Annotated in this window: 107 protein-coding genes (2 of these 107 cut by a window edge); 48 read left to right on the forward strand and 59 right to left on the reverse strand. The window is 73.8% G+C overall.

Annotated elements, in window-relative coordinates:
• Together ACQEVB_RS37435 and ACQEVB_RS37440 are read right to left on the reverse strand one after the other, a co-directional pair.
• Positions 1-320: the start of a hypothetical protein gene (locus ACQEVB_RS37435; protein WP_432983448.1), read on the reverse strand. Its footprint begins 421 nt before the window's first position; only the first 320 of its 741 coding nucleotides appear in the window; its start codon is at positions 318-320; its stop codon lies off the left edge, out of view.
• A 63-nt stretch (positions 321-383) separates the two neighbouring features.
• Positions 384-890 (reverse strand): DinB family protein, encoded by a 507-nt coding sequence (locus ACQEVB_RS37440; protein ID WP_432983451.1) that lies wholly within the window; start codon positions 888-890, stop codon positions 384-386.
• 108 nt (positions 891-998) lie between these two features.
• Between ACQEVB_RS37440 and ACQEVB_RS37445 the strand changes: the two genes are divergently transcribed.
• Together ACQEVB_RS37445 and gndA are read left to right on the forward strand one after the other, a co-directional pair.
• Positions 999-1,871, forward strand: coding sequence for an LLM class F420-dependent oxidoreductase (locus ACQEVB_RS37445; RefSeq protein WP_432983454.1), 873 nt, complete (start codon positions 999-1,001; stop codon positions 1,869-1,871).
• 102 nt (positions 1,872-1,973) lie between these two features.
• Positions 1,974-3,413, forward strand: a complete 1,440-nt coding sequence (gndA, locus tag ACQEVB_RS37450; RefSeq protein WP_432983457.1) for an NADP-dependent phosphogluconate dehydrogenase — start codon at positions 1,974-1,976, stop codon at positions 3,411-3,413.
• A gap of 117 nt (positions 3,414-3,530) precedes the next feature.
• Here the strand turns inward: gndA and ACQEVB_RS37455 are convergent, their stop codons facing one another.
• The 3 genes from ACQEVB_RS37455 to ACQEVB_RS37465 are packed head-to-tail and all read right to left on the reverse strand — an operon-like array spanning position 3,531 to position 5,586.
• A complete protein-coding gene (locus ACQEVB_RS37455; RefSeq protein WP_432983460.1) occupies positions 3,531-4,112 on the reverse strand; it encodes a Uma2 family endonuclease in 582 nt (193 codons plus the stop codon).
• Entirely contained in the window at positions 4,109-4,552 is a 444-nt protein-coding gene (locus ACQEVB_RS37460) for a hypothetical protein (protein WP_432983463.1), read from the reverse strand. The genes ACQEVB_RS37455 and ACQEVB_RS37460 overlap by 4 nt, the downstream gene beginning before the upstream one ends.
• Positions 4,477-5,586 (reverse strand): flavin-containing monooxygenase, encoded by a 1,110-nt coding sequence (locus tag ACQEVB_RS37465; protein ID WP_432983466.1) that lies wholly within the window; start codon positions 5,584-5,586, stop codon positions 4,477-4,479. Before ACQEVB_RS37465 ends, ACQEVB_RS37460 begins: the two co-directional genes overlap by 76 nt.
• Before the next feature lie 56 nt (positions 5,587-5,642).
• Between ACQEVB_RS37465 and ACQEVB_RS37470 the strand changes: the two genes are divergently transcribed.
• The gene (locus ACQEVB_RS37470) at positions 5,643-7,157 is read left to right on the forward strand and encodes a class I adenylate-forming enzyme family protein (protein WP_432983469.1); all 1,515 of its coding nucleotides are present in this window, start codon (positions 5,643-5,645) and stop codon (positions 7,155-7,157) included.
• Between the two features lie 22 nt (positions 7,158-7,179).
• Here ACQEVB_RS37470 and ACQEVB_RS37475 read toward each other — a convergent pair whose 3' ends face one another.
• Positions 7,180-12,774: a pentapeptide repeat-containing protein gene (locus tag ACQEVB_RS37475; RefSeq protein WP_432983472.1), complete on the reverse strand. Its 5,595-nt coding sequence runs from the start codon at positions 12,772-12,774 to the stop codon at positions 7,180-7,182.
• A 58-nt stretch (positions 12,775-12,832) separates the two neighbouring features.
• On the opposite strand from ACQEVB_RS37475, the gene ACQEVB_RS37480 reads away from it, so the two are divergent.
• Complete coding sequence (locus ACQEVB_RS37480) at positions 12,833-14,041, forward strand: SLC13 family permease (protein WP_432983475.1); 1,209 nt, start codon at positions 12,833-12,835, stop codon at positions 14,039-14,041.
• Here the strand turns inward: ACQEVB_RS37480 and ACQEVB_RS37485 are convergent.
• The 6 genes from ACQEVB_RS37485 to ACQEVB_RS37510 form a co-directional block, all read right to left on the reverse strand.
• Positions 14,031-14,903, reverse strand: a complete 873-nt coding sequence (locus ACQEVB_RS37485; RefSeq protein ID WP_432983478.1) for a hypothetical protein — start codon at positions 14,901-14,903, stop codon at positions 14,031-14,033. The two genes, ACQEVB_RS37480 and ACQEVB_RS37485, sit on opposite strands and share 11 nt — an antisense overlap.
• A 273-nt stretch (positions 14,904-15,176) precedes the next feature.
• Positions 15,177-16,214 (reverse strand): FAD-dependent oxidoreductase, encoded by a 1,038-nt coding sequence (locus tag ACQEVB_RS37490; RefSeq protein ID WP_432983481.1) that lies wholly within the window; start codon positions 16,212-16,214, stop codon positions 15,177-15,179.
• Between the two features lie 7 nt (positions 16,215-16,221).
• Complete coding sequence (locus tag ACQEVB_RS37495) at positions 16,222-17,196, reverse strand: pyridoxal-phosphate dependent enzyme (protein ID WP_432983484.1); 975 nt, start codon at positions 17,194-17,196, stop codon at positions 16,222-16,224.
• Positions 17,197-17,293: 97 nt separating this feature from the next.
• Positions 17,294-19,003, reverse strand: coding sequence for a glycerol-3-phosphate dehydrogenase/oxidase (locus ACQEVB_RS37500; RefSeq protein WP_432983487.1), 1,710 nt, complete (start codon positions 19,001-19,003; stop codon positions 17,294-17,296).
• Between the two features lie 12 nt (positions 19,004-19,015).
• Entirely contained in the window at positions 19,016-20,536 is a 1,521-nt protein-coding gene (glpK, locus tag ACQEVB_RS37505; protein WP_432983490.1) for a glycerol kinase GlpK, read from the reverse strand.
• 10 nt (positions 20,537-20,546) lie between these two features.
• Positions 20,547-21,347, reverse strand: a complete 801-nt coding sequence (locus tag ACQEVB_RS37510) for an MIP/aquaporin family protein (RefSeq protein ID WP_432983493.1) — start codon at positions 21,345-21,347, stop codon at positions 20,547-20,549.
• A gap of 116 nt (positions 21,348-21,463) precedes the next feature.
• On the opposite strand from ACQEVB_RS37510, the gene ACQEVB_RS37515 reads away from it, so the two are divergent.
• The 3 genes from ACQEVB_RS37515 (at position 21,464) to ACQEVB_RS37525 (ending at position 25,262) form a co-directional block, all read left to right on the forward strand.
• Positions 21,464-22,222, forward strand: a complete 759-nt coding sequence (locus ACQEVB_RS37515; protein WP_432983496.1) for an IclR family transcriptional regulator — start codon at positions 21,464-21,466, stop codon at positions 22,220-22,222.
• 170 nt (positions 22,223-22,392) lie between these two features.
• Positions 22,393-23,889 carry a glycerol kinase GlpK gene (gene glpK / locus ACQEVB_RS37520; protein ID WP_432983499.1) on the forward strand — a complete coding sequence of 499 codons (1,497 nt, stop codon included), beginning with the start codon at positions 22,393-22,395 and terminating at the stop codon, positions 23,887-23,889.
• 47 nt (positions 23,890-23,936) lie between these two features.
• A complete protein-coding gene (locus tag ACQEVB_RS37525) occupies positions 23,937-25,262 on the forward strand; it encodes a spinster family MFS transporter (RefSeq protein ID WP_432983502.1) in 1,326 nt (441 codons plus the stop codon).
• Here ACQEVB_RS37525 and ACQEVB_RS37530 read toward each other — a convergent pair.
• Genes ACQEVB_RS37530 through ACQEVB_RS37545 form a run of 4 tightly spaced genes read right to left on the reverse strand, consistent with a single transcriptional unit; the run spans position 25,252 to position 28,989 of the window.
• Complete coding sequence (locus tag ACQEVB_RS37530) at positions 25,252-26,781, reverse strand: FAD-dependent monooxygenase (RefSeq protein WP_432983505.1); 1,530 nt, start codon at positions 26,779-26,781, stop codon at positions 25,252-25,254. The genes ACQEVB_RS37525 and ACQEVB_RS37530 overlap by 11 nt on opposite strands.
• Positions 26,778-27,413 carry a TetR/AcrR family transcriptional regulator gene (locus tag ACQEVB_RS37535; RefSeq protein ID WP_432983508.1) on the reverse strand — a complete coding sequence of 212 codons (636 nt, stop codon included), beginning with the start codon at positions 27,411-27,413 and terminating at the stop codon, positions 26,778-26,780. The genes ACQEVB_RS37530 and ACQEVB_RS37535 overlap by 4 nt, the downstream gene beginning before the upstream one ends.
• Positions 27,414-27,432: 19 nt before the next feature.
• On the reverse strand, positions 27,433-28,260 hold the full coding sequence (locus ACQEVB_RS37540; RefSeq protein ID WP_432983511.1) for an alpha/beta fold hydrolase: 828 nt from the start codon (positions 28,258-28,260) through the stop codon (positions 27,433-27,435).
• A 57-nt stretch (positions 28,261-28,317) separates the two neighbouring features.
• Positions 28,318-28,989: an HAD hydrolase-like protein gene (locus ACQEVB_RS37545; protein ID WP_432983514.1), complete on the reverse strand. Its 672-nt coding sequence runs from the start codon at positions 28,987-28,989 to the stop codon at positions 28,318-28,320.
• Between the two features lie 18 nt (positions 28,990-29,007).
• On the opposite strand from ACQEVB_RS37545, the gene ACQEVB_RS37550 reads away from it, so the two are divergent.
• From ACQEVB_RS37550 to ACQEVB_RS37560, 3 genes are all read left to right on the forward strand, one after another.
• Complete coding sequence (locus tag ACQEVB_RS37550) at positions 29,008-29,781, forward strand: glycerophosphodiester phosphodiesterase (protein ID WP_432983517.1); 774 nt, start codon at positions 29,008-29,010, stop codon at positions 29,779-29,781.
• Positions 29,782-29,861: 80 nt separating this feature from the next.
• Positions 29,862-30,866, forward strand: a complete 1,005-nt coding sequence (locus tag ACQEVB_RS37555) for a TerC family protein (protein WP_432983520.1) — start codon at positions 29,862-29,864, stop codon at positions 30,864-30,866.
• Positions 30,867-30,873: 7 nt separating this feature from the next.
• Entirely contained in the window at positions 30,874-32,052 is a 1,179-nt protein-coding gene (locus ACQEVB_RS37560; RefSeq protein ID WP_432983523.1) for an SGNH/GDSL hydrolase family protein, read from the forward strand.
• Here the strand turns inward: ACQEVB_RS37560 and ACQEVB_RS37565 are convergent.
• Positions 32,027-33,175 carry a hypothetical protein gene (locus tag ACQEVB_RS37565; RefSeq protein ID WP_432983526.1) on the reverse strand — a complete coding sequence of 383 codons (1,149 nt, stop codon included), beginning with the start codon at positions 33,173-33,175 and terminating at the stop codon, positions 32,027-32,029. The genes ACQEVB_RS37560 and ACQEVB_RS37565 overlap by 26 nt on opposite strands.
• Before the next feature lie 118 nt (positions 33,176-33,293).
• On the opposite strand from ACQEVB_RS37565, the gene ACQEVB_RS37570 reads away from it, so the two are divergent.
• Together ACQEVB_RS37570 and ACQEVB_RS37575 are read left to right on the forward strand one after the other, a co-directional pair.
• Positions 33,294-34,544 (forward strand): MFS transporter, encoded by a 1,251-nt coding sequence (locus ACQEVB_RS37570; protein WP_432983529.1) that lies wholly within the window; start codon positions 33,294-33,296, stop codon positions 34,542-34,544.
• A gap of 56 nt (positions 34,545-34,600) precedes the next feature.
• On the forward strand, positions 34,601-34,879 hold the full coding sequence (locus tag ACQEVB_RS37575; protein WP_432983532.1) for a hypothetical protein: 279 nt from the start codon (positions 34,601-34,603) through the stop codon (positions 34,877-34,879).
• A 40-nt stretch (positions 34,880-34,919) separates the two neighbouring features.
• Here the strand turns inward: ACQEVB_RS37575 and ACQEVB_RS37580 are convergent, their stop codons facing one another.
• From ACQEVB_RS37580 to ACQEVB_RS37615, 8 genes are all read right to left on the reverse strand, one after another.
• Positions 34,920-36,182: a DUF222 domain-containing protein gene (locus ACQEVB_RS37580; protein WP_432983535.1), complete on the reverse strand. Its 1,263-nt coding sequence runs from the start codon at positions 36,180-36,182 to the stop codon at positions 34,920-34,922.
• Positions 36,183-36,448: 266 nt separating this feature from the next.
• A complete protein-coding gene (rnhA, locus tag ACQEVB_RS37585) occupies positions 36,449-36,892 on the reverse strand; it encodes a ribonuclease HI (RefSeq protein WP_432983538.1) in 444 nt (147 codons plus the stop codon).
• Between the two features lie 97 nt (positions 36,893-36,989).
• A complete protein-coding gene (locus ACQEVB_RS37590; protein WP_432983541.1) occupies positions 36,990-37,178 on the reverse strand; it encodes a hypothetical protein in 189 nt (62 codons plus the stop codon).
• Between the two features lie 16 nt (positions 37,179-37,194).
• Positions 37,195-38,382, reverse strand: a complete 1,188-nt coding sequence (locus ACQEVB_RS37595) for a cytochrome P450 (protein WP_432983544.1) — start codon at positions 38,380-38,382, stop codon at positions 37,195-37,197.
• The gene (locus ACQEVB_RS37600) at positions 38,379-39,155 is read right to left on the reverse strand and encodes an ABC transporter permease (protein ID WP_432983547.1); all 777 of its coding nucleotides are present in this window, start codon (positions 39,153-39,155) and stop codon (positions 38,379-38,381) included. Before ACQEVB_RS37600 ends, ACQEVB_RS37595 begins: the two co-directional genes overlap by 4 nt.
• Positions 39,152-40,147: an ATP-binding cassette domain-containing protein gene (locus ACQEVB_RS37605; RefSeq protein WP_432983550.1), complete on the reverse strand. Its 996-nt coding sequence runs from the start codon at positions 40,145-40,147 to the stop codon at positions 39,152-39,154. The genes ACQEVB_RS37600 and ACQEVB_RS37605 overlap by 4 nt, the downstream gene beginning before the upstream one ends.
• On the reverse strand, positions 40,144-40,992 hold the full coding sequence (locus tag ACQEVB_RS37610) for a DUF4097 family beta strand repeat-containing protein (RefSeq protein WP_432983553.1): 849 nt from the start codon (positions 40,990-40,992) through the stop codon (positions 40,144-40,146). The genes ACQEVB_RS37605 and ACQEVB_RS37610 overlap by 4 nt, the downstream gene beginning before the upstream one ends.
• 70 nt (positions 40,993-41,062) lie before the next feature.
• Positions 41,063-41,563 (reverse strand): ribbon-helix-helix protein, CopG family, encoded by a 501-nt coding sequence (locus ACQEVB_RS37615; protein ID WP_432983556.1) that lies wholly within the window; start codon positions 41,561-41,563, stop codon positions 41,063-41,065.
• A gap of 130 nt (positions 41,564-41,693) precedes the next feature.
• Between ACQEVB_RS37615 and ACQEVB_RS37620 the strand changes: the two genes are divergently transcribed.
• The 4 genes from ACQEVB_RS37620 to ACQEVB_RS37635 all read left to right on the forward strand — a co-directional run bounded on the left by ACQEVB_RS37620 (position 41,694) and on the right by ACQEVB_RS37635 (position 47,422).
• Positions 41,694-42,851, forward strand: coding sequence for an exonuclease SbcCD subunit D (locus ACQEVB_RS37620; RefSeq protein WP_432983559.1), 1,158 nt, complete (start codon positions 41,694-41,696; stop codon positions 42,849-42,851).
• Positions 42,848-46,159, forward strand: coding sequence for an AAA family ATPase (locus ACQEVB_RS37625; protein ID WP_432983562.1), 3,312 nt, complete (start codon positions 42,848-42,850; stop codon positions 46,157-46,159). Before ACQEVB_RS37620 ends, ACQEVB_RS37625 begins: the two co-directional genes overlap by 4 nt.
• A 10-nt stretch (positions 46,160-46,169) precedes the next feature.
• The gene (locus ACQEVB_RS37630; RefSeq protein ID WP_432983565.1) at positions 46,170-47,120 is read left to right on the forward strand and encodes a hypothetical protein; all 951 of its coding nucleotides are present in this window, start codon (positions 46,170-46,172) and stop codon (positions 47,118-47,120) included.
• 80 nt (positions 47,121-47,200) lie between these two features.
• A complete protein-coding gene (locus ACQEVB_RS37635) occupies positions 47,201-47,422 on the forward strand; it encodes a hypothetical protein (RefSeq protein WP_432983568.1) in 222 nt (73 codons plus the stop codon).
• A gap of 4 nt (positions 47,423-47,426) precedes the next feature.
• On the opposite strand, the gene ACQEVB_RS37640 is transcribed toward ACQEVB_RS37635, so the two are convergent.
• From ACQEVB_RS37640 to recC, 5 genes are all read right to left on the reverse strand, one after another.
• Positions 47,427-48,233, reverse strand: coding sequence for an EamA family transporter (locus ACQEVB_RS37640; RefSeq protein ID WP_432983571.1), 807 nt, complete (start codon positions 48,231-48,233; stop codon positions 47,427-47,429).
• 11 nt (positions 48,234-48,244) lie between these two features.
• A complete protein-coding gene (locus ACQEVB_RS37645) occupies positions 48,245-48,757 on the reverse strand; it encodes a MarR family winged helix-turn-helix transcriptional regulator (protein WP_432983574.1) in 513 nt (170 codons plus the stop codon).
• A 271-nt stretch (positions 48,758-49,028) separates the two neighbouring features.
• On the reverse strand, positions 49,029-50,837 hold the full coding sequence (gene recD / locus ACQEVB_RS37650) for an exodeoxyribonuclease V subunit alpha (RefSeq protein WP_432983577.1): 1,809 nt from the start codon (positions 50,835-50,837) through the stop codon (positions 49,029-49,031).
• Positions 50,834-54,175: a UvrD-helicase domain-containing protein gene (locus tag ACQEVB_RS37655; protein ID WP_432983580.1), complete on the reverse strand. Its 3,342-nt coding sequence runs from the start codon at positions 54,173-54,175 to the stop codon at positions 50,834-50,836. The genes recD and ACQEVB_RS37655 overlap by 4 nt, the downstream gene beginning before the upstream one ends.
• A gap of 7 nt (positions 54,176-54,182) precedes the next feature.
• Complete coding sequence (gene recC, locus ACQEVB_RS37660; protein WP_432983583.1) at positions 54,183-57,437, reverse strand: exodeoxyribonuclease V subunit gamma; 3,255 nt, start codon at positions 57,435-57,437, stop codon at positions 54,183-54,185.
• A gap of 180 nt (positions 57,438-57,617) precedes the next feature.
• Here recC and ACQEVB_RS37665 point away from each other — a divergent pair, with 180 nt between their 5' ends.
• The gene (locus tag ACQEVB_RS37665; protein WP_432983586.1) at positions 57,618-58,007 is read left to right on the forward strand and encodes a hypothetical protein; all 390 of its coding nucleotides are present in this window, start codon (positions 57,618-57,620) and stop codon (positions 58,005-58,007) included.
• 19 nt (positions 58,008-58,026) lie between these two features.
• On the forward strand, positions 58,027-58,659 hold the full coding sequence (locus ACQEVB_RS37670) for an HAD-IA family hydrolase (RefSeq protein ID WP_432983589.1): 633 nt from the start codon (positions 58,027-58,029) through the stop codon (positions 58,657-58,659).
• Here ACQEVB_RS37670 and ACQEVB_RS37675 read toward each other — a convergent pair.
• Positions 58,617-59,177, reverse strand: a complete 561-nt coding sequence (locus tag ACQEVB_RS37675) for a DinB family protein (RefSeq protein ID WP_432983592.1) — start codon at positions 59,175-59,177, stop codon at positions 58,617-58,619. The two genes, ACQEVB_RS37670 and ACQEVB_RS37675, sit on opposite strands and share 43 nt — an antisense overlap.
• Positions 59,178-59,231: 54 nt before the next feature.
• On the opposite strand from ACQEVB_RS37675, the gene pgm reads away from it, so the two are divergent.
• Both pgm and ACQEVB_RS37685 read left to right on the forward strand, forming a co-directional pair.
• On the forward strand, positions 59,232-60,860 hold the full coding sequence (pgm, locus tag ACQEVB_RS37680) for a phosphoglucomutase (alpha-D-glucose-1,6-bisphosphate-dependent) (protein WP_432983595.1): 1,629 nt from the start codon (positions 59,232-59,234) through the stop codon (positions 60,858-60,860).
• 141 nt (positions 60,861-61,001) lie between these two features.
• Positions 61,002-61,916, forward strand: a complete 915-nt coding sequence (locus ACQEVB_RS37685; protein ID WP_432983598.1) for a hypothetical protein — start codon at positions 61,002-61,004, stop codon at positions 61,914-61,916.
• A gap of 38 nt (positions 61,917-61,954) precedes the next feature.
• Here the strand turns inward: ACQEVB_RS37685 and ACQEVB_RS37690 are convergent, their stop codons facing one another.
• Positions 61,955-62,932, reverse strand: a complete 978-nt coding sequence (locus ACQEVB_RS37690) for a helix-turn-helix transcriptional regulator (RefSeq protein WP_432983601.1) — start codon at positions 62,930-62,932, stop codon at positions 61,955-61,957.
• A gap of 55 nt (positions 62,933-62,987) precedes the next feature.
• Here ACQEVB_RS37690 and ACQEVB_RS37695 point away from each other — a divergent pair, with 55 nt between their 5' ends.
• Complete coding sequence (locus ACQEVB_RS37695; protein ID WP_432983604.1) at positions 62,988-64,181, forward strand: epoxide hydrolase family protein; 1,194 nt, start codon at positions 62,988-62,990, stop codon at positions 64,179-64,181.
• A 70-nt stretch (positions 64,182-64,251) separates the two neighbouring features.
• On the opposite strand, the gene ACQEVB_RS37700 is transcribed toward ACQEVB_RS37695, so the two are convergent.
• From ACQEVB_RS37700 to ACQEVB_RS37715, 4 genes are read right to left on the reverse strand one after another with little or no spacing between them, the layout of a single operon-like run.
• Entirely contained in the window at positions 64,252-65,130 is an 879-nt protein-coding gene (locus tag ACQEVB_RS37700; RefSeq protein ID WP_432983607.1) for a sterol desaturase family protein, read from the reverse strand.
• A 21-nt stretch (positions 65,131-65,151) separates the two neighbouring features.
• Positions 65,152-65,760, reverse strand: a complete 609-nt coding sequence (locus tag ACQEVB_RS37705) for a TetR/AcrR family transcriptional regulator (RefSeq protein ID WP_432983610.1) — start codon at positions 65,758-65,760, stop codon at positions 65,152-65,154.
• A gap of 25 nt (positions 65,761-65,785) precedes the next feature.
• Complete coding sequence (locus ACQEVB_RS37710; protein WP_432983613.1) at positions 65,786-67,432, reverse strand: hypothetical protein; 1,647 nt, start codon at positions 67,430-67,432, stop codon at positions 65,786-65,788.
• A gap of 49 nt (positions 67,433-67,481) precedes the next feature.
• Positions 67,482-68,084 carry a class I SAM-dependent methyltransferase gene (locus ACQEVB_RS37715; RefSeq protein WP_432983616.1) on the reverse strand — a complete coding sequence of 201 codons (603 nt, stop codon included), beginning with the start codon at positions 68,082-68,084 and terminating at the stop codon, positions 67,482-67,484.
• Between the two features lie 25 nt (positions 68,085-68,109).
• Between ACQEVB_RS37715 and ACQEVB_RS37720 the strand changes: the two genes are divergently transcribed.
• Entirely contained in the window at positions 68,110-69,066 is a 957-nt protein-coding gene (locus tag ACQEVB_RS37720) for an NADPH:quinone oxidoreductase family protein (protein WP_432983619.1), read from the forward strand.
• A 3-nt stretch (positions 69,067-69,069) separates the two neighbouring features.
• Here the strand turns inward: ACQEVB_RS37720 and ACQEVB_RS37725 are convergent, their stop codons facing one another.
• Positions 69,070-70,770, reverse strand: a complete 1,701-nt coding sequence (locus ACQEVB_RS37725) for a BCCT family transporter (protein WP_432983622.1) — start codon at positions 70,768-70,770, stop codon at positions 69,070-69,072.
• A gap of 77 nt (positions 70,771-70,847) precedes the next feature.
• Positions 70,848-71,678 (reverse strand): SDR family oxidoreductase, encoded by an 831-nt coding sequence (locus tag ACQEVB_RS37730; RefSeq protein WP_432983625.1) that lies wholly within the window; start codon positions 71,676-71,678, stop codon positions 70,848-70,850.
• 104 nt (positions 71,679-71,782) lie between these two features.
• Here ACQEVB_RS37730 and ACQEVB_RS37735 point away from each other — a divergent pair, with 104 nt between their 5' ends.
• Both ACQEVB_RS37735 and ACQEVB_RS37740 read left to right on the forward strand, forming a co-directional pair.
• The gene (locus ACQEVB_RS37735) at positions 71,783-72,736 is read left to right on the forward strand and encodes an AraC family transcriptional regulator (RefSeq protein WP_432983628.1); all 954 of its coding nucleotides are present in this window, start codon (positions 71,783-71,785) and stop codon (positions 72,734-72,736) included.
• A gap of 125 nt (positions 72,737-72,861) precedes the next feature.
• Positions 72,862-73,713, forward strand: coding sequence for a hypothetical protein (locus tag ACQEVB_RS37740; protein WP_432983631.1), 852 nt, complete (start codon positions 72,862-72,864; stop codon positions 73,711-73,713).
• 3 nt (positions 73,714-73,716) lie between these two features.
• Here the strand turns inward: ACQEVB_RS37740 and ACQEVB_RS37745 are convergent, their stop codons facing one another.
• Entirely contained in the window at positions 73,717-74,175 is a 459-nt protein-coding gene (locus ACQEVB_RS37745; protein WP_432983634.1) for an Lrp/AsnC family transcriptional regulator, read from the reverse strand.
• A gap of 137 nt (positions 74,176-74,312) precedes the next feature.
• On the opposite strand from ACQEVB_RS37745, the gene ACQEVB_RS37750 reads away from it, so the two are divergent.
• Positions 74,313-76,583, forward strand: coding sequence for a transketolase-like TK C-terminal-containing protein (locus tag ACQEVB_RS37750; protein ID WP_432983637.1), 2,271 nt, complete (start codon positions 74,313-74,315; stop codon positions 76,581-76,583).
• 4 nt (positions 76,584-76,587) lie between these two features.
• Here ACQEVB_RS37750 and ACQEVB_RS37755 read toward each other — a convergent pair whose 3' ends face one another.
• Positions 76,588-77,502 (reverse strand): proteasome assembly chaperone family protein, encoded by a 915-nt coding sequence (locus ACQEVB_RS37755; RefSeq protein ID WP_432985499.1) that lies wholly within the window; start codon positions 77,500-77,502, stop codon positions 76,588-76,590.
• 178 nt (positions 77,503-77,680) lie between these two features.
• Here ACQEVB_RS37755 and ACQEVB_RS37760 point away from each other — a divergent pair, with 178 nt between their 5' ends.
• Genes ACQEVB_RS37760 through ACQEVB_RS37770 form a run of 3 tightly spaced genes read left to right on the forward strand, consistent with a single transcriptional unit; the run spans position 77,681 to position 80,357 of the window.
• Positions 77,681-79,000: an MFS transporter gene (locus tag ACQEVB_RS37760; RefSeq protein WP_432983640.1), complete on the forward strand. Its 1,320-nt coding sequence runs from the start codon at positions 77,681-77,683 to the stop codon at positions 78,998-79,000.
• A gap of 22 nt (positions 79,001-79,022) precedes the next feature.
• Positions 79,023-79,976 carry an AAA family ATPase gene (locus ACQEVB_RS37765; RefSeq protein WP_432983643.1) on the forward strand — a complete coding sequence of 318 codons (954 nt, stop codon included), beginning with the start codon at positions 79,023-79,025 and terminating at the stop codon, positions 79,974-79,976.
• 12 nt (positions 79,977-79,988) lie between these two features.
• Positions 79,989-80,357 carry an SCO5389 family protein gene (locus ACQEVB_RS37770; RefSeq protein WP_432983646.1) on the forward strand — a complete coding sequence of 123 codons (369 nt, stop codon included), beginning with the start codon at positions 79,989-79,991 and terminating at the stop codon, positions 80,355-80,357.
• Positions 80,358-80,433: 76 nt separating this feature from the next.
• On the opposite strand, the gene ACQEVB_RS37775 is transcribed toward ACQEVB_RS37770, so the two are convergent.
• Positions 80,434-81,174 (reverse strand): PadR family transcriptional regulator, encoded by a 741-nt coding sequence (locus ACQEVB_RS37775; RefSeq protein ID WP_432983649.1) that lies wholly within the window; start codon positions 81,172-81,174, stop codon positions 80,434-80,436.
• Between the two features lie 182 nt (positions 81,175-81,356).
• Here ACQEVB_RS37775 and ACQEVB_RS37780 point away from each other — a divergent pair, with 182 nt between their 5' ends.
• From ACQEVB_RS37780 to ACQEVB_RS37800, 5 genes are all read left to right on the forward strand, one after another.
• Positions 81,357-82,265, forward strand: coding sequence for an acetaldehyde dehydrogenase (acetylating) (locus ACQEVB_RS37780; RefSeq protein ID WP_432983652.1), 909 nt, complete (start codon positions 81,357-81,359; stop codon positions 82,263-82,265).
• Complete coding sequence (gene dmpG / locus ACQEVB_RS37785) at positions 82,262-83,326, forward strand: 4-hydroxy-2-oxovalerate aldolase (RefSeq protein ID WP_432983655.1); 1,065 nt, start codon at positions 82,262-82,264, stop codon at positions 83,324-83,326. The genes ACQEVB_RS37780 and dmpG overlap by 4 nt, the downstream gene beginning before the upstream one ends.
• Positions 83,326-84,747, forward strand: coding sequence for an aldehyde dehydrogenase (locus ACQEVB_RS37790; RefSeq protein WP_432983658.1), 1,422 nt, complete (start codon positions 83,326-83,328; stop codon positions 84,745-84,747). The genes dmpG and ACQEVB_RS37790 overlap by 1 nt, the downstream gene beginning before the upstream one ends.
• Before the next feature lie 65 nt (positions 84,748-84,812).
• A complete protein-coding gene (locus tag ACQEVB_RS37795; RefSeq protein WP_432983661.1) occupies positions 84,813-86,399 on the forward strand; it encodes an MDR family MFS transporter in 1,587 nt (528 codons plus the stop codon).
• A gap of 38 nt (positions 86,400-86,437) precedes the next feature.
• The gene (locus ACQEVB_RS37800) at positions 86,438-86,614 is read left to right on the forward strand and encodes a hypothetical protein (protein WP_432983664.1); all 177 of its coding nucleotides are present in this window, start codon (positions 86,438-86,440) and stop codon (positions 86,612-86,614) included.
• Positions 86,615-86,690: 76 nt separating this feature from the next.
• On the opposite strand, the gene ACQEVB_RS37805 is transcribed toward ACQEVB_RS37800, so the two are convergent.
• The 3 genes from ACQEVB_RS37805 to ACQEVB_RS37815 all read right to left on the reverse strand — a co-directional run bounded on the left by ACQEVB_RS37805 (position 86,691) and on the right by ACQEVB_RS37815 (position 89,072).
• Positions 86,691-87,104: a DUF6069 family protein gene (locus ACQEVB_RS37805; protein WP_432983667.1), complete on the reverse strand. Its 414-nt coding sequence runs from the start codon at positions 87,102-87,104 to the stop codon at positions 86,691-86,693.
• Positions 87,101-88,075, reverse strand: coding sequence for an RNA polymerase subunit sigma-70 (locus ACQEVB_RS37810; protein ID WP_432983670.1), 975 nt, complete (start codon positions 88,073-88,075; stop codon positions 87,101-87,103). Before ACQEVB_RS37810 ends, ACQEVB_RS37805 begins: the two co-directional genes overlap by 4 nt.
• Positions 88,076-88,139: 64 nt before the next feature.
• The gene (locus tag ACQEVB_RS37815) at positions 88,140-89,072 is read right to left on the reverse strand and encodes an o-succinylbenzoate synthase (RefSeq protein WP_432985502.1); all 933 of its coding nucleotides are present in this window, start codon (positions 89,070-89,072) and stop codon (positions 88,140-88,142) included.
• 75 nt (positions 89,073-89,147) lie between these two features.
• Here ACQEVB_RS37815 and ACQEVB_RS37820 point away from each other — a divergent pair, with 75 nt between their 5' ends.
• Genes ACQEVB_RS37820 through ACQEVB_RS37830 form a run of 3 tightly spaced genes read left to right on the forward strand, consistent with a single transcriptional unit; the run spans position 89,148 to position 90,287 of the window.
• On the forward strand, positions 89,148-89,552 hold the full coding sequence (locus ACQEVB_RS37820) for a DUF4345 domain-containing protein (RefSeq protein ID WP_432983673.1): 405 nt from the start codon (positions 89,148-89,150) through the stop codon (positions 89,550-89,552).
• Between the two features lie 22 nt (positions 89,553-89,574).
• Positions 89,575-89,976 (forward strand): tautomerase family protein, encoded by a 402-nt coding sequence (locus ACQEVB_RS37825; protein WP_432983676.1) that lies wholly within the window; start codon positions 89,575-89,577, stop codon positions 89,974-89,976.
• On the forward strand, positions 89,973-90,287 hold the full coding sequence (locus ACQEVB_RS37830; RefSeq protein WP_432983679.1) for a hypothetical protein: 315 nt from the start codon (positions 89,973-89,975) through the stop codon (positions 90,285-90,287). Before ACQEVB_RS37825 ends, ACQEVB_RS37830 begins: the two co-directional genes overlap by 4 nt.
• Positions 90,288-90,291: 4 nt before the next feature.
• Here ACQEVB_RS37830 and ACQEVB_RS37835 read toward each other — a convergent pair whose 3' ends face one another.
• Genes ACQEVB_RS37835 through ACQEVB_RS37850 form a run of 4 tightly spaced genes read right to left on the reverse strand, consistent with a single transcriptional unit; the run spans position 90,292 to position 93,024 of the window.
• Entirely contained in the window at positions 90,292-91,002 is a 711-nt protein-coding gene (locus tag ACQEVB_RS37835) for an SDR family oxidoreductase (protein WP_432983681.1), read from the reverse strand.
• Complete coding sequence (locus tag ACQEVB_RS37840; RefSeq protein ID WP_432983684.1) at positions 90,999-91,634, reverse strand: HAD family hydrolase; 636 nt, start codon at positions 91,632-91,634, stop codon at positions 90,999-91,001. The genes ACQEVB_RS37835 and ACQEVB_RS37840 overlap by 4 nt, the downstream gene beginning before the upstream one ends.
• A complete protein-coding gene (locus ACQEVB_RS37845) occupies positions 91,631-91,798 on the reverse strand; it encodes a hypothetical protein (protein ID WP_432983687.1) in 168 nt (55 codons plus the stop codon). The genes ACQEVB_RS37840 and ACQEVB_RS37845 overlap by 4 nt, the downstream gene beginning before the upstream one ends.
• Entirely contained in the window at positions 91,789-93,024 is a 1,236-nt protein-coding gene (locus ACQEVB_RS37850; protein WP_432983690.1) for a Rieske 2Fe-2S domain-containing protein, read from the reverse strand. The genes ACQEVB_RS37845 and ACQEVB_RS37850 overlap by 10 nt, the downstream gene beginning before the upstream one ends.
• 156 nt (positions 93,025-93,180) lie before the next feature.
• Here ACQEVB_RS37850 and ACQEVB_RS37855 point away from each other — a divergent pair, with 156 nt between their 5' ends.
• A complete protein-coding gene (locus tag ACQEVB_RS37855; protein ID WP_432983693.1) occupies positions 93,181-94,926 on the forward strand; it encodes a PEP-utilizing enzyme in 1,746 nt (581 codons plus the stop codon).
• Positions 94,927-94,937: 11 nt separating this feature from the next.
• Positions 94,938-96,014: a PEP/pyruvate-binding domain-containing protein gene (locus ACQEVB_RS37860; RefSeq protein WP_432983696.1), complete on the forward strand. Its 1,077-nt coding sequence runs from the start codon at positions 94,938-94,940 to the stop codon at positions 96,012-96,014.
• Between the two features lie 130 nt (positions 96,015-96,144).
• Here the strand turns inward: ACQEVB_RS37860 and ACQEVB_RS37865 are convergent, their stop codons facing one another.
• The gene (locus ACQEVB_RS37865) at positions 96,145-96,579 is read right to left on the reverse strand and encodes a TIGR03618 family F420-dependent PPOX class oxidoreductase (protein ID WP_432983699.1); all 435 of its coding nucleotides are present in this window, start codon (positions 96,577-96,579) and stop codon (positions 96,145-96,147) included.
• A 60-nt stretch (positions 96,580-96,639) separates the two neighbouring features.
• Between ACQEVB_RS37865 and ACQEVB_RS37870 the strand changes: the two genes are divergently transcribed.
• Positions 96,640-97,578, forward strand: coding sequence for an NADP-dependent oxidoreductase (locus ACQEVB_RS37870; protein ID WP_432983702.1), 939 nt, complete (start codon positions 96,640-96,642; stop codon positions 97,576-97,578).
• 2 nt (positions 97,579-97,580) lie between these two features.
• On the forward strand, positions 97,581-98,456 hold the full coding sequence (locus ACQEVB_RS37875; RefSeq protein WP_432983705.1) for an alpha/beta hydrolase fold domain-containing protein: 876 nt from the start codon (positions 97,581-97,583) through the stop codon (positions 98,454-98,456).
• Here ACQEVB_RS37875 and ACQEVB_RS37880 read toward each other — a convergent pair.
• Positions 98,425-99,204 (reverse strand): IclR family transcriptional regulator, encoded by a 780-nt coding sequence (locus tag ACQEVB_RS37880; RefSeq protein ID WP_432983708.1) that lies wholly within the window; start codon positions 99,202-99,204, stop codon positions 98,425-98,427. The genes ACQEVB_RS37875 and ACQEVB_RS37880 overlap by 32 nt on opposite strands.
• 71 nt (positions 99,205-99,275) lie before the next feature.
• On the opposite strand from ACQEVB_RS37880, the gene ACQEVB_RS37885 reads away from it, so the two are divergent.
• Positions 99,276-100,622, forward strand: coding sequence for a Rieske 2Fe-2S domain-containing protein (locus ACQEVB_RS37885; RefSeq protein WP_432983711.1), 1,347 nt, complete (start codon positions 99,276-99,278; stop codon positions 100,620-100,622).
• Positions 100,619-100,849, forward strand: coding sequence for a hypothetical protein (locus ACQEVB_RS37890; protein ID WP_432983714.1), 231 nt, complete (start codon positions 100,619-100,621; stop codon positions 100,847-100,849). The genes ACQEVB_RS37885 and ACQEVB_RS37890 overlap by 4 nt, the downstream gene beginning before the upstream one ends.
• Here ACQEVB_RS37890 and ACQEVB_RS37895 read toward each other — a convergent pair.
• From ACQEVB_RS37895 to ACQEVB_RS37905, 3 genes are read right to left on the reverse strand one after another with little or no spacing between them, the layout of a single operon-like run.
• Complete coding sequence (locus tag ACQEVB_RS37895; RefSeq protein ID WP_432983717.1) at positions 100,803-101,435, reverse strand: hypothetical protein; 633 nt, start codon at positions 101,433-101,435, stop codon at positions 100,803-100,805. The two genes, ACQEVB_RS37890 and ACQEVB_RS37895, sit on opposite strands and share 47 nt — an antisense overlap.
• A gap of 14 nt (positions 101,436-101,449) precedes the next feature.
• Positions 101,450-102,094, reverse strand: a complete 645-nt coding sequence (locus ACQEVB_RS37900) for a response regulator transcription factor (protein WP_432983720.1) — start codon at positions 102,092-102,094, stop codon at positions 101,450-101,452.
• Between the two features lie 30 nt (positions 102,095-102,124).
• Positions 102,125-102,487, reverse strand: coding sequence for a response regulator (locus ACQEVB_RS37905; RefSeq protein WP_432983723.1), 363 nt, complete (start codon positions 102,485-102,487; stop codon positions 102,125-102,127).
• A 144-nt stretch (positions 102,488-102,631) separates the two neighbouring features.
• Here ACQEVB_RS37905 and ACQEVB_RS37910 point away from each other — a divergent pair, with 144 nt between their 5' ends.
• The 5 genes from ACQEVB_RS37910 to ACQEVB_RS37930 all read left to right on the forward strand — a co-directional run bounded on the left by ACQEVB_RS37910 (position 102,632) and on the right by ACQEVB_RS37930 (position 107,667).
• The gene (locus ACQEVB_RS37910) at positions 102,632-103,447 is read left to right on the forward strand and encodes a CPBP family glutamic-type intramembrane protease (RefSeq protein ID WP_432983726.1); all 816 of its coding nucleotides are present in this window, start codon (positions 102,632-102,634) and stop codon (positions 103,445-103,447) included.
• An 86-nt stretch (positions 103,448-103,533) separates the two neighbouring features.
• Positions 103,534-105,285: a sensor histidine kinase gene (locus ACQEVB_RS37915; protein WP_432983729.1), complete on the forward strand. Its 1,752-nt coding sequence runs from the start codon at positions 103,534-103,536 to the stop codon at positions 105,283-105,285.
• 75 nt (positions 105,286-105,360) lie between these two features.
• Positions 105,361-106,023, forward strand: a complete 663-nt coding sequence (locus ACQEVB_RS37920) for a hypothetical protein (protein ID WP_432983732.1) — start codon at positions 105,361-105,363, stop codon at positions 106,021-106,023.
• Positions 106,024-106,048: 25 nt separating this feature from the next.
• Complete coding sequence (locus ACQEVB_RS37925) at positions 106,049-107,236, forward strand: FAD-dependent oxidoreductase (RefSeq protein WP_432983735.1); 1,188 nt, start codon at positions 106,049-106,051, stop codon at positions 107,234-107,236.
• Positions 107,233-107,667: a DUF5655 domain-containing protein gene (locus ACQEVB_RS37930; RefSeq protein WP_432983738.1), complete on the forward strand. Its 435-nt coding sequence runs from the start codon at positions 107,233-107,235 to the stop codon at positions 107,665-107,667. Before ACQEVB_RS37925 ends, ACQEVB_RS37930 begins: the two co-directional genes overlap by 4 nt.
• Here ACQEVB_RS37930 and ACQEVB_RS37935 read toward each other — a convergent pair whose 3' ends face one another.
• The 3 genes from ACQEVB_RS37935 to ACQEVB_RS37945 all read right to left on the reverse strand — a co-directional run bounded on the left by ACQEVB_RS37935 (position 107,668) and on the right by ACQEVB_RS37945 (position 110,220).
• A complete protein-coding gene (locus ACQEVB_RS37935) occupies positions 107,668-108,087 on the reverse strand; it encodes a hypothetical protein (RefSeq protein WP_432983741.1) in 420 nt (139 codons plus the stop codon). It abuts the gene before it with no gap.
• A 203-nt stretch (positions 108,088-108,290) separates the two neighbouring features.
• On the reverse strand, positions 108,291-109,550 hold the full coding sequence (locus ACQEVB_RS37940; protein WP_432983744.1) for a sensor histidine kinase: 1,260 nt from the start codon (positions 109,548-109,550) through the stop codon (positions 108,291-108,293).
• Between the two features lies 1 nt (position 109,551).
• Positions 109,552-110,220: a response regulator transcription factor gene (locus tag ACQEVB_RS37945; protein ID WP_432983747.1), complete on the reverse strand. Its 669-nt coding sequence runs from the start codon at positions 110,218-110,220 to the stop codon at positions 109,552-109,554.
• 124 nt (positions 110,221-110,344) lie between these two features.
• Here ACQEVB_RS37945 and ACQEVB_RS37950 point away from each other — a divergent pair, with 124 nt between their 5' ends.
• Positions 110,345-110,839 carry a hypothetical protein gene (locus ACQEVB_RS37950; RefSeq protein ID WP_432983750.1) on the forward strand — a complete coding sequence of 165 codons (495 nt, stop codon included), beginning with the start codon at positions 110,345-110,347 and terminating at the stop codon, positions 110,837-110,839.
• A gap of 100 nt (positions 110,840-110,939) precedes the next feature.
• Here the strand turns inward: ACQEVB_RS37950 and add are convergent, their stop codons facing one another.
• The 3 genes in view from add to ACQEVB_RS37965 are tightly spaced (at most 48 nt apart) and all read right to left on the reverse strand, a layout consistent with a single transcriptional unit that may run on beyond the window.
• Positions 110,940-111,968, reverse strand: coding sequence for an adenosine deaminase (gene add, locus ACQEVB_RS37955; protein ID WP_432983753.1), 1,029 nt, complete (start codon positions 111,966-111,968; stop codon positions 110,940-110,942).
• Between the two features lie 48 nt (positions 111,969-112,016).
• Positions 112,017-112,139 carry a hypothetical protein gene (locus tag ACQEVB_RS37960; RefSeq protein WP_432983756.1) on the reverse strand — a complete coding sequence of 41 codons (123 nt, stop codon included), beginning with the start codon at positions 112,137-112,139 and terminating at the stop codon, positions 112,017-112,019.
• On the reverse strand, positions 112,136-112,450 hold the 3' portion of the coding sequence (locus tag ACQEVB_RS37965; RefSeq protein WP_432983759.1) for a TetR/AcrR family transcriptional regulator. 309 nt of this gene lie beyond the right edge of the window; 315 of the gene's 624 nt are visible here — the last part of the coding sequence; its start codon lies off the right edge, out of view — the gene reads right to left on this strand; it ends in the stop codon at positions 112,136-112,138. Before ACQEVB_RS37965 ends, ACQEVB_RS37960 begins: the two co-directional genes overlap by 4 nt.

Genomic DNA, 112,450 nt, shown 5'->3' on the forward strand with positions numbered 1-112,450 from the left:
GGGGCCGCCCCGCCGTTCGTGTCGACGCCCTCGCCGTGCAGCGAGAAGCGCAGGTTGTCGAACCACGGTTCGGGGCGGAGCGCGCCGACGCCCTGCTCGTGGCCCAGCTTCGCCACCAGCGCCGCCCGCACCGCGACGGCCGTGGCGGTCGCGCGGGCCGTGCGGGCGTGCGGCAGCCGCACCACCGTGCCGGGTGCGAGCTCGGCGGCCAGCTCCGCGCCGCGGGCGGTCGCCTGCTGCTCGCCCAGCTCGGTCAGCCCGTGGTCGGCGTCGTAGCCGCTGGTCTCGCCGTGCCGCAGCAGCACCACCTCGTAGTCCACCGCCACGACGCTACGGGCAGCGCGCCGATCGGGCTGCCACCCCGTGCCTCAGGGCGGAACGCGTCACTCGCCGGTCGGCCCGCCGGCGAGCTCGACGACGACGTCCAGATGACCGGAATGGCGCGCGTACTCCTGCACCAGGTGCAGCAGCACCCGTTCGAGCGTCGCCGGCGGGGCGCCGTCCCAGCGGTCGCTCGGCGCGCCGCGCTCGTCGAGCTCGTGACCGCGGACGATCTCGCGGCTGCGCGCGCCCTGTGCCCGCAGCGCCGCGACCAGTGCCGCGACGTCGGTGCCGGCCGGGACGCTCCAGCGGCCGTCCGCCCAGTCGCCCCACGGCTCGTCGACGTCGAGGCCGAGGAACCCCCACTCCAACCAGCGCCGCTCGACGTGGCGCAGGTGGTGCAGCAGCTCGGCCGGTGACCAGCCCGACGGCAGCCCGCTGCGGGTCGCCGCGTCGTCCGGGAGGGCCTCGACGCGTGTGATCGTGCGCTCGCGGAAGAAGTCCAGGTAGGCCAGCAGCACGTCGGCGCGCGTGCCGAGATCGTCGGTGGCTTCGGGGAAGGCTGTCATCCGTCCATCCTGCGAGTAGCACAACCGCATTCCACCTGCCAGGGATCGACCGACCCCCACAACGCGCCGCCAGCAGGCATAGCGTCGAGGCATCCCGAGGAGGACACCATGAAGATCGGTCTGCACATCGCGGACTTCACCTACCCGTCCGGGCCCGCAGCGCTCGCCGACGACCTGACCCGCATCGCCGTCACCGCGGAGGAGCAGGGCTTCGCGCGCGTGTCGGTGATGGACCACCTCTGGCAGATCAGCGTGGTCGGGCCGACCGAGCACGACATGCTGGAGGCCTACACGACGCTGGGCTACCTGGCTGCGCGCACCGAGAAGGTGGAACTGCTCGCCTGGGTCACGGCCGTCAGCTACCGCGACCCCGGACTGCTCGCCAAGCTCGTCACCACGCTCGACGTCCTGAGCAAGGGCCGGGCCTGGCTGGGCATCGGCGCCGCCTGGAACGGCGAGGAGGCCGACGGGCTCGGCCTGTTCTTCCCGCCGACGGCGGAGCGGTTCGAGCGGCTGGAGGAGACCCTCGACATCTGCCTGCAGATGTGGAGCGACTCCGACGCACCGTTCGAGGGCAAGCACTACCGGCTGGGCCGCACGCTCAACGTGCCGCAGTCGCTGCAGCGCCCGCACCCGCCGATCCTCATCGGCGGCGGCGGGGAGAAGAAGACGCTGCGGCTCGTCGCGAAGTACGCGCAGGCGTGCAACCTGTTCCCCGGCCCGGAGCTGGAGCACAAGCTCGACGTGCTGCGCGGGCACTGCGAGGCCGTGGGCCGCGACTACGACGAGATCGAGAAGACCGTGATGATGCCGCTCGACCCCGGCGCCGATGGCGAGAAGGTCGATGAGCTGCTCGCCGCGGTCCAGGGCTTCGCGAAGCTCGGCGTGTCCGAGGTGCACGGCTTCGTGCCGGAGGTGGCGGACCTGAAGCGGCTGAAGGTGCTCGGCCGTGAGGTGATCCCGGCGGCGGCAGAGCTGTAGCCGGTCTTTCCGTCGAGAACGACGTTGTGGTGATCAACAAGCCTTGTTGATCACCACAACGTCGTTCTCGACGCGTACCTGGGCGGGAGTAGCGTGCGGATCGTGACCGAACTCAGCCGCATCGGCGTCACCGGACTCGCCGTCATGGGTGCGAACCTCGCCCGCAACATCGCCCGCCACGGCGTGCCCGTCGCGGTTCACAACCGCACGGCCGCGCGCACCAAGGAGTTCATGGAGGCGTACGCGGACGAGGGCACGTTCACGGCGTCGGAGAGCGTCGAGGACTTCGTCGCGTCGCTGGAGCGGCCGCGCCGGATCATCGTGATGGTCAAGGCGGGCGCCCCCGTCGACGGGGTGATCGAGGAGCTCGCGCCGCTGCTCGACGAGGGCGACATCATCATCGACGCCGGCAACTCGCACTTCCCCGACACGAACCGGCGGACGAAGGACCTGGCGGCGCGGGGCCTGCGGTTCATGGGTGTCGGCGTGTCCGGCGGCGAGGAGGGCGCGCTCAACGGGCCGAGCATCATGCCCGGCGGCGACCCGGCCGCCTACGCCGAGGTCGAGGAGATCCTGACGAGCATCGCCGCCGTCGTCGACGGCACGCCGTGCTGCGTCCACGTCGGGCCGGACGGCGCTGGGCACTACGTGAAGATGGTGCACAACGGCATCGAGTACGCCGACATCCAGCTCATCGCCGAGGCGTACGACCTGCTCACGCACGTCGCCAGCCTGGACGCCCCGGCCATCGGGAAGATCTTCGAGGAGTGGAACACGGGCGACCTCGAGTCGTTCCTCATCGAGATCACCGGCATCGTCCTCGGCAAGACCGACGAGAGGACGGGCCGGCCGCTCGTCGACGTGATCGTCGACCAGGCCGAGCAGAAGGGCACCGGCCGGTGGACGGCCATCGACGCGCTCGACCTCGGGGTGCCGCTCACCGGCATCACCGAGGCCGTGTTCGCCCGCACGCTCTCGGCGCTGCGCGACGAGCGGAAGGCCGCGTCCACCACGCTCGCCGGGCCCAACCCCAGCAACGAGGCGAACCGCCCCGATCTCGTCGACGACATCCGGCAGGCGCTCTACGCGTCCAAGGTCGTCGCCTACGCGCAGGGCTTCGCGCAGATGCGGGCCGCGTCGGAGGCCAACGGCTGGAACCTCGACCTGGGTGCCATGGCCACCATCTGGCGCGGCGGCTGCATCATCCGCGCCCAGTTCCTCAACCGCATCACCGAGGCCTACGCCGAGCACGGCAACATCGAGAACCTGCTGATGGTGCCCTACTTCACCGAGGCCGTCGCCAACGCGCAGGACGCGTGGCGGCGCGTCGTCGTCACCGCCACCGAGCAGGGCGTGGCCATCCCCGCGTTCGCCAGCTCGCTGTCGTACTACGACGCGTACCGGCGGGAGCGCGGCCCGGCCAACCTCATCCAGGGGCTGCGCGACTTCTTCGGCGCCCACACCTACCGCCGGATCGACGCCGAGGGCGCCTTCCACACCCGCTGGTCGCAGGACGGCACCGAGGTGCGGACGGACGGCTGATCAGGTCATAGACCGGGTCACTGACGACGGCCGAGGTGTCGATCGACGACATGTCCGTCATCCGGACGCGCCGCGTCGACAGTCTCGATCATGTCGTCGATGCCGGTGCGCGCCACGTCACGTGCGGTCGACGAGCGCGTCGAGATCGATCTCGACGGGGAACGGGTCGGTGGTGGCGAACCGGCCGCGGACCGGTCCGTGGTCCGCATAGCCGAACGCGCCGGCCAGATGGCACGCGAGCAGGCTCGGTCCGTCCTCCAGATCGATCATCCAGTAGTGACCGATGCCGGCATCGGCGTACTCGCCGCGCTTGATGCGGGCGTCGCGACGATACGAGTCAGGGGAGAAGACCTCGATGGCGAGGAGCACCTCGCTCGCTCGGAGCAGGCCGCCTTCGCGGCCGACGCGATCGAAGGCTTCACGGGTGACGACGACGTCAGGAACTCGCACCGTGCCGGGCTGATCCGGTGGCACCAACTGCAGGTCGATGTCCACCTCCGGCAGCACTTCCAGACCGGGGGGGAGTTGGGCATCCAACTGAGCACACACAATTCGCAGGCAGCGCTGGTGGACAGGGATCGGCCGGGGCGACATCACGCGCATGCCTTCCTGAAGTTCGTAGCGCCCGTCCGCATCGTCGGGCAGCGCGGCGTACTCCGCGGCCGTCAGCGGCCGCAGTGGATAGGGCAGCGCGGTCATGTGGAGGAGTGTCCCACGGAGACCCGCTCGCCGAACTCGTACTCGCCGGGCTCGAACCGCTCTGTCGCCTTGCGGTACTCCCGCATGTAGCCGGGCCAGTTGGTGACGACGCGGCCGCTCGCGTCGCGGTACCAGGAGTCGCAGGTCGTCCAGGCGGTGCCGGGGAAGCGGGCCTGCAGGGCCGCGTCGGAGGCGGCCTCGACGTCCGCCCGCACGGTCACCGACGACGCGCCGCGCGCGTGCATCGCCTGCAGCGCCTGCCGCACGTAGGCGGCCTGCTGCTCCAGGTAGAAGATGATCGAGCCGCCGGAGGTGTTGGTGTTGGGCCCGTACAGCACGAACATCGACGGGAAGCCGGGCACCGTCATGCCGAGGTGCGCGTGCGCGCCGTCGGCCCACACCTTCTCCAGCTCCCGTCCGCCGCTGCCGGTGATCGCCATCGGGAACATGAACCGGGTGGTGGCGAACCCGGTGGCCCAGATGACGGTGTCGACGGCGTGCACGCGGCCGTCGGCGGTCTGTAACCCTCCGGGACGAGCCGGGTGATCGCGTCGGTGACCAGTTCGACGTCGGGGCGCTGCAGCGCCGGCAGGAACGCCGAGGAGAACAGCACCCGCTTGCAGCCGAACGTGTAGTCGGGCCATGCCTTGCGCCGCACGTCGGGGTCGCGCAGCTGCCTGCGCATGAACCGCGCCGAACGCATCCCGAGGAGCCTGCCGAGCGTGCGGGGGTGCCGGATGCCCGCCGTCAGCGCCTCGCCGTAGTGGAAGAGGAACCCGCGCCGGTACGCCTGCAGGCCCGGCACGTGGGCGACCGCGGCGCGCACCCATCGCGGGTACGGCGTGTTCCTGCGGGCGAGGAACCAGTTGCCGGTGCGCTGGAACACCGACAGGAACGCCGTCTGCTTCGCGATCTCCGGCACGAACTGCACCGCGCTCGCCCCCGACCCGATCACGGCGACGCGGCGGCCGCGCAGGTCGTGGTCGTGGTCCCACCGCGCCGAGTGGAACGTGTGCCCGGCGAACTCGTCGATGCCCTCGATCCGCGGCACGTGCGGCTGGCTGAGCTGCCCGGTCGCGACGACCAGCGCGTCGCTCTCCCAGGTGCGCCCGTCCTCCGCCGTGACGGTCCAGGCGGCGGTGTCGTCGTCCCAGGCGCAGGAGGTGACCCGCACCCCGCACACCACCTTGTCCGTGACCCCGTTCCGGCGCGCGACGTCCTGCAGGTAGTCGAGGATCTCCTGCTGCGGCGAGCACAGCCGCGTCCAGTCGCGGCGCTGGGCGTAGGAGAACGAGTAGAGGTGCGACGGGACGTCGCACGCCGCGCCCGGATAGGTGTTGTACAGCCAGGTGCCGCCGATCTCCGGCCCCGCCTCCAGCACGGTCACGTCGGTGATGCCGTGGCGGGCCAGCTCGATCGTCGCGGCGACACCGCCGAACCCCGCCCCGACGATCACCACGCGTGTCCCCGTCATGGCTCGGAGTGTGGCACGGGTTGTCCAGCGCCCTGGCGCGGGCGAGAGTGGATCTCGTGCCCGATCCCGACGGCTTGACCGTGCGCGCGTCCACCCACCCCGACCGCACCGCGATCATCGATCCGGCCGGCGCCACCCTCACCTACGCCGAGCTGGAGGCGCGCGCCAACCGGCTCGCGCACGCGCTGCTGGACCAGGGCGTGCTGGTCGGGGACCGGGTCGCCTGGTGCGGACCGAACGCGGTCGAGGTGCTGGTCGTGCTGCACGCGTGCCGCAAGATCGGCGCGATCGCCGTGCCCGTCGCGTACCGGTTCACCGACGCCGAGCTGGGCTACGTGCTGGCGGACTCGGGCGCCGTCGGCGCGCTCGTCGACCCCGGGTACGTCGACCGGATCGCAGCGCTGCGCCCGCAGCTGCCTGCCCTGCGCGAGCTCGTCGCGTGGGGCACGCCGGCCTGGGACGCGCTGCTCGCCGCGGGATCGCCCGAGCCGCCGGCGCCTGCAGAGGCGGCCGGCACGCAGATGATCTACACGTCCGGCACCACCGGGAAGCCCAAGGGTGCCGTGCGGGCCCGGCCGGTGCCGGAGATGACCGACGCGCTCGTGCGCACCCTGCGCCTCGTCCCGGACGACGAGGTGCACCTGACCACCGGCCCGCTCTACCACTCCGGGCCGCTGGCCTGGGCGGTGCTCACCCACGCCATCGGCGGCACCGTGGTCGTGATGCGCTCCTTCGACCCCGCGCGCTGGCTGGAGCTCGTGCGCACCTACCGCGTCACCAACACGTTCACCGCGCCGACGCCGCTCAAGCGCATCGTCGCCCTGCCCGACGACGTGCTCGCCACCGCCGACCTCACGTCGATGCGCTCGCTCGTCGCCAACGCCGCACCCGTCCCGTACGCGTTGAAGCAGGAGATCGTCGCCAAGCTGGGCGACGGGTTCCTCTTCGAGGTGTACGGCTCCACCGAGCTGGGCGTCTCCGCCGTCCTGCCGCCGGAGGAGCAGCTCGCCCGGCCCGGGTCGTGCGGGCTGCCCCTGCCGGGCACCGAGATGCGCGTCGTCGGCGAGGACGGGCACGACCTGCCACCCGGCGCGCCCGGGAAGCTGCTCGTGCGCTCGCCGAGCACGTTCTTCGGCTACCACGGGCGGTCCGAACCCGTCGGTGACGCCGACGGCTGGAAGACCGTCGGCGACGTCGCGCACTTCGACGCCGACGGCTACCTCTACATCCGCGACCGCGGCGGCGACCTCGTCATCACCGGCGGCATGAACGTCTACCCGGCGGAGGTGGAGGCCGTGCTGCACGCCCACCCCGACGTGCTGGACGTCGCCGTGTTCGGGGTGCCGTCGGCGGAGTGGGGGCAGTCCGTGCACGCCGCGGTCGTCGCCCGTCCCGGCCACACCGTCGACGTCGCCGCACTGGAGGCGCACGTGGCCGGGCAGCTCGCCGGCTACAAGCGACCGCGCAGCTGGGAGGTGCGTGACAGTCTCCCGCGCACCGACTCGGGCAAGATCCTCAAGCGGGTGCTGCGGGAGGAGTACGACACCCGCACGGCCGCAGGGAACGGGTAGAACTCATCGGCGGCGCTGGGGGTCAGAGCGGGGTGTGCGGGGGCATCGGGCGGACGGACGGCAGCAGCGCGCCCAGCTCTCCCGGCTCGAAGCGGTGCAGCCCGACGACGTGCCAGAAGTGGCCCTCGACGTCGCCGTCGGCCTTGTAGCGGCCGTCGAGGCCCAGCGCCGCCCAGGCGCCGCGCGGGAGGCCGAGCAGGGTGGCGCTGCGCGTCGCGTGGTCGACGGTGACCGACCACAGGCGCGCGGTGCCGTCGTTGCTGCCGCTGGCCAGGACGTCCTTGCGTGGGTGGAACGCGAGCGATCGTACGGGCCGGGCGTGGCCGCGCATCCGCTGCAGGTGATCGCCGGAGGCGGCGTCCCACAGCCGGATGACCAGGTCGTCGCCGGCGGTGGCGAGCAACCGGCCGGAACGGTCGGCGGCCGCCGCCCACAGCCTGCCCTCGTGCCGGGTGAGCACGTGCCGGCGCACCCCCGTCGCCAGGTCCCAGACGGCGGCGGTGCCGTCCCACGACGCGCTGGCCACCCATCCGCTGCCGAACGCGACGGCGTAGACGCGGTCGGTGTGGCCGGTCAGGGTGCGGAGCAGGGTGCCGGTGCGGGCGTCGAACAGCCGGACGTGCGAGTCGTCGCAGCCGGTGGCGAGGAGGGGCGCGTCCGGGCTGAACGCGATGGAGCGGACGCGGCCGGTGTGCTCCCGCAGCGTGTACAGCAGCCGCCCGGTGGCGACGTGCCGGACGCGCAGCGTGTCGTCGTCCTCGCCGGTGGCCAGGCGGTCGCCCGTCGCGTCGAACGCGACCGCCCACACGGGCGCGAACTCGGTGCGGAGCTGCCGTTCCGGCCGTCCGGTCGTGGCGTCCAGCACCTCGATCTGGACGTCGTCGCCGATGAGCGCGAGCTGCTGCTGGGTCGGGTTGAACACCGCGTCCCGCGGCCGGAACACGCGGTCGGCGTGACCGGTCAGCTCCCGCACCAGCTGGCCCGTGCGCGGGTTCCACAGCCGGATCGTGCCCTCGTTCCCGCAGGTCGCGAGCAGGTCGCCGGACGCGCTGAACCGGACGGCGTGGACCTGGCGGCCGTGCCCGCTCAGCACGTGCCGGCAGGTGCCGGTCGCCGGGTCCCACAGGCGGGTGGTGCGCTGGTCGTCGGCCACCGCCAGCTCGGCACCGTCGGGCCGGAACGTGAACGGCCACACCGACCCGGTGTGCCCGACCAGCTCGTGCTGCAGCGCGCCGGTCGCCGTGTCCCACACGCGCAGCTCCCCGCTCGCGTCGCCGGTGGCCGCCACCTGACCGGACGGGCCGAGCGCCACCCCGCCGATCGCGGCGGCGTGACCGGGCAGCTGTGCGCGCAGCGTGCCGTCGGCGAGGTTCCAGAGGCGGGCCCCGCCGTCGGTGTCGCCGGCGAGGAGAACGTCGTCGCGGGTGGCGAGCGCGAGCACCTCGCCGGTGTGTCCGCGCAGGTCGTGGCGCTGCGCGCCGTCGAGCCCCCACACCGAGAGCCCGCCGCCGGCGGCCCCGACGACGAGGCTCGTGCCGTCCTGGCCGAACACGACGCGCCGGACGTCGGGGACCGGTCCCACGACCGTGCCGGCCACCTCGGTCGGGGTGTCCCACAGCGCGACGGTGCCGTCGCCGAGCGCGGCGGCGAGGGTCGAGCCGTGCAGCGCCAGGCTGACGACGGGCGCGGCCGGGCGCAGCTCGTGGCGGAGCCGGCCGGTCGCGGCGTCCCAGATCCGCAGCACCCCGGCACCGTCCGCTGCGACGACCGTGGCGCCGTCGTCGTCGACGACCACCGGCCACGGCCGCACGGCGTGCCCGGCGAGCACGTGCCCGGCCTGGCCGTCGGCGGCGTCCCAGAGCCGCACGGTGCCGTCCTCCGCCGCTGTGACCAGGCGGTTCCCGCCGTACGTGACGACGCAGACGCGGCTGCGGTGCCCGTGCAGGGTGCGCACGACGGTGCCGGTGGCGGTGTCGCACACGAGCACGCCGCCGTCGTCGGAGGCCAGCGCCAGCAGGTCCCCGTCGGGGCTGTAGGCGAGGACCTCGGGCAGCACCCCGGGCAGCGGCGCCGAGCCCTGCGCCACCCCGACGGCGGACGGCGCGATCTCCGCCTCCACCGGATGGCGCGGCGTGACGGCCGCACCGCGCGGGTACCCGGGCACGCCGACGGTGTCGACCAGCGCGGCCCGCTCCCACCGGGTCTGCGGGGTGGTGGTCGCGCCGGTCAGGTCAGCGCGCCCCAGCCGGGCACGGCGCAGGTCGGCGCCGGAGAGGTCCGCGCCGACGAGCCGGGCCCGGTCGAGCCGCGCGCCGACGAGCCGGGCGCCGGTGAGGTCAGCGCCGGACAGGTCCGCGGAACCGAGGTCCGCCCCGGTGAGGTCGGCGCCGGAGAGGTCCCGGTCGACCAGCTGCCGGTGCGACAGGTCCTCGCCGCGCATGTCCGCGCCGCGCAGGTCCGCCGACGCCGGCGTCTCCAGCCGGGTGCGGACCTTCAGCGCGTTCGTCCGCAGGGTGTCGTCCGTCGCCCGCAGCGCCGCGGACACCCAGACCTGCAGGGGCCCGGTCGGGGCCAGGTCGCAGAGGAACTCGACGGCGGGCTGGGTCAGCTCGCGGTGGGCGAGCATCGTCGGCGCGTCCGCGCCGGCGGTGAACTCGGCCGCGATCGCCCGCGCGACCAGCCACTCGGTGACCGACGGGTGGATGAACCCGAACAGGCCCTCCTCGGTGCGCACGAGCAGGCTCCCGCTGGCGACGGCGTGCAGCCGCTGGTCGGGGGCCAGGTCGGCGCCGGCGAGCCCGCCGAGGGCATCGGCGACCTCGGCGATCCGCTCCAGCGGCAGGTAGGTCTCCTCCGCCTCCCACAACCGCACCGCCAGCGCCGTGACCGCCGCCCACATCGCATCGGGGTCGGGCCCGTCCGGCGCCCGGCGGCGCTCGTGCTCCATCCAGGCGTGCAGCACCTCGCGGTAGAGCCCCGCAGCGCTGATCGTGTCGCGGTTGCGGGCGGCGGCCCGGATCCGCTCCTCGTCGAGCCCCGCGATGAACCCCAGCATGCGCGGGTTCTGCGCCAGTCCCAGCAGGTCGCCGATGCCGGCGAGGAGCGCGTAGCGGCGTTCCGCGCGCGCCACGTCGCCCCCGTGCCGGTTGACCAGGTAGGCCCGGATCTGCCGCCGGGTGAACGCCTCGACCTCGAAGACCCGGCGGTGCTCGACGAGACCGACCCGCTCACCGAGCGCCGTCAGCACCTGGGCGTGCGAGCGGAAGTGCTGCGTGCGACTCGCCACCACGACCTTCGCCCGGCCGTTCGCCACCGCGAGCAACGCCTCCAGGTGGTCGGCGGCGCGCTCGTAGCTGATCCGCGTGACCAGCTCGTCGAAGCCGTCGAAGAACAGCACGATCCGGCCTTCGGCGAGCATGTAGCGGAAGGCGGCGAGGTCGATGCGGTCCTCGCCGTGCTGGGCGAGGTGCGCCGCCACCAGCCCGTCGACGGGCAGCGAGCCGTCCATCGCGGCCAGGTCGATCAGCACCGGCGCGATCGGGCCGCCGTCCGTCGCGAGGCGCCGCGCCACCTCGCGCAGGGCGAACGACTTGCCGCGCCCGAAGTCGCCCAGCACCAGCACGAACTGCCCGTCCTCGCCCGTGACCAGCTGGTACAGCTCCGCCGCCAGGTCGTCGCGGACGTCGGCCGTGCCGCGGCCCAGCTCCCGGAACCGCTGCGGCACGTAGTGCTCGGGCGGGTATCCGGGATCGACGCGCAGGCGCTCGGCGAGGGCGTCGGTGTAGCGGGAGAGGTCCAGCAGGCCCTGGAAGCTCGCGAACGTGCGCAGCCGCACCCGGCGCCGCTGCGCGTGCTGGCGCACCGCGGGCGAGGGCGCCGGACCGGCGTGGACGAGTTCGGAGCCGTCCGTGTCGTCGTGGCGGCAGAAGTCGTCGATCACCTCGGTGGTCAGCTCGGCCGCCCACGCGCCGACCCGCTGCTGCACGGTGTAGCCGCCCTCCTGGTGGGTGACGAGCAGCTGCGGGGGCCGGGTGTCGACGGGCCGGATCCGCGCGCCGGGATGACGGGCCGCGCAGACGTCGGCGATGCGGTGCAGGAGCCTGCGGTGCGGGTCGTCGGCCGGGGGCAGCGCCGGTACCGGCTCCGGTTCGGGCTCCGGCCCGATCGCCGCGAACGCCGCCGGCGCCACCGGCTGCCGCCACGGCGCACGCACCGGGACGCCGCCGGCCTCGCCCGCGGGGTTCCGCGCGGGCCACGTCCAGCGGGCGATGCCGTCGGCGGTGAGGTCGATCAGCTCGGCCCGCCCCGGACCGGCGGCGGGCAGCACCGGCAGCCGCCCGCCGAGCAGCTCGGTGCCCGTCCCGCCCGGACCCGGACCGTGCAGCAGCAGGTCCAGCCGCGATCCGAGGAGGTCCTCGAGGGTGTCGGCGTCACGCAATGCCGACGGGTCCGCCGTGCCGGCGATGCCGGGCAGCGGGTCGTGGCGGAGCACCCCGACGCGGAGCCAGCCCGACTCCTCGAAGCGGCGCAGCCGCTGCGCGAACCAGCTGGCCTGCTCCTCACCGATGCGGCCGTAGTTGTCCCGCGGCCGGTGGGTGATCGCGATCGTCGAGTTCAGACCCGCCACGGCCACCCGCAGCTCCGGCACGGTGAACAGCGTCCACGCCTGCGCGGCGTCGAACTGCGGCCCGTCCAGCCCGCGGTAGAGATCGGCGAACAGCTCCGCCCACATCTCCAGCTTCGGGTAGTACGGCTCGAGCGGCGTGATGTCGCGGGCGTCGCAGAGGTGGAAGTAGGCCTGGCACGCCGCGCGGGAGACGTCCCGGCCACCGGGCACGACGATCATCCGGCCGGCGTCGAGCCCCAGCGACACGCGCAGCCCGGTGAGGAACTCCCAGGCCTGCTCCAGCTGGCGCGGCCGGGCCCCGTCGGTCAGGTCGCCGCTGACGACGAGCAGGTCGGGCCGGGGTGCGCCGGCGTCGGTCCAGCGCATGACGCCCGCGTGGATGCGGGTGCGCAGCTCGGCCGCGGTGACCGGCTCGTCGCTGTCGGCGACGCCGCGGCCGAACCGCGGACCCGCCACGTGCAGGATCGCCAGGCCGGACCGGGTACGGGCGCTCGACCGCACCGCGGGCGGGTACCCGGGAGCGGCCAGCGGGGCCCGCCGCAGCGCGAGCCGGCCGCCGGCGCCGGGGTGCGGCGGCGCCGGCCGCACGGCCCGCGCCCGGTCCAGCAGCGCCGCCGCGGCCGTGCGCGCGTCGGGCACCCGGTGCAGGTCGAGGGGCGTGACGTGCTGCGGCAACCCGTTCCGGGCGCCGTCGACGCGGACGGCGAGCAGCGCGGCCGGATCGGCGCGGAGCAGGACCCGCCGCTCCGCGCTCATCTGCTCGGCGCTGAGGTAGGCGAGAGAGACGACGGCCAGGACCGCGGCGGCGCGCGCCGCGACCCGCTCGCCGTGCTCGTCGGAGCCGTAGGCGTGGTCCCAGGCTGCCAGGAACGTCCGGTAGCCGGCTGCCTCCAGCTGCCAGCCGATCCACGCCGCCCACTGCTCGTCGGCAGGTGAGTGACTGATGTAGAAGTCGATCGCTGCACCCTCGTCCCCACCCCGTGGCGCCATCACGTCATTATGTCGGCGGGCATGGCGGGGAGCCGTCCAGTTCCGGTCGGAGGTAGGGGTGGACGTGCGCTCGGTGGTGGCCCGGATCGGCGTGCTCGACTGGATCCGGGGCGGGCTGCTCCTCGTCGGGCTGCTGTGCGTGGCGACCGGCCTGCTGCCCGCGGCCGACGCGCGGGCCAACATCGCGCGGATCGCGCCGATCCTGCTGTTCCTGGGCACCGTGATCGTGCTCGCGAACCTGGCGCGACAGGCGAAGGTGTTCGACGTGATCGCGACCTGGGTGGCGATCGGGGGCCGCGGCAACTACGCGGCGCTGTTCGGGCTGTGCGTGGTGTTCGCCTCGCTCACCACCACGCTGCTCAACCTGGACACCACGGCGGTGCTGCTCACACCGGTGCTGCTGGCACTGGCGGCCCGCGCCGACATCGCGGCGCTGCCACTGGCCATGACGGCGATCTGGCTGGCCAACACGGCGAGCCTGCTGCTGCCCGTGTCGAACCTGACGAACCTGCTGGCCGCCGACCGGGTCGCGCTCACCGCACCCGAGTTCGCCGCCCACATGGCGCTGCCGCAGGTCGCGTCGATCCTCGCGACGGCGGTCTTCCTGTGGGCCTGCTACTGGCGCCGCGGTGCCCGTGGTCGGGACCGGTACGTCCCGCCGCCCCGGCCGACGCTCGACGGGCCGCGGGAACGGGCCCTGTTCGGGATCAGCGGCGCGGCGTGCCTGCTGTTCGTCGTCGCGATCCCGTTCGTCGGCGACGCGATCGGGTACGCCTCGGCGGGCGCCGCGCTCGTGGTGGTCGTCGCGTTCGCCGTGCTCGACCGGCGGCGGCTGCGTCCCGGACTCGTGCCGTGGCAGCTGCTGATCTTCGTCACGGGCCTGTTCCTGGTCGTGCCGACGCTGAGCCGCTACGGGCTCTCCGACGTGATGATCGCCCTGATGGGGACCGACCCCGGCGCCGCGGGCGCGTTCCGGGCCGCCGCTGCCGGTGCCGGGCTCTCCAACGTGCTCAACAACCTGCCCGCCTACACCGCAGGCGAGGCCGTCGTGCCGGACGGGCAGGTCACGACCCTGCTCGCGCTGCTGATCGGCACCAACGTCGGCCCGATCGTCACGCCGTGGGCGTCGCTCGCCACGCTGCTGTGCTTCGAGGCCTGCCGCCGCCACGGCCTGCGGGTGCCCGCGCTCGGGTTCGTGCTGGCCGGGTTGGGGCTCGCGGTGGTCGCGGTCGGCGCCGCGGTAGCGGCGCTGCTGGTCACGGCCTGACCTCCCGCGCGAGCTGGACGATCCGGACGATGTCGCGTTCGGAGAACGTCGCCGGCAGGTCGATGCCGAGCAGCCGGAACAGGCGGCGCACGTCGTCGGTGGACGGTTCGTCGTCGAACGTCAGCTCGTCGGCGGCGTCGAGGTGCACCCGTCGCGTCTGGTGGAAGCTGGCGACGAGCTCGCGGTCGTAGGCGGCGTGGTGCGGCCGTCCAGCGGCGACGAGCAGCGTGGCGCCCGCCGGGTCCTCCTGCCCGATGACCAGCGCGTTCGCCGAGAGATCGACGCGCAGCGTGCTCATCGTGCGGGACAGCCCGACGTCGACGGACAGGAACGTGAAGCGGCTGCGGTGCCAGAAGACGGCGAACAGCGTGGCGTAGACCTCCAGCTGCACCTCCTCCCGCGTCCAGTTCCGCGAACCGAGCGACGAGCGGAACTGGGCGTACTCGTCGCACGCCGCCGTGTCGGTCGGGTCCAGGATCTCCAGCTGCACCCGCAACGGGCGGCGGCGCTGGCGGGCCAGCTCGATGCACGCGGGCAGCGTCACCGAGCGCAGGTGCGCGCCGGTGGCTCCCTTGTGGACCCACCGGTCGGTGTCACGACGCGCCTCGGCGAGCGCCGGACCCACCTCGGAGCCGCTCACCAGCCGCACCGCGTTCATCGTCTGCAACGCCGTGCCGAGCGTGGTGCGGTCGCGCAGCAGCGTGGCCACCAGCAGGGCCAGCACCAGCAGGATCGCGGCGTTGATGATGTCGTCGTCGGGCCCGATCACGTCCAGCACGGTCAGCACACCGAACGTGATCGCGATCGCGAGGGCGAGGAACGCCTCCGCGTTCGCCCGCAGCCACCGTCCGAACCTGAGCATCCGCCCCCCTCGCTCCGCCCGGCCGTCACCCTATCGGCGCGGGGGAGCCGGCGGACGGTCCAGCGATCGGCCACCGGCGCGCCCCCGCGAGTCGCGGTTCCGGTGTCGGCGAGTCGCGGTTCTCGTAACGGTGAGATGCGGATTCCGTCACGGGTAGGGCGTTACGGAATCCGCATCTCGGCCTCGCAGAACCCACGACTCGCGCAGCCGATTTCCGCGACTCGCCGACACGTTTCCGCGACTCGCGCGCGCCGAAACCACGACTCGCGGGTGTCAGGCGGCCGCGCGGAGGTGGCGGGTGATCTCGCGGGCGGCGGCCTGGCCGGCGCGGTTCGCGCCGATCGTCGACGCGCTGGGCCCGTACCCGACGAGGTGGATGCGCGGGTCGGCGACGACGCGGGTGCCGTCCATGACGATGCCGCCGCCGGGGCCGCGCAGGTGCAGCGGCGCGAGGTGGTCCAGCGCGGCCCGCCAGCCCGTTGCCCAGAGGATGATGTCGGCCGGTTCCCGGGTGCCGTCCGCCCACTCCACACCGTCGGGGACGAGGCGGGCGAACATCGGCTTGCGGTCGAGGATCCCGGCTTCCTGGCCGGCGACGACGGCTGGCGTGCGGGCGAGCCCGGTCACCGAGACGACGCTGCGCGGCGGCAGACCGGCCCGCACCCGCTCGTCGACCAGCGCGACGGCGGCGCGGCCGAACTCCTCGGTGAACGGGCCGTCGTGCCAGATCGGTTCGTGGCGGGTGACCCAGGTGGTCGCGGCGGCGTGCGGCGCGATCTCCAGCAGCAGCTGCACGGCCGACGAGCCGCCGCCGACCACGACCACCCGCTGCCCGGCGAACGCCGCCGGCCCGGGGTAGTCCGCGACGTGCAGCTGCCGCCCGGCGAACCGGCCCGGCACGGCCGGCACGAACGGGTGCGTCCAGGTGCCGGTGGCGTTGACCAGGGTGCGGGTGGTCCAGTCGCCTCGGTCGGTCTCGACGAGCAGGTCGGGGGCCGCGTCACGGACGGCGTGGACGTGCACCGGCCGCCGGACGGGCAGCTGGAACTCCCGCTCGTAGGCGGCGTAGTACTCGGGGACGACCTGGTTGGCCGGCCGCGTCACGTCGTCCGGGGTGAACGGCATGCCGGGCAGGTCGGAGACGCGGTGCGTGGCGTCGAGGCGCAACGAGTCCCAGCGGTGCCGCCAGGCGCCGCCCGGGCCGTCGTCGGCGTCGAGCACGACGAACTCCGCGCCCGCCCGGCGCAGCCCGTACGCGGTCGACAGCCCGGCCTGCCCGGCCCCGATCACCAGCGTGTCGACGTTCTCCACATCGCCGTCAACGCGGAGCGGGCGCCAGCTCGTCCCGCCACCGCGCGATGTCGGCGAACGTCACGTTCCCGCCGCAGACGACGAGCCCCAGCCGGGCGTCCGGCCCGACGCGCTCCAGCACGGTGTGCGCCGCGGCGACGATGCACCCGGCGGCCGGTTCGGCCCACACCTTCTGCCGCTCGGCGAGCGTGATCGTGCCCGCGACGGCCTCGGCGTCCGACATCACCAGCACGTCCTCGACCAGCGCCGAAACGTGGTCGTAGGTCAGCTGGCAGACGTGCGGCGCGGACAGGGTGGAGACGATCGACGTGGGCACCAGCTCGACCGGGCCGCCCGCGTCCAGCGCGCGGCGCATCGCGTCGGCGCCCTCGGTCTCCACGCCCCACACCCGCACGCCGGGCACGAGCGCGCGGAACGCCGTGGCGACGCCGGAGACCAGTCCGCCGCCACCCACGCTGACCAGCACGTCGGTGACGTCCGGCGCGTCGTGCGCGAACTCCAGCCCGACCGTGCCCTGACCGGCCACGACCACCGGGTCGTCGAACGGGTGCACGAGCGTCGCACCGGCCACCACCAGCTCGTCCATCAGCGCGAACGCCGACGCCATGTCCGGGGTCAGCCGCACATCGGCACCGGACGCCCGGGCGGCCTCGACCGAGCGGGCCGGCGCGGCCTGCGGCATCACGACGGTGGCCGCCACCCCGAGCTCGCCGGCCACGTCGGCCAGCGCGACGCCGTGGTTGCCACCGCTCACGCCGACGACACCTGCCGCCCGTTCCGCGTCGGACAGGCCGAGGATCTTCGCGAACACGCCGCGCGGCTTGAACGAGCCGGTGCGCTGCAGCAGCTCCAGCTTCACCGTGACCGGCACCCCGTACAGCGCGGACAGCCCGGGGGAGGGCAGTGTCGGAGTGCGCAGCACCCGCCCGTCGATAAGGTCGGCCGCGGTACGGAGGTCGTCGATGGTCAGGAGTTCGCCCACCCTGCCACCGTAATCCCGTCGAGAACGAACTTGTGGTGATCAACAAGCCTTGTTGATCACCACAAGTTCGTTCTCGACGCGTACCCCAGCGGAGCGCTCAGACCAGGGGGACCACGTCCGGGGCGCCCATGCGGGCGCTGTCCGCCGTCTCGTCGTCGGGCATGCGCTGGCTCTCCCGCTCCGCCTCGACGCGCTTGCGGTAGTGCTCCACCTCGCGCTCGATCTGCTCCTGGCTCCACCCCAGCACCGGCGCGACGAGCTTCGCGGCCTCCTCGAACGCGCCGAGCCCGCGGTCGAACGTCTCGATCGAGATGCGGGTGCGGCGGGCCAGTAGGTCGTCGAGGTGCCGGGCGCCCTCGTGCGAGGCGGCGTAGACGATCTCGGCGCGCAGGTAGTCCGACGCGCCGGCCAGCGGCTCGCCCAGCGTCGGGTCCTCGGCGACGAGCCCGAGCACCTCGTGCACCAGCGACCCGTACCGGCCGAGCAGGTGGTCGATCCGCGCCACGTGCAGCCCGTAGGTCTGGGCCAGCACCTTGCGGGAGTTCTTCAGCGCCGTGAACCCCTCTGCGCCGAGCAGCGGCACGTCCGCCGTGACCGACGGCGGCACCTTCGCGTCCAGCGCGTGGACGGCGGCGTCGATCGCGTCCTTCGCCATGACGCGGTAGGTCGTGTACTTCCCGCCGGCCACCACCACGAGCCCGGGCACGGTGTGCGCGACGGCGTGCTCGCGCGACAGCTTCGACGTCGACTCCGACTCGCCCGAGAGCAGCGGCCGCAGCCCGGCGTAGACGCCCTCGACGTCGGCGTGCGTGAGCGGCTGCTCCAGCACCTCGTTGACGTGGTCGAGCAGGTAGTCGATGTCGGCTGCGCTCGCTGCCGGGTGCGCGAGGCCGAGCTGCCAGTCGGTGTCGGTGGTGCCGATGATCCAGTGCCGGCCCCACGGGATGACGAACAGTACCGACTTCTCGGTGCGCAGGATCAGCCCCGAGTCACCGCGGATGCGGTCGCGCGGCACCACCAGGTGCACGCCCTTCGACGCCCGGACGTGGAACTGGCCGCGCTCGTTGGCCATCGCCTGGGTCTCGTCGGTCCACACGCCGGTGGCGTTGACGACCTGCTTGGCCCGCACGTCGAACGTCTCGCCCGACTCCAGGTCGTGCACGGTGGCACCGGTGACGCGTTCGCCCTCGCGCAGCAGCGCGACCACCCGCGCCCGGGACGCGACGTGCGCCCCGTACGCGGCGGCCGTGCGGGCCACGAACATCGTGTGCCGCGCGTCGTCGACCTGCGCGTCGTAGTACTTCAGGGCGCCCACCAGCGCGTCCTTGCGCAACGACGGGACGACCCGGCGCGCGCCGCGCCGGGTGAGGTGCCGGTGGAGCGGCAGCCCCGCCTTGCGCCCGGACACCCGGGCGAGCACGTCGTAGAGCGCCACCCCGGACCCCGCGTAGAACCGCTCCCACACGTGGTGCTGCAGCGGGTACAGGAACGGCACCGGCCGCACCAGGTGCGGCGCCAGCTTCTCGATGAGCAGACCGCGCTCGGTCAGCGCCTCGTGGACGAGCCGGAAGTCCAGCATCTCCAGGTAGCGCAGGCCGCCGTGGATGAGCTTCGACGAACGGCTCGACGTGCCGGAGGCGAAGTCGCGCGCCTCCACCAACCCGACGGTGAGGCCGCGGGTGGCGGCGTCGAGGGCAGCACCGCTGCCCACGACACCGCCACCGACGACGAGCACGTCGAGCTCGGTCGACCGCATGGCCGAGAGCGCTTCCTCGCGGTAGGCGGGGGACAGCGCGACCGATCTCATCGCATGAACTCCTTAATCGACGTCCACCCAGTCCAACGTCCGGGTGACGGCCTTCTTCCAGCGCTCGTACCCGTCCGTGCGCTGCTGGTCACTCCACCGGGGCTCCCAGCGCTTCGACTCGTTCCAGTTCTCGCGCAGCTCGTCCGTGTTCGACCAGAAGCCGACGGCGAGCCCCGCCGCGTACGCCGCACCGAGCGCCGTCGTCTCCGCGACGACGGGCCGGCTCACCGGAACGCCCAGCACGTCGGCCTGGATCTGCATGCACAGCTCGTTGGCGGTGACGCCGCCGTCGACCTTGAGCACCTCCAGGTGCACCCCGGAGTCCTTCTCCATGGCCTCGGTGACGTCGCGGCTCTGGTAGCAGATCGCCTCGAGCGTGGCCCGGGCCAGGTGCGCGTTGGTGTTGTAGCGGGAGAGCCCGACGATCGCGCCGCGGGCGTCCGAGCGCCAGTACGGTGCGAACAGGCCGGAGAACGCGGGCACGAAGTAGACGCCGCCGTTGTCCTCGACCTGCCGGGCCAGCGTCTCGCTCTGCGAGGCGCCGGAGATGATCCCCAGCTGGTCGCGCAGCCACTGCACGGCCGAACCGGTGACGGCGATCGAGCCCTCCAGTGCGTAGACGACGGGCTCGTCGCCGAACTTGTAGCAGACCGTCGAGAGCAGCCCCGACTTCGACCGCACCAGCTCGGAGCCCGTGTTGAGCAGCATGAAGTTGCCGGTGCCATAGGTGTTCTTCGCCTCTCCGGGGGAGAAGCACACCTGCCCGACGGTGGCCGCCTGCTGGTCGCCGAGGTCCCCGTTGATCGTCACCTCGCCGCCGAGCGGCCCGTTCGCGAGCGTGCGCCCGTACCCGTCACCGGGCGCCGAACTGGGCTTGATCTCCGGCAGCATCGAGCGCGGCACGCCGAAGAAGCCGAGCAGCTCGTCGTCCCAGTCGAGGGTCTCGAGGTTCATCAGCATCGTGCGGCTGGCGTTGGTCGGGTCGGTGACGTGCACGCCCCCGTTGACCCCGCCGGTGAGGTTCCACAGCAGCCAGGTGTCGGTGTTGCCGAAGATCGCGTCACCGCGTTCGGCCGCGGCGCGGGCCCCGTCGACGTTCTCCAGGATCCACTGGATCTTGCCGCCGGAGAAGTACGTGGCCGGCGGGAGGCCGGCCTTCTGCCGGATCACCTCGCCCTTGCCCTCGCGCTCCAGTGCGGACGCGATCCGGTCGGTGCGGGTGTCCTGCCAGACGATCGCGTTGTAGAGCGGGCGCCCGGTCTTCCGGTCCCACACGACGGCCGTCTCGCGCTGGTTGGTGATGCCCAGCGAGACCAGGTCCGACGCCGAGAGGTTGGTCTTGTTGAGCGCCGACTGCAGTACCGCGGACGTGCGCTCCCAGATCTCGACGGGGTTGTGCTCCACCCAGCCGGCCTGCGGCAGGATCTGCTCGTGCTCGAGCTGGTGGCGGCCCACCTCGTTGCCGCCGTGGTCGAAGATCATGAACCGGGTGCTGGTGGTGCCTTGGTCGACGGCACCGACGAACTCTGCCATTGAGCTCTCCCTACTTCGCGTCTTCGGCGACCAGCGGCTCGTCCGCCGGCAGGTACCGCTCGATGAGGTGGACGAACATCGCGCCGCCGATCACTGCCCCGATGATCGGCGCGACGATCGGCAACCAGAAGTACAACGTGCCGTGCTGGTCGAACAACGCATCCTGGTACCCGGTGATCAGCGTGAGCACGCGGGGACCGAAGTCGCGGGCCGGGTTGATCGCGTAGCCCGCGTTGGCGCCCCACGCCATGCCGATGGCGACCACGAGCAGCCCGATCACCACCGGCGCCAGGTTGGCCAGCGGTGCCGCGTTGCGCGCAGTGGTCACCGCGAAGATCACGAACACGAGGATCGCCGTGCCCACGACCTGGTCGAAGAACGCGGTGGGGATGCTGACGCCGTCCAGCCCGTTGCCGGGCAGCGTCGAGAAGATGCCTTGGGTCTTGATCGTGTGGTGCGGGTCGACCTTGAAGATCAGGTCGGCGTACACGAACCGGACGATCGCTGCCGCGACGAAGGCGCCGAGGAACTGCGCCAGCGAGTACGGCAGCACCTTGCGCCACGCGAACCCGCGGAAGCAGGCCAACGCGATCGTCACTGCTGGATTGAGATGGGCGCCGGACACCCGGGCCGCGACGTACACCCCGAGCGTCACGCCGATGCCCCACGCCCACGCGATGGAGTCGTGATCGCCGGCGCTGCCGTCGGTCGAGGTGACGACCTGGGCGACAACACCGGTACCGAACAGAATGAGGATCATGGTGCCGAGGAATTCGGCCACCAGCTCCCCCAGTAACGAGTTCTTCGTCATTGAAGTCCCCCTGACGTGTCCCGCCCCCGTAGCAGGACGGCTCGACGCTAGGAACGCCCAGCAGCAGGGTCAACGGCAGGTGTTCGACAATGTCGAATGCGCGCTATCCTGCCGCGATGCCCGGCCCCATCCAGTCCGTCGAACGGGCCGCTGCCCTGCTGCGCCTGCTCGGCGGCACCGGACGGTCACTCGGGCTGGGCGAGCTCGCCGCCGCGCTCGCCCTGCCCAAACCCACCGCGCACGGGATCCTGCGCACCCTGCGCGACGCCGGGTTCGTCGAGCAGGACGCCTCCGGTCGGTACCGCCTCGGCGCGGCGCTCGCCGACCTCGGCCGCGGCGGACCCGACCCGCACGACCTCCGCGCCGCCGCCATGAACTGGGCCGACGCGCTCGCCGGAGCCACCGGGTTCGCCGTCCAGCTCGGGGTGCTGCGCGGGCACGCCGTCCGCGTCGTCCACCACGTGTTCCGGCCCGACGCCTCCCCGCAACGGCTGCTCACCGGCACCGAGCTGCCGCTGCACGCGTCCGCGCTGGGCAAGTGCCTCTACGCGTTCGCGCCCGTCGGGATGCCGCGCGTGCGCGAGCTCGACATGCACCCGTGGACGGGCCGCACGGTCGTCTCACCGGTCGCGTTCGAGGGGCACCTCGCCGTCGCCCGTCGACGGGGGTGGGCCAGTGACCTCGGCGAGTACGAGCCCGCGGTCGGCGGCGCCGCCGCCCCCGTCCGGTCGGCGGGCGGGCTCGTCGTCGGCGCGCTGGCGGTGCTCGGCCCGGTGGAGGAGCTGTTCGCGGGGGAGCAGCCGCGCCGCCCGGTGATCCGCGAGCTCCAGTCCGCGGCCCGCGCGGTCTCCCGCACCCTGGCGACCTCGGCATGACCGCGAGTTGCCCGGTTCAGGACCGCGAGTTGCCCGAATTACGACGGCGAGTTGCCCGCCTTGGGACGGCGAGTTGCCCGTTGCGGAACGGCGCAGTCGGACGACTCGGCGTCCCACATTGGGCAACTCGCCGTCCCGATCCGGGCAACTCGCGGGTGGGGGTGTGAGCGGTGAGCACTGAGCGGGTGGTGGCCGCCATCGACCAGGGGACCACCTCCACCCGGTGTCTGCTCTTCAACCGGGCCGGGCGGATGGTGGCGGTGGCGCAGCGGGAGCACCGGCAGCACTACCCGGCGTCGGGGTGGGTGGAGCACGACGCGGCCGAGATCTGGCGCAACGTGACGAGGGTGGTGCCGGCGGCGTTGCGGTCGGCGGGGCTGGGGCCGGAGAACATCGTCGCGCTGGGGATCGCGAACCAGCGTGAGACGACCGTCGTCTGGGACCGGCGCACCGGCCGCCCGTTGGCCCGCGCGATCACCTGGCAGGACACCCGCACCGAGGCGCTGGTCCAGCGCCTGGCAGCGGACGGGCACGGCGAGCTGATCGGCCGCGTCACGGGCCTGCCGCTGGCCACGTACTTCGCCGGTGCGCGCCTGCGCTGGCTCCTCGACACCGTCCCCGGCGCGCGGGCCGGCGCGGAGGCCGGGGACGTCCTGTTCGGGACGATGGAGAGCTGGCTCATCTGGAACCTGACGGGCGGGGTGCACGTCACCGACGTGACGAACGCCGGGCGCACGATGCTGATGGACGTCCGCTCCCTCCAGTGGTCCGACGAGCTGCTGGCCGCCCTGGACGTGCCGCGCGCGATGCTGCCGGAGATCCGCGGCAACGCCGAGGTGTACGGCACCTGCACCGATCTGCTGCCGGGGGTGCCGGTGGCCGGCGCGCTGGGCGATCAGCAGGCGGCGCTGGTCGGGCAGGTGTGCTTCGCGCCGGGCGAGGCCAAGTGCACGTACGGCACGGGCGCGTTCCTGCTGATGAACACGGGTGACCGGTTGGCGACGTCGACGCACGGGCTGATCCCGACGGTCGGGTACGTGCTCGGCGACCGGCGGGCGTACGCGCTGGAGGGCGCGATCGCGGTGACCGGCTCGCTGGTGCAGTGGTTCCGCGACGCGCTGGGCATGATCGAGACGGCGGCGCAGATCGAGTCGCTCGCCGAGAGCGTGCCGGACAACGGTGGCTGCTACATCGTGCCGGCGTTCTCCGGCCTGTACTCGCCGCGCTGGCACCCCGACGCCCGCGGTGTGATGGTGGGACTCACCGCGTTCGTGACGCGCGGGCACCTGGCCCGGGCGGTGCTGGAGGCGACGGGCTGGCAGACCCGCGAGGTCGTCGACGCGATGGACGCCGACTCGGGCCTGCCGGTGACGCGGCTGAAGGTCGACGGCGGGATGACGGCGAACCACCTGCTGATGCAGTTCGTCGCCGACGTGCTGGACGTGCCGGTGGAGCGCCCGCTGGGTTCGGAGGCGGTGAGCCTCGGCGCGGCGTACGCGGCTGGGCTCGCCGTCGGGTACTGGTCCGACGTCGAGGTGCTGCGCGCGAACTGGCACCGGGCTGCCGCCTGGGAGCCGGCGATGGATCCGCAGGTGCGGCGGCGCGAGCACGCGAACTGGGGGCGGGCGGTGCAGCGCAGCTACGGCTGGGTCCAGCCCGAGGAGTGAGCTACGGTGCGTGCCTCGGCACAGTGTCGTGGCGGAGGGGGACCCGAATGCCCGAGGACGGGAGAACGTCCGGCACCGCGTGGCGGGTGCTCCTGCTGCTGTTCCTGGGCAACCTGCTGAACTTCTTCGACCGCGTCATCCCGTCGATCGTCGTGGAGCCGCTGAAGCACGAGTTCGGCCTCTCCGACGCCGACATCGGCGTGCTGGCCGCCGCGTTCACCGTGGTCTACGCGGTGTTCGGGGTGCCGCTGGGCCTCCTCGCCGACCGGCGCGCCCGCACGAAGATCATGGGCTGGGGCCTCGCCGCGTGGAGCCTCCTGACCGCCGCCACCGCCGGCGCGACGGGCTTCGTGTCGCTGCTGCTGATCCGGCTGGGCGTCGGCGTCGGGGAGGCGACGTTCGCCCCGGCGGCCAACTCGATGCTCGCCGACCTGTACCCCGCGCAGAAGCGGAGCCGGGCGACCGGCCTGATGCAGCTCGGCCTGCCCCTGGGCCTCGTGCTCGCCTACTTCACGATCGGACCGATCGTGGAGGCGTTCGGCAGCTGGCGGGCCCCGTTCCTGTTCGCGGCGATCCCGGGGCTGCTGCTGGCCGCGTGCTTCTTCTTCGTGCGTGAGCCGCACCGCGGTTCGGCCGAGGCGAGCGGCCCGACGGCGCTGGCCGGGCCGGGCGACCAGCCGTTCAAACGGATCTTCTCGGTGCCGACGGTGTGGTGGATCGTGCTCGCCGGGGTCGGTTCGAACATGGCCGCGTACTCGGTCAACACGTTCACCGTGCCGCTGTTCCAGCGCTGGTTCGGGGTGTCGCTCACCCCGGCCGCCACGCTGACGGGCGTGGTCGTCGGCCTCACCGGCCTGGTGGGCCTGACCGCGGGTGCGTGGGTGGCCGACCGGGCCGGGCGCCGCTCGCCGACGTCGCGAGTGCTGGTGGGCGCGGTGTCGATGCTGGTGGCGGCGCCGCTCGCGTGGTGGGCGCTGTCGCTCGGCCGCGACGCCGTCGGCGCCTTCGTCGCGATCTTCGGGGTCGCGTGGCTGCTGCAGTACATCTACTACGTGGCGGCCTACCCGGCGCTGGCCGACGTCGTGGTCCCGCGGCTGCGCGGCACCACGATCGCCCTGTACTTCGCCGCGAACTACCTGCTGGGCGGCGCGGTCGGCCCGGTCGTCACGGGCGTGCTGTCGGACGGGTTCGCGAAGTCGGCCGGCGGGCCGGCGAAGGAGGCCGCCGCGATCGGGCTGCACTCCGCGCTGGCCTGGGTCGTGCCGATCACCCTGCTCGTCGCCGCGCTCGGCCTGTTCGGCGCCGCACGGACGATCAAGCGGGACGCGGGCCGGATGCGCGACCAGCTGGTGGCGGGGCAGCTCAGCGCGTGAGCGCGGGCGCCGCGACGCCGAACCAGGTGGCCGCTGCAGCCTGCAGGTCGTCGAGCTCGCCCGCTCCCGGCGTGTCCGCGCTGCTGGCCCAGGCGACGTACCCGTCGGGCCGCACGAGCAGCGCGGTGGCGGGGTACGGCCGGTCCGGCGCGCCGGTGACGACCTCGATCCGGGCCGGCCACTGCGCTGCTGCGGCCGCGACCGCCCCGCCGCTCAGGTCCAGCAACAGCGGCCGGGCGGTGCGCAGCAGTTCGGCGAGGGGCCGGCCGTCCACGACGACGTCGGGCGCCCATCTCCCGACGAGCGGGTGGTCGGCGTCGCCGTAGCGGATGTCGGCGCCGGAGATCAGCCCGGCGATGCGGGCGACGGTGCTGCGGTCCTGCAACAGCTCCCCGAACACCGCGCGCAGGGCTGTGACCTCCGGTCCGGGCGCGATGAGCGCCTGCTGGGCCAGCGTCTGCGTGAGCACGCGGTCGCCGACGGGCCGCCGCTCGGCCTCGTAGCTGTCGAGCAGCCCGTCCGGCGCCCACCCGTGGACGGCACCGGCGAGCTTCCACGCGAGGTTCACCGCGTCCTGCAGGCCGAGGTTGAGCCCGGCCCCGCCGATCGCGGAGTGCACGTGCGCGGCGTCGCCGACCAGCAGGACGCGGCCGGCGCGGAACCGGTCCGCGATGCGCGTGTTGCCGCCGACGGTGCGGCGCTGCAGGACGGGCCCGTCGACCGCGGGGACGGTCAGCGGCACCTCGGTGCCCAGTACGCGGGACGCGCTGGCGGCGAGCTCCTCGATCGTCATGGGTACGTCGTCGGCGGGCCGGTCCCACTCGGTGGTGCTGACCAGCGGCGCGCGCCCGGGGAACGGGGCGTACACGAAGAGCCCGCGCTCGGTGCGGTGGTGGACGAACGCCGGCACCGGGCCGTACCCGGGCACGTCGACGACCTGCCGCGCGGTGTCGACCCAGTCCGCCGGGAGCGCGGCGTTCGCGGCCCGGTTCACCGAGCGGTCGGTGGTGACGCCGACGAACTCGATCCCGGCCGCCTTGCGGGTGGGGGAGTGGCCGCCGTCGGCGCCAACCAGCCAGCGCGCCGACAGTTGCGCGCCGTCGTCGACCTCCACGGTCACGTGGTCGGCGACCTGCGTGAACCCGTCGAGGCCCTGCCCCCAGCGGACCTCGACGCCCAGCTCCGCAGCCCGCGCGGCGAGCGTCCTGACGATCTCGCGCTGCGGCACGGGCAGCCCGTGCACGGGGTTGTCGGCACCGAGCCCGGTGAGGTCGAGGGGGAACGCGGCGAACATGAAGTGCGGTGCCGGCCGGGGTGGTCCGGCGACGCCGCTGAGCCGCTCGTAGAGGCCGCGGCGGTGCAGCAGCTCCACGACCCGGCCGGTGAGCCCGTTGGCGCGCGGCGCCGGGTCGGGACCGTCGGCGGGATCGAGCACCACGACCTGCACGCCGGCGAGCGCCAGCTCGCAGGCGGTCATGAGCCCGTTCGGGCCGGCTCCGGCGACGAGGACGTCGATCATGGGGTCTCCTCGGGTGGGGGCAGGCCGGCGGCCAGCCGGGTGAAGACGTCGCGCAGCAGCGGGGCGAGGGGCACGGGTGGGTCGGCGGCGACCCACCGGCGCGTGGCGACGTCCATCGCCGCACCGATGACCTGCGCGATCAGATCCGGGTAGAGGTCGCGCTGCGGGTCGGTGCCGGTGCGCTCGGCGATGGCTGCGGTCAGCGTCTGCGCCGCCTCGGCGTTGACCCGGAACATCTCGCCGTGCATCGCCGGCTCGTCGAGCATCAGCCGGAGGCCCTGCAGCCAGGCCTGCTGTGGCGGGGTGAGCGCGTGGTCGTCGAGGCCGAGCGCGAACTGCGCCTCGACGGCCGCGAGCACGGCCGGCCACAGCGGCTCGTCGGCGGGGCGGGCACGAAGGTCGTCGGCGATGCGCTGGACGCGTTGCCGCTGCCGGTCGGCCACGGCCATCGCCACTGCTTCGGCCTTGGACGAGAAGTAGTTGCGGAAGGTGCGCAGCGAGACGCCCGCCGCGTCGGCGATGTCCTCGATGCGCACCTCGGCGTACCCGCGCTCGATGACGAGCCGGGTGGCGGCCCAGCTCAGCGCCGTGCGCGTCTCCTGCTTCTTGCGTTCTCGCAGGCCGTCGACCACGGACCCGAGGCTACGCCGATTATTGCCTCAACGGCAAAATTGCCTTTCGGGCAATGAACTCGCGGATCGTCACCGCCACGAGCCCAGGGTCGAGCAGGTTCGCGAAGTGCGTCTGACCCGGCCACGGGACGAGCTCGGCGTGCGGCAGCGCGGCCTGCAGGGCGGCCGTGCTCCGCTGGAGCATCGGCCAGCTGTCGGCACCGGCCATGAGCAGCACCGGAACGTCGATCCCGTGCCACGTGTCGGGCGTCGGGAGGCCGGTCAGCGCCTCGATGTCGTGCTGGAGGAAGGCCGTCAGCCCCGCGAGATCGATCTCGGGGCCGGCGTCGGGCCCGTCCATCGCGGCCAGCTCCTCGGGTCCCAGTCCGACGACCTCGGTCAGGAACAAGCCCAGCGCGCCGGCGTGGTCGCCGGCGGCGCGGAGGACGCGGAACCGGTCGAGAACGCTCGCGACGGGAGCGTCGCCCGCGAGCACGGGCGCCTCGTAGAGCAGCAATGACGCGATCCCGGACGGGTCGGCGCGGACGGTGTGCAGCGCGAGCAGCGCGCCGTAGGAATGCCCCAGCAGGTGCGCGGGCGCGTCGGCCCATTCGCGCGCCACGTCGAGCACGGCGCGCACGTCCTCGATCTCGGCGGCGAACGTCGCAGGCTCGGGCCCCGGCCCGCTGGCGCCGGAGGAGCGGCGGTCGACCAGCAGGAACGTGTACTCGTCGGCGAGCTCGAGCGCGACGGCCCGCCAGGACTCGCCGAGGTTGAGCGCGCCCGGCAGCACCACGACGGGTGGACCGGAGCCGACGCGCTCGAACGCGATGTCGGTGCCGGCGGACGTGCGGACATGGGTGGTCATGCCGCGATCCTGCGGACGACCGCTGATCCGGGGCTGACAGCGACCTGACAGCGCAGGTCAGGCGGCGGTGACCGACGCTTCCCAGATGTCGTCGCCCAGCAGCACGCGTTCCAGCTCGGCGATGTCGGGCACGACGAGCTCGGCGCCGGCCAGCTCGCCAGGAGCGGCGTAGCCCCACGCGACGCCGATGCAGCGGACGCCGTGCGCGGCGGCACCGTCGACGTCGTGGTGGCGGTCGCCGACCATGATCACCGGGTCGCGCCCGGGGTCGATCCTGAGGCGGCGCAGTGCCTCCGCGACCACCTTGTCCTTGCCGATCCGCCCGACGGTGTCGTCGGCGCCGACGACCTCGGTGAGGAAGCGGTCGAGGCCGGTGCCGGCGGTGATGCTGCGGGCGAGGAACTCCGGCTTCGACGTGGCGATGGCCAGTCGCAGCCCGGCGTCCTGCAGCCGCTGCAAGGTCTCGGGCACGCCCGGGTAGATCGGGGTGGCGTGCGCGGCGACCGGGTCGTAGGACTCCCGGTAGGCGTGGATGACCGCGCGGGTCTGCTCGGCGCTCACACCGATGGCGGGCAGGGCCGTCTCGAAGGGCGGTCCGACGAACGTCTGCAGCACGGCCGGTTCGGGCACCGGCACGCCGACGGTGGCCATGGCCTTGGCGAGGTGTTCGACGATCAGGGCCGCGGAGTCCGCGAGCGTGCCGTCGAGATCGAGCAGAGCGGTGCGCACTGACCATATTTTAGCGGCGTGACGATCGTCTACGCCCACCGAGGCGCTTCGGCCCGTTTCCCCGAGCACACCCGCGCCGCCTACGACCAGGCCCTCGTCGACGGCGCCGACGGCGTCGAGTGCGACGTGCACCTGACCGCCGACGGCGAGGTGGTGCTGATCCACGACGGCACCGTCGACCGCACGTCCGACGGCTCCGGGCCGGTCGCCGAGCACACCCTGGAGCAGCTGCGGGACCTCGACATCTGGTCGTGGAGAGGGGTGGCGCTGCCGGCCGGTGCACTGCTCGCCGACCAGCTGCTCACGCTGGACGACCTGCTGGACCTGCTGCTCGCCGCCGGCCGCCCGGTGGGTCTCGCGTGCGAGCTCAAGCACGAGGCGCTCGGCGAGGGGCCGGCGCTGGAGGACGCGGTGCTCGCCGTGCTGGAGAAGCGCGGCTGGGACCCGGAGACGGGCCGCGTCGGGACGGTCGACGTGTCGTTCATGAGCTTCGACCCCGACTCCGTGGGCCACCTGCTGCAGCGCGGGGTGCCGGGTCGGCTGCTGTGCCAGCTCGTCGCGGCCGGGTTCGCGCTGGGGACCGAGCGCCTCGACGATGGCTCGGTCGGCATCGCCGGACCGGGCCTGGACTACCTGGCCGCGTACCCCGATCGGGTACGGACGTGGCTCGCCGCGGGCGCCACGGCCCGCGTCTGGACCGTCGACACGGAGGATGACCTGCGGCGATGCCTCGACCTGGGGGTCGGGGAGGTGACCACGAACGACCCGGCGGGGATCCGCGCGCTGCTGTAGCGCGGCCGGCCCCGGGGAACCACGCCGCGGTCGCCACCGTTGGTAAAGCGTTGGTAATGGAACCGGTGGAGGGTTGGGGTTTGATCGAGATCAGCACGCTCACGTGGGTGGTGACGGTCGGGCTGGTGCTCGTCCTGCTCGCCCTGGACCTGGCGCTCGGGTGGCTGCGGCCGCACAAGGTGGGGTTCCGCGAGGCCGCGCTGTGGTCGGTGTTCTACGTCGCGGTGGCCGTCGCGTTCGGCGTCTGGTTCCTCATCGCGTACGGCGGTGACGCAGGCACCCAGTACTTCGCCGGCTACATCGTCGAGAAGAGCCTGTCGGTCGACAACCTCTTCGTCTTCGTGATCATCATGGCCACCTTCGCCGTGCCCGACGAGCACCAGCAGAAGGTGCTGACGTTCGGCATCGTGCTGGCGCTGATCCTGCGGGTGATCTTCATCGCGTTGGGTGCGACGCTGCTGTCGCTGGCCTCGTTCGTGTTCCTGCTGTTCGGGCTGCTGCTGATCTACACCGCGGTGCAGCTGTTCCGGCACCGCGACGAGGACCCCGACGTCGAGAACAACGTGGTGGTCAACACGGCGCGCCGGCTGCTGCCCGTCACCGAGCACTACGACGGCGGCAGGATCTTCACCCGCGTCGACGGGAAGCGGATGGTCACGCCGCTGCTGGTGGTGCTGATCGCGATCGGCGGCATCGACGTGCTGTTCGCCCTCGACTCGATCCCGGCCGTCTTCGGCGTCACCGAGTCGGCGTTCATCGTGTTCGCCGCCAACGCGTTCGCCCTGCTCGGCCTGCGCGCGCTGTTCTTCCTGGTCAAGGGCTTGCTCGACCGGCTGGTGTACCTGTCGACCGGGCTGGCGGTGATCCTCGGCTTCATCGGCGTGAAGCTGATCCTGCACTGGCTGCACGTCGACATCTCCCCGGCCGTGCCCGAGATCCCGACGCCGCTCTCGCTCGGCGTGATCGTCGGCGTGCTGGCGATCGTGACCGTGGCCAGCCTGATCAAGACCCGCAACGACCCGACGCTCACCGCGCACGCCGGCTCGTTGACGGGCAGCCCGGAGAAGGTTCACCCCGAGCAGTAGGGGCACGATGGCTGCCGTGCCGACGATCACTGCAGTCCCGATCACCGCCGAGCTCGTGCGCGGCGCGCTCGACCTGGAGCGCGGCGCGCACGGGCTGCTGCCGCAGCGGCTGCCCGCGCGCGCCCGTGCCGTCGCGGACCCCCAGCTGGCCGGCGCCGCGGCGCAGGGTTCCGGCGTGCGGCTGGTGCTGCGCACCGCCGCGACCCTCGTCGAGCTGGACGTGCACCGCACGGTCACGCGCTTCCGCGACCTCGCCCCGCGCCCGGACTGCCCGTTCGACCTGGTCGTCGACGGGGAGCCGGCCGGGCAGGCGCTGCCGGGCGGCGGCACGGCGATGATCGTCGACCCGGCGACCTTCGCCGTCGAGGTCGTCGAGGGCCCGGTCGGCACCGTCCGGTTCGCCGGGCTGCCGGCGGGGGAGAAGACCGTCGAGATCTGGCTGCCGCACTACGAGCGGGTCGAGCTGGTGGAGCTGCGCACCGACGCGCCCGTCGCGCCGGTGCCGGCCCGCGGACCGGTGTGGGTGCACTACGGCAGCTCGATCAGCCAGGGCTCCAACGCCGCGCAGCCGACGGGCATCTGGCCGGTCGTCGCTGCCCGTCTCGCCGGCGTCGAGCTGGTCAACCTGGGGTTCAGCGGCAGCGCGATGCTCGACCAGCCGGTCGCGCGCGTGCTGCGCGACCTGGCCGCCGACCTGATCAGCGTCAAGGTCGGCATCAACATCGTCAACGCCGACGTGATGCGGATGCGTGCCTTCACCCCGGCCGTCCACGGCTTCCTCGACACCATCCGCGACGGCCACCCCGAGACGCCGCTGCTGGTGGTGTCGCCCGTGCTGTGCCCGATGCAGGAGGACGTGCCCGGACCGGCGGGCCTGGACCTCTCGGCGGACGACGGGGTGATCCGCTACCGGGCCACAGGTGACCCGGCCGACGTCCGGGCCGGGCGGCTGACCCTGCGGACGATCCGCGCCGAGCTGGCGCGGATCGTCGACCAGCGCGCCGACCCGCACCTGCACCTGCTCGACGGCCGCGAGCTGTACGGCGAGGCCGACGCCGCCGACCTGCCGCTCCCGGACCGGCTGCACCCCGACGCCGCGACGCAGCGGCTGATGGGGGAGCGCTTCGCCGCGCTCGCCTTCGGCGCGGGCGGGGCGTTCGTCAGATCGCGTACGGCCAGATCGTGAGCGCGTAGCCGCCGTACCAGGCCGAGGCCAGCGCGACCCCGACCAGCACGCTCACCGCGGTGCTCGGCCGGCGCCGGGCCAGCCCGACCGCCACCGGCACGAGCAGCACGAACGCCGGCACCAGCAGGCGCAGCTTCGCGTTCATCAGCCCCTCCGTGCCCCACACGGTGACGAGCACGACGAACGCGTACACCAGTAGCGGCCACGGCACGCGCGTCCGCGCCATCACGACGAACAGCGCGACCGACGCCGCCAGCGCGACCACGATCGCGACGTCGAAGAGCCGCTCCCCGTCGGCGAGCACCGCGGCCACGTACTTCGCCGTGCCGCCCCCGCCGTCGAAGTACCAGCCCCAGCCCTCGCGCTGGATGCGGAACCACGCGTCCCACCGGCCCGCCTGCGCGGCCACGTAGGCCAGGTAGCCGACGATGCCGGCGCCGGCGAGGAGGCCGCCGACCCAGGTCCGCCAGGTCGCGCGGTGGGTCACGATCGTCACGATCGCGGCGAGCACGACCGCCGCTGCCACAGCGTTGCCCGTCGGCCGGACGAGCCCGGCGCCCGCCGCGCACAGCCCGGCCAGCAGCCACTGCTCCCGCAGCACCCCGACCAGCGCCCACACGGCGAACGCGCAGAACAACGCCTCCGTGTAGGTCATCGACAGCACGACCGCCATCGGCATCGCCGCGAACAGCGCCACCAGCAGCAGCCCGGCGCGCCGCGAACCGCCCGGCACCAGCGTGCCGAGCGCGGTCAGCCCGTACGCGGCCACGACCCCGGCGACCAGCGACACCACGAGCCCGGCCAGCACCAGGTTGCCGCCGGTGAGCAGCCCGACCGCCGACACGGCCAGCGGGTAGCCGGGGAAGAACCCGTACGGCGTGATGGGGGTGTGATTGCCGAACGCATCGAGGTGGCTCGCGGGGACGCCGGCGTAGCCGTAGCGGGCGATGGCGAGCAGCCAGTCGCCGTCCCAGCTGGCGAGCCGCTCGCCCAGCGTGGTGCCGTCGTGCGCGGCCATGACCGCGAGCACCAGCAGTCCCACGATCCGCACCGCCAGGTAGATCACGGCCGGGGCCAGTACCGCCGTGCGATCGGTCCGCTGCTCGGCTCCGGTGATGGCCACGCGAGGATCGTCCCGGACCCGGTCGGGGGCGCTGCGGGCGACCCGACCGTCCGGTCGTACCGGATGCGCCACCGGTTTGTGATGATGGCGGGATGCGCGAGGACGGGCGGTGACGGCGATGGGCGCGGACGCAGCCACCACCCCGTCGCACACCGCGACCGGTGAGCCCGTCCAGCCCGTCCGCGGCGCGTGGATCCTGCGGTTCTCGCTGGCCTGGGTGGGCCTGTTCGCCGGCCTGTTCGGCGCGATCCAGGTGCTGCTGCCGATGCAGGCCGAGACGTTCGCCGGGGCCGGGAAGGAGGGCGTGCTCGCCCTGGTGCTCGGGCTGGGTGCAGCGGCATCGCTCGTCGCCAACCCGGTGTTCGGGGCGATCTCCGACCGCACCACCTCGCGCTACGGGCGTCGCGTGCCGTGGGTCGCGGCCGGTTTCCTCGGCGGGGCGGTCGGGCTGATCGTGCTGGCCGCGGCCGGTTCCGTCGCCGTCATGATCATCGGCTGGTGCGTGGTGCAGACAGCGCTCAACGCCGCCTACGCAGCCCTGTCGGCCACCATCCCCGACGAGGTGCCGGTGCGCCAGCGCGGAACCGCTGCCGGGTGGTCCGGGCTCGCGCTGATCGTCGGGGTCGGGATCGGCACCGGACTGGCCAACCTCGACCACGCCGTCGCCGCCGGCTACCTCGGCTGCGCGGTCTTCCTGCTGCTCGCCGGGCTGCCGTTCGTGCTGGCCCGGCAGCGGCCGGCGACGACGGCGCCGCCCCCGATCGACTGGCGCCGGTTCCTCGCCGGGTTCTGGGTGGACCCGCGCCGCCACCCCGACTTCGGTTGGGCGTGGTTCACCCGCTTCCTCGTCAACCTGGGCAACTCCATCGCGCTGCTGTACCTCTTCTACTTCCTCGCCGACTCGGTGCGCGTCGCCGACCCGAAGCTCGCCGTCACGATCGCGACCGGCGTCAACCTGGCCGCCGTGCTCGTTGCCACCATGGTCGCCGGGATCGCGTCGGACCGGCTGCACCGCAGACGGGTCTTCGTGTGCGGCGGCGCGCTGGCGATGTCGGCGGCCGCCGTGCTCATGGCGTGCTGGCCGACGTGGTCGGGCGTGCTCGTGGCGGCCGTGCTGCTCGGCCTGGGCTTCGGTACCTATTCGGCCGTCGACCTCGCCCTGCTCACCCAGGTGCTGCCGACGGCGGCCGACCGCGCCCGCGACCTCGGTGTGCTCAACATCGCCAGCTCGCTGCCGCAGGTGGTGGCCCCGGTCGCTGCGGGGGCACTCGTCACCGGCCCCGGCGGATATCCGCTGCTCTACGCAGTGGCAGCGGCGGTCGGCGTCGTCGGCGCAGTGCTGGTCTACCGGATCCGCTCCGTCAGGTAGCCAATCGATCACTCTCCGTGTGTAACGGGTGGGACTCCTGTGCCGAAGAGATCACCGTGATCCCCGCGGAGCGCTACCCCAACGACGCCGAACCGGTCACCGAGCCGTTCGTGCTCGACCTGGTGGCACTCATCCCGACCCAGCGCTGCGCCCCGCCGGACGTCGTCCGCGCGGCGCCGCCGCGGCCACCCGTCCGCCGGCCGGATCCCGTGCTCGTGCAGGAGATGGCCGCGCCCCCGGCGCGGCAGCCCTTCGTCGCTCGGCTCACCGCTGTCGTCGTGGGGACGGGCCTGGTGGCGGTTCTGCTCCTCGTGGTGCTGTTGGGTTTCCGGTAGCTGCGTCTTCTTCTCAGCGGTGAGCTCATTCTCCGCGCTGTCAGCCGTCAGTTTCAGGTCTTCGGCCTCGTTGTGGAGCGAGCGGGGTTGCCGCCTCGGGTGACCGCTTCCGTGGCGGCGCAACCGGGGTTTTCACTGCATAATGTGGTCGACTTGGCGGCCGTACCCGACTGGGAACTCTGTCTGCTTGCCTTCGCTTCCGTTGCATGCGTGGTCGACTGGCTGTGGTCCCGATTTCCCGCAGATGGTTGTGGAACTCGCATAGCCCTCTGCCGTTGTCGAATGTGGTGCGGCCGCCGTCGCGCCAGCGTTCGCGGTGGTCGATGTGGCGGATCGGGGCATCGCAGTACGGTGCGGTGCACCGGCCCCCGTCCCGGATCTTGATCAGCTCGGCCAGTACCCCGGTGAAGCAGCGCTGCACCGAGTCGCTGCCGATGATCGCCCCGTCGCGGGTGAACAGCCGCCACGTCTTCCGTCCGGCGCCGGCGCGGACGATGTCGGCCGGGACGGGCCCGTAACCAGGAACCTCTGCGGGCAACGCGCTGTCGGGGTCGAGCAGGTCTTCTACCCGGACCACGATGTTCACCTGCATGGCGACGTCGTCGGCCTGGACTTGTCCGGTGAGCCGTTCGACCAGGGTGTCGGCCACGATCTCGCCCCGCCCCCGCAGCACCGGCTCGGGCCGGACCCAGACTTCGTTCACGGCTTTGCGCATTGCCGCGTAGCAGGCCACGGCCTGTTCGACGGGCAGGTGGGCGGTCAGGTCGGCCATGCCGGGTTCGGTGGAGGGCCGTACGGTCACCCGCCGCCCGGACCGGGCCCGGGCGCAGCGTGCGGCGAACTTCTCCGGCGCCACCTCCGCCGCCAGCTTCCGGGCCAGATCGTGGATGCGTCGCACGCTCAAGGTCTCGACACCGCGCTCGGCGAGCTGCTCGTCGACCCAGGATCGTTCCTCGGGGTCGAGGTGCGACCCGGCGCTGGTGATGAAGGCGATCTTCTGCTCGTTGAGCAGCCCGGCCGCGAACAGGGCCCGCACCCGGGAGTGCCCGGCGTGCAGGTCCCGGGCGATCCGCACCCGCTTCCCACCCTCATGGGCCGAGACCCGGCAGGCCTGACCGACCTGCTCGGCGACAACCCGCTGCACATCGTCGGGATCAGTGACACCGGCGTCGATCCGCTCGGCCGCCACAGCCCGCCCGAGCGCAAGAATCGCCGCAGACTGTTGCGCGGCGAGAGCATTCTTCTGCTCTTCGAGCCGCGCAACAGCCTCAGCGAGCTGCGCAACCAAGACGGACGTGGACATGCCTGTATCCTACCGAAAACAGGCGAGCCAAACAAGTGTTCGAATACGGCACCGCAGCCAGATGACCATGCACGCAGCGGGAGGGAAGGCAGTCAGAAGGAGTTCCAAGTCGGGTACGGCTGCTAGGCCGACCACATTATTCGTTTGAGAACCCCGGCAGCGCCGCAACGCAGACCGAGGGCCTCAACCGCGCTACCCCGTTCGCGCACCCAGGACCGGACACCACAAACCGAAGACCAGGACAGCGAAGGGGTAGTTCAGGAGGCTCAACGACCGCGAGCCTCGGCCATCCCCCGAACAGCAAGCCGATCCGCCCGCTCGTTCTCCGGATGCCCCGCGTGCCCCTTGACCCAGTGCCAAGCCACCGTGTGCCGAGCCGCCGCCGCGTCCAACCGCTGCCACAGATCCGCGTTCTTGACCGGCGTGCGGGCCGAGGTCGTCCAGCCGTTGGCCTTCCACTTCGGCACCCAGCTGGTGATGCCGTTGCGGACGTACGTGGAGTCCGTCCAGATCTCCACGACGGACGGGCGGGTGAGGCTCTCCAGCGCTCGGATCGGTGCGGTCAGCTCCATCCGGTTGTTGGTGGTGGCGCCGGCCTCGCCGCCGCACAACTCCTTCTCCGCTGTGCCGTACCGCAGCACCGCCCCCCAGCCGCCGGGGCCCGGGTTGCCGCTGCAGGCGCCGTCGGTCCAGATCTGCACCACCGTCACGTCAGCGAACCTAGCGCTCGCCTCTTCACAGAAGACGCGCACCTTGACCTCGGCCTGGCCGACGTCGACGGTGCATGGCGGGATCAGCGCGGCCAGCTCACCCCGGCGCGGAGGAGCTGCAGCGGCACCCGCACGTTGACCCGTCCGGGAAGTCGACGAGCACCCGCAGGAACTTCGGCCGGGTCGCCACCAGGGTGGTGGCCCGCTGCTGCCCCTTGTCGAGCGCGACCACGACCCCGGCCAGCACGGCGAGCTGGGCGAGACGAACGGCCGGCCCCGCCTTCAAGGTAGTGATCTTGAAATCAATCCCAGGCAACCGGCAGCTCGTACACGCCCGTGATGCTCTGGCTGTGCCGCAACGGGACATCCGCGGCGGGCACCGCGAGCCGGAGCGTCGGGAACCTCGTCAGCAGCGCCGGGAAGGCGACGCGCATCTCGACGCGGGCCAGCTGCTGGCCGAGGCACTGGTGGACGCCGTGGCCGAACGCGAGGTGGCCGGTCGTGGAGCGGCGCAGGTCGAGCGCGTCGGGGTCGGCGAACCGCGCGCCGTCGCGGTTGGCCGCCTGCAACGCGATGGTGACCGTCTCGCCGGCCCGGATCAGGTGCCCCTCGATCTCGACGTCCTCCAGTGCGGCCCGCGCGCCGGTGTGCGCGATGGTCAGGTAGCGCAGCAGCTCCTCCACCGCCTGGTCGACCAGGGCGGGATCGGCGCGCAGGAGCGCGAGCTGATCGGGGTGGGTCAGCAGCACCAGTGTGCCGAGCGCGATCTGGTTGGCGGTCGTGTCCAGGCCTGCGGCCAGCAGGAACGTGCCCAATCCTGCGATCTCGGTGTCGTCCAGCTCGGAAGCGGTGAGCTCGCTGAGCACGTCGTCGGTGGGGTCGGCGCGCTTCGCCGGGACCAGGTCGTGGATGTACTCCTGCAGCGCGCCGTAGGCGGCACCTGTCTCGTCCGGGGTGGCGCCCGGTGCCGTCATCGCGTGCGCGTGGCGGGCGAACGTCGCGCGGTCGGCGACGGGCACGCCCAGCAGTTCGCAGATCATCATGGCCGGGACGGGATGGGCGTACGCGGCCACCAGGTCGGCGGGCGGGCCGTGCTCCGCCATCGCATCGAGGTGCTCGGCGGTGATCCGTTCGAGCCGCTCGCCGAGCACCCGCATCCGGCGGACGGTGAACCGGCCGGTCAGCAACTTGCGCAGGCGGGTGTGCTCGGGCGCGTCGATACCGGTGAGGTCGCCGACCGGGGCGGGCGGCAGCTCGGTGATCCCGGGGATCTCCATGGGCAGGTGCATCAGCTCGTACCGCGAGCTGAACCGCCGGTCGGCCAGGATCGCGCGGGCCGCGGCGTGGCCGGTGGCGAGCCACCCGACGTGTCCGTCCGGGTAGACCATGCGCGCGAGTGGTGCCTCCGCGCGGATCGTGGCCAGTTCGGCGGGCGGGTCGAGCGGGCAGCCGGTCGGGCGGACCGTCGGCAAACCGTCGATCCTGGTCATCGCGTCGACTCCTTGTTGAACAGCTTCGTCGACCAGAGGTAGCCGCCCGCGGCGATCACGACGCCCCAGCCGAGCGCGAGCAGGGCGTTGACGCCGATCGGCGTGCCCATCAGCAGCCCGCGCAGCGTCTCGATGAACGGGGTGAACGGCTGGTACTCGGCGAACCACCGCAGCACCGTCGGCATCGACTCGGTGGGCACGAACCCGCTGCCCAGGAACGGCAGCAGCACGAGCGGCATGCCGACGTTGCTCGCCGACTCGACGCTGCCGGCCGCCAGCCCCAGCGCGACGGCGAGCCAGACGAACGCGAACGACATCAGCAGCAGCACGCCGACCAGGGCGAACCAGTCGCCGACGCCGGCGGTCGGGCGGAAGCCGATCAGCAGCGCGACGGCGAGGACGGCCGTGACGCCGAGCAGTGCCTGGACGACGCTGCCCACGACGTGCCCGGTCAGGACGGAGACGCGGGCGATGGCCATCGTGCGGAACCGGTCGACGATGCCCTCGGTCATGTCCATGGCGACCGAGATGGAGGTGCCCTGCACCACCGAGGTGATCGTCATCAGCAGGATCGCCGGCGTGACGTAGTCGACGTAGTCGGCGGTGCCGATGCCGGCCCCGAGCGCGCCACCGAAGACGTAGACGAACAGGAGCAGGAACACGATCGGCATGCCGACCAGCAGCACCGTCATCGACGGGTAGCGGCGCATCCGCCGCAGGTTGCGGCGCACCATCGTCGCCGAGTCGGACAAGGCCAAGGTTGCGGAAGTCATGGCGCGGTCACCTTCCGTTCGGTGAGGGCGAGGAAGACATCGTCGAGGTCGGGGGTGTGCATGCTCAGCTGCTCGACCTCGACGAGGTCCGTGTCGAGCCGGTCGAGCAGCGCCTTCAGCGAGCGGAGGCTGCCGTCGTGCGGCACGCGCAGCTCCAGCGCGTCGCCGTCGCGGGAGGCGTGGCCGACCGCGCGGGTGGCGGACTCGAGGTCGGCGAGGGTGGCGAAGCGGAGCAGGACGTGACCGCCGGGGATGCGCCGCTTGAGCTCGTCGGGCGTGCCCTCGGCGACGATCCGCCCGTGATCGAGCACCGCGATCCGGTCCGCGAGCTCGTCCGCCTCCTCCAGGTACTGCGTGGTCAGGAAGATCGTGACGCCGCCGGCGACGAGCTCCCGCACGATCTGCCACATGCTGCGACGGCTGCGCGGGTCGAGACCGGTGGTGGGCTCGTCGAGGAAGATCACCTGGGGCGAGCCGACCAGCGTCATCGCGAGGTCGAGCCGGCGCCGCATGCCGCCGGAGTAGGTCGACGCCGGCTTGGTGGCCGCGTCGACCAGGTCGAACCGGCGCAGCAGCTCGGCCACCCGCGCCCGCCCGGCCGCCCGGCCCAGGTGGTGCAGATCGGTCATCAGCTGCAGGTTCTCCTGGCCGGTCAGCAGGTTGTCGACCGCCGAGAACTGGCCCGTGACGCCGATCGCGGCCCGGACGGCGTCGGGATCGGTGGCGACGTCGTGGCCCGCGACGGCCACGCGGCCGCCGTCCGCCGCGATCAGGGTGGAGAGGATCTTGACGGTGGTGGTCTTGCCGGCGCCGTTCGCGCCGAGCAGGGAGAACACAGTGCCGCGCGGGACGTGCAGCTCGATCCCGTCGAGCACGAGGTGGTCGCCGTAGGACTTGCGCAGCCCCGACACGGCGATCGCCTCGCCGCGCTGTGCTGATGATTCGCTCGCAAGCTCGCGCTGTGCTGATGATTCGCTCGCCAGCTCGCTCATCGCGCACGCCCCACGGTGATGTCGCCGTGCGCGGTGTGGGCCCGGACCTCGACCGTGTTCTCGGCCTTGCCCGGCCCGTCGCCGGCATCCAGGGAGTTCCGCACACGGCCGAACCCGGTCTTCAGATCGAGCCACGCGGCGGTGCCCTCGGCGATGCCGAGCTCCAGCCCACCGAACGAGGTGTCGAGCCCGACCCGGCCGCTGACGACCTCGCCGATGCGGATGGAGCCGTTGGCCGTGGTGGCCTCCACGTCGGCGCCGGCCCGGTCGACGGAGATGTTGCCGTTGGCCGCACGCACCCGCAGCGTGCCGTCGACGTCGCCGAGGTCGGTGTTGCCGTTGGCGTTCTTCACGGTGGCGCTGCCGCCGATCGCACCGATGCGCACCTGGCCGCTGCCGGTGTTGACGTCGGTGTTGCCGTCGGCGGCGTCGACGACGATGTCGCCGGCGGCCGTCTCGATGCGTAGCGGGCCGGTCCGGTAGAGCTTGACCTGCCCCACCGAGTTCTTCACCCGGCAGTCGCCCAGCACGCCGGAGCTGCTGCAGTCGCCGACCGAGAGGTCGACCGTCACCCGCGAGTCGCTGGGCAGCTCGACGACCACGTCGACGGAGCGGGTCTTGCGGGAGAAGTCGAGCATCCGCGACTTCGGCCCGCGCACGGTGAGCACGCCGTCGACGTGGTCGACGCGGGTGGCGCCGGCCGCCTCGACGTCCGACTGGTCGGCCGGGTTGGTCGGGTGGACCTCGACGACGGTGTCGGTGCGGTCGCTCGCGACGAGCTGCACGTTGCCGACGGAGAGCTCGATCGTCGCGGAGATCGGCTGTGGTGTGGCGAAAGTAGGCATGGCTGTCCCCTCGGAATGGGTGGGAAGAACATCCCCGCAGGTCAGCGGGGCACGGTGAGACGAGGCTGGGTCAGCGGACCCAACCGGTGAAGTGCTGCGCGCTGCGCCCGCCGGGCCGTTCGGCGGTGTCGCGGACCGGCCCGCGCAGCGCGGAGGACGCGGCCCGGACGAGCCACGCGTTGACCGAGCGGCCCTCGCGGTTCGCGGCCTCCTCGACGGCGGCCTTCAACGGCTCCGGGAGCCGGACGTTGATCCGCACGGACGGGCCGTCGTCGAGGTTCGGGTCGGCCGTGACACGCTCGCTCGGGCCGTCGACCGGCTGCGGCGCGGGCGGTGCGGCCACGACGAAGTGCGGGTCCCGGCCGCGCAGCCGCACCTCGACCGAGCCGGGCGCGAGATCGCGGGTGATCTCGTCGGCGGCGGCCGAGAGCGCCTCGAACAGCGCGAGCCGGATCGCCGACTCCATCCCCGGTGCGAGCCGCTCGATGAGCGCGGACGCGTCGGGGCCACCGGCCTCGACGACGGCGAGCAGCTGGCGGCCGAGGGATTCCACGTAGGGCGTCAGGTCCACGACGCACACTGTGGCACACCGTGGCATCACACGCAAGCCATGTTGGCTCAGTTTGGCTCAGACTGGCTCTGAGATGGCTCCGGTGCGCCTGCGCGGCTGCGTCGAAGAGGGCTCCTACGATGGCGCCCTGATGCGACTGCTGCACACCTCCGACTGGCACGTCGGCAAGACCCTCAAAGGGCACAGCCGGCTCGACGAGCAGGAGCAGGTGCTCCGGGAGATCGTCGCGATCGCGCGCGAGCAGGAACCCGACGCCGTGCTCGTTGCCGGTGACCTGTACGACTCCGCGGCCCCGTCCGCACAGGCCCAGAACCTGGTGGTGCGCACCCTCATCGGGCTCGCCAGCACCGGCGCCGAGGTCTACGCGATCGCCGGCAACCACGACAACCCCACGATGATCGACGCCTACCGGCCGCTCGCGAACGCCGCCGGGATCACGCTGGTCGGCGGCGTGCGCACGGCCGACCGCGGCGGGCTGATCGAGTTCACCGCGCGCGGCACGGGGGAGCGCGGCACGCTGGCCGTGCTGCCGTTCCTGTCGCAGCGCTACGCGGTGCGTGCGCTCGACCTGATCGCGCAGACCGCCGCCGAGAACACCGGCGAGTACGACCAGCAGCTGCGGGAGATCCTCGCCTCGCTGACCAGCGGGTTCCGCGACGACTCCGTCAACCTCGTGATGAGCCACCTCACCGTGCTCGACGGGAAGCTCGGCGGTGGCGAGCGTGCCGCGCAGACGATCTTCGAGTACGCCGTGCCAGCCACGATCTTCCCGGTCGAGACGCACTACGTGGCGCTGGGCCACCTACACCGCCGCCAGCAGATGGCCGCCGCGTGCCCCGTCCACTACAGCGGGTCGCCGCTCGCCGTCGACTTCGGCGAGCAGGACAACACCGCCGTCGTCTGCCTGGTGGAAGCGGCCCCCGGCGTGCCGGCGACGGTCACCGACATCCCGCTCACGGCCGGCCGCCGGCTGCGCACCGTCCGCGGCACCGTCGCGGAACTGTCGGACCTCGCTGCCACCCTCGGCGACGACTGGTTGCGGATCTTCGTCAGGGAACCGGCGAGGGCCGGACTGCGGGAGGAGGTGACGGCCGTGCTGCCGAACGCGCTCGAGGTGCGCATCGATCCCGAGTTCGCCGCACCCGTCACCGTCGCGCGGTCACGGCCCAGCGGTGCGGACGCGACCCCCGCCCAGCTGTTCCACGAGTACCTCGGCACCCGGTCCGTCGACGACCCGCGCGTCGAGGAGCTGTTCCGGCGCCTGCACGACGAGGTGTCGGGCGCATGAGGCCGGTGCTGCTGGAGATGGCCGGGTTCGCGGCGTTCCGCGAGCCCACCACCGTCGACTTCGCGGGCGCCGACTACTTCGCGCTGGTCGGGGCCACCGGGTCGGGCAAGTCCACCGTCATCGACGCGCTCACCTTCGCCCTCTACGGCTCGGTGCCGCGCTGGGACAACCCGCGTTCGGTGGCGAACGCGCTGGCCCCCACCGCGGGCCGCGGCGCCGTCCGGCTCGTGTTCGACGTGGGCGGGGAGCGGTTCGTCGTCGCCCGCGAGCTGCGCCGGGCCGCGTCCGGCTCGGTGTCGGTGCGCGGCGCCCGGCTGGAGCGGCTGCGCGACCCGTCCGGCACGGGAGCGGCCGACGAGGAGACCGAGCCGCTCGCCGACGGCGCCGGAGACACCACTGCCGCCGTCACCGCGCTGCTCGGGCTCACGTTCGCCGACTTCTGCACCTGCGTGGTGCTGCCGCAGGGTGAGTTCGCCGAGTTCCTGCACGCCGAGCCGCGCAAGCGGCAGGAGAAGCTGGTCCGGCTGCTGGGCCTCGACGTGTACGAGCGGATCGCGAAGGAGGCCAACGGCGAGGCAGCCGCGCAGCGGCAGCGCGCCGAGGTGCTCACCGAGCAGCTCGGCGGCTACGCCGACGCCACGGCCGAGGCCGAGCAGGCCGCCGCCGACCGCGTCACCGTGCTCGACGAGCTCGCCGAACGGGTCGCGGCTGCCGTGCCGGTGCTGACCGCGGCCGTCGCCGAGCAGCGTGCCGCGGCAGAGCAGGTGACCCGGCTGCACGAGGAGGGCGCGCGGCTGGCTGCCGTCCGCGCCCCGGACGGGCTCGCCGAGCTGGGTGCCCGCCGCGCGGCGGCCGTCGCCGCCGCGACCGATGCGGCCGGTGCCGTCGCCCGTGCGGAGGAGGCCGACACCGCGGCGCGGGCCGCGCTGGCCGCCGAACCGGCCCGGTCCCGGCTGGAACGCGTGCTGCACGACCACCGCGAGCTGGCCGGCGCACTCGCCGAGCTGCCCGGCCTGCAGGACCGGCAGGCGAAGGCCGTCGCGGAGTACGAGCTGGCCGCCCGCGACGCCGGCGACGCGCTGGCCGCCCACGACGCCGCGCGGGCCGCCGTCGAGGCTGCGGTCGCGGCGCACCGCGTCGCCGACGAGCGCGCGCACCGCCTGCGCGCCGAGCGCACCGCACTGCGCGGGCTCGCCGCGCCGGCCGGGCTGGACGCGCTTCGCGGGCGGGAGGCCGCGGCGCAGCGCGAGCACGCGCTGGCCACGAGCGCGCTGGCCGCCGCCGAGCAGGCCGAGGCGCAGGCCCGCGCCGCCGTCGCGCAGCCGCGGGCGGTGCTCGACCGCGCGCGGCGTGACCTCGCCGAGCTGGCCACCGCCGAGCAGGCCCACACCGCTGCCGTCGCCGCTGTCGAGCAGGCCCGGCGTGCGGCCGACGCTGCCGCGGAGGCCGTGACCGCGGCCCGGCACCGCCGCGACCACGCGCGCGCGGCGCACGCCGAGGCCGTCCGATCGGGGTTGGCGGCCACGCTGCGGGCCTCGCTGGTGGCGGGGGAGGAGTGCCCGGTCTGCGCGCAGGCCGTCGCGACGCTGCCGCCGGCCGCTGCGGTGGACGCCGACACCGAGTCACCGCTCGCCGCGGCCGAACAGGAGCACGAGCAGGCCGTCGCCGCGGAGGCGGCCGCGACGGCTGCGCTCGCCCGCGCCGAGTCCGAGGTGGCGCGGCAGGAGGCCGCGGCCGACCGGCTGCGGGCCGCGCTGGCCGACACCGGCATCACCACGTCGGCCGAGCTCGCCGCCGCCGTCGCAGAGGCCGAACGGGTCGCGGCCGAGCAGCAGCGCGCGGCGGAGGCGGTGCGGGCGGCGCGGGCGGCGGTCACCACGGCAGCCGCCGCCGTCGAGGACGTGCGCGCCGCGTCGGCCCGGGCCGCCGCCGCGCTGCGTGCCGCGCGCGACCCGCTCGTGCCCTTCGGCGCCCCCGGCACCGGTGACGACCCCCTCGCAGGCTGGACCGCGCTGCTGGAGTGGGCGGCCACCGCCGCTGCCGAGCGGGAGGCCGAACTGCCTGCCGCCGCGGCCGCGGCGGGCGCCGCGGAGCAGGAACGGTTCACCGCCGAGGCCGCGCTGCGCACCGCCGAGCGCGCGGCCCGCGACCGGCGCACGGCCGAGACCGCCGCGGCCCGTGCCGAGCAGGAGGCCCGCGCCACCGTCACCGCGGTCGAGCGCCGGATCGAGGTGCTGCGCTCCGCGCTGGACGGGGCACCGTCTCCGGCCACTGCAGAAGCCGCGCTCGCCAGGGTCACCGCTGCCGAGAAGGCCGCCGAGACCGCCGACGCCGAGCTGCGGGCGGCCCGACGCGCGCAGCGCATCGCCGACACCGCCGCCGCCGACGTCGAACGAGCCGTCGCCACCGGATGGCGGGTGCTGCGTGCCGCGCGGGACCCGCTGGTGGCGCTCGGCGCACCGGCGCTCGAACCCGACGTCGAGCTGCCGGACGCCTGGGCGGCCCTCCTGAGCTGGGCCGATGCCGCGCGGGCCGAGCGGGCGACGCGCGTCGTCGAGGCCGAGCGCGCAGCTGCCGACGCCGCGACCCTCGTCGACGGGCAGGCCGAACGCCTCGCGGCCGAGCTGGCCGAGCACGACGTCCCGTTCGCCGGCGCCGGGCTCGCCGCCGAGCCGGCCCGGGCGATCACCGCGGTGGCCACCGAGGCGGCGCGGGCCCGCGCCGCGCACGAGCGGATCGTCGAGCGCCGCGCCGCCGTCGCCGGCCTGGTCGCCGACCGCGACCGCGCCGAGGAGGCCCACCGCGTCGCGAAGCTGCTCGGCGGGCTGCTGCGCTCCGACGGGTTCCCGCGCTGGCTCGTGGCGTCCGCGCTGGACGCGCTGGTCACCGACGCGTCGGCGAGCCTCGCGGAGCTGTCCGGCGGGCAGTTCGAGCTCACCCACGACAACGGCGAGTTCCTCGTCGTCGACCACGCCGACGCCGACTCGCGCCGCCCGGTGAAGACGCTTTCCGGCGGCGAGACGTTCCAGGCCAGCCTGGCGCTGGCGCTCGCCCTGTCGGCGCAGATGTCGCACCTGGCCGCCAGCGGTGCCGCTCGCCTCGAGTCGATCTTCCTGGACGAGGGCTTCGGCACCCTCGACGAGTCCAACCTCGACGTGGTCGCCAGCACCCTGGAGAACCTCGCCGCAGGCGGCGGGCGGATGGTCGGCGTGATCACGCACGTGCCCGCGCTGGCCGAGCGGGTGCCCGTCCGGTTCGCGGTGCGGCGCGACCAGCGCACGTCGTCGATCGAGCGGGAGAGCGTGTGAGGTTCGCTGCGTGAGATTCTCAGTCGATCCCTGGGACCCCAGCTACGGGGCCAGCCTCGACACCGAGCTGGGCGCGTCGTCGGCGCTCGTCGACCCGGACGTCGAGGTGCCGGCGCGACGCTGGGCACCGATCGACCCGATGCCGGTGGCGCAGCCGGCCGCGGTGCTGTTCGTCGACGGGGTGCGCCGGGTCGACGCGCAGGTGTGGGTCGACCAGGGGCAGGAGAGCGCGCTGGCGCTGTGCGCGTCCTACGCGGCAGGGGTGATGTGCTGCTGCCCGGAGCAGGGCGCGCACCTGGCGGTCGCGGAGGTGCGGCGCGGGCTGGTCACCACGGTCGCCGACGCGTCCGGCATCGACACGGCCGCCGGCACCTACGAGGCCGTCCCGACAGCCGCTCGCGCCGACGTCGCGCCGATGCAGGTGCTGTCGCTGGCCCTGCAGCGCGCGCTCGGCGAGGTGGAGCTGGCGGCCGCCGAGCTGGCTCGAGTCGGCGCCGGCGAGCCGGACGACCTGCTCGTCGTGGACGGTCCGCTGCGCGGGCGCGCGCACCTGCCGCGGGCCATCGGGTTCGTGAAGAGCCACCGCAGCGACTACCTGCCGCCGCAGCTGGGTGCCGTCGTCGCGGAGTTGCGGCCCGGCCAGCGCACGCCGGTCTTCGCGCTGGGCACGTCGTGGGAGCGGCACACCTGGTACCTGCGCCTGCCGCCCGCGCCTGGCACGCCGTGGGCGGGGATCGTGCGCGTGGAGGCACCCGCAGGGCCGGCGTCGGTCGAGCTGGCGGCGCGCAGCCAGGCCACGCTCGTCCGGTACGCGTCCACGGAGTACAAGGACTCGCGGGCGCCGCAGAACCTCTACCCGATCGCCGGCCTGGAACGCGCGCTGCGGCGGCGGCTCGGCGAGCCTGCCGTGCTGTACCGGGCGCTGCGCCGGGCGGCGGCGCAGGTGGTGCCCGCGGGGTAGTTCGTGTGGGGCTCGTCGCTATCGTCGCCCGCCGTCGCCGGCCGCGGGTAACAATCCGTGACGAGAGCCGGAGGACGCCCATGATCATGTTGTGCGAGCGGTGCTGCGCGCAGATCGCCGAGAGCGAGCCGGTGGTCCGGCTCGCGCACATCGACCACGCCCGCCCCGACGGCACGATTGTGTGGCGGCACTCGTTCCTCCACAACGGCGGCTGCCCGGCACCGCGGACGGCGGCCCACGAGCGGCCCGACACGGGATCGTGGGACCCGGCCCGCGGCATCGGCGGGCTGCGCGAGCACTGACCGCTCACCCCAGCGCGACGAGCGCGGCCGCGGCCAGTGCTCCGACCAGCCCGGCCCCCTGCCGCCGCCCGACCCGCTCGCCCAGCGCCACCAGCCCGACCACGACCGGCACCACCGGGTAGAGCGACGACAGCACCACGGCCACCGACACGTACTCGGTGCGGGCCGCGAGCTGGTACGCGGTGAGCGCGCCGGCGGCGAGCACCCCGGCGGCCACGGCCAGGACACCGGGCGCCATCCGTCGCTCGGGGAGCACCAGGACGCCCGCGGCGAGGACCGCGGTCACGCGTCCGGCGAGCACCGGCCACAGCCCCGAGTCCGCGCCCGCCTGCGCAAGGGCCAGGTACTGCACCGCAACGCCGACGCCGGACGCCAGTCCGTCGCGGACCGCGGGGCCGGTCGGCGTGGCCGATCCGCTGCGCGAGACCAGCCAGAGCGCGGGCAGCACGAGCACCACCCCGGCCCACGCGATCAGCGACGGCCGCTCACCGAGCAGCGCCACCCCGACCACGACCGGCAGCGCGACCCCGCCGACCGCGCTCACCGGCACCACCACCGACATCGCACCCCGGGCCATGCCGCGGAACAGGAACGCCATCGCCGCGGCCGTCCCCAACCCGGACAGCGCGCCCCACGCCAGGTCGGCCACCGCCGGTGTGACGGGGGAGAGCGTCGCCACGGCGACGGCCATCGTGACCAGCCCGCTCACCTGCCCGACGAACGCCACCACGAGCGGCCGCGTCCGCCGGGCAGCCAGACCGCCGACCACGTCCGAGAACCCGTAGGCCAGCGCGGACACCAGCGCGAGCACCGCGCCCACAGTCAGACCGCCCGGTCGCGCTCGGCCTGCCCGACCGGGCACACCGCGCCGTCGACGCAGCAGGCGCGGTCGCAGAGCCGGCAGAGCACGTCGGCGCGGCCGGCGTAGAGCGCCGCGAGCAGGCGTTCGAGGACCGTCGTCAGTGCTACGCGCTCGGCCGCGTCCAGCACGGCGACCAGCTCGTCGAGCGCGGCGGCGCGGGCGGCCCGGATCTCGGCGACCGCCCGCTCGCCGGCCGCCGTGAGCGCGACGGCCACCGCCCGCCCGGGCCGCGGGGACCGCGCCGCCAGCCCGGCGCGTTCCAGCCCGTCGACCATCCGAGCCGCGGCCGGCTGCGACAACCCGATCCCGCGGCCCAGCTCGGTGACGCTCGTGCCCGGTGTCTCGGCCAGCGCGACGAGCGCCGCCGCGCTGCTCGCCCCGACGCCGCCGGCCGCTTGCACGCCTGCCAGCATCCGATCGGTGACGGCCAGCGCGGCGGCGCCGAGCAGGTTCCCCAGACGCTCGTCATGCATGACTCATGCATATCAGGGTGCCCCGTCAGGCGCAGCGCCCCGATCGAACGGTCCGGATGCAAGCGCCAGGCGAGTCGCGCGTTCCGCCGGGCGAGTCGCGCAAACTGCCAGCGGTGAGATGCAGAACTCGGCCAGCGAGCGGCGGGACTCGCCCCAGCGGAATGCTGGACTCGCCCCGCGGAACGCAGGACTCGCGCGGCGGAACGCGCGACTCGTCCAGCGGAACGCGGCGGGCTGCGGGACTCGCCGCAACCGGAGCGCAGTACGGAAGCTACCCGAGGCGTTCGCGCAGGCCGCTCGCCCGCGCGACGGGCCGGGCCACGGCGGCGCGCACCGACTCCTCGGTGCCCACGATGCGCACACCGGCGCGGGCCCGGGTGACGGCCGTGTACAGCAGCTCGCGCGTGAGCAGCGGCGACTCCGCGGGAGGCAGCACCACCGTGACGCCGCGGAACTGGCTGCCCTGCCCGCGGTGCACCGTCATCGCGTGCACGGTGGCCACCTCGGGCAGCCGGGCCGGCGCGTAGAGCTGCGGGGTGCCGCCGCGCGCGAACGCCACGCGGGGACCGGCGGCGGTGGCCACGACGACCCCGGTGTCGCCGTTGAACAGCCCGATGTCGTAGTCGTTCGACGTGACGAGCACGGGCCGGCCGGGCGCCCACGGGCCGTGCGGGCGGTGCGGCTGGTCGGCGGCCAGCCAGCGCTCGATCTCCGCGGTCCAGCGGCTCACCCCGAACGGGCCGCGCCGGTGCGCGCACAGCACGCGGTGCTCGTCCAGCGCGGCGACGGCCTCGGCGGCGTCGCCCCGGTCGGCCGCGGCCGTCAGCGCCCGGCCGGCCGCGACGACGTCGGCGCGCACCGCGTCGATGCCGTGCGGATCGACCTCGAGCGGGGCCACGAGCTGCAGCGCGGGGTCGTGCTGGTCGCGCAGCAGCGCCACTGCGTCATCGCCGTCGCCGTCGCGGACGGCGCGGGCGAACGCTGCGATCGCGCCGCCGAAGCGCCACACGTGCTCGAGGGTGACCACGCCGTGGACCACGCCGCCGGGCACGCCCATCTCGGCCAGGCGCGCGTCCAGCCACGGTTCGGGCCGGCCCGGGGCGCGGGCGAGGTCGCCCAGCACCGCCCCTGCCTCGACGGACGCGAGCTGGTCGGGGTCGCCGACCAGCACCAGCCGCGCCTGCGGCCGCACCGCGTCGAGCAGCCGGGCCATCATCGACAGCGACACCATCGACGTCTCGTCGACCACCACGACGTCGTAGGGCAGGTGGTGGTGGCGGTGGTGCCGGAAGCCCTGCGCCGGGTGCCAGCGCAGCAACCGGTGCAGCGTCGCGGCCTCGGGCACGCGGCTGTGCAGGTGCGGCGGCAGCACCTCGGTGACCGCCTCCTGCAGCCGCGCCGCAGCCTTGCCCGTGGGGGCGGCCAGCGCGATCCGGCCGACCGACGGCTGCTCGGCGAGCAGCTCCAGCAGCCGCGCCACCGTGGTGGTCTTGCCGGTGCCCGGGCCGCCGGCGAGCACCGTGACGCGGCGCAGCACCCCCACCGCGGCCGCCTGCCGCTGCCGCACCGCGTCGGACTCCAGGAAGAGGCGATCGAGCCCGGACTGCAGCGCCAGCAGGTCGACGGGCGGCGGATCCAGCGCGGCGCGCTCCTGCAGCGCAGTGCGGACCAGCTCCTCCTCGTGCCAGTAGCGCTCCAGGTACAGCAGGCCGCCCACCAGCCGTAGCGGCCGGCCACCGCCGGCGTCGGCGCCGACCGCCACCAGCGGCGACGCCTGACACGCCGCCAGCCACGCCGCCGGCTCCGGCCACGGCAGCACCGAGGTGTCGAGCACCTCGTCGCCCTCGCCGAGCACCGTGTGGTCGGCCGTCGCGAGGTCGAGGCACACCGACCCCAGCCGCACCGCCCGCACCGCCAGCGCCGCCGCGAGCAGCACCTCCGGCGCCGACTCGCCGCCGAGCCGGCCCAGCCGCGCGGCGACGTGCACGTCGGCCGGCTCCAGCACCCCGGCCTGGTTGAACGGGGCCAGCAGCCCGGTGGCGTTGCGGGCCAGCCGCGGGTCGCCGACGTCGACCGTCACGGCGCACCGTCCAGCAGGTCGGACAGCTCGACGATCAACGCCGCAGGTGGCAGCCAGCTGAACACCCCGCACGGCACGTCGTCGACGGTGGGGGTGGCCGGCCCGCACATCCCGCGCACGAACAGGTACAGCACCCCGCCGAGGTGCCGTTCGGGCGCGTAACCGGGCAGGCGCCAGCGCAGGTAGCGGTGCAGTGCGACGCAGTACAGCAGCGCCTGCAACGGGTAGTTGGCGGCGATCATCGCCCGCGCGAGCAGCGGCGGCAGGTAGTGCGCGGCGGTGAGCGGCTCGCCCGGCGCGGCGCCGAGCCAGTTGGTCTTGTAGTCGACGACGGCGAACCGCGCGCCGGGCAGCCGCAGCACGGCGTCGATGCTGCCGGTGAGGTACCCGCGCAGCGGCTGCGCGGCCAGCTCGGGGTCGGCCAGCACGTCGGCGTACGTGACCAGCGGATCGGCGGCGGGCAGGTGCCGGCGCAGCAGCGGCACGAGGTCACCGAGCAGCACCTCGCCCCGCGGCCTGTCGCCACCGGCCAGCGGCAGCTCGAAGTCGAGCTCGGCGAGCCGGTCGCGCGGGTGGACGTCGGCGAGGCGCAGCCCGTCGGCGAGCGGGCCCAGCGGGGTCTCCATCGACGGCTGCAGGGCCGCGGCCAGCTCGTCGGCGTCGAGGCCCGGCACCGGGTGGCGGGCCAGCTGGGCACGGCACTGCGCGCGCAGCTCGGCGGCCAGATCGGACGCGGTGGGGTCGGCGGCCTCGAACACCGCGTGCACCAGCGTGCCGAAGACCGCGCCCATCGGCAGCTCCGCCATCGGCGACGGGATGGCCGCGGCGGCGCTGCCGACCGGCGCGGGAACGGCGACGTCGTGCTCGTCGACGGGCGCCTCGTCCAGGGCCGCGTCCACCCCGGGCTCGTCGTCGGTGCCGCGAGCGTCGGCCTCGCTGGCCACCCCCGGCGCGTGGCTCACGTCGGCGGTGAGCGCGGAGTACGAGGTGCGCCGCCAACGCAGGTCCAGCTCGCGCTCGAACCGGGCCGCGACCAGCGGTTCCGCACCGTCGGCCGCGGTCGGGACGGGAGCGGCCGCGGGCCGGGGGAGCACCGGCTCCACCGCCAGCACCGGCGATTCCAGGGCGCGCAGCGCGTGGATCGCGGCGTTGTCGGCCGGGACGCGGTAGCTCTGCTCGGGCACCGTGCCCGGACCCGGCCGGCCGATCAGCAGCCGGTGCACCGGCGACGTGGACGTCGTCGTGGTCGGCACCCACCACGTCACCACCCGGCTGCGCGCGCGGGTGAGCGCCACGTAGAACAGCCGCAGGTCCTCACCGGCCTCCTCGAAGCGGTGCGCGGCCGCGTGGTCGCGGAACCGCTCACCGCTCGTGCCGCCGACGTCGAGCACGCGGGCCCCCGACGCGTCGTGCAGCAGGGGCACCTCGGGGTCACGGACGTTGCGGTCCCACCCGAACGGCACGTAGACGACCGGGAACTCCAGGCCCTTGCTGCGGTGGATCGTGATGATCTGCACGGCGGCCGCGTCGGACTCCAGCCGGCGGCTCCGCTCCGTGCCGACCTCGGCCCGGCTGCCGGGCGCCGCCTCGCGGATGCGGTGCCCCAACCAGTCGACGAGCGCGGCCGGCCCGAGGTGCCCGGCACCGGCCGCTTCGTGCAGGGCCTGGCCGATGTGCCGCAGGTCGGTGAGGGTCCGCTCGCCGCCGACCAGGCTCAGCAGCCGCTCCGGCAGCCCGGTGTCGGTGGTGACCGCTTCCAGCAGCGCGGCCACCCCGCGCTCGCGCAGCAGCGCGCCCCATGCCCGGATGCGCACGCCGATGCGGTCGAGCAGTGCGTCGGCGTCGGTCCCGCACAGCTCCTCGACGGTGTGGCCGAGGAAGCAGGTGAGCGCCGCCGCCCGCAGCCGCGCCGCCCGCGGCGCTTCGCACGCCTCCAGCAGCTGCAGCCACTCCCTGGCCACGGGGGTGCCGAACACGCTCGCCGTGCCGGAGAGCACCGCCGGCACCCCGGCCGCGGACAGCGCGGTGTGCACGAGCGTGCCCTGGTCGTTGGTGCGGACCAGCACCGCGACGTCGCCGGGGGCGACCGGTCCTTCGGCCACCAGGTCGGCGATGTCGGCGGCCACGTCGTCGGCCACCGCGCGCCGGGCCTCCGCGGCGAACGGCAGCCCGCTGCGCGCCGCGGGCAACCCCGCCCGGCTCAGCACCCGCACCCGCAGCGGCACCCCCGGCAGCCGCTGCCCGCCGTGCGCCGCCCCGACGGGATGCACGGTGATCCGCTCGTTGCCCAGCGCGACGTCGCCGAACACCTGAGCCAGCGCGTCGAGCAGCGGGGCGTCGCTGCGCCAGTTGGTGGCGAGGGTGGCGTGCGCGTCGGCGACCTCCGTGGCGTCGAGGTAGCTGCGCACGTCGGCGCCGCGGAACGCGTAGATGGCCTGCTTGGGGTCGCCGATCAGCACCAACGTGGTGTGACCGTGGAACGCCCGGCGCAGGATGTCCCACTGCACCGGGTCGGTGTCCTGGAACTCGTCGACGAGCACCACCCGGAACCGCGCCCGCAGCCGCTCCGCCGCGCCGCGCGCCGGATCCGCCAGGGCCGCCGCGAGGCGGGTGAGCATGTCGTCGTAGGTGTAGAGGCGCCGCTCGCGCTTGCGCCGTGCCACCTCCGCGCGCACCGCCGCGGCGAACCGGTAGCGCACCTCCGCGGTGCTGCCCGGCTCCGCGTCGCGCGGCTCCAGCCGCGCCTGCCCGTCGTTGACGGCGACGCGCGCCAGCTCCAGCGCCTCCTTCCGCGTGAACGCGGGCGTGCCCGCGGCCCGATCGCCGTACTTGCGCACGTAGAAGTCGTCGACGACCTCCGTGAGCAGGTCCTCCACGCTCTCCACGAACACGGCGTCGGCGTCGCGGTCGCCGGCCACGCCCAGCCCCGCGAGCATCTGCTGGCAGAACTGGTGGGTGGTGGCAATCGTGGCCGCGTCGAACTGGGCGAGCGAGCGCGTCAGCCGCTCCCGGCGGCGCACCACCTCGGCGTCGTCGACCGCCGCCAGCATCGCCGTGACCTCGTCGCCGGACGCCCGGGCCGCCGCCGGATCGCGCAGCGCCCGTTCCACCGCGCCGAGCCGTTCGCGCACGCGTTCCCGCAGCTCCTGCGTGGCCTCCCGGCCGAACGTGACCAGCATCAGCTCGGGCAGCTCGGCGTGCCCCTCCGCCACGTAGCGGACGGCGAGCGACGCGATCGTGAACGTCTTGCCGGTGCCGGCGCTCGCCTCCAGCACGGTGGTGCCGGTGGGCAGCGCGCCGCACACGTCGAAGGCGGCGACGGACAGCAGCGACGTCATCGTGTCATCACCGCCGCACCAGGTCTTCGGCCCGCAGCAAGGGATCCCACAGGCGCAGCGCCAGCGTGCCGAACAGCGTGGGCTCCTTACCGACGGGCCCGCGCTCGGCGAACACGACGGCCGCCTCGGCGCGCTCACCCCACACCCGCCGGTGCGCGGCGTCGGTCTGCTCCGCGCCGGCGCCGACCGTCCAGGCCCGCTTCGCCTCCTCCAGCGCGTCGTCCGGCCCGCCGCCTGCGCGGCGCACCTTCGCGTAGGTGGCGCCGGCGACGGTCGGCAGCGGCAGCGGGGTGCAGCGCCCGATCGCGGCCATCTCGACCAGGTCGCCCAGCACCGTGCGGGCCTCCTCGGGCCGGACCGGTCCCAGCCTCGCGACGAGGATGCCGTGGTGCTGCCCGCGGCCCACCGTGGCCGCCGTCCACTCCCGGTCCGGCTCGGCCACCGACAGCGCGAGCAGCTGCACCCACGCACGCAGCCGGTGCTTCGGCGCCAGCCGGGAGAACTCGACCCGCACCAGCGTGCCGCCGTGCACCCCGGACAGCGTGCCGGCCACGCGGCCGTCCGGCAGCGCGACGTCGACGTCGATGTCGGTGGGCGGCTCCTCGGCGCGCACCTCGTGCGCTGCCGCGACCAGCGGCTCCACGTCGTCGAGCACGGACAGCAGGAACGCGTCGCCGAGCGCGCCGGGCGGGAGCGCGCCGCGACGCCACTCCGCCTTGCGGGCGCGGTCGAGGTCGAGGCCGGCGAGGCGGTCGCGCAGCAGGCGGTCGCCGACGGCCCACCGGGCCAGCCCGTCGGGCTCGACGGGCAGGGCGTCGGGCGGCTCCTCGTCGCCGTCGCGGACGGGCACGCCGGCGCGCTGGGTGAGGAACGCCTTGACCGGGTGCTCGACGAACGCGACCAGGTCCTCCAGTGGCAACGGGTCGCGCGCCAGCGGCGGCAGCGGGTCGGGCAGGAACGGGCGCGGCGGCACCCGCTCGCCGGCCGCGGCGCGGGCTCCGGCAAGGCTCGCGGTGTCGAAGCTGAACGGCGCGGGCGCCCGGAAGTTGCGGCCGTCGAACGGCTGCAGCGGATGGCGGCGCACGATCCCCGCGGTGTCGCCGGCCGTCGCCGCGATCGCGTCGAGCAGCTCCCCGAGCGGGACGGCGGGTGGCCGGCGTGCGCCCGTGCGCGCATCGGCCCCCGAGGCCACCACGACCAGCCGCTCGGTGGCCGCGCACACCGCGTCGAGCAGCAGCTGGCGGTCCTCGGAGCGCAGGTCGCGGTCGCCCACGCGGGGTTCGCGGGCCAGCACGTCGTCGCCGTCGACGGCCGTGGCACGAGGGAACGCGCCGTCGTCGAGGCCCAGCAGGCACACCACGCGGTGCGGCACCGAGCGCATCGGCACCAGCGTGGCGACGGTGAGGCTGCCGGTGCGGAAGCTCGCCCGCGTCGGGCCGCCGCGGAGCCGCTCGCCGAGCAGGCCGCGCACGTCGGCCAACCCGAGCGGGACGGTGCCGGCGTGCGGGCCCGCCGAGACAACGGCGTCGGCCAGCTCGGCGCGTGCGTGCGCACCCTGCCAGGCGTCGGTGGCGGAGGTGGCGGTGAGCAGGTCGAGCGCGTCGAGCAGGCCCTCGACCCAGGCCTGCAGCGGCCGCTCGCCGGCGAGCCCGGCGAGCACCCCGGAGAGGCGGTCGACGAACTCGGCGAGCGCGCCGAGCCGCTGGGTATCGCCGGAGTCGACGTCGCCGAGGGGGAGCGCGGTGCCCAGCCAGTCGCGCGTGGCGCCGGGCATGGCGACCCCCAGCAGCAGCCGGTCGAGCCCGGCTTCCCAGGTGTTCTGCGGGAAGCCGTCGAGCCGGTAGGGGGCGCGGTGCGCGGCGTCGAGACCCCACCGCACGCCCGCAGCGACGGTGAGCGTGCGCAGCCGTTCCAGATCGTCGTCGTCGAGCCCGAAGCGGGTGCGCACCGGACGGGAGGCGAGCAGGTCGAGCAGCTCCGACGCGGTGAGCCGGTGCTGCGCCAGCTCCAGCAGCCGCTCCACCGTGTCGAGCAACGGGTTGACCTGGCGCAACGCGCGGTCGGCCAGGCGGACCTGCAGGCGGTGGCCGGGATGGCCGACGTCACCCAGGCCGAACGTGGCCGAGATCAGCGGCGCGAACGTCTCGATGTCGGGGCAGAGCACGACGATGTCGCGCGGTTCGAGCGTCGGATCGGCGGCCAGCAGGCCCAGCACGATCTCGCGCAACACCTCCACCTGCCGGTCGGCGCCGTGGCAGAAGTGGACGGCCACGCTGGTGTCGTCCGGCCCGACGGGGGAGGGGACGGACGGCGGGGCGTCGTCGCGCAGCTCGCGCTGCAGCCGGCCCAGCAGCGTCGCCGGCGGTTCCGGCAGCGGGTGGTGCACCGAGCGGGTGGCCCGGGTGGACAGGCGCACCTGCAGCTCGCGCACGTCCCGGCCCAGCGACGCGAGCAGCGGGTGGCGGGGGAGCACGGCGGTGGGATCGGCGCTGCGCAGCGGCACCTCCGCAACCTGCGGGATGCGGGCCCACAGGTCGGGGGAGGGGTGCGGCAGCCACAGGTGGACGTCGCGGTGCTCGGCCAGCGCGGCGAGCACCGTGAGCTCCTCGTCGGTGAGCCGGGTGGGACCGAACAGGGACAGCCGCTGCGGCAGCGGCGCGAGCTCGGGATCGGCGCGCAGCGCGCGGCACGCCTGCTCGACCCTTTCGGCCGGGCCGGGCGTGCCGATCCGCTCCCGCAGCAGCCGCCACAGCCGCGCCTGCCACTCCAGGTCGGGGACGGTGCCGTGGCCCTCCTGCCAGGACCGCACGAGCTCGGGGCGCTGCGCGGCGTACTGCGCGTACAGCTCGGCGAGCCGGCGCGCGGTGGCGTAGCGCCGGCCCGGCGCGGCCCGCAGGTGCGCGGCCAGCGGCGCGCACCACGGCTCGTCCAGGCTCGCGTCCATCGCCTCCAGCAGCGGCCACACGGCGCGGGCCGGCCGCCACGGGTCGGCCTCGGGCGCGACCCCGGTGGCCCCGCCGACCGCGGCCGCGACCACCGCGACGGGCGCGGGGAACTCGACGCCCGCGCACACCCCGTCGCCGCTGCTGCCAGCACCGAGCCGGTGGGAGAGCCGCTGGGCGAGCCAGCGCTCGATGCCGCGCGCCGGGACCGCGACGACCTCGGCCGCGAACGGGTCGGGCAGCGGTGTGGCCAGCAGCTCGGCAAGGGCGTCGGCCAGCGCGTCGGCCCGCTCCGCGCGGTGCAGCACCAGCTCGCCCATGGGCGAAACCGTAGGGAGGGGGCCCGACAGTTCGGCGGCCGGGCCCCTCACGTGATCGCGCACGCACCGTCACCGACGAAACATGAACGACACGATCGTGGTATCCCGCTGCGCGGTCGATAACGGAAGGCTGGACCCCACGCGATGCACGGGCAAGAGATCGCGGAGAGGGAGGCCGAGATGGACCGGGACAGGCAGCAGGAGCAGGCCGAGGTCGAGCACGTTCTCCCCTCCCAGCGCGGCATCCGCGACGCGGCGCGCGGCGAGGTCGTGGCCAGGCACGCGCGGCTGCAGCGCAACGGCCGGCCCGTCTTCTGCACGCCGAGCCGGGCCGAGCTGGCCGGCACGGTCCCGCTCCGGCAGGGCCGCGGCACCAGCGGCAAGGTGATCTACTCCAGCCGCGAGGACGCCGAGGCCGCCGCCCGCGAGCTGGAGGAGCTGGGTGCGCGCCCGCTGCGGGCCTACCGCTGCAACCGGTCGCGCAGCGGCCACTTCCACCTCACCACCGACTCCACCCCGCGCGGCGACCTGCCGCTGCACCTGCGGATCCCGCAGCAGCGGAGCGCCTAGCGACACGTACGGTCGGGCCATGGGATCCGTGGCTCGTCCGACCGTCGTCTTCGATCTCGGCGAGGTGCTCGTCCCGTCGACGGGTGTGCTGCCGGCGCTGGCCGCCGACCTGGACGTCGAGGTCGAGCGGCTGCAGGCCGCCTACTGGCCGGGCCGGCTGGCCTACGACCTGGGCGCCGACGACGTCGTGTACTGGACGGGCGTGCTGGCGGCGCTGGACGTGGACCCGGAGCCGGAGCTGCTGGCGCGGCTGCGCGACCGGGACGCCACGAAGTGGTCGGCGCTGCCGCCGGCGAGCGCGCAGCTGCTCACCGGGCTCGTCGAGGACGGGGTGCGGTTGGGGGTGCTGTCCAACGCGCCGGCGCCGCTCGCAGCCGCGGTGCGCGCGGCGGCCTGGAGCGCACCGATCGACGTGCTGGTGTTCTCCGCCGACGTGGGGCTGGCGAAACCGGATCCGGCGATCTACGCCGCGGCCGACAACGCCTACGGCACCGAGCCGGCCGACGTCGTGTTCTTCGACGACCGCGCGGACAACGTCGTGGCCGCCCGCGCCCACGGCTGGGACGCGCACGTCTGGGCCGGCCCCGACGAGGCCCTGTCCGTGCTGGCTCAGCGGAACGGCTCGGCCGCCGCCACGACCCGGGCGACGTAGGCCTGCTGCTCCGCGCCCTCGAAGCCCGGATTGTCGGTGCGCCCGTCGACGAGCTCGCGCAGGATGTCGACGTGGCCCGCGTGCCGGGCCGTCTCGTCGACGAGGTGCACCAGCAGGTGGCCGAGCGTGGTGTGCTGCCGCTCCGGCGGCCACCACTCCACGTGCGCGGGAGCGTCCGCGGGCAGCGCGGCGACCGACGCGTCGGAGTGGGCCCAGGCCCGCTTGTACAGCGCCACGATCTCCGCGCGGCTCTCCTCCGGGCTCGCCCACGTGTCGGCGCTCTGGTCGACCGAGCCGTCGGCCACCCACGGGACGGGCGGCTCCGCGGGCCGCCCGACGCAGCTGCCGAGGTAGTCCAGCTCCATGGTGGCGAGGTGCTTGACCAGGCCGAGGACGTTGTTGCCCGACGGCACGACCGGCCGCCGCGCGTCGTACTCGGACAGGCCGTCGAGGCCGCGCAGCACGGCGTCGCGGGACCGTTGCAGGTAGCGCACGAGGTGGGTCACGGGATCGGTCACGGAGGCCGACGCTAGACCGGCACAGCGACGAACTGCGCCGGTAGGGTTCCCGCCATGGCGAACGACCCCCGTGCCGGCACCCCCGCGCAGCCCGCCGACCTCGTCGACGTCGAGGCTCTCCTCGCCGCCTACACCGATCGGCATCCCGACCCGTCGGTGGTCGGGCAGCGGGTCGCGTTCGGCACGTCCGGGCATCGCGGCTCGTCGTTCGCCACCACGTTCAACGACGACCACATCGCGGCCACCAGCCAGGCGATCGTCGAGTACCGGGCGGCGCAGGGCACGACGGGTCCGCTGTTCATCGGCCGCGACACGCACGCGCTGTCGGAGCCGGCGTGGCGCACCGCGCTGGAGGTGTTCGCCGCCAACGACGTCACGGTGCTCGTCGACGCGGACAACGGCTTCACGCCCACGCCGGCCGTCTCGCACGCGATCCTGCGGCACAACCGGGGCCGGCAGGACGGGCTCGCCGACGGCGTCGTCGTCACCCCGTCGCACAACCCGCCGTCGGACGGCGGGTTCAAGTACAACCCGCCCAACGGCGGGCCCGCGGACACGGCGGCGACGTCGTGGATCGCCGGCCGCGCCAACGAGCTGCTCGAGGCGAAGCTCGACGGCGTACGCCGCCGGTCGGCCGATCCGGCGTCCTTCGAGGGCTACGACTTCGTCGGCATCTACGTCGACGACCTGCCGAACGTCGTCGACATCGCCGCGATCCGCGACGCCGGCGTGCGCATCGGCGCCGACCCTCTCGGCGGCGCCAGCGTCGCCTACTGGGGCGCGATCGCCGAGCGGCACGGCATCGACCTGACCGTCGTCAACCCGGCCGTCGACCCGCAGTTCGGGTTCATGACGCTCGACTGGGACGGCAAGATCCGCATGGACTGCTCGTCGCCGTACGCGATGGCGTCGCTGGTGGCCGCCCGTGACCGGTTCCCGATCTCCACCGGCAACGACGCCGACGCCGACCGGCACGGCATCGTCACCTCCGACGCCGGGCTCATGAACCCCAACCACTTCCTCGCCGTCGCCATCCAGCACCTGTACTCGCACCGCCCCGGCTGGCCGGGCGGAGCGGGCATCGGCAAGACGGCGGTCAGCTCGTCGATGATCGACCGGGTGGCCGCCGACCTCGGCCGCACCCTCGTCGAGACGCCCGTCGGGTTCAAGTGGTTCGTGCCCGGCCTGCTCGACGGCACCCTCGGCTTCGGCGGCGAGGAGAGCGCGGGCGCGTCGTTCCTGCGCACCGACGGCTCGGTGTGGTCCACCGACAAGGACGGCATCATCCTCGCCCTGCTCGCGTCGGAGATCCTCGCCGTGACGGGGAAGAGCCCGTCGCAGCACTACGCGGCGCTCACCGAGCGGTTCGGGGCGCCCGCCTACGCCCGCATCGACGTCGCCACCACCCCGGAGGCGAAGGCGAAGCTGGGCAAGCTCTCCGCCTCCGACGTCACCGCCGACGAGCTGGCCGGCGAGAAGATCACCGCCCGGCTCACCGAAGCCCCGGGCAACGGCGCCGCGCTGGGCGGGCTGAAGGTCACCACCGAGAGCGGCTGGTTCGCCGCCCGCCCGTCCGGCACGGAGGACGTGTACAAGGTCTACGCGGAGAGCTTCCAGGGACCGGAGCACCTCGCCCGGATCCAGGAGGAGGCGCAAGCCGTGGTGGCGGCCGCGCTCGCCTGACCGACTTCGCAGACCGTCGACCGTCCTCGCAGAGGTTCCACCTCCTGCGAGGACACCCGAACGTCTGCGAGGTCGGGGAGGTTGTCCACAACTTCGCCGAATCGCGTCCCCGCTCGGCACTCTGTGCTGTGGGTTGTCCTCATGGGACAGCGGGTGTGGTTGCGTCAGGAGTTGTTGGCCGCGGGGTTCTCCGTCGACGAGGTGCGGCGGGGACGGCAACGGGGGGCGATCGTCGCCGTCCGGCGCGGGGCGTACGTCGGGGCGGGTGAGGATCCGCCGGACGACCTCGACACCCACCGGTTGCGGATCGAGGCGGCCGTGCGTCAGCTCGGGACCGGTGCGGTGGTCAGCCACGTGTCGGCTGCCGTGCTGCACGGGCTGCCGGTCTGGGGGCTGTCGTTGGACCGGGTGCACGCCACCCGGGACCGCAGCTCCGGAGCCCGTACGGGACGGGACGTCCACCTGCACGCGGCCGCGTTCGACGCCGACGAGATCACGACCGTCGGCGGGGTGCTCGTGACCTGCCCGGCCCGGACCGTCGTCGACATCGCCCGGTCCGCGCCGTTCGACGTCGCCGTCGCGGTGGCCGACGCGGCGCTGCACCGCCCGCGCGATCGGCCGCCGCTGGTCACCGCCGACGAGCTCGCCGTCGCCGTCGCCCGCTCGGCTCGCCGGCCCGGCACCACGGCGGCCCGGCGCGCGATCGCGTTCGCCGACGGGCGCAGCGAGAGCGTCGGCGAGTCGCGCAGCCGGGTCGCGATCGACATGGCGGGCCTGCCCGCCCCGGTGCTGCAGTGGGAGGTGCAGACGAGCATCGGGCTGTGCCGCGTCGACTTCTACTGGCCGGAGCACCGCCTGGCCGGGGAGTTCGACGGTCGGGTCAAGTACGGGCGGCTGCTGAAGCCGGGCCAGCATCCCGGCGACGCGGTGTACGCGGAGAAACGCCGCGAGGACGCGCTGCGCGCGGAGCACATGGGCGTGACGCGCTGGGGCTGGCCGGACATCCCAGCCTTCACGGTCGCCCTGGGTGCGAAGCTGGCACCTCGCAGAGGGTAGGGCATCCTCGCAGGAGGTCGAACCTCTGCGAGGACACCTCAACCTCTGCGAGGTGCCACCGCTCGCGCGTACCGCTCTGCCAGCTTCTGCACCTCCGCCGCCAGTTCGAGTGCCTCGGCCACGGAGAAGTCCAGGTCGAGCATGCTGAGGTAGCGCAGCATCGTCGCGGGGTCGTCGGCGCCGGACTCCAGGTCGCAGGACCCGTCGTCGACCGCGGTGAGCGTGCCGGCGGTGCGGGGGAGGCGGGCGGCGACGACCTCGATCGGCGCGTGGATGCGCACGCGGGCGCGGTACTCCCAGGTCGCGGTCGCCGCGCCGTGGGTGACGTGCTCGGTGAGCCCCTCCGGCGGTGGCGGCCGCGGCACGAACCGGGGGCCGGTGGGGATGCGCGGGGTCATGCGGTCGACCCGGAAGGTCTGCCACTCGGCGGCGTCCAGGTCGTAGGCCACGAAGTACCAGCGGCCGCCGAGGTGGGCGAGCCGGTAGGGCTCGACGGTGCGCCGCGTCGTCGCCCCGGAGTTGGACGCGTAGTCGAACCGGAGTCGTTCGTGGTCGCGGCACACCGCGACCAGCCCGGTGAGCACCGACGGGTCGACTGCCGGCGCCGCCATCGGGCCCTCGCCGGCGATGGCGACGGTGTAGCTCTGCATGGCGTTGATGCGCCGGCGCAGCCGCGACGGCAGCATCATCTCGAGCTTGGCCAGCGCGCGGACCGACGTCTCCTCCATGCCCGTGACCGCGCCGCCGGCCGCGGTGCGCAGCCCGACGGCGACCGCGACGGCTTCCTCGTCGTCGAGCAGCAGCGGGGGGAGCGTGGCGCCGGGACCCAGCGCGTACCCGCCGCCGACGCCCGGCGTGGCGTTGACGGGGTAGCCCAGCTCGCGGAGGCGCTCGACGTCGTTGCGGACCGTCCGCGGGGTCACGCCCAGCTCCGCTGCCAGCGCGGTGCCCGTCCAGTGCTGCTGGGTCTGGAGCAGCGACAGCAGCTGCAGCAGCCGGGTCGAGGTCGCCAACACGTCCGCAGGCTAACGCGGAACGATCTGTGCCGCTATTGCTCCTAGAGTTCTACCCATGACGAACACGGAGATCCGCCCCTTCCGCATCGACGTCCCGCAGGTCGACCTCGACGACCTGCAGGCCCGCCTCGCGAACACCCGCTGGCCGCGGGAGCTGCCCGGTCTGGGCTGGAGCCGCGGGGTGCCGACCGCCTACCTGCGCCGGATCGCGGAGTACTGGCAGCAGACCTTCGACTGGCGGGCCGCGGAGGCGCAGCTGAACGAGCTGCCCCAGTTCGTCACGGAGATCGACGGGCAGGAGATCCACTTCGTGCACGTCCGCTCGGCGGAGCCCACGGCCCGGCCGCTGCTGATGGTGCACGGGTGGCCCAGCTCGTTCGTCGAGTTCACGAAGATCGTCGGCCCGCTCACCGACCCGGTCGCGCACGGCGGCCGCGCCGAGGACGCGGTGCACCTGGTGCTCCCGTCGATCCCCGGGTTCGGGTTCTCACCGCTGTCGGGGCCTGGCTGGGGCAACCTGTTCACGATCGCCGGCGGCTTCGCCGAGATCATGACCCGGCTCGGCTACGACCGGTTCCTCGCCCAGGGCACCGACGTCGGCTCCGGCATCGTCGGCATGCTGCCGATGGTGGCGCCGGGCCGCGTCATCGCGACGCACGTCAACGGGCCCAGCCCGTACCCGTTCGGCCCGGCGCTGTCGCTGGACGGGCTGGAGGGCGGTGAGCGCGACCGGGCCGAGCGGTTCAACACCTTCCGCGAGGACGGCGCCGGCTACCTGCACATCCAGGCGACCCGTCCGCAGACGATCGGCTACGGCCTCACCGACTCGCCCGTGGCGCAGCTGGCGTGGATCGTGGAGAAGTTCGCCGAGTGGACCGACCCGAAGAACGAGCTGCCGGAGGACGCCGTCGACCTCGACCAGCTGCTCACCAACGTGAGCATCTACTGGTTCAACCAGGTCGGCGTCTCGGCCGCGCACTCGCTGTACGAGGGCATGCAGGCGTACAAGGCGTTCGCGCAGCCGGCCGAGGACCAGTCATGGGACGCCGGCGCCGGTGGGTGGGAGCCGCCGCCCGCGCCGCCGTCCGCGGTGGCCGTGTTCGCCGCCGACCTGACGGTGCGCCGCGAGGTCGACCCGACCGGCGCGCACGCCCGCTGGACCGAGTACGACCGCGGCGGCCACTTCCCGGCCATGGAGGTGCCGGAGCTGCTGGTGGCGGACATGCAGGAGTTCTTCCGGGCGCAGTAGGGCGGGCCGGCCGATGACAGCAAGGCCACCTTCAGGACGGATTCGGTCCTGGAGGTGGCCTTGCCGACGTTCAGCGGGGAACCGTCTCCCTTGCCGCCGGCTCCCACCCGGGTGGGCCGAAGACGTATCCGAGCCTCTCCCGCCACGTCCGGGCGCTGCGCACGTCCTTCACGATCCGCGCGTACTCCCCGTACTGGAGCTTGAGCAGGTTGTACGTGTCGACGGGCTTGGTGAGCCCGTAGCGCGGCCGGTGCAGCTCCTCCTGGAACGAGCCGAAGAGCCGGTCCCAGACGATGAGGATGCCGCCGTAGTTCTTGTCGAGGTACTCGGGGTCGCTGCCGTGGTGCACGCGGTGGTGCGAGGGCGTGTTGAACACGAGCTCGATGGGCGCGGGGAGCTTGCCGACGGTCTCGGTGTGGATGAAGAACTGGTAGATCAGGTTGAACGAGAACGCGATGTAGATCATCCACGGCGGGAAGCCCAGCAGCGGCAGCGGCAGCCAGAACAGCGCCTCCGTCCACGGGTTCCACTTCTGCCGCAGGGCCGTGCCGAAGTTGAAGTACTCGCTGGAGTGGTGGGCCTGGTGGCCGGCCCAGCCGAGGCGCACGCGGTGGGCGAAGCGGTGGGCGCAGTACCACCCGAGGTCGACGAGCACGAGCATGGCCGCCCAGCTCCACCAGGTGTCGGCGGGGAGTTTCCAGGGCACGAGCTGCCACAGCGCCACGTACACGACGAGGGTGGCCAGCTTGAAGATCACCATCGAGACGAGCGATCCGAGGCCCATGGAGATGCTCGTGCGGGCGTCGCGGAACAGGTAGCCGCGGGGCCGCTCGTCCTCGGGGGAGTCGTCGTGGGCGAGGGTGAGCACCTCGATGCCGATGAACAGCAGGAAGAACGGCAGCGCGACGAGCAGTGGGACGTTGATCTCGGCCCAGAACGGCGCATCCATGCCGGTGAAGTTACCCGCGGGTCACTTCGTGGTCAATGCCGGTAGCCCCATCGCGGCGAGGATCCGGGCGCAGCGCGCCGGCATGCCGGCCGCCGGCTCGTCGGGGTGGTCGAGCCACCAGCGCACCGTGGCCGTGACGGCGTACTGCCACATCTGGCTGAACAGCTCGCGGTCGCGCACGTCGTGATTCCCGGCTGCGGCCAGCACCGCGGCGGTGCCCAGGTCGCCGAGCCGCGACAGCCGGGCGCGGTACTCGCGGGCGGCGTCGAGCGCGGGGCCTGCGGGCAGCGTCGGGTCGTTGAGCACCGACCAGGCCTGCGGGCAGTCGTCGAGCACGGTGAAGATCGCGGTCAGGGTCTGCAGCGCGCGCCCGCCCGCCGTGGTCGCCACCTGTGCCGCGTCGACCGCGTCGGCGAGGCGGGCGCCGGCGTCGTGCACGCAGGCGAGCGCCAGCCCCTCCTTGGAGCCGAAGTAGCTGTACACCAGCGGTTTCGAGACGCCCGCGGCGTGCGCGACGTCGACGACGGAGGCTCGCAGGTAGCCACGCGCCCCGAACTCCGCGACGGCCAGAGCGACGAGCTGGCGTTCCCGCTCCGGCCGGGCCACGCCCTTCGTACCGCTCCTCGTCACCTGCGCGACGCTACCCGCCGGCCGGTCAACCCCGCCGGGCGCGCGCGTGGCAGTCCACCCGCGGACCGGTCGCGCCGACCGCCCGGCGAGGGCCGGCGACGGCCGGCCCGCCGGTGGTGGACAGCGCCCAGAGCGCGAGGTCGCGGTGGGTGTCGTCCTCGGCGCGCCGCAGGAAGCGCATGATCTCGCTGGCCGCGCCGCGGCGGGGGCGCGCGGCCACCCACGCGGCCAGCTCCGCCTCCGCGACCTCGGCGCGCAGCGGTGCGGTGCGCACGCACACGTACTCGATGTCCTCGGCCGCCATCTCGCCGGCCAGCGGAGCGATCTCGCCCTGCTCGATCAGCATCTCCCGCACCGCCCAGATGCCGATCGGGGTGAGCGACACCAGCGTCGGGTCGGGGTCGTCGCGCCCGGCCAGCGCCACGAGCGCCTCGTGCTCCTCGAGCACGTCGAGGCTCTCGCCCAGCTCGACGGCGCCCAGGAGCTCCAGCGCATCGAGCAGGGCGGTGACGTCGCGCCGCCACAACCGCTGCTCGACGTCGCCGGCGAGGTCGTCGACGACGCAGCCCATGTCCTCGTTGACGGACTCGCGCACGGCCCGGTGGAACTGCTCGACGGGCACCGGGTCGCCCCCGGCGCTGTAGAGCAGGGTGAGCAGGAGCTGCAGCGCGTCGCCCAGCGCCATGCCGAACAGCGACGGCGCCCCGAACACGTTGGTGCCGCCGAAGTGGTCGCCGAGACCGCCGACGGCCGTGAACACGCGTTGCCACAGCTCGATCGGGCGCGAGAGCAGCGGCGCGGCGCTCTTCACCGGCACGAGCCGCCCGCGCACCACCCGGACCAGCCGGGCCTGCCGCGCCCAGTCGAGCAGCAGCGACACCTCGGGCAGGTCCTCGCTGGTGCGGGCCCGGCCGCGGGAGAAGTGGTCGACGTCGAGCAGCTCGGCCACCGCGCGGGCGTCCTCGAGCAGCAGCCGCCCGTTGCGCAGCGCCCGGCCGGCGCGCACCCAGCGGGTGAACGCGCGCAGCCGCTGCAGGGCCGGGCTGGCGTCGGCGGCGGCCAGCAGCTCCGCGGCGCCGGGCAGCACGACCGGCGGGAACGCCGCGGGCGCCGGCTCCGGCGGCGCGGACTGGCGGCGCATGATCTCCTGCAACGCAGACCGGTCGATCTCCACCTCGCCGGCGTCGACCTGGGCCAGGAACTTCGCGACGGCGACGGGGTCGGCGGTCGGCACCCGGTGGCGCAGCATCTGCACGGCCCAGAACGTGCCGAGGTCGAGGTTGCGCTCGTCGGCGAGCGCGTCGTGCAGTGCAGGGGTGGAGTCGACGATCTGCGCGTGCAGCTCCTCGGGGGCCGCGGAGCGCGAGTCGAGCCAGTCGTGCTCGGCGAGGAACCCGATCACCGCGTGCAGCGCGGCGGGCACCGCGGCCCGATCTTCCTCGAGCAGCGCGACCGTGCGCGGGAACCACACGGCCATCGCGTCGGCGATGTGCGCGCGGGTCCAGTGCCCGAGCCGGCCGTCGACGGCGTGCTTGTGATCGAGTGCGGCTGCGACCAGCGAAGGTTCGACGAGCTCGCCCCGCCTGCGAGCCCACGCGACGATCTTCAGGCGCAGCCGATCGCGGGCAGACGAGTACCCGCTGAGGTCTTCTGAGTCGTAGACGAGTCGCACCGCGGGCCAGCTTCCCAGCCCCGTACCGGCCCCCGGGAACGGGGGTGGATCACCGTCCGTCGCGGCGCCTGCGCGCCGTGTAGACCACCGCCGGGGGCACGTTCCGCCACACCGTTCGTCCTATCTCGACCTGGGCGAAGTGCCGTCGCAGATCAGCCAGCTGGGCCCGCGCGGGAGGCGCCCAGTGGCGGGTCCAGGAGTAGGCGAACTGGGTGAACGCGCCTTCCGGGGCGAGGGCCCGGCCGATCGCAGCGTGCAACGGAACCACACCGGTGTAAGCCGCCCACGGCAGCCCCGACACGACCGCGTCGGCGGGCGGCACCCGCCGGTCGGCCAGGATGTCGTCGAGCTCGCGGACGTCGCCCCGCACGACCTCGACGTGCGGGAACCGCTCCTGCAGCAACGTCGCCCACTCGGGGTGCAGCTCGATCGCGATGTGCCGCCCGCGGCCAGCCGTGCGGGCCGCGATCGCTGCGGTGAACGCGCCGGTGCCGGGCCCCAGCTCGACGACGGTCGGCGCGCCGTCGACGGGCACCGTGGCGGTCATCGCGGCGGCGAGCGCCGGGGAGCTGGGGGCCACAGCCGCGGTGTGCAAGGGGTCGCGGATGAACTCTCGGAGGAATCTGCCGGTGTCGACCAGGCGATCAGCCACGGACCCTGACGGTAGCGTGCGCGGCATGCGCGCGGTGCAGGTTGTGACGTTGGACGGTCCGAAGTCGGTCGAGGTGCGTGACGTCGCCGCGCCGGATCCGGGCGACCGGGTGCTCGTGGACGTGCGGGCGGCGGGGCTGAACTTCCCCGACGTGCTGCAGACCCGCGGCCTCTACCAGTACAAGCCGGACCCGCCGTTCACGATCGGCTCGGAGGTCGCCGGGGTGGTCGCCGCCGCCCCGGAGTCCGCGTCGGTGCGTCCTGGCGACCGGGTCGCGGCGTTCTGCACCATCGGCGGGGCCGCGGAGCAGGTCGCGGTGCCGGCGGACCTGGTGTTCCCGCTCCCGGACGAGGTGGCGTTCACCGCGGCGGCTGCGCTCCCGATGAACTACCTGACCGCGCACTTCGCGCTGGTCACGCGCGGCCACCTGGAGGCGGGGCAGACGGTGCTGGTGCACGGCGCCGCCGGCGGGGTCGGCACGGCGGTCACCCAGCTCGCCACCGCGCTCGGCGCGCGGGTGATCGCCGTCGTCTCGTCCGACGCGAAGGCCGCGGTCGCGCGCGCCGCGGGCGCGTCGGACGCCGTGCCCGTCGAAGGGTTCAAGGACGCGGTGAAGGCGCTGACCGGGGGCCGCGGTGTGAACCTCGTCGTCGACCCGGTCGGCGGCGACCGCTTCACCGACTCGCTGCGCAGCCTCGCCCCGCTGGGCCGGCTGCTGGTCATCGGCTTCACCGCAGGCGAGATCCCCACGGTGAAGGTCAACCGGCTGCTGCTCAACAACATCGACGTGGTCGGGGTCGGCTGGGGCGCGTTCTCGCTGGCTCGCCCCGGGTTCGTCGCCGAGCAGTGGGCCCAGCTGCTGCCGCACCTGACGCTGCTGGACCCACCGATCGACGCCGTGTTCCCGCTCGAGCGCGCCGGCGAGGCACTGACGCGCATCGACGAGCGCCAGGTCCTCGGCAAGGTCGTGCTCGAGGTCTGACCGCTACCCGGGGGCGTCGCGCTTCGCGGCGTGGTCCTCCGGCTTCACGTTGATGATGAACTTCCCGTCGTGCGCGGTGGTGCCGTACTCCACCGCCTGCTCGACGGCGGCGACGGCGCGGTCGTCGCGACGGGTGATCGGGTCGTTCCGCAGGTCCTTGGCGAGCGCGACGCACAACGCGATCATGACCAGCGCGAACGGTGCCGCCATGATGATCGTGATGTTCTGGATGCCGTTGAGGGCCGCATCGCCGCCGACGAGCAGCATGATGACGGCGATGGCACCCATCACGGTGCCCCAGAACACCACCACCCAGCGGGACGGTTCGATCGAACCGCGCTGCGACAGGGTGCCCATGACGATCGACGCGGCGTCGGCGCCGGAGACGAAGAAGATCGCCACCAGGATCATCGCGACGACGCTGAGCAGGCCGCCGAGCGGGTAGGTGTGCAGCAGCCCGAACAGCTGCCCCTCGGTGCCGGCCGAGGCCAGGTCGGTGCCGGTGCGCTGGCGGTCGATGGCCGCGCCGCCGAAGACGGCGAACCAGATCAGGCTCACCGCGCTGGGGATCAGCATGACGCCGACGACGAACTGCTTGATCGAGCGGCCACGGCTGATGCGCGCGATGAACATGCCGACGAACGGCGTCCAGGAGATCCACCACGCCCAGTAGAAGACGGTCCAGCCGGAGAGCCACTCGGCCATGCCGTCGCCGCCGGTGGCCGCGGTGCGGGCGGACATCTGCGCGAGGTCGCGGAAGTAGTCGCCGATCGCGGTCGGGATGAGGTTGAGGATCAGGATCGTCGGTCCGACGACGAACACGAAGACGGCGAGCACGGCGGCCAGCACCATGTTGATGTTGGACAGCCACTGGATGCCCTTCGCGACCCCGGTCACCGCGGAGAGGATGAACGCGATCGTCAGCACCACGATGATCAGCACGAGGATGCTCTGCGGCAGGCCCGTGATGCCGTTGGCGGCGAGCCCGCCGCCGATCTGCAGCGCGCCGAGGCCCAGCGAGGCGGCCGAGCCGAACAGCGTCGCGAAGATCGCCAGGATGTCGACGGCGCGCCCGAACGTGCCTTCTGTCCCCTTGTGGCCCAGCAGCGGGGCGAACGCGGAGCTGATCAGCTGCCGGCGGCCGCGGCGGAACGTGGAGTAGGCGATCGCGAGCCCGACCACCGCGTAGATCGCCCACGGGTGCAGGGTCCAGTGGAACAGCGTGGTGGCCATCGCGACGTCGAGCGCCTCGGGTGAGCCCTTCGCCACGGTGCCCGGCGGTGGCGACGTGAAGTGCGACAGCGGCTCGGCGACGCCGAAGAACATCAGCCCGATGCCCATGCCGGCGCTGAACATCATCGCGATCCACGACGACGTGCGGAACTCCGGTGCCTCGTCGTCGCGGCCGAGCGGGATCTTGCCGTAGCGGCTGAACGCCACCCACAGCGCGAACACGACGAACCCGCTCGCGGCGAGCACGAAGGCCCACCCGCCGCCGTCCATCACGCCGGCGAGCACGGCCTTGGCGACGGCCGCGAGGTTGTCCGTCGCGAGCATTCCCCAGGCGATGAACACGAGCACGAGCACGGCGGAGACGCCGAACACCCACCTGTCGAGGGCATGGGTCTGCTCGGCCGATCCGGTCTTGTCGACGTCGGGTTCGGGCCGGGCGGACGGCCCTACTGCCGGTTCCTGGAGCGTCATGCGCAACACAGTGCGCAACTGCGTGACGGCCGTCAATTCGGAGCACCGGTCGGAACCGTGCTGTTACCAGCGCAGGGTCACGGAACCGGAACCGCCGACCACACGCCCGTGGCAGCGGTCTCCCGGACGTAGTCGGCGAAGTCGCGCGGCGGACGTCCCAGTGCCCGCGCCACGCCGTCGGTCGGGTGCACGTTCCGCCCGTCGAGCACCTCGAGGAAGAGGTGGCGCAGCAGCCAGAGGGTGTCGGCCGGCACCTGGTCGGCCGCGGCCGCGAGGTACTCGTCGGCCGACACCTGCACGAACTCGACGGGGCGCCCGGCCGCTTCGGCGATCTCCGCCACCGCCTGGGCGAAGGTCAGCGCACGCGGTCCCGTCACCTCGTGGAGCTCGCCCGCGTGCCGGCGGTCGACCAGTGCGGCGGTCGCGATCTCGGCGATGTCGTCGGTGTCGACGAACGGCTCCGGGACGTCCCCGACGGGCAGCGCGACCGTCCCGTCGAGCACCGGCTGGAGCAGGTGGCCCTCGCTGAAGTTCTGGTTGAACCACGACGCCCGCACCACGGTGGCGGCCGGGAACGCGGCCCGCACGGCCTGTTCGGCGGCCTGGGCGCCGGGCTCGCCGCGCCCCGACAGCAGCACGAGGCGCGCGACCCCGGCCCGGTTCGCGGCCGCGGCGAGCGCGCCGGTGGCCTCGGCGGAACCGGGCACGGCGAGGTCGGGGTGGTAGGAGACGTAGACGGCGTCGACGCCGGCGAGCACGGCGTCCCAGGTGGCGGTGTCCGCCCAGTCGAAGGGGACCGCGGCGGAGCGCGAGCCGGGGCGCACCCGGTGACCTCCGCTGATGAGGCGGTCGGTGATGCGCCGTCCGGTCTTGCCGGTGGCGCCGAGGACGAGGATGTGCTGGCTCATGGCGACGATTGAAGCGCCGCGCGTCGAGACGGTGAATGATTCAGCCGCGCAGCTCCATCATTCATCGTCTACCTCGATCAGGTGCTGCCGTCTACGATTTCTGCATGGACGAGATCGGCGGCCTGCTCGACGGTCCGCGCGCCCGGGGCGCGTTCCTGCTGCGCATGGTGATGGAGCCGCCGTGGTCGCTGCACATCCGCGACGAGGTGCCGCTGGCGACGGTCGCGGTGATGCGCGGCGAGGCGTTCATGAGCTACGCCGACGGGCGCGTCGTCGAGCTGCGCGAGGGCGACCTCGCGATCACCGTCGGCGTGCAGGACTACCTGATCGCCGACACCGCCGGCCGGCCCGCCGACGCCGTGATCTGGCCCAACGGCCGCTGCACCAGCGTGACCGGCGAGCCGGTGCCGACGAACACGTTCTTCGGCGTCCGCACGTGGGGCAACGACGCGAGCGGCAGCACCGAGGTCCTCGTCGGCAACTACCTGAGCACCAGCACGCTCGGCGGCCGGTTGCTGGCCGGGTTGCCGTCGCTGCTCGTCCTGCCCGGGTTCGGCGCCGACTCGTCGGTGCTGGCGATGCTCGCGCAGGAGATCAGCAAGGACCGGCCTGGTCAGGACGTCGTGCTCGACCGGCTGCTGGACCTGCTGCTGGTGACGGCACTGCGCACGTGGTTCGACCGGCCGGAGGCGCAGGTCCCCGGGTGGTACGCGGCGGTCGGTGACCCGGTCGTCGGCCCGGCGCTGCGGGCGATGCAGGCAGAGCCCGAGCGCAGCTGGACGGTCGCCGCGCTGGCCGCGCAGGCCCAGGTGTCGCGGGCGGCGCTGGCCCGCCGGTTCACCGAGCTGGTCGGCGAGCCGCCGATGACGTTCCTCGCCGGGCGCCGTCTCGCCATGGCCGCCGACCTGCTCCGCGACACCGACGCGACGTTGGACGCGGTGGCCCGGCGCGTCGGGTACGGCAGCGGGTTCGCGCTCTCCACCGCGTTCAAGCGGGTGCACGGGATCAGTCCGCGTGAGCACCGTGCGGCGCCGGCGATGGTGGCGGCGGGCGGCTGAGCAATTGTCGGGAATGGTGTTTCCGAACTGCGCGTGATCTTCTGATCACCTGAGGTGAGCAGGCCGTTCCCGCTTCTTTCGGTATCCATCGAAGAAGTGGCGAAATGTGCACGGGATGCACCACGATGGCGCGCGCCGAGAACGCTCCCCGCTGGCTCGGCCTCGCTGTCATCCATCGAATTGAGGCATTGGTGCACGTCAAGAGATTGTTGGTGGCCGCAGCCGCGGCGATGCTCCCGATCGTGGTGGTCACCCCCGTCGCCGCTGCGGCCCCGGCCGCGCCAACGGTGTCCCGCGGCGTCCTGCCCCCCGGCGCGACGCTGGCCCCCGACGACCAGGTCCGCTCCAACAACGGGCAGTACACCCTCGTCATGCAGCAGGACGGCAACCTCGTCCTCTACGCCAAGCCGGACAAGGCGATCTGGGACTCGCGCACCCAGGGCTCCGGCCTGCGCGCCGTGATGCAGCAGGACGGCAACCTCGTCGTCTACACGCCGGACGACAAGCCGCTGTACGACACCGCCACCGGCGGGCACCCCGGAGCCAAGCTCGCCGTGCAGGACGACGGCAACCTCGTGATCTACGGCAAGGGCGGCGACGTGCTGTGGGGGCGGCAGCTGACCTGGGGCAGGGCGCGTTCCGGCGACGTGCTGGAGCCCGCGAGGATCATCCGCTCGGCCAACCAGAAGTGCTTCCTCGCCATGCAGGAGGACGGCAACCTCGTCCTCTACCGGACCCGCGACAAGAAGGCGTTGTGGGACTCGCGCACCGGCGGCAACCCGGGCGCGCGGGCGCAGATGCAGGGCGACGGCAACCTCGTGGTCGTGTCGAGCGGGCCGGCGTTCCGGCCGCTGTGGGACTCGGCGACCGGCGGCAAGCCGGGCGCCTGGCTCGCGGTGCAGGACGACTGCAACCTGGTCGTCTACTCGTCGAACAACAAGCCGCTCTGGGACAGCGGCACCGGCGGCAAGGGCTGACGCTCACCCCGGTTGCCGGCCGGCCACCCGCTCCAGCAGCGGGGTGAGGCGGTGGGGCACGAGTGTGCGCATCACCAGGGAGGTGGTGGTGCGCTGCACGCCGTCGATGGCGAGCAGGCGGCCCGCGACCCGGTAGAGGTCGTCGCCGTCGCGCGCGGCGACCTGCACGAGCAGGTCCGTCTCGCCGGAGATGCCCAGCACCTCGATGACCTCCGGCACCTCCGCCAGCTCGGCGGCCACGTCGTCGAGCCGCCGCTGGCGCAGCACCATCGTCACGTACGCGGTGATGGGGTAGCCCAGCTCGGCCGGGTCGAGGCGCAGCTGGACCGCCGAGAGGTCGAGGCGGGCCAGGCGGGCCTGCACGGTGTTGCGGGAGATCCCCAGCCGTTCGGCGAGCGCCAGCGCGGACGCGCGCGGGTCCTGCGCGAGGGCCAGGAGCAGTCGGGCGTCGGTCGCGTCCACGTTGCGCAGTCTGCCTGTCCACGGGCCGAAGGTGGGCGATCGGGATGGGCAGAGTGCACGGTCGGATCCGCCGAGGTTGTGCAGTCCGCCCCGTGGTGCTGCAGTGGTCGCCGCATCACGACGGATGGAGGTACGCGGTGATCGGGACGTCGCCGGCCACGCTGCAGGAGATCGAGCAGCGGGTCCTCTGGCTCGCCACGGCGATCGTGCACCACGCGAACCGGGTGCGACCCAACCCGGAGGGTCTCAAGGTCGGTGGGCACCAGGCGTCCAGCGCGTCGATGACGACGATCATGACAGCGCTGTGGTTCGAGCACCTGCGCGCGGGCGACCGGGTGTCGGTGAAGCCGCACGCCTCGCCCGTCCTGCACGCGATCAACTACCTGCTGGGCGAGCTGGACGGGCGCTACCTGACCACGCTGCGCGCGTTCGGTGGCCTGCAGAGCTACCCGAGCCGGGCCAAGGACCCCGACCCCGTCGACTACTCGACCGGTTCGGTCGGCATCGGCGCCACCGCCCCGATCTGGGGCGCGCTGGCCCGCCGGTACGTCCGGGCGGGGGAGGGACGGCAGTACTCCCTGGTCGGCGACGCGGAGCTGGACGAGGGCGCGGTGTGGGAGGCCGTGCTCGACCCGATGGTGGCCGAGCTGGGGGAGGTCTGCTGGATCGTCGACCTCAACCGGCAGTCGCTGGACCGGGTCGTGCCCAACATCGGCGCCACCCGCCTGCAGGGCATGTTCGACGCCGCGGGCTGGCAGGTGCTGACCGTCAAGTACGGGCGGCTGCTGGAGAAGCTGTTCACGCTGCCCGGTGGGCCGGCGCTGCGCCGGCGCATCGACGAGATGCCCAACCCCGAGTACCAGCGGCTGCTGCGCTGCACCGCCGCCGAGCTGCGCGTCCGCGTGCCGGACTCGCCGGAGCTCGCGGCGCTCGTCGAGGGGCTGGACGACGACACGCTGGTCGCGGCGATCCGCAACCTCGGCGGCCACGACCTCGACGCGCTCGGCGACGCGTTCGCCGCCATCGACGACACGCGCCCCACCGTGATCTTCGCGTACACCGTGAAGGGGCACGGGCTGGCCACCGAGGGGCACCCGCAGAACCACTCGTCGCTGCTCACGGCCGACCAGCTCGGCGAGCTGGCCACCCGGGTCGGAGCCGACGTGGACGAGCCGTGGGCGCGGTTCCCCGAGGACTCCGACGCCGCTCGGCTGTGCGCCGAGGTGGCCGCGCGGCTGCGCCGGGAGCCGGTGCCCGCCCCTCCGGTGGTGACCGTCCCGACCGACTTCGGGCGGACGCCGGGCGGCACCGCCACCACCCAGGCGGCGCTGGGCCGGGCGCTGCTGGACCTGACGCGCTCGGCGCCCGACGCGGCCCGGCGCGTGGTCACCCTGTGCCCGGACGTGTCCAGCTCCACCAACCTCGGCGGGTGGGTGAACAAGGTGGGGGTGTGGTCGGCGCGCGAGCGGGTCGACTGGTTCGCCGACGACCCGGAGACGATCCTGCACTGGCGCGAACGGCCCGACGGCCAGCACCTGGAGCTCGGCATCGCGGAGACCAACCTGGTCGGGCTGCTCGGCGAGCTGGGCGCCACGTGGAGCCGCTGGGGCGAACCGCTGCTGCCGATCGGGGTGCTCTACGACCCGTTCGTCGAGCGCGCGCTGGAGCCGTGGTCGTTCGGCATCTACGCGGGCGGGCAGTCGATCCTGGTCGGGACGCCGTCCGGGGTCTCGCTCGCCCCCGAGGGCGGCGCGCACCAGTCGATCTCGACGCCGTCCGTGGGCCTGGAGCAGCCCGGATGCACCGCCTACGAGCCCGCGTTCGCGATCGAGGTGGAGTGGACGCTGCTCGCCGCGCTCGCGCAGCTCGGCCGGCCGGACGGCACGTCGGCGTACCTGCGGCTGTCCACCCGGCCCGTCGACCAGTCGCTGGCGGCGGTGCCCGCCGACCCGGCGGCACGGGAACGGCGCCGGCGCCAGGTCGTGGCCGGGGCCTACCCGCTGCGCCGCAGCCCGGGCCGACCGGACGTGACGATCGCCGCCATGGGCGCGATGGTGCCCGAGGCGCTTGCGGCGGCGGACCGCCTGGCCGCGCAGGACGTCGCCGCCGACGTCGTGTGCGTGACCAGCCCCGGACTGGTGTTCGACGCCGTGCAGGCCAGGGCCGGCCGCGCGTCGGCCGACAGCTGGGTGCTGGAGGCCGCGTTCCCGGCGCGGCGCGCCGCCCCGCTCGTCACGGTGCTGGACGGGCACCCGCACACGCTGGCGTTCCTCGCCGGCATCAACCAGGTACGGGCCACGCACCTCGGGGTGCACCGGTTCGGGCAGTCGGGCGGGCTCGCCGACGTGCACCGCCACCACGGCATCGACGCGGACTCCGTGGTCGCGGCGGCCCTCGACCTGCGCTGATCGGTCAGGTGGTCGGCGGGTCCTCCGGGTCGATGCGCTCGGCGAGGAACTGCTCGACCTCGGCGCCCAGCTCCTCGGCGCTGGGCAGCTCCCCGCCCAGGCCGAACACGCTGCGGTCGCCGCGGCCGGACGACACCGCGTCGTACTGGCGCTCCAGGGCGTCGACGACCTGGCGGACCTCGTCCGACGCGGCCACCTGCTCGGCGATCTCCTCCTCGGCCTGCCGGGACGCCTCCGCGAGCGGCTCGGTCGGCAGGTACAGCTCGGCGGCCAGGCCGACGTGGTCCAGCAGCACCCGCGCGGCCTGCGGGTACTCCGCGCGCGCCAGGTAGTGCGGCACGTGCACGGCGAAGCCCATCGCGTCGTGCCCGGCCTCGCCGAGCCGGTACTCCATGAGCGCGATCGCGCTGCCCGGCACCTCGGCGCTGGAGAACCACGCCTCGTGGCCCTCGGTCAGCTCCGGCCGGGTGCCGTGGGCGGTGACCCCGATCGGACGGGTGTGCGGCACGGCGAGCGGGATCGCCGACAGGTTGATCACCAGGCGGACGTCGAAGTGGCGCACCACCTGCTCGACGGCCGCGCAGAACCGCTCCCACTGGGTGTCGGGCTCGGGGCCGGACAGCAGCAGGTACTCGTTGCCCGCGGTGTCGGCCATCGCCACGACCTCCAGCTCGGGCGCGGTGTAGCCGGCCCAGTGGTCGGTGTCGAAGCGCAGCGCCGGTCGCCGCGAGCGGTAGTCGACGAGCTGGTCGACGTCGAAGCGCGCGACCGTGCGGGGTTCCTGCCCGATGCGCAGGGCCGCCACACCGAGGCGCGTGGCCGATCCGGCGTCGACGAACCCGTCGAGCGCCACGATGAGCACCGGATCGTCGACGTCGACGTCGGCGATGATCTCGTACAGCCCGGCGGGGTCGAGCACCGTGTCCACTTCCCTTCCTCGCGGCAGCCAACCACGAGACAACGTGCGAGCGCACGCACAGCATTCCGGTCCGCCGCCGTCCTGTGCAGGGTGGGGGAGGGTGCGACCGGGCACACAGCGTGAGACGGCACGCACCGCGTTCCCATCCGCACCGCGCGTCACGCACCATGGACGGGAGATGGGCGCAGGCTGGGGTGTGGATCGGCGGTCCACCGCCGTGTGGGCGGTGGGCCTCACGGCCTACCTGATCGGCATCATGCACCGCACCTCGTTCGGGGTGGCCGGCCTGGACGCGGCGCAGCGGTTCGGCGCCGGCCCGGCGCTGCTGTCCGGGTTCGTGGTGCTGCAGCTGCTGGTCTACGCGGCCCTGCAGGTGCCGGCCGGGGTGCTGCTGGACCGGTTCGGTGCGCGGGCCGTGGTGACCGTCGGCGGGCTGACCATGGCCGCCGGGCAGGTGCTGCTGGGCACGACCACCGAGCTGCCGTTGGCCGTCGCGGCGAGGGTGCTGGTGGGGATCGGCGACGCGTTGACGTTCGTCAGCGTGTTCTCGCTGGTCCCGACGTGGTTCACGGCGCGCCGGGTGCCGCTGATGACCCAGCTGACCGGCCTGATCGGGCAGCTGGGCCAGGTGCTCTCGGCGCTGCCGCTCGCGGCGTTGCTGCACGTCGGCGGCTGGACGGCGGCGTTCGTGTCGGCCGGCGGGGTCGGGGCGTTCGTGGCGCTGACGGCGTGGGCGGTCGTGCGGGACCGGCCGCCGGGTGCGCCGGTGCCGCGGCCGGCCGGCACCGTCGCCCAGGTCGTCGAGGGGATCCGCGCGTCGTGGCGCGAGCCGGGCACCCGGTTGGGGCTGTGGAGCCACATGGGCACGCAGTTCTCCGGCGTGGTCTTCGCCCTGCTGTGGGGTGTGCCGTACCTGGTGGCCGGGCAGGGGTTCAGCGCCACGGGCGCCGCGGGCATGCTCACGCTGCTCGTGGGCGTCGGCATCGTGGCCGGTCCGCTGTTCGGGGAGTTCACGGCCCGGCACCCGCTGCGCCGGTCCTGGCTCGTGATCACGGTGATCGTGGCGACGGCGGCGGTCTGGACGGTCGTGCTGCTGGTGCCACCGCCCGCCCCGGTGTGGCTGCTCGTCCTGCTGGTGATCGTGCTGGCCACGGGCGGGCCCGGCTCCATGATCGGGTTCGACTTCGCGCGCACCTTCAACCCGGCCCACCGTGGCGGCACGGCCGTCGGGATCGTCAACATCGGCGGGTTCACCGCGTCGCTGCTCACGGCGTTCGCGATGGGTGCGGTGCTGGGCGTGGTCGCACCGGCGGGGTACACGCCCGAGTCGTTCCGGCTCGCCTGGACGGTGCAGTACGTCTGGTGGGCCGTCGCGATCGTCGGGGTGCTGCTGGCTCGGCGCAAGGCGCGCCGGAAGATGGCGGAGGACGGGGTGGTCGTCCCGCCGCTGCGGGAGGTGCTGGACCGCCGACGGGGACCTCGCCGCGTCACCCGATAGTGAAAACCGTTATCGTCAGCGCATGCGCATCGCCTTCGTCGGCAAGGGCGGCAGCGGCAAGACCACCTCGGCCGCCGTGTTCGCCCGCTGCCTCGCCGCGTCCGGCCACCGGGTGGTGGCCGTCGACGCCGACATCAACCAGCACCTCGGTGCGGCGCTGGGCCACGACGGGCCGCCGCCGCGCGCCATGGGCACCGACCTCGCCTGGCTGAAGGACCACCTGCGCGGTACCAACCCGCGCATCCCCGCGCTCGACACCATGATCAAGACGACGCCGCCGGGGCGCGGCTCCCGGCTCGTCGACCTCGATCCCGAGGGCGAGCTGCTGCGCCGCTACGCCGCGCCGGGCGAGGTGCCCTACGTCGTGACCGGCGAGTTCGCCGAGTCCGACATCGGGGTGTCCTGCTACCACTCCAAGACCGGCGCCGTGGAGCTGTGGCTCAACCACCTCCTCGACGGCCCCGGCGAGTACGTCGTCGTCGACATGACCGCGGGCGCCGACGCGTTCGCGTCCGGTCTGTTCACCCGCTTCGACCTCACGGTGCTGGTCAGCGAGCCGACCCGGCGCGGCGTCGGGGTCTACCGGCAGTACGCCCAGCACGCCGCCGACTTCGGGGTCGCGCTGCGCGTGCTCGGCAACAAGATCACCGACCCGTCGGACGAGCAGTGGCTGCGCAACGAGGTCGACAGACTCAATCCAGGCGCGCTCGTCGGCTGCGTCTCGCAGTCGGTGTGGGTGCGCGCCGCCGAACGCGGATCCGTCGCGCCCGTCGCGGAGCTGGAACCGGAGAACCTGGCCGCGTTCGCCGCGGTGCGCGCCGCCCTCGACGCGCAGGTGCGGGACCACGCGGCCTACCACCGCGACACCGTCGCCTTCCACCTGCGCAACGCCGCCGCGTGGGGCAACCGCTCCACCGGCACCGACCTGGCCGACCAGGTCGACCCCGAGTTCGCGTATCCCGTTCCCGTCAGCTGATCGGAGTCCACCGTGTCGCTCGATGTCCCCGCCGCCGTCCTCGCCTCCGCCGAGCGCGGCGAGCTGACCGACGAGCAGTTCCTCTCCGTCGTCCGCGACTCGCTGCCCTACGCGTGGGAGGTCGTGTCCGCGGCCGCCGCCGACGGCGAGCACGCCGTGCCTCCGCCGTCCGAGGCGCATCGCGGCCAGCTGCTGCGCGCACTGGCCAGCACGTCCATCCGCACGGCGCTGGAGCGGCACTTCGGCGTGGCACTGGCCTTCCAGAACTGCCACAAGGTCGCCGCCTTCCCCCTCGACGAGGTCGGCGGCGCGGCCCACCGCAGGTTCATCAGCCCGCGGGAGCAGATCCTGAACCAGACCCCGGAGCTGCGGGACTGCTGAGGGTCCAGAACGGCGGCGAGGCCACCTCCAGGACGGGATCCGTCGTGGAGGTGGCCTTGCTGTCACGCGGGGTCGGTCACTCCGCCAGCAGGCGGTAGATGGCCTTGCGGGCCTCGGTGATCGACTCGGACGCCGTGGCGATCTGCTCCGGCGTGCCGGTGGCTGCGACCTGCTGCGCGGCGGCGGCCAGCTGGTGCAGCTGCTCGAAGAGCGCGCGGGCACCGTCGTCGTCGGAGTCGTCCGTGGCCGACTCCCAGACCTTGTCGAGCTCCTCGCGGTGCTCGGCGACGTAGGTCGTGCCGGCCTCGGTCAGGCTGACGACCCGACGGCCCTCGGCCTTCTCGACGGCGACGAGGCCCTCGTCCTCCAGCTGGGACAGCGTGGGGTAGACGGAGCCGGGGCTGGGCCGCCAGGCGCCACCGGAGCGCTCGGCGATCTCCTGGATGATCTCGTAGCCGTGGCGCGGCTGCTCGGCCACGAGGGCGAGCACGGCCAGGCGGATGTCACCGCGGGCGGTGCGCCGGCCACGCCGGCCGCGTCCACGGCCACGCGGGCCGAACGGGCCGGGGCCGCCGAAGCCGGGGCCGAAGCCCGGCCCGAAACCGGGGCCGAAGCCGCCGCGGCGGCGGGCGTGGCGCAGGTGCTCCTTGCGCGGGTCGGCGTCGTCACCGTCGTCGACGTCGGCGTGGATGTGGGCGGCCGCGGCCATGGGGCCGAACGGCGGGCCGCCGCGGAAGCGGCGACGCATGCGGGGGCCGAATCCGGGCCCGAACTGGGGGCCGAATCCGGGCTGGTCGAAGGCGGGGTTCGCGTTCATGGTGGTGATCTCCTGATCGGTCGTGGTGAGCCTCCTGCCGGTTGGCATCGAGTAGCTCGTGTGCCATCACGATATATCGCGATTGTTCGCGTCGACAATGTGACGCCGGTCACGTCCGCTGCCGTTCCGCTCATCGGAACGCGGCGGTTCCGATCGACGTCCGGCGCGGCGACCATCGCTGCATGAGCCCAGGAGAAGCGGTCCCGGCGGCCATCGTCGGACCGGGCAACATCGGTACCGACCTGCTGGCGAAGCTCGAGCGCAGCCCGCTGGTCGACGTCCGGTACGTCGTCGGCGTCGTCGAGTCGGACGGGCTGGCGCGGGCCCGCGACAAGGGCATCGCGGCCTCGGCGGAGGGTGTCGACTGGCTGCTGCGCCAGGACCCGCTGCCCGAGATCGTCTTCGAGGCCACCTCGGCCAAGGCGCACATCGCGAACGCACCGCGCTACGCCGAGGCCGGTATCCAGGCCGTCGACCTGACCCCGGCGCACCTCGGCCCGATGGTGTGCCCGCCGGTCAACCTGCGCGAGCACATCGACGCACCGAACGTCTCGATGATCACCTGCGGTGGCCAGGCCACCATCCCGATGGTGCACGCGGTCTCGCGGGTCACGCCGGTGCCGTACGCGGAGATCGTCGCGTCGGTGGCGTCGCGGTCGGCCGGCCCGGGCACCCGCGCCAACATCGACGAGTTCACCCACACCACGTCGCGCGCGGTGGCGGAGGTCGGCGGGTCCGAGCGCGGCAAGGCGATCATCATCCTGAACCCCGTCGAGCCGCCGATGATCATGCGCGACACCGTGTTCTGCATGATCGCCCCGGACGCCGACCGCGAGCGGATCAGCGCCTCGATCCACGACATGGTGCTCGAGGTGCAGGAGTACGTGCCCGGTTACACGCTGCGTGCCGAGCCGCAGTTCGACGAGCCGCGCGAGTCGTGGGGCGGCAACGCCCGGGTCGCGGTGTTCCTGGAGGTGAAGGGCAACGGCGACTACCTGCCCCCGTACGCCGGCAACCTCGACATCATGACCGCCGCCGCGGCCCGGGTCGGCGAGCTGATGGCTGCGAAGAAGCTGGAGGTGCCCGCATGAGCGAGCTTGCGAGCGAATCATCGGTCCAGAGGAGGCCGGAGCTCGCCCACGACATCCGTCTGATCGACACGACCCTGCGCGACGGCAGCCACGCCATGGCGCACCAGTTCACGGAGCAGCAGGTGCGCGACACCGTGCGGGCGCTGGACGGCGCGGGAGTCGAGGTCATCGAGGTGACCCACGGCGACGGGCTGGGCGGCAGCTCGTTCAACTACGGGTTCAGCCACACCGACGAGATGCGCCTGATCGCCGCGGCCCGTGAGGAGGCCCGGCAGGCGAAGATCGCGGTGCTGCTGGTGCCGGGCATCGGCACCGTGGAGGACCTGAAGAAGGCGCGCGACGCCGGCGCCGACATGGTGCGGGTGGCCACCCACTGCACCGAGGCCGACGTCTCCCCGCAGCACTTCGGCGCGGCGCGCGACCTGGGCATGGAGACCGCCGGGTTCCTGATGATGGCGCATCGCACGCCGCCGGAGGACCTGGCGAAGCAGGCCCGGATCATGGTCGACGCCGGCTGCCAGGCCGCGTACGTCACCGACTCGGCCGGCGCGCTGCTCATGCACGAGGCGAAGGCGCGCTTCGAGGCGCTGGTCGCCGAGGTGGGGGACGAGGCGTGGGTCGGCTACCACGGCCACCAGAACATGAGCCTCGGCGTCGCGAACTCGGTGCTCGCGTACGAGGCGGGCGTCCGCTACATCGACGGGTCGCTGTGCGCGCTCGGTGCCGGCTCCGGCAACTCGCCGACCGAGGTGCTGGCGGCGGTGTTCGACCGGCTCGGCGTCGACACCGGCGTCGACGTGCTCGGCCTGCTCGCCGCCGCCGAGGACGTCGTGCGCCCGTACCTGCCGCGGTGGCCGAAGATGGACCGCAACGCCATCGTGCAGGGCTGGGCAGGCGTCTACTCGTCGTTCCTGCTCCACGCGGAGATCGCCGCCGAGCGGTACAAGGTGCCGGCCCACGAGATCCTGCGTCGCTGCGGCGAGATCGGCCTGGTCGGGGGCCAGGAGGACATGATCATCGACGTGGCCATCCAGCTCGCCGCGGCGGGGGAGCAGGCCTGATGGAGACGTTCGGGCACGTCATCGACGGCGTGGAGCGCGCGTCGCTGGACGGGGCGCGGTTCGACTCGGTCGACCCGTACACGCAGGAGGCGTGGGCGTCGGTCGCGCTCGGCGGCGCGCCCGAGGCCGACCTCGCCGTGGCCGCGGCGCGCAGGGCGTTCGACGAGGGTCCGTGGCCGCGGATGGGCTTCGCCGAGCGCGGCGCGCTCATCCACCGGCTGGCCGACCTGATCGTCGAGCACACGGACGAGCTGGCCATGGCCGACACCCGCGACATGGGCAAGCCCGTGAGCGACGCGAAGGGCAAGGACGTCCCGCGGACCGCGCAGAACTTCCGGTTCTTCGCCGACCACGCCCGGCTCGCCACCGCCGAGACCCTGCCCATGGACACCGGCCACCACGCGTACACCCGGTACGAGCCGGCCGGCGTCGTCGCCGCGATCGCGCCGTGGAACTTCCCGCTGATGCTGGAGAGCTGGAAGGTCGCGCCCGCGCTGGCCTGGGGCAACACGGTGGTGCTGAAGCCCGCCGAGGACACGCCCGCCTCGGCGACGATCCTCGCCCGGCTCGCGCTGGAGGCCGGCATCCCGCCCGGCGTCCTGAACGTGCTGCACGGGTACGGGCCCGACTCGGCCGGTTCCGCGCTCACCGAGGACCCGCGCGTCGACCGGATCACGTTCACCGGCGAGTCCGGCACCGGCCGCATCATCACCGGTGCGGCGGCGCGCAACCTCACACCCGTCAGCCTCGAGCTGGGCGGCAAGGGTGCCAACCTGGTGTTCGCCGACGCCGACCTCGACGTGGCCGTCGACTGGTCGATCAAGGCGATCTTCACCAACGCCGGGCAGGTGTGCCTCGCCGGTTCGCGGCTGTACGTCGAGCGTCCGATCCTGGACGAGTTCCTGGCCCGGTTCGTCGCGGCGGCCGAGGCGTTGGTGCTGGGCGACCCGAAGGACCCCGGCACGCAGGTCGGGCCGCTCGCCTCGGAGACCCACTACCGCAAGGTGCGCGGCTACGTCGACGCGCCGGCCGGGAAGGTGCTCACCGGTGGCCTCGGCGACGGCTGGTTCGTGAAGCCGACCGTGGTCGTGGACGCCCCGGCCGACTCGGCGATCCAGTGCGAGGAGATCTTCGGGCCGGTCGTCACGGTGACCCCGTTCGACACCGAGGGCGAGGCCGTCGGGGCCGCGAACGACAGCCGCTACGGGCTCAACGCGATGGTGTTCACCGAGAACCTCTCGCGCGCGCACCGGGTGTCGGCGCAGCTGCGGGCCGGCACGATCTGGACGAACTGCTTCTTCGTGCGCGACCTGCGGGCCCCGTTCGGCGGGTTCGGCGACTCGGGCTGGGGCCGCGAGGGCGGCACGTTCAGCCGGGAGTTCTTCACCGAACCGAAGGCGGTGGTGATGGCGATCGCCTGACCCGCCCGGGTGGCGATGATCACCCATAGCGGCGACGGGCGTCGCCCCGTGCCACGCTCGGGGGAATGAGCGTCGACGACCAGGTGTTGGCGGACGCGCCTCCCCGCCGGGTCGAGTCGCCTCCTGCTGCGCCGGCACCCGTCACCACGGCTCCTGCCGCAGGTGACCGGGGCTGGATCCTGCCCATGCTGGTGCTGGTCTCCGGCATGTTCATGTCGATCCTCGACACCACGATCGTCAACGTCGCCGTCGTCGACATCCAGCGCGACTTCGGCGCCACCACCGACCAGGTGCAGTGGATCGCCACGGCCTACACGCTGTCCGAGGGCGTCGTGGTGCCGGTCAGCGCGTGGCTGGGCCTGCGGTTCGGGATGAAGCGCGTCTACACCGTCGCGCTCGTGCTGTTCGCCGCCGGTTCGGTGCTGTGCGGGCTGGCGTGGAGCCTCGACTCGCTCGTCGCGTTCCGCGTCGTGCAGGCGATCCCGGGCGGCGTGCTGCCGGCGATCACGCTCACGATGGTCTACGCGCTGGTGCCGAAGGACAAGCTCGGCCAGGCCATGGGCATGTACGGGCTGGGCATCATCTTCGCGCCCGCCCTCGGGCCGGTCGTCGGCGGCTACCTCGTCGAGTACGTGAACTGGCGGTTGATCTTCTACATCAACCTGCCCATCGGCATCCTCGGTGCGCTCGCCGCCGTCTTCGTGCTGCCGAACTTCCCGACGGCGAAGGCCGGCAGGTTCGACTGGTGGGGCTTCGCCGCCATCGCGACGGCGCTCGGCACGCTCCTGCTCGCCCTGGAGGAGGGCAGCTCGTGGGGCTGGACGTCGGGCCGGATCGTCACGCTGTTCGCGGTGTCGGCCATCTCGCTCGCGCTGTTCGTGGTGATCGAGCTGGAGGTCGACGAGCCGCTGCTCGACGTGCGCGTGTTCCTGAGGTGGCCCTACACGAACTCGCTGCTGCTCATCTCGATCCTGGTGGCCGGCCTCTTCGCGGTGGTGTTCTACCTGCCGCTGTTCCTGCAGCAGGCGCAAGGGCTCGGCGCGTTCGACGCCGGGTTGGTGCTGCTGCCGCAGGCGCTGGCGATGGCGGTCGTCATGCCGATCGCCGGGCTGCTCTACGACAAGATCGGGCCGCGGTGGCCGGCCGTGGTCGGCCTCATGATCACTGCGCTGGGCACGTACCTGCTGCACGACATCACCATCGACACGTCGCGGTCGACCATCGTGTGGCTCCTGGTGCTGCGCGCCGTCGGGCTGGGCCTGGCGATGATGCCGATCATGACGGGTGGCGTCGCGGCGGTGCCGGAGCGGCTGGTGGCCGCGGCCAGCGCGTACAACAACGTGGTGCAGCGGGCGGCGCAGGCGTTCGGGCTGGCCGTGCTCACGGCGTTCATGACCGGGTGGCAGGCGTCGCTCATCAGCGGGCGCGGCGCGCTCGTGCCCGCCGGGACGCCGGCGACCGGCGCGGCCGCCCAGCAGGAGATGATGCACACCTACCAGCAGTACTCGCTGGCCCAGACCCAGGTGTTCGTGACCGCGCTCGACCAGCTCATGATCGTCACCGCCGTGCTCACCGGTCTCGGCGTGGTGCTGGCCCTGTTCCTGCGGTCCGGGAAGTCCGATCCCAACGCGCCGACGGTCATGGCCCACTGACGGGGAACTTCCCGCAACGCCCGCACGTCATAACGGACATGCTGCGCATCCTCGGTATCGCTCTCGTCGTCGTGGTCGGGCTGTGGCTCGTGTTCTCGGTGCTGGGGATCCTGGCCAAGCTCATCTTCTGGGCGATCCTGATCAGCGCGGTGGTGCTGCTGGGTGCCGGCGCGGTCGCCGCGGTCAAGCGGCGCCGCAGCGGCGCGATCCGTTAGCGGACGGTCCGCGGCGCTGCCGCGTCGTGGCAGGCCGGGGTGCTGCTCACCGAGCGGTCCGGTGGTCCCATGGTGCTCACCGCGCGCTGAGCCTGCGCGCGAGTACGGGGATCACCACCGCTGCCGGGACGAGGTGCAGCACGACGAGGGCGGTGACGGTCGCCGCGTCCGCCCCCGAGAGCGCGGGCGCGCCCAGCGAGAACGCGGTCAGCGCCACCGCCGTCCACACGAACCGCTCGGCGGGACGGGTGCTCCACCGCAGCAGCGCGGCCGCGATGACGAGCCCTGCGACGGAGAAGAACCCGGTCACCACCGCGAAGCCGGGCAACGGGATGGCCTCGCCCCCGTCCGGGATCTCGAAGTCGACGCCGACGGCCCGGGCGAGCGCGGCGACGAGGGTGGTGGCCACCACCGCCGACAGCGCGGCGGCCAGACCGGTGCCGGCGAGGCGCAGGTATGGGTGGGTCCCGGTGTCGTTCCTGCTGATCATGACGCGGCATCCGCCGGCAGCCGCTCCGGCAGCTCGAGCCGCGCGAACCGGTCGGCGTGGAACGTGGTGATCGCGCTGATCGCGCCGCCGGTGATGCGCAGGACGTCGAGCGTCAGGGGGAGGTACGCGCCCTCCGACTCCCGCCACAGGTAGAACGCGACGGCCGGCTGCCGGTTCACGGCGGTGCCGACGGCACGCAGGTGGCCCAGGTCGGCGAAGCCGTCGTCGATCCAGCCCGTGACCACCGCGTCGCGGCCGATCTGCAGGCCAGGGGTGGGTGGCATCGAGCACCGGACGTCGTCGCGCAGCAGTGCGGCGAGCCCGTCGATGTCGGTGGCGATGCTGGCGTCGGTGAACCGGCGCACCAGCTCGCGCGTCCCGGCGTCGGCGTCGCCGGTCCAGTCCTGCCGCTCGGCCGGCAGGTGTTCCCGCATGCCGGCGCGGGCCCGCTGCAGGGCGCTGTTCACGGAGTTGACGGAGTCGCCGAGGAGTTCCGCGACGTCCTTCGCGGGCCAGCCGAGCACGTCCCGCAGGATCAGCACCGCGCGCGGCCGCGGCGCGAGGTGCTGCACCGCGACCAGGTACGCCAGCTCGATCGTCTCCCGGGCGACGGCGACGGCCTCCGGCTGGTCGGCGCCCGCCGCGGGCAGCTCGTCGAGCAACCGGTCCGGGTAGGGCTGCAGCCACCGCACCTCGCCGCCGGTCGCCGGCTCCGGGCGGCTTCTGGCGAGCAGGTCCAGGCAGGCGTTGGTGGCGATCCGGTACAGCCACGCCCGGAACGTCGACCGCCCCTCGAAGGTCTCGCGCCGCCGCCAGGCCCGCAGGAACGTCTCCTGCACGGTGTCCTCGGCGTCCTCGAAGGAGCCGAGCATCCGGTAGCAGTGCACGTGCAGCTCCCGCCGGTGCCGCTGGGCCAGCCCTGTGAACGTCGGCTCGTCGACGTCGGCCAGCTCGCGCGTGTCCGCACCCATCACGCCATCCTCCCGGCTCATGGTGTTTCGTCGGAGGTGTGACGGGAGCGGGCGCGAGAACTCATCACGCCGTGCGGGCGACCTCCACCGCGCAGCGCCGCAACCGCTCCTGCCACCACGCGGCGCGCTCGGGTGCCATCGGCGGCACGCGCGTCGGGTCCGGCGGGGGCGGGGTGCGCGGCACCGGCAGGTAGCCGTCGACCGGACGCAGCGCGTGGGCGTCGTCGACGACGTCGCCGTCGAGCAGTGAGAGGGTGCCGAGCCCGCAGGCGAAGTCCAGTTCGGGGAGCGCCCCGGCGAGCGCCAGCTGGGCGGCCAGCCCCACGCTCGTCTCCAGCGCCGACGACACCACGCACGGCAGCCCGCACGCCTGCGCCACCTGCAGTGCACGGCGCACGCCGCCCAGGGGGGTGCACTTGATCACCGCGACGTCCGCGGCACCGGCCACGGCGACCGCCAGAGGGTCCTCGGCGCGGCGGATCGACTCGTCGGCGGCGATCCGCACGTCCACCCGGCGGCGCACGGCGGCGAGCTCGGCGACGGTCGCGCACGGCTGCTCGACGTACTCCAGCCCGCCGGCGGCCCGGTCCAGCGCGCGGATCGCGGCGGCGGCCTCGTCGACGTCCCACTTGCCGTTGGCGTCGACGCGGACCCGGCCGTCGGGTCCGAGCGCGTCACGCACCGCGGCGACCCGCTCCACGTCCTCGGCGAGGGCCGTCGGATGATCGGCCACCTTCACCTTCGCGGTGCGGCAGCCCGACGCCGCGACGATCGCGTGGGCGCGCTCCGGGCCGACGGCGGGCACGGTCGCGTTCACGGGGATGCGCTCGCGCACGGGCTCCGGCCAGCCGTCGGTGCTCTGCTCGATCGCCGTCGCGAGCCACCACGCCGACTCGGCGTCGCCGTACTCGGGGAACGGGCAGAACTCGCCCCATCCCGCCGGGCCCTCGATCAGCAGGCCCTCGCGCACCGTGATCCCGCGGAACCGGGTGCGCATCGGGATCGCGTAGGGAATCGTCACACGGCGATCGTAGGACTTTCTACACGGCGTAGAAACTGGCAGGGTGGGGTCATGGTCACCACGAAGAACCGCCGCGCCCTGCAGATCACCCTCGGCGTCCTGTCCGCGATCCCGGCACTGTCCGGTGGTGCCGGCGTGCTGGTGGGGCACCGCGCGCTGCCCGGCCCGGACCGGAGCGTCGTCGAGCCGTCCCTCGACAGCGAGTACCGCGTCACCAGCGCGTTCTTCCTCGCCGCTGCGCCCGTCATCTGGGCCTCCATCCCGAAGGTGGAGCAGGCCGCTGCGCCGCTGCGGGTCCTCGCCGCCGCGGGGTTCGTCGGCGGCATCGGCCGGCTCCTGTCGTGGCGCACCACCGGTCGCCCGCACCCCGCGTTCATCGCGGCCACGGTCCTGGAGCTGGTCGGGATGCCGGCGCTCGTCCTGTGGCAGGAACAGGTTCGCCGCGCCACCGCTTGACGCTCCATTACGGTGTTGCGCTATGCCGATCCTCGAGGTGCACCTGGTCGAGGGGACGCACACCTCGACCCAGCACACGGAGCTCCTGCGCACCCTCAGCGTGCGGTACGCGGAGCTGCTGGAGGCGCCCGTCGAGCGGGTGCGGGCCTACCTGACCCTGCACCGGCCCGAGCACTGGGTCGTGGGCGGCGAGCCGGGGAAGGCCGCCCCCTACTTCACGGCGCTCATGCTGGAGGGCAGGCCCGCGGAGCAGCGCGCTCGGGTGCTCGGGGCGCTCACCGACATCGTCGTCGACGTGCTCGGTGTCGAACGCCGGGACGTGCGCGGCCGGATCATCCAGGTGCCGCCGGAGGACTGGGGCATCGGCGGGGTGCCGGCCAGCGCCGCGCGCCGCGACGAGATCGCCGCCCGTAGCGCGTCATGACGTTCGACGACCTGGTCGAGGAGTTCGTCGGCCGGCCCGGGGTCACCCCGCCCGCCGCGCACGGCACCGGCTTCGGCTCGCACGCGCTCAAGGTCGACGGCCGGATCTTCGCGATGCACGTGCGCGATCACCTCGTGGTGAAGCTGCCCCGCGCCCGCGTCGTCGAGCTCGTCGCGGACGGCGTGGGCAGCCCCTTCGACGCCAACACGGGCACGCCGAAGAAGGAGTGGCTGACGGTGCTCGACGAGTCGGCGTGGCCCATCCTCGCAGCGGAGGCCTACGCCTTCGTCGGGAAGGCGCGCGCTGTGTGACGCGTCAGAAGATGCCTCGGCGCGCGCCCATGTCCAGCGCCAGCGTCGAGCCGAGCAGCGCGTCGGCCTCGGGGGCGAGCAGGGCAACGACGGCCCACGCCACCTCCTCCGGCGTGACGAGCCGGCCCAGCGGTGACTCCGCCGCCCGCTCCGCCAGCACCTCCTCGACCGCGATCCCGCGTTCGACGGCGGCGGCCTCCGCGAGGCCGCGCAGCCGCGGTGTGTCCGCCGGACCGGGTGCCACCAGGTGCGCGGTGACCCCGCGCGGCCCGTACGCGTCGGCGAGCTGGCGGACGAGGTTCGCCAGCGCCGCGTTCGTCACGCCGGCGGCGCACGCGTAGGGCGCAGGCTCGCTGCCGAAGTGCCCGCCGAGCGCGACGATCCGCGAACCGCGGGAGAGCTGCCCGTCCACGGCCCGGACCAGCCGCAGCAGCCCGCCGCACTTCAGCGCCACCGCCCGGCCCAACGCGTCCGGCTCGACGGTCGCGAGGGGTCCGGCCGCCGGCAGCCCCGCCGCCTGGACGACCATCCGCACCGGCCGCCCGTCCACGGCTGCGGCGATCGCGGCGATCGCGTCGTCGGACCCGATGTCTGCCCGGCAGTCCTCGGCGCCCCGCGCCACCCCGACGACGTCGAGCCCGGCGCTCCGCAGGCGGGTGGCGATCGCCGAGCCCAGCGCGCCCGACACCCCCACGACCACGGCCAGCCCGGTCACAGACCCAGCTCCCGCGCCGCCCGCCGGAACGCCGCGGCAGGCTCCCGCAGGTCCACCTCGACCGCGATCATGCCGGCCCGCTCCGCGCCCGCGATGTTCCACGGCATGTCGTCGACGAACACGACGTCGGCCGGGTCGACGTCCAGCGCCTTCGCGCCCAGCTCGAACGCACGCGGATCGGGCTTCAGCACCCCGGTCACCGAGGCGTCCACCACCGCGTCGAGGCCGGCGAGGAACGGCAGGTCGGCCAGCCCCGCCTCGCCGTGGAACGCGCGCAGGTCGTTGGTCAGTGCCCCGACGGGCCGCCCGGCCGCCCGCGCCGCAGCGACGAGCGCCACCGCTTCCGGCCGGACGACGTCGTCGACCTGCGTGTAGAGCGCGTCCATGAACTCGCGCAGCGACCAGTCACGGCCGATCGCGGTGCCGACCTCCGCGCAGCGGACGCGCCAGTACTCGCGCTCGCCGATCTCCGTCGCGATCATGCGATCCCACAGCGGATCGGGCGACATGCCGAGCGGCCCGCACCGCGCCGCGACCGCCCGCAGCCGCGGCTCCCGCTCGCCGAGCAGGCGGAGCAGCTCGTTCCCCGACACGAACGCCGTGCCGCCCAGGTCCAGCAGCAGTGCCTTCAATGCTCCGGCTCCGTCCCCACGAGCGCGCCGATCACGATCGTGCACGTCAGGCCGCAGGTGGCGCACCAGCACACCACGTGCCGGTCGGCCGCCACCCAGTACTCCTGCTGGAACGACGCGCCGTCGAGCGCGGCGCCGCAGCCGGGACAGAACGTCACATCCACGCCGGCACCGGGTCGCCGAACAGCTCCAGCACCTCGTCGCGGATGGGGGAGTAGCGCACGGAGCTCTCCCGCGTCCACAGCTGCCGGAACTCGACGGCCGACCCGAACTTGTCGCGCTCCATCGGCAGGTCGATCACGTCGTGCGGCTCCCGGTAGGTGCAGATCGGGTCTTCCCCGCGGGCCACGCGATCCATCTGCTCCGCGTAGAGCTTGCGCAGCATGATCACGCCGAGGTCGGAGCGGCCCAGGTGCTCCTTCGTGCGGTCGGAGATCCGGCCCTGCGTGATCCACGCGACGATGTCCTGCCCGTCGACGTAGTCGCGCAGCCACTCGCCCTGCTCGTCCTTCAGCGGCACCTCGTAGGTCGGGATCGTGTCCTGCGTCGGGGCGCCGCCGTCGGGGCGGTAGGTCTGGTACCAGACGTGCCAGGTGTTCTCGTCGTCGATCGGCACCCGGATCTGGAACGTGGCGAGCCCGGCCGCACCCACCCGCAGCATGTGCGGGAACACCAGCGGGTGCCCGACCTTCCAGTCCTCGTCCTCCTCGGTGTGCCCTTCCAGCACGCGGCGCTTGAGGATGCCGTGCTCGAACACCTCGAACGCCACCTTGATGTGCTTCTTCGTGACGAACGGGAGCGGGCCGCCGCCTCCCAGCTCCTTGAGGAACGAGCCGTAGCGCCCGTGCAGCCACTCGACGTGGTACGGGTCGACGGAGTTCTCCATGATCTGCACGAAGTTGCACGGCAGCTCGGCGTGGCCGATGTCGCGCCACGCGTCGTCCCACACGAACAGGTCGTAGCGGGGCAGCTCCGGCGCCGGCAGCGGGCCGAGGTAGGCGAACACCAGACCGCCCAGCTCCTGCACGGGATAGGCCTGGGTGCGGATCCGGTCCTTGAACGTGGAGTCGGCGGGCTCGCCGGGCTGCTCCAGGCACTGCCCGGTCTCGTCGAAGCGCCAACCGTGGTAGCCGCACCGCAGGCCCTCCTGCTCGGTGCAGCCCAGCCACAGCGCGGCGCGGCGGTGCGGGCACTGCTCGGCGAGCAGGCCGACGGTGCCGTTGCCGTCGCGGTAGAGGACGAGGTCCTCGCCGAGCAGCCGGCGCTTCACGGGCACGCGGGTGGCCATGTCCCAGGTGCCGACCGGCCACCAGTAGCGGCGCAGCAGCTCTCCCATGGGCGTGCCCCGTCCGACGCGGGTGAGCCGCTCGTTCTTCTCCGCGCTCAGCATGCGCCACACCGTAGGAAGCGTTCGTGACCTGCGGGAAGGTGATCGTTCGGCACGGCAGAACACCGGTGTGGTGTTCGGCAGGCGCGAACGGCCGGGTTGATCCGGGGTGTGTCCGCTGTCACGGTCGCCCGAACGACCGGAGACCCTGGAGGTCCGATGCCCGACGTCGTCCCCGTAGAGCCCTACACCGGTGAGTGGTACCCCGGGTACCGACCGGAGTTCTTCGACTTCCCCTACGTCGTCGACGCCCCGTCGCCGTTCAAGGCGGGTGACGAGAACGCGTTCTGGTTCCTCGACTTCCACTGGACACGTGGCCTCACCCCGCTCGCGGCCACCCTGTGGAGCGCCGACGGCTACTGCCACGGCACGCAGAGCGCGTCGGAGAACCTGCCGCTGCCGCCCGGCCGCGGCGTGACCTGCCGGTTCGCCGGCACCCACCTCTACGGGTCGCCGATCCCGGAGGAGGACCCCCGCGAGATCGGGGCCCGCGCGCAGCGGCTGGGCACCAACCTGCCGCACTTCCTGCAGAACTACGACGCGATCTGGAACGCCGGACGCGACGAGCTGGAAGCCACCTGGGACTACTTCCAGGGCCTGGACCTCACGCAGACGAAGGCCGAGGAGTTCCCGTTCCTGCTCCGGCAGGCGCGCCGCTACCACAAGCGCGCCATGGAGATCCACTTCGCGGTGATGTACCCGATGCTGGTCAACTTCCTCGGCTTCTACGGCTCGTGCGCCGAGCTGGGCATCGACACCAGCCAGGTCGGCAAGTTCCTCCAGGGTGAGGACACCAAGATCATGGAGCTGGACCGCGAGCTGTACGGGCTCGCGATCAAGGCCCGCCAGGCCGGGCTCGCGCAGGTCTTCGCCGACAACGAGCCGCAGAACCTGCGCCAGGCGCTCTCGGCCCACGGCGGCTCCGCGTCGCAGTGGCTCACCGACTTCGACGACTGGTTGCAGGTGTGGGGCCACCGCACCGACGCGACGTGCGACGTCGGCGTGCCCAGCTGGATCGAGGACAACACCAACGCGTTCGGCAACATCAAGACGTTCCTCATGAAGGACACCGACCACGACTTCGCGGCCGCCGCCCGCAACGCGCTCGCCGAGCGCGACGCCGCCATCGACGCGGCCCGGTCCGGCCTCACCCGCGAGGAGCAGGCCGTCTTCGACGGCGGGCTCGCCGCCAACCAGGCCGCGAACTTCCCCTGGTGGCAGGACGACCACAACTTCTACATCGACCTCAAGGTGATGCTGCCGCTGCGGCACGCGTGCCAGGAGCTCGCCTCCCGGGTGGGCGCTGACGACAGGAACGACCTGCTCTACCTGTTCTGGCCGGAGCTGCTCGACGTCGCCGGCGGCAAGCCGTACTCGGGCGAGCTGAAGAGCCTGGTCGCCGACCGGCGCCAGTACTTCGACCACTGGCACGGCAAGCGCTCGGAGATGCCCAAGGTGCTCGGCACGATCCCCGAGTCCGTCGAGGACCCGGTGCTGATCGAGATCTTCGGCATCAACCCCGGCTCGTTGAAGGCGGTGCAGAACCCGGACGCCGCGGCGCAGACGACGTTGCCCGGCGTGGCTGCGGCCAAGGGGCAGGCCGTCGGGGTGGCGCGGGTGCTGCAGAGCTCCGACGAGCTGCACCGCCTCGCGCCGGGCGAGATCCTGGTGTGCGAGTCGACCTCGCCCAACTGGACCCCGGCGTTCGGCAAGATCGCCGGCGCCGTGTGCGACGGCGGCGGCATGCTCAGCCACGCCGCCATCGTCGGACGCGAGTACGGCGTGCCGACGGTGACCGCCGTCGGCGTCGCCACGCTGGCGATCCAGGACGGCGACACCGTCGAGGTGGACGGCACGAACGGCAAGGTGACCATCCTCAAGCGCGCCGCGGACTTGGCCGAATGACGGGAACTCTTGTGGGAACCGACTCCATCGTCTGGGTCGACGAGGTCGATCCGGCCACGGCGGTGGCCGTGGCCGGGTCGAAGATGGGGCGCCTCGCCGAGCTGCACCGGATCGGCGTTCTGGTGCCGCAGGGGTTCGCCGTCACCGTCGAGGCGTACCGGCGGCACTGCGCCGAGTCCGGCCTGGACGGGCGGATCGAGCAGGTGCTCGCCGATCTCGGCACCGATCCGGCCGAGCGGGAGGTGGAGCAGGCCTCGGCGACGATCCGGGGCCTGTTCGCCGCCACCGCCATGACACCGCAGCTCGAGGCGGAGATCGTCGCGGCGTACGAGGAGCTGTCGGACCGGTGCGTCGAGGTCAACCCGCCCACGGCGGTCCGCTCGTCGGCCACCGGTGAGGACGCCGCCGACGCCAGCTTCGCCGGCATCTTCGACACCTACCTCGGCATCTCCGGTCCGCAGCGGGTGCTCGACGCGGTGCGGGCCTGCTGGGGCTCCCTGTTCACCGGACGGGCACTGGCCTACCGGCTGCGCAAGGGCATCAGCCACCACGACATGCCGATCGCCGTCGGCGTGATCGAGCTGATCCACGCCCGCTCGTCCGGCGTGGCGTTCTCCGTGCACCCGGTCACCGGCAAGGCCGACCGGATCGTCATCGAGACGTCGTGGGGGTGGGGCGAGGCCATCGTGCAGGGGCTCGTCGACCCCGACCACGTCGAGGTCGGCAAGACCGACGACCGGATCCTCCGCTACGACATCGCCCACAAGAAGACCGTGTCGGCGTTCGACTTCGCCGAGGGCCGCGTCACCGAGGTCGCGATGCCGGAACGGCTGGCCGACCGCCAGGTCCTCGACGTGGAGCAGGTCGTCGCGATCACCGAGGCCGTGAAGGCGATCGAGGCGCACTACGGCTACCCCGTCGACGTCGAGTGGGTGATCTCGCGGCACCGCCGCGCGGGCGACCCGATCTGCATCGTGCAGACCCGCCCGGTCACTGTGACCAGCGCGCAGGCCGCCCCGGCCGCCTACGACCCGGTTGCCTTGGCGCAGAAGTACGTGTTCAGCGGGAAGCCGATCCCGGGCCGCTGACCCTCCGTGACCACGGCCCGCCCGCGGTACGCGTCGAGAACGAACTTGTGGTGATCAACAGGCCCTGTTGATCACCACAACGTCGTTCTCGACGCGGAAGCGGGGCGGGGACCGTAACAGGGAGTGATCGTCAGGTCTGCGTCCACGGGCCGAAGCCGCCGATGCGGTCGACCGCGATGTGCACGACCCGGCCGGGCGGGGCGTCGGGGGCGAGGGGGAACTGCGCGTCGGGGCCGCCGTAGACCTTCACCAGCCGCTGGAGCAGCGCGCCGGCGCCGCCGTCGGTGATCGTCGCGGTGCCGTACACGACGAGGTACTCCTGCATCCCGATCGCGTTGCGGCCCTCACCCTGCAGCGACAGGACGACGCGGGGGTCGCGTTCCAGGTTGCGGATCTTGGCGTTGCGGGGGATGTGCGCCATGACGATCCGCTCGCCGTCCGGGGTGTCCTCCACGCCCACCCAGACGGCGCTGACCTGCGGGCTTCCGTCGGCGTTGAGGGTGACGCAGTGGGCGAGTGCGCCGGAGGTGAGCAGGGCGCGGGCGGAGTCGGGGAGCGTGGTCACCGCGGAAGCCTACGGCTGCCCCGATCCGCGGGCTGCGGCCCGCGATGGTAGGCATCGCAGGTGCGAGTCATCACGCAGCTGACGACCGGCGGGCCGGAGGTCCTGGAGCTGGGCGAGGCGCCGGTGCCCGAGCCGGGTCCGACGGAGATCCGGGTTCGGGTGGGCGCCGCGGGGGTCAACCCGGTCGACTGGAAGACCCGCGCGGGCAAGGGCATGGCGGCCGTGCTGGGCCCGCCGCCGTTCACCGTGGGCTGGGACGTCGCCGGCACCGTCGACGCCGTCGGGCCGGGCGTCACCCGGTTCTCCGTCGGCGACGCCGTGTTCGGGATGCCGTGGTTCCCGCGCCAGGCCGCCGCGTACGCCGAGTTCGTGACGGCGCCGTCGCGGCACTTCGCGCACCGGCCGGCACGGCTGTCCACCGTGGAGGCGGCGGCGCTGCCGCTGGCCGGGCTCACGGCGTGGCAGGCGCTGGTCGACGTGGCCGGGGTGCAGGAGGGGCAGCGGGTGCTGGTGCACGCCGCGGCCGGCGGGGTGGGTCACCTCGCGGTGCAGATCGCGAAGGCGCGCGGCGCGTACGTCATCGGCACGGCGTCGGTGGGCAAGCACAACCTGCTGCACGACCTGGGCATCGACGAGGCCGTCGACTACCGCGCCGAGTCGTTCGAGCAGGCGATCGAGCCGGTGGATCTGGTGCTGGACCTGATCGGCGGGGAGGTCGCGACCCGGTCGCTGGACGTGCTCGCGCCGGACGGGCGGATGGTCACGATCCCGTCGGCCACCGCTGCCGAGGCGGTCGCCGCCGCCACCGATCGGGGGCTGCGGGCCACCGGCATGATCGTGGAGCCGGACGCGTCAGGGTTGGAGCACCTGTCCGCGCTCGTCGACCAGCGCAGGTTGCGGGTGCTGGTGGCCGAGACGTTCCCGCTGGAACGCGCCCGGCACGCGCACCGGGCCGGGGAGCTGGGGCACACCACCGGCAAGCTCGTGCTGACGGTCTGACGATGAGCACGGCGATGACGGCGTCGCGGGCGCTGCTGCGGCTGCTGAACCGCCGTCCGAGCGGCGACCTGGAGTCCGAGCTGCGCGGTCGCGCGTACCCGCCGCCTGCGCCGGTGCCGCGGGCGGTGCTCGCCCGCTTCGACGTGACCGAGTCCACGGTGGCCGGCATCCCGGTGATCCGGCTCGTCCCGCGCACCGGGCAGAGCGGGCAGCACCTGATCTACACCCACGGCGGCGCGTACGTGCGGCCGCTGCTCGGGGCGCACTGGCACATGATCGTCGCCGCGACGCTCGGCACGGGTGCGACGGTGACGGTGCCGCTGTACCGGCTGGCGCCCGAGTCCTGCGCCGCGGAGGCGTACCCGGCGCTGCGGGCCGTGTACGAGCAGGTTTCCGCGGAGGCGGACGGGGTGACGCTCGCCGGCGACTCGGCGGGTGGCGGGCTGGCGCTGGGCCAGGCGATCGACCACCGCGACCGGGGCCTCCCGCCGGCCCGGCAGGTGGTGCTGTTCGCGCCGTGGCTCGACCTGGAGCTGCGTCACCCCGGTATCGCCCCGCTGCAGCCGCTCGACGCGATGCTGGAGGTGGACAGGCTGCGGGTGGCCGGCCGGCTGTGGGCCCGGGACCAGGATCCGCAGGACCCGCTGCTCAGCCCGATCCGGGCCGATCTCGCCGGGCTGCCGCCGGTGCACCTGTTCCAAGGCGGGCACGACATCCTCGCCGCGGACGCCCGTGACCTCGCGGTGCGCCTGCGGGCCGCCGGCAACACCGGCACCGCGACGTGGGCCGACGGGGGCTTCCACGTCTACGTCGCCGCGACCTGGACACCCGAGTCGCGTGCGGCGTTCACGCAGGTCCGGGCGTTGTTGGCCGGCTGAGCCGGGCACTCGCCCGCGCCGCGGCCGTGATCACGGCGGCACGGATGCGGGTGAGCGTCGCCGGGGCGGCCCGGTCTGTCGGCGCGGCGACCGACAGCGCCGCGACGACCGTGCCCGAACCGTCGCGCACCGGGGCGCCGACCGACACCACGCCGACCCGCGACTCCTCCCGGTTCTCCGCCCACCCCCGCTCCGCGACCTCCCGCAACCGGGCCCGCAGCGTGCGCGGGTCGACGATCGTGAACGGGGTGACGCGCTCGGGCGTCCACGCCGCCAACCGCGCGTCCAGCTCGGCCGGTGGGAGCGCGGCGAGCAGCACCTTCCCGGTGCTCGTCGTGGGCGCGGGCAGCCGGGTGCCGACGCGGGCGAAGATGCGCACGGTGTGCGGGCTCTCCAGGCGGTCGACGTAGACCGACTCCAGGCCGTCGAGCACGGCGAGCTGCACGGTCTCGCCCGTGTCGGCGCGCAGCACCGCCATCACCGGCAGCGCGGCCTCGTGCAGGTCCGGCTTCGGTCCGGCGATGGCGCCGATGTCGTACATCGCGAGGCCCAGCCGGTAACGCCCGGACCGGCCGCGGTCGAGCAGCCGCTCCGCCGTGAGGGTGGCGAGCATGCGGTGCACGGTGCTGGTGGACAGGTCCAGCCGCCGCGCCAGCTCGGAGACGCCCAGCTCCCGGTCGGTGCGGGAGAACTCCTTGAGCAGCCGCGCGGCGTTGCGCACCGAGGTGAGCTGCGGCTTTCCCTCCATGCGGGAAGGATTCCTTGTCGGCCGCGCAGGCGCTACCTACGGTTCCCGCTACCCGAACCGGAGGACCGCCCATGCTGACCGCCGAGCAGAACGACGAGCTGACCCAGGTCGAGGCGGGCACGCCGATGGGGGAGGTGCTGCGCCGCTACTGGTACCCGGTGGCGTTCACGCGCGAGCTCGCCGAGTTCCCCGTCAAGCGCGTCGAGCTGCTGGGTGACTTCTTCGCGTTGTGGCGCTCCCCGTCCGGCCGGTACGGGATCATCCCCGAGCCGTGCCCGCACCGGAAGGCGTCGATGGCGTACGGCGTCGTCGAGGCCGACGGGCTGCGCTGCCCGTACCACGGCTGGAAGTTCGATACCGACGGCGCGTGCACCGACCAGCCCGCGGAGAAGGAGAACACCAACTTCCAGAACCGGGTACGCGCGACCGCGGGCAAGGTCGAGGAGCTGGGCGGGCTGGTCTGGGCGTACGTCGGGCCCGACCCGGCGCCGCTGCTGCCGCGCTTCGACGTCTACGTGATGGACGGGTTCCGCGACACCGGCTGGGCCGACCTGCCGTGCAACTACGTGCAGATCATGGAGAACGCGGTCGACCCGCACCACGTCGAGTGGCTGCACGGGCGGTACTTCGAGTTCGTCGGACGACACGAGGGCTTCACCGCGCCGGCGTCGTTCGGCAAGGAGCACCAGCGCATCGGTTTCGACGCGTTCGAGTGGGGGATCATCAAGCGCCGCGTGCTGAAGGGCGCCAGCGAGGACAACGACGACTGGAAGGTCGGGCACCCGCTGGTCTTCCCGTACAACATGCGCGTCGGCGGCGGCGGGATCCACCAGATGCAGATCAGGGTGCCGGTCAACCGCACCACCACCCGGTTCATGCTCTACACGGTGCACGCGCCGGAGGGCTACGAGCCGGTCGAGCAGGCATCGGTGCCCGACTACCAGATCCCCGTGTTCGACGAGCGCGGCCGGCACGTCACCAACTACGTCGAGGGCCAGGACATCATGGCCTGGGTGACGCAGGGGAGGATCACCGACCGCACCACGGAGCACCTGGGCCGCAGCGACATCGGGGTGGCGATGCTGCGCAAGATGTTCCGCGAGCAGATGGCCCGCGTCGCGAGGGGCGAGGACCCGCTCGGCACGATCCGCGAGCCGCACGAGCGCATCGACCTGCCGTGCGAGAAGGACAAGTTCCACGCCGGCGGCGCCCAGTTCGCCCTCGACTTCTGCGACATGGGATCCACCCGGTTCTCGCCGGTGCTCGACACCATCAAGAAGATCCACGTGCGGGCCGCGGAGCGGGTCGGCAAGGACAAGGCGGCCGGCCGTGCGTCGTTCGTCCCGGTCGGCGGGTTCGGAGGTGCGACGCTGGCGCCGGGCGTGTCGGCCCAGGTCGACTCGGGCCCGCCGCGATGACGGAGCCGTGGCGGCCGATCGTCGACCGCCGGTTCGCCGCCGACGCCGAGGCGCACCGCCGTGACGCGCCCCGGTTCTGCCCGAGGTGCGCGACGGCGCTGGCGCTGGCGTCGGAGTTCTGGGAGGCCGACGACCGGCGGTTCTACTGCGCGTGCACCGGGTGCGGCTGGTCGGGGGAGATCATCCCGACGGGGGACGGGGTGCTGGGGCACGAGCCGGAGCACTGACCGGGACCTCGCCCGAGCTGCGGACGAGCCACGCACCGGCAGCCGCGACCGCGAGTCCGAGCGCCGCGCCGTACGGCGGCACGCCGGCCCGCCACGACAGCACCCCGCCGACCGCCACGAGCAGCGCGATCGCACGGGGGTAGCGCCGACCGCGGGCCATGGACGCGCCGAACAGCACCCAGCCCAGCGCGCACAGCCCGTACGAGAGGACGGCGCCGACCTGCAGGATCGGCGTGGCACCCACCGTGAACACCTGCGGGGCCACGTCGGCCAGCCACGGCGCGGCGAACCCGTCGAACCACATGTCGCCGGCCATCGTCACCGTGCCGAGCACCGCGGCCGCGAACCCGACCGTCCCGAACGCACCCGCGTCGGTGCGGTGGTGGGAGTGCAGGGCGATCACCGCGAACACGAGGCCGCAGAGGCCGAAGAAGTACGCCGCGTTGACCGCGCGGTTGACCGGGTCGAGCAGGGCCGTCACGCGGTCGTCGGCGAGCAGGATCGGCAGCCTGCCGAGATCAAGGGCCGCGAGGAGCAGCCCGGCCGCGACCGCGACCGCGCCTGCGCGGCTGGTGGACATCTCCATCACGACCTCCTCGGTCAGTTGCGCAGGAACGCCAGCACGGCGAGGACGCGCCGGTTGTCGTCGGCTCCCGCCTGGAGCCCCAACTTGCCGAACAGCGAGCGCACATAGGCCTCGACCGTCTTCGGGCTCAGGTACAGGCGCTGGCAGATGGCCTGGTTCGAACGGCCCTCCGCCATGAGCTCCAGCACCTGTCGCTCGCGCTCGGAGAGGTCGTCGAGGGGGCTGCGCTCGCGGCGCCGCCCGACGAGCTGCGCGACGACCGCCGGATCGACGACCACCCCGCCCGCGGCCACCCGCCGCACCGCGTCACCCAGCTCGTCGACGTCGGCCACCCGCTCCTTGAGCAGGTACCCGGCGCCGCGGGCCCCGGACTCGATCAGCTGCAGCGCGAAGTGCGGCTCGACGTGCGCGGACAGCACCAGCACCCCCACGTCCGGGTGTGATCCGGCCAGCGCGTGCGCGGCGTCGAGGCCCTCGGTGGTGTGCGTGGGCGGCATCCGGATGTCGACGACGACGGCGTCGGGCGGGTCGTCGGCCACCCGCTCCAGGAGGCTCTGCGCGTCACCGACCGCGGCCACGACGTCGAAGCCGCTGTCGGCCAGTACCCGCGCGATGCCCTCACGGAAGAGCGCCGCGTCGTCGGCCACCATCACCCGCACGATCCACCTCCAGCTCGGTCACGCCGACCGTCACGCCGACCGTGGCAGCACCCGGCGCAACGCCTCGCCCGACAGCTCGGACTTGGGGATGAACCCGCAGACCGGGCTCTGGGCGATGCGGCCGCCGTAGTCACCCCGGGACCGGCTGGAGACCAGCACGACCGCCGGGGGATCGTCCTCCTCGGCCAGCGCGACCGCCACGGCGAAACCGTCGAGATCGGGCAGCTGGACGTCGAGCAGCACCACGTCGGGCCGCACCTCCCGCACGGCTGCGATGGCTTCCACGCCGCCGCCGGCCTCTCCGACGACGGCGAACCCGTCGGCGACGAGCAGCAGGCGCGCCATCGACCGGAACGATTCGTGGTCGTCCACGATCAGCACCCGCACGTCCATGCCGTCGATGCTGGCACCGCGCCGCGGCGCCGACCACGGGGCAAACCCTCGTGCAGGAACGGGGTCCGGCCCGTACCGCGCCGCCCCGCGCGCAGCGATCGTCTCCCCGGCACACCCTCTCCAGCCCTCGTCGAGGAGGACTCCATGTCGACGGTCATCGCCTGGACCCGCGCGCACCGGCTCACCGCGTTCTTCGGGCTCACCTTCCTGATCAGCTGGGCACCGTTCCCGTTCTGGGCGCTCGGGCTCTTCCCCGGCGCCCTGTTCCCGATCGGCCCGCTCGCCGCCGCGCTCATCGTGATCGGCCTCGCGGAAGGGCGGGCCGGCTACCGCGCGCTCGGCGCCCGGCTGGTCCGATGGCGGGTCGGGTGGCGGTGGGTCGCCGTCGCGGCGCTGACGCCGCTCGCCGTGCTCGCGCTGGCGTCGCTCGCCAACGTCGCCGTCTTCGGGGCGCCTGCTCCGGTGCTCGCGGAGCTGGCGTGGGGTGCGCTCGCGCTCAACTTCGCGGTGCGCTGGGTCGACGTCATGGACGGCCCCGCCGGCGAGGAGCCGGGCTACCGCGGGTACGCCGTGCCGCTGCTCCAGATCGGGCGCACCCCTGCCGCGGCGGCCGCCGTGCTCGGCGCGATCGTGGCCGTCTGGCACGTGCCGCTCGTCGTCGCCGGGCAGCTCCCGCTCCTCGGCATCGCCGTGACCGTCGTGATCACGGTGGTCTACGTGTGGCTGTTCGACCACACCGGGGGCAGCGTGCTGATGACGATGCTGTTCCACGTGCTGCAGGGCACGGTGTCGTCGGCGGCGCTCGGGTTCGTCGCCGCCGACGCGGCCAGGATGGACGTGCTCACCGGGACCCTGTGGGCGCTGCTCGCGGCCGCGATCCTCGCGTTCGACCGCAGCATGTGGCGTCCGGCGCCTGCCGCAGCGACCGCCGACCGGCGGCGGGAGCCCGTTGCGGCCTGACCGGAACAGCCGGATCGGCGCCGATCAGCGGTGCCGCTCCGGCTGCGGACTCTCTACAGTCGACGCCCCCGCGCGAGGAGCCGCCGATGGCGTACGAGGTTCCGCTGCGGACCGCGGCGCCGGTCGCGCAGCGGTCCACATCCTTGTCGATGTGGTCGTGGGCGGGTTTGTGGGTCCTGGTGCTGGCGGCCGAAGCCGCGGCGCTGGCGCCCGTCATCGCGGGCGCGGAGGTGCCGCCGATCGGGGTCGTCTACCGGCTCGTCGGCGGGTCGTTCGCCGCATGCGGACTGGTGGCGTGGCGGCGGCGGCCCGACAGCCGCAGCGGGCCGCTCATGCTGCTCACGGGCGCGGCATTCCTGCTGGGTCCGCTCATCGGGCTGATCCAGCACCCGGTGGCGGACCTGATCAGGAACTGGTTCGCCGACCTGTGGTTCCTCTTCTTCCTGCCGCTGCTGCTCACGCTGCGCACCGGCGGCCGGCTGCGGCACCGCGCCGACCGGGTGCTGGTGGCGGTCGTCGCCGTCGAGGTGTTCGTGCTGGCGCCGGCCTACCTCGTGGTCGCCGAGAGCGATCCGCCGACCGCGGCGGTGGTGGACGCGGCGCAGCGCATCCTCTTCGCCGGCGTCTCGCTCGCGACGGCCGTCGTCCTGGCCGTGCGGTACCGCAGGGCAACGCGTCCGGGGCGCCGCGCACTGCTCCCCAGCCTGGCCGGGGTGGCGTGCCTGCTCCTCTACGTCGCGCTGCTCGTGATCGACCTGCTGCTCGGCAGCTCACGCAGCTCGCCGCTGGCCGTGGCGGTGTCCTGGGTCGCGGCGATCTCGATCGTGACGGTGCCGCTGGCCTTCCTCGCCGAACTGCTGCGCTCGCGGCTCGCGCGCGGTGAGCTCGCCGGGCTGCTCCAGGAACTCCGTTCGGCGGGGCCGGCGCAGCTGCAGGGCGCCCTCTCCAGGGCGCTCGGCGACCCGCTGCTGACGATCGCGCACCGGCGCGACGACGGAACGTTCCTCGACGCCCACGGGGCCGCGGTCCCCCTGCCGCCGCCCGACGACGACCGGTCGGCCCTCCTGCTGGAACGCGCCGGCGAGCCGGTCGCGGCGCTGATCCACGACCGCGCGCTCGACGACGACCCGGACCTCGTGGCCGCGGTCGGCGCAGCGGCGACCATCGCGCTGGAGAACCGGCACCTGCAGTCGGAGGTCGAGGCGAAGCTCGCCGAGCTGCAGGCCTCCCGCGAGCGGATCATCTCCGCCGCCGACGCCGAGCGTCGCCGCATCGAGCGCAACCTCCACGACGGGGCCCAGCAGCGCCTGGTCACGCTCGCCCTGCAGCTCTCGCTCATCCGGCGCAGCATCCGCGCCCACCCGGCCGACGCCGAGGAGCTGGTGGCCGCGGCGGGCGACGAGCTCGCCCGTTCGCTGGAGGAGCTGCGCGAGCTGGCCCGCGGCATCCATCCCGCCGCGCTCGAGCACGGGCTGGACGTGGCGCTGGATGCGCTCGCGATGCGCGCCGCCGTCCCCACCGAGGTCGCGGCCGACCCGGGGCCGCGGCTGCCAGAGCCGATCGAGTTCGCGATCTACCTCGTGGCCTCGGAGGCGCTCACGAACGTGGCGCGCTACGCCGCGGCGTCCAGCGCCACCGTGACGCTGCGCCGCGAACCTGCGCGGGCCACCGTCGAGATCGCCGACGACGGGTGCGGCGGAGCCGATCCGGCGCTCGGCACCGGACTGCGGGGTCTGGCCGACCGCGTCGAAGCCCTGGGCGGGCAGCTGCGGATCACCTCGCCGAAAGGCGCCGGCACGGTCGTCACGGCCGCCTTCCCGCTCCACCAGCAGGCGTGATGCAGGGACAACCCTGCCCCGGGAACGGGGACGACCTGCTGGTGGGGCCGGCGCGATCGGCGAACCGTGAGCGGCATGACCACCACACAGACCGTTCCCCGTCCCGCTGCCACCCGCGGCCGCACCATCGGGATCGTCATCGGCGTCGCCGTACTGCTGGCGAGCGTCGCCGTCGGCGTGTTCCTCGGTGCCCGGCACCGCGCGGTCACCACGACCTCGTTCGACGGCGTGCGCGAGATCGTCCTCGACGTCGATCAGGGAAGTGTCGCGCTCGCCCGTGCCCCGGGCGCGACCTCCGAGGTCACCGTCTCCCGCGAGTGGCGCTCCGCGGAGCCCCGCACGAGCGCCGCCGTCGTCGACGGCGTGCTGCGGATCAGCGCCCGGTGCATGGACGGCAGCTGCGCCACGGCGTACGACGTCACCGTCCCGGCCGGGGCGACCGTGCGGCTCGGTGTGGGCGCCGGCTCGGTCCAGGCCGTGGGTCTCGACGTGCACGGTTTCGCGGCGGGGATCGGCACCGGCTCCGTGTCGGCCACGTTCGCGGTACCGCCGGACCGGGTCGCGATGCGCGCCGGGGTCGGCTCGCTGCTGGTCGGGGTGCCCCCCGCCGACTACGACGTGGACGCCCGCGCGACCGCCGGGATGGCCGACGTCCGGGTCGTGGACGTCCCCGGGGCAGCGCGCACGCTGCGCGTCGAGGCCGGTTCGGGCACCGTGCAGGTGGCGGTCGCGGGATGACGACGGCGACCGCACGAGGTGCCCGGTGACGGCGGTGGACGGGCTCGACGTCGTCGTCTCCGGGGCGGGCATCGGCGGCATGACGGCTGCGGTGCTGCTGGCGAGGGCCGGTGCCACCGTGACGCTGCTCGAGCGGGTCGCCGAGGTGCGGGCCGTGGGCGCCGGGATCCTGCTGCAGCCCAACGGCCTGGCGGTGCTGACCGGTGCCGGCCTCGACGGCCCGGTGCGCGCCGCGGGCCGGCTCGTCGGGTCGGTCGTCGTGCGCGGCCCGGCCGGGGAGCCGATCAGCGAGTTCGCCGTCCCGGAGTTCGGTCCCGGTCTCGACCACCACGTGGCCGTGCGGCGGAGCGTGCTGCACGGCGTCCTGCTCGACGCCGTGCACGCCGAGCCGCGGATCACGCTCCAGCTCGCGACCCCGGTCGTCGCGGCCGACCGGCGCGGTGTCGTCCGCACCGGCTCGGGCGCGGTGCTGTCGTGCGACCTGGTCGTCGGAGCCGACGGGGCGCGGTCCGCGGTCCGCGACGAGATCGCGTTCGGCGCGCGGGTCCGCACGTCGCGGGAGGTCTACGTGCGCGGGCTGGTGCCGCTGCCGGACGGGGCCGCGGCCGGCGAGGTGTGGACACCGCTGGGGATCTTCGGCGGCGCACCGGTCGACGCGCAGACCCACTACTTCTACCTGTCGGCCACCGCGCCGGCGGTCCGCGATGCCGTGGCCGCGCGTGATCTGGATGCCCTCCGCCGGGCGTGGACCGCGCAGCTGCCCGCGGCCGCACGCGTGCTCGACGCCGTCGGTTCGTTCGACGAGCTGCTGGTCAACGACGTGCCGCTGGTGCGGTGTGCGCGGTTCCACGACGGCCGCCGAGTGCTGGTCGGCGACGCGGCGCACGCGCTGGCCCCGACGTCCGGGCAGGGCGCCAACAGCGCGCTCGTCGATGCCGCCGTGCTGGTGGCCGCCCTCGCCGCCGCCCCGACGGCGGACGCCGCCCTCGCCCGCTACACGGCGCGCCGGCGACGTGCCGTCCTCGCCGTCGCCACCCGGGCCGACCTGCTCACCCGCATGGCGCACCTGCGTTCCCCGCGCACCCGCGCGGTGCGCGACAGGCTGCTGCGCGCGCTCGGGACGCTGCCGGGTGCGGGTGAGCGAGCGGTGCGCGCCCTGCAGCAGGAGGACCCGGTCCGGCTGCGCGCGCTCACCGCCCGCATCGCCGGATGACCGGCGGGATGTGGACCTGCCCATCCTGCGCGCGGACGTTCGCCGCGGCCGGGCCGGTGCACACCTGCCGGCCCCTCGGCGACCTCGACGCCCACTTCGCGCGGTCCGAGCCGCAGGTGCGGGCGGCGTTCGACGAGGTGGTCGCCGCGGTGCGGGCGCTCGGCCCGGTCGAGGTGCTGCCGCAGACCAGCCGGATCGCGCTGCACGTCCGGATGAGCTTCGCCGCCTTCACCGTGCGCCGCCGGTGGCTCGACGGGCACGTCGTGCTCGGCGAGCGGGTCGAGCACCCGCGGTTCACCCGGATCGAGGAGTTCTCCCGGCACAACGTCCTGCACGCCTTCCGGCTGCACGGCCCGGCCGAGGTCGACGCCGACGTGCGGTCCTGGCTCGCGGCCGCCTACCGGATCGGCCGCCAGGAGCACCGGAGCTGATCAGCGCCGCCACCGCGCGGCAGCTTCGGTGAGCTCGGCGGTGACGCGGGGCAGCAGGGCCCAGCCGCCCACCATCACGGCCGCGGCACCGATCCCGGCGGCGGCGCCGACGGTCGCCCCGGCCGGCACCAGGTGCAGGAACGCCAGGCAGCACTGGACCCGGAGCCCGGTGAGGGCGATCGCCAGACCCCCGTCGCCACGGGTGGCGAGCCAGGCCCCGGCCCCGGCCGCGACCACTGCCAGCAGCGACGCGGCGGCGAGGGCGAAGAGCGTCCACGCCGTGGCCCGCCCGTCCGACCGCGGTGCGGTGGCCTGCCCGAACGCCAGCACGGCGAGGAGCACGTTCCAGCCCACGAGCACGACGAGTGCCGGCGCGACGAGACCGGTCGTCCGCGACGGGGCAACGGCGAGAGGGGTCATGCCCGCGACGATCAGCGTCACCCGTGATCGGTTGGGGATGGAGGGCCCGGCAGTTGAGGGTCCGGGCTTTCGGCGCCCAGGCGGCCCCTCGCGGCGTTGCCGCCCTTGCGAAGACGCCCGGTCTGCGCTGCGGGCGGCGCCTTGCGAGGAACCACCTGGACACCGAAAGCCGCACGAACCCTCAACTGCCGGACCCTCCTCGTTCAGCCCGGGAGCCGGACCTGCAGGTGCGCGCCCGGCGGCCCGTCCACCACAGCCGCCGTCCCGCCGTGCCGGACCGCGATGTCGCGCACGATGGCGAGCCCGAGCCCCGACCCGCCGGAGTCGCGGGCCCGCGCCTCGTCGAGTCGGGTGAAGCGGTCGAAGACGGCCTCCTGCTGCGCGACCGGGATGCCCGGCCCGTCGTCGAGGACGTCGAGCACGGCGCCGTCGTCGGTCGGGGTCAGCCGCACCTCCACCGTGGAGGTGGCGTGCCGCACCGCGTTGTCGACGAGGTTGGCCACGAGCCGCCGCAGCTGCTCGGCCGATCCGCGCACGACGACGCCCTCGGCGACCGCGAGCACGACCGCCACATCGGACCTGGTCCGCAGCTGCACGGCCTCCTCGGCAGCCAGCTGGGACAGGTCGACGTCGGCGGACTCCGGCGGCTCGCCGGCGTCGAGGCGGGCGAGCAGCAGCAGATCGGCGGAGAGGCGCTGGATGCGCTCGACGTCGGCGAGTGCCTCGCCGCGCAGCTCGGGGCCCGGTGCCGGGTCGATCTCCAGCCGGGTGCGCAGCACGGCGAGCGGGCTGCGCAGCTCGTGCGCGGCGTCGGCGACGAACCGCTGGTGGCGGCCGACGGCCTGTTCCAGGCGGTCGAGCGTCGCGTTGGTGGTGGCGGCCAGGGCCGCGATCTCGTCGCCGCCGCGCGGCACGGGCACCCGCCGGTGCAGGTCGGTCGCGGTGATGTCGGCCAGCTCCCGGCGGATCGCCGCCACCGGGCGCAAGGCCCGTCCGACCGCCGCCCACGTCAGGCCCGCCACCAGCAGCAGCAGCGCCGGGATGCCCGGCAGCAGCACCGCCCACAGGGTGTCGCGGGCCGCCTCGGCGGGCAGCAGCGACGCCCGCGACGTCACGAGCACCGGACCCTCCTCGGTCACCACGCCCTGCCGGGCGACGACGAAGTCGGTGGTCTCCCACGACGGCACTCCCTGCGCTGCCTGCCCGACGCTCACGCCGGGCGCGGGCGCGGCCGGCGGCAACGGCACCACCGTGATGTCGGGGTCGCTCACGAGCCGCGGGCTCGGTTCCGTCAGCTGGGCGGCCGTCACCGCGGCGCGGCGGCCGGCGTCGAGCTCGGCGCTCTGCCGCAAGCTGTCGCCGAGCACCCCGTCGAGCACCGCCGCCGCCACGACCAGCGCGACGGCGACGACCGCGGTCGCGGCCAGCGTCGCCCGCACCTGCAGCGAGAGCCTGCCGGCCATCTCAACCCTCCAACCGGTAGCCCGCACCCCGCACGGTCACCAGCGACGTGCGCCCGAACGGCGCGTCGATCTTGCGGCGCAGCGCGCTCACGTACACCTCGACGATGTTGGGGTCGCCGTCGAACGCGAAGTCCCACGCCTGCGCGAGCAGCTCCTGCTTGGACACCACCTCGCCGGGGCGGCGGGCCAGGCTGTGCAGCACCGCGAACTCCTTCGGGGTGAGCGAGATGGCGACCTCGCCGCGGCGGCAGCGCAGCCCGGCCGGGTCCAGCACCAGGTCCCCGACGACGACCGACACCGGCCGCGCCCCCGAGCCGCGCCGCACGAGCGCGCGCAACCGCGCCAGCAGCACCGAGTAGGCGAACGGCTTCGACAGGAAGTCGTCGGCGCCCGTGTCGAGGGCCTCGGTCTCGTCGTGCACGCCGTCCTTGGCGGTGAGCATGAGGATCGGCATCCACCGCTCCGCCTCGCGCAGCCGGGCGCACACCGTGTAGCCGTTCATCCTGGGCAGCATCACGTCGAGCACGACGACGTCGTAGTCGTGCTCGGTGGCGAGCCACAGCCCGTCGCGGCCGTCGTGGGCGACGTCGACGGCGAACCCCTCCGCCGTGAGGCCCTTGGTGAGCAGCTCGGTCAGCCGCACCTCGTCGTCCACCACGAGAACCCGCATGTCGATCAGTGTCCGGGACGGGGCTGAGACCAACCTGAAGACCGGTTCGGCGACGTTCAGCGTCGGCTCAGCATGATCGCGGGACCGTCTGCGGCGTCCGATCCACTTCGACAGAGGAGCCATCGTGCGTCTGCGCACCATCCCGTACGCCGCCGGCACCGCGGTCGCCGCCATCGGCGCCACGCTGCTGCTCAGCGGCTCGGCCTCCGCGGCGCCGGCCGGGGACGACCGCGACCCGGCCCCGCCCGGCCCCATCCTGACCGTCTGCTCGCTCGAGGACGGCGCGCCACCGCCGGCCGGTGAGCCGCGGTTCGTGCCGCGATCCGGTGCGGAGCCGCACGGGTACCGGCACCCGGGCACCCCGAAGGGGCCGGAGGTCGACTGCCCGGACGAGGTCGGGGTCGGCACCTGCGAGGCCGTGCCCGCCAAACCGGTCAAGCCGGCCGAACCGGGGGCGGACGTGCTGGTGCCCGCCAAGCCGGCCGAACCGGGGGCGGACGTCCTGGTGCCCGCGCCCGGCGAGCCCGGCACGCACGTGGAGCGCCGGGACGGGTCGGGCGACACGTTCGTGATCACCTGCGAGGGGCCCGGAGCCGTGCGCGTCGTGCCGCGGCGCTGACCGCCTGCCCGTACCCGCGACCGATCGCTGGGGAGCATCGCGCGGGACGGGTCTCGCGGGGCCGCGCCGGAGGATGGGGCTCCCGGCGCGGCCCTGCACGTCACACGCCGTGGGCGGCGCACACCTCGTCGATGCCGGTGAGCAGCTCGGCGCGCAGCTGCGGCGAGCAGAACGCCGCCCGCGCACCAGCCCGGGCGATGTCGGCGAGCTGCGCGGGGGACAGACCCAGCACTTCGTGCGCCACCCGGTACTCGGTGTCGAGGTCGGTGTCGAACATGCCCGGGTCGTCCGTGGCCAGCGTGACGGGCACGCCGGCCGCGACGATCCGGGGCAGCGGGTGCTCGGCCAGGCTGGGCACGGCCGCGGTGCGCACGTTCGACATCGGGCACACCTCGAGCGTGATGCCCCGCTCCGCGAGCACGTCGAGCAGCGCGGGATCGGTGGCCGCACCGATGCCGTGCCCGACGCGCTCGGCCCCGAGGTCGCGGACCGCCGCCCACACCTCCTCGGGCCCCACCGTCTCGCCGGCGTGCGGCAGGCAGTGCAGCCCGGCGTCGCGGGCGCGGGCGAACAGCGGGGCGTAGTCGGCGCGGCGGACGCCGATCTCCGCGCCGCCCAGCCCGAGTCCCACCGTGCCGGGCGGGCGGTGCTGCACCGCGAACTCGAGCGTCTGCTCCAGGCCGGGGAGGCCGAGCGCGGTGTCGCCGTCGAAGATCCACCCGAGCTCGACGCCGTGCTTCGCGGCGGCCAGCTCGCGCCCGTCGGCCAGCGCCTGCGCGAGGTCGTCGAAGGAGATGCCGGAGCCGAGGTTGCGCACCGGCGTCACCTGGATCTCGGCGTAGCGGACGTTGCGCGTGGCCAGCTCCGCTGCGGCGCCGTCCAGCAGGGTGACGACGTCGGCGCCCGTGGTGACCAGCCGGTTCACCGCGAAGTAGACGTCGAGGAAGTGCGGGAAGTCGCGGAACGCGTAGAAGCGCCGCAGCTCGTCGCGGTCGGTGGGCACCCCGCGCTCGGGGTGCCGGCGGGCCAGCGTGAGGACGGTGTCGAGGGAGGCGGAGCCGACCAGGTGCAGGTGCAGCTCGACCTTGGGCAGGGCAGCGGTGAACGCCGCCACGTCGGTGGTGGGCACGAGAGGACCTTCCGGAAGCGGGACGGGACGAACGGGCGGTGTGCCCGCTCACCAGTCCGCGTCGGTGCGGTCGTAGCAGGTGCCGTAGAGCGGTCGGCGCAGCAGCTCCGCGCGCCGCAGCTCGAACCGGTCCACGGGTCGATCACAGCCTGACCCGGCCGACCTCGTCAAGGGCGTTCCGCTCGGCGCGCGAGCCGGCGCGCGACCAGCCGACGCTCCACCGGCCCCAGGTCGTCGACGAGCGCGACGAGCGCTTCCAGCTGGCCCAACGCGTCGGGGGTCGCCCCGATCGCCCCGAACAGCGACAGCCCCGCGAACGCCGCCGTGACGGTCTGCGCGGTCGCCACCGGGTCCAGCAGACCGGCCAGCGGCGACTGGGGCAGCACGCGCCGCAGCGCGGTCTCGACCTCGGTCGCCCACAGTCCCAACGCCGCGGCGGTGCCTTCGGCGAGTGCGGGACTGGTCTGGGCGCCGGCGAGCAG

Origin of the sequence: Pseudonocardia sp. CA-107938, assembly GCF_050936315.1 — a bacterium.
In the GTDB taxonomy this organism is placed as follows: domain Bacteria; phylum Actinomycetota; class Actinomycetes; order Mycobacteriales; family Pseudonocardiaceae; genus Pseudonocardia.

Coding starts and splice junctions, on each gene's coding strand:
- ACQEVB_RS37440 (WP_432983451.1), bottom strand. CDS start 890: ATGACAGCCTTCCCCGAAGCCACCGACGATCTCGGCACGCGCGCCGAC.
- ACQEVB_RS37445 (WP_432983454.1), top strand. CDS start 999: ATGAAGATCGGTCTGCACATCGCGGACTTCACCTACCCGTCCGGGCCC.
- ACQEVB_RS37455 (WP_432983460.1), bottom strand. CDS start 4,112: ATGACCGCGCTGCCCTATCCACTGCGGCCGCTGACGGCCGCGGAGTAC.
- ACQEVB_RS37460 (WP_432983463.1), bottom strand. CDS start 4,552: ATGGCGATCACCGGCAGCGGCGGACGGGAGCTGGAGAAGGTGTGGGCC.
- ACQEVB_RS37465 (WP_432983466.1), bottom strand. CDS start 5,586: ATGACGGGGACACGCGTGGTGATCGTCGGGGCGGGGTTCGGCGGTGTC.
- ACQEVB_RS37475 (WP_432983472.1), bottom strand. CDS start 12,774: ATGGCGCCACGGGGTGGGGACGAGGGTGCAGCGATCGACTTCTACATC.
- ACQEVB_RS37485 (WP_432983478.1), bottom strand. CDS start 14,903: ATGCTCAGGTTCGGACGGTGGCTGCGGGCGAACGCGGAGGCGTTCCTC.
- ACQEVB_RS37500 (WP_432983487.1), bottom strand. CDS start 19,003: ATGAGATCGGTCGCGCTGTCCCCCGCCTACCGCGAGGAAGCGCTCTCG.
- glpK (WP_432983490.1), bottom strand. CDS start 20,536: ATGGCAGAGTTCGTCGGTGCCGTCGACCAAGGCACCACCAGCACCCGG.
- ACQEVB_RS37510 (WP_432983493.1), bottom strand. CDS start 21,347: ATGACGAAGAACTCGTTACTGGGGGAGCTGGTGGCCGAATTCCTCGGC.
- ACQEVB_RS37515 (WP_432983496.1), top strand. CDS start 21,464: ATGCCCGGCCCCATCCAGTCCGTCGAACGGGCCGCTGCCCTGCTGCGC.
- ACQEVB_RS37525 (WP_432983502.1), top strand. CDS start 23,937: ATGCCCGAGGACGGGAGAACGTCCGGCACCGCGTGGCGGGTGCTCCTG.
- ACQEVB_RS37530 (WP_432983505.1), bottom strand. CDS start 26,781: ATGATCGACGTCCTCGTCGCCGGAGCCGGCCCGAACGGGCTCATGACC.
- ACQEVB_RS37540 (WP_432983511.1), bottom strand. CDS start 28,260: ATGACCACCCATGTCCGCACGTCCGCCGGCACCGACATCGCGTTCGAG.
- ACQEVB_RS37560 (WP_432983523.1), top strand. CDS start 30,874: ATGGCTGCCGTGCCGACGATCACTGCAGTCCCGATCACCGCCGAGCTC.
- ACQEVB_RS37570 (WP_432983529.1), top strand. CDS start 33,294: ATGGGCGCGGACGCAGCCACCACCCCGTCGCACACCGCGACCGGTGAG.
- ACQEVB_RS37580 (WP_432983535.1), bottom strand. CDS start 36,182: ATGTCCACGTCCGTCTTGGTTGCGCAGCTCGCTGAGGCTGTTGCGCGG.
- ACQEVB_RS37595 (WP_432983544.1), bottom strand. CDS start 38,382: ATGACCAGGATCGACGGTTTGCCGACGGTCCGCCCGACCGGCTGCCCG.
- ACQEVB_RS37600 (WP_432983547.1), bottom strand. CDS start 39,155: ATGACTTCCGCAACCTTGGCCTTGTCCGACTCGGCGACGATGGTGCGC.
- ACQEVB_RS37605 (WP_432983550.1), bottom strand. CDS start 40,147: ATGAGCGAGCTGGCGAGCGAATCATCAGCACAGCGCGAGCTTGCGAGC.
- ACQEVB_RS37610 (WP_432983553.1), bottom strand. CDS start 40,992: ATGCCTACTTTCGCCACACCACAGCCGATCTCCGCGACGATCGAGCTC.
- ACQEVB_RS37620 (WP_432983559.1), top strand. CDS start 41,694: ATGCGACTGCTGCACACCTCCGACTGGCACGTCGGCAAGACCCTCAAA.
- ACQEVB_RS37625 (WP_432983562.1), top strand. CDS start 42,848: ATGAGGCCGGTGCTGCTGGAGATGGCCGGGTTCGCGGCGTTCCGCGAG.
- ACQEVB_RS37635 (WP_432983568.1), top strand. CDS start 47,201: ATGATCATGTTGTGCGAGCGGTGCTGCGCGCAGATCGCCGAGAGCGAG.
- ACQEVB_RS37645 (WP_432983574.1), bottom strand. CDS start 48,757: ATGCATGACGAGCGTCTGGGGAACCTGCTCGGCGCCGCCGCGCTGGCC.
- ACQEVB_RS37655 (WP_432983580.1), bottom strand. CDS start 54,175: ATGACGTCGCTGCTGTCCGTCGCCGCCTTCGACGTGTGCGGCGCGCTG.
- recC (WP_432983583.1), bottom strand. CDS start 57,437: ATGGGCGAGCTGGTGCTGCACCGCGCGGAGCGGGCCGACGCGCTGGCC.
- ACQEVB_RS37665 (WP_432983586.1), top strand. CDS start 57,618: ATGGACCGGGACAGGCAGCAGGAGCAGGCCGAGGTCGAGCACGTTCTC.
- ACQEVB_RS37670 (WP_432983589.1), top strand. CDS start 58,027: ATGGGATCCGTGGCTCGTCCGACCGTCGTCTTCGATCTCGGCGAGGTG.
- pgm (WP_432983595.1), top strand. CDS start 59,232: ATGGCGAACGACCCCCGTGCCGGCACCCCCGCGCAGCCCGCCGACCTC.
- ACQEVB_RS37685 (WP_432983598.1), top strand. CDS start 61,002: ATGGGACAGCGGGTGTGGTTGCGTCAGGAGTTGTTGGCCGCGGGGTTC.
- ACQEVB_RS37695 (WP_432983604.1), top strand. CDS start 62,988: ATGACGAACACGGAGATCCGCCCCTTCCGCATCGACGTCCCGCAGGTC.
- ACQEVB_RS37700 (WP_432983607.1), bottom strand. CDS start 65,130: ATGGATGCGCCGTTCTGGGCCGAGATCAACGTCCCACTGCTCGTCGCG.
- ACQEVB_RS37720 (WP_432983619.1), top strand. CDS start 68,110: ATGCGCGCGGTGCAGGTTGTGACGTTGGACGGTCCGAAGTCGGTCGAG.
- ACQEVB_RS37725 (WP_432983622.1), bottom strand. CDS start 70,770: ATGACGCTCCAGGAACCGGCAGTAGGGCCGTCCGCCCGGCCCGAACCC.
- ACQEVB_RS37730 (WP_432983625.1), bottom strand. CDS start 71,678: ATGAGCCAGCACATCCTCGTCCTCGGCGCCACCGGCAAGACCGGACGG.
- ACQEVB_RS37735 (WP_432983628.1), top strand. CDS start 71,783: ATGGACGAGATCGGCGGCCTGCTCGACGGTCCGCGCGCCCGGGGCGCG.
- ACQEVB_RS37740 (WP_432983631.1), top strand. CDS start 72,862: ATGGCGCGCGCCGAGAACGCTCCCCGCTGGCTCGGCCTCGCTGTCATC.
- ACQEVB_RS37760 (WP_432983640.1), top strand. CDS start 77,681: ATGGGCGCAGGCTGGGGTGTGGATCGGCGGTCCACCGCCGTGTGGGCG.
- ACQEVB_RS37765 (WP_432983643.1), top strand. CDS start 79,023: ATGCGCATCGCCTTCGTCGGCAAGGGCGGCAGCGGCAAGACCACCTCG.
- ACQEVB_RS37775 (WP_432983649.1), bottom strand. CDS start 81,174: ATGAACGCGAACCCCGCCTTCGACCAGCCCGGATTCGGCCCCCAGTTC.
- ACQEVB_RS37780 (WP_432983652.1), top strand. CDS start 81,357: ATGAGCCCAGGAGAAGCGGTCCCGGCGGCCATCGTCGGACCGGGCAAC.
- dmpG (WP_432983655.1), top strand. CDS start 82,262: ATGAGCGAGCTTGCGAGCGAATCATCGGTCCAGAGGAGGCCGGAGCTC.
- ACQEVB_RS37790 (WP_432983658.1), top strand. CDS start 83,326: ATGGAGACGTTCGGGCACGTCATCGACGGCGTGGAGCGCGCGTCGCTG.
- ACQEVB_RS37795 (WP_432983661.1), top strand. CDS start 84,813: ATGAGCGTCGACGACCAGGTGTTGGCGGACGCGCCTCCCCGCCGGGTC.
- ACQEVB_RS37800 (WP_432983664.1), top strand. CDS start 86,438: ATGCTGCGCATCCTCGGTATCGCTCTCGTCGTCGTGGTCGGGCTGTGG.
- ACQEVB_RS37805 (WP_432983667.1), bottom strand. CDS start 87,104: ATGATCAGCAGGAACGACACCGGGACCCACCCATACCTGCGCCTCGCC.
- ACQEVB_RS37810 (WP_432983670.1), bottom strand. CDS start 88,075: ATGGGTGCGGACACGCGCGAGCTGGCCGACGTCGACGAGCCGACGTTC.
- ACQEVB_RS37815 (WP_432985502.1), bottom strand. CDS start 89,072: ATGCGCACCCGGTTCCGCGGGATCACGGTGCGCGAGGGCCTGCTGATC.
- ACQEVB_RS37820 (WP_432983673.1), top strand. CDS start 89,148: ATGGTCACCACGAAGAACCGCCGCGCCCTGCAGATCACCCTCGGCGTC.
- ACQEVB_RS37825 (WP_432983676.1), top strand. CDS start 89,575: ATGCCGATCCTCGAGGTGCACCTGGTCGAGGGGACGCACACCTCGACC.
- ACQEVB_RS37830 (WP_432983679.1), top strand. CDS start 89,973: ATGACGTTCGACGACCTGGTCGAGGAGTTCGTCGGCCGGCCCGGGGTC.
- ACQEVB_RS37850 (WP_432983690.1), bottom strand. CDS start 93,024: ATGCTGAGCGCGGAGAAGAACGAGCGGCTCACCCGCGTCGGACGGGGC.
- ACQEVB_RS37855 (WP_432983693.1), top strand. CDS start 93,181: ATGCCCGACGTCGTCCCCGTAGAGCCCTACACCGGTGAGTGGTACCCC.
- ACQEVB_RS37875 (WP_432983705.1), top strand. CDS start 97,581: ATGAGCACGGCGATGACGGCGTCGCGGGCGCTGCTGCGGCTGCTGAAC.
- ACQEVB_RS37880 (WP_432983708.1), bottom strand. CDS start 99,204: ATGGAGGGAAAGCCGCAGCTCACCTCGGTGCGCAACGCCGCGCGGCTG.
- ACQEVB_RS37885 (WP_432983711.1), top strand. CDS start 99,276: ATGCTGACCGCCGAGCAGAACGACGAGCTGACCCAGGTCGAGGCGGGC.
- ACQEVB_RS37890 (WP_432983714.1), top strand. CDS start 100,619: ATGACGGAGCCGTGGCGGCCGATCGTCGACCGCCGGTTCGCCGCCGAC.
- ACQEVB_RS37895 (WP_432983717.1), bottom strand. CDS start 101,435: ATGGAGATGTCCACCAGCCGCGCAGGCGCGGTCGCGGTCGCGGCCGGG.
- ACQEVB_RS37905 (WP_432983723.1), bottom strand. CDS start 102,487: ATGGACGTGCGGGTGCTGATCGTGGACGACCACGAATCGTTCCGGTCG.
- ACQEVB_RS37910 (WP_432983726.1), top strand. CDS start 102,632: ATGTCGACGGTCATCGCCTGGACCCGCGCGCACCGGCTCACCGCGTTC.
- ACQEVB_RS37915 (WP_432983729.1), top strand. CDS start 103,534: ATGGCGTACGAGGTTCCGCTGCGGACCGCGGCGCCGGTCGCGCAGCGG.
- ACQEVB_RS37920 (WP_432983732.1), top strand. CDS start 105,361: ATGACCACCACACAGACCGTTCCCCGTCCCGCTGCCACCCGCGGCCGC.
- ACQEVB_RS37930 (WP_432983738.1), top strand. CDS start 107,233: ATGACCGGCGGGATGTGGACCTGCCCATCCTGCGCGCGGACGTTCGCC.
- ACQEVB_RS37935 (WP_432983741.1), bottom strand. CDS start 108,087: ATGACCCCTCTCGCCGTTGCCCCGTCGCGGACGACCGGTCTCGTCGCG.
- ACQEVB_RS37940 (WP_432983744.1), bottom strand. CDS start 109,550: ATGGCCGGCAGGCTCTCGCTGCAGGTGCGGGCGACGCTGGCCGCGACC.
- ACQEVB_RS37945 (WP_432983747.1), bottom strand. CDS start 110,220: ATGCGGGTTCTCGTGGTGGACGACGAGGTGCGGCTGACCGAGCTGCTC.